The organism is Bradyrhizobium sp. CSA207, assembly GCF_029051685.1.
GTDB lineage: Bacteria > Pseudomonadota > Alphaproteobacteria > Rhizobiales > Xanthobacteraceae > Bradyrhizobium.
The window spans coordinates 113,938-227,397 of record NZ_JAACFT010000004.1 but is presented as its reverse complement, the minus strand read 5'-3'; the positions used below and the strand labels follow the sequence as shown (position 1 = coordinate 227,397).

109 protein-coding genes and 2 riboswitches (2 of these 111 cut by a window edge) are annotated in these 113,460 nt (G+C 65.1%); of the genes, 37 read left to right on the top strand and 72 right to left on the bottom strand.

Annotation, left to right across the window (positions count from 1 at the left end):
* From cobT to cbiE, 8 genes are all read right to left on the bottom strand, one after another.
* On the bottom strand, nt 1–676 hold the 5' portion of the coding sequence (gene cobT, locus GWG65_RS06030; protein WP_275194490.1) for a nicotinate-nucleotide--dimethylbenzimidazole phosphoribosyltransferase. It extends 377 nt beyond the left edge of the window; only the first 676 of its 1,053 coding nucleotides appear in the window; it begins with the start codon at nt 674–676; its stop codon lies off the left edge, out of view.
* A 15-nt stretch (nt 677–691) separates the two neighbouring features.
* Nucleotides 692–1,441, bottom strand: a complete 750-nt coding sequence (gene cobF, locus GWG65_RS06025) for a precorrin-6A synthase (deacetylating) (protein WP_275194489.1) — start codon at nt 1,439–1,441, stop codon at nt 692–694.
* 45 nt (nt 1,442–1,486) lie between these two features.
* Nucleotides 1,487–2,164, bottom strand: coding sequence for an energy-coupling factor ABC transporter permease (locus GWG65_RS06020; RefSeq protein ID WP_275194488.1), 678 nt, complete (start codon nt 2,162–2,164; stop codon nt 1,487–1,489).
* 36 nt (nt 2,165–2,200) lie between these two features.
* A riboswitch (cobalamin riboswitch) is annotated at nt 2,201–2,420 on the bottom strand.
* A gap of 45 nt (nt 2,421–2,465) precedes the next feature.
* Complete coding sequence (cobA, locus tag GWG65_RS06015) at nt 2,466–3,197, bottom strand: uroporphyrinogen-III C-methyltransferase (RefSeq protein WP_275194487.1); 732 nt, start codon at nt 3,195–3,197, stop codon at nt 2,466–2,468.
* The gene (locus GWG65_RS06010) at nt 3,194–4,504 is read right to left on the bottom strand and encodes a cobyrinate a,c-diamide synthase (protein ID WP_275194486.1); all 1,311 of its coding nucleotides are present in this window, start codon (nt 4,502–4,504) and stop codon (nt 3,194–3,196) included. Before GWG65_RS06010 ends, cobA begins: the two co-directional genes overlap by 4 nt.
* Complete coding sequence (gene cobM, locus GWG65_RS06005; RefSeq protein WP_275194485.1) at nt 4,504–5,286, bottom strand: precorrin-4 C(11)-methyltransferase; 783 nt, start codon at nt 5,284–5,286, stop codon at nt 4,504–4,506. Before cobM ends, GWG65_RS06010 begins: the two co-directional genes overlap by 1 nt.
* The gene (locus GWG65_RS06000) at nt 5,283–5,651 is read right to left on the bottom strand and encodes a cobalamin biosynthesis protein (RefSeq protein WP_275194484.1); all 369 of its coding nucleotides are present in this window, start codon (nt 5,649–5,651) and stop codon (nt 5,283–5,285) included. Before GWG65_RS06000 ends, cobM begins: the two co-directional genes overlap by 4 nt.
* Complete coding sequence (gene cbiE / locus GWG65_RS05995) at nt 5,648–6,829, bottom strand: precorrin-6y C5,15-methyltransferase (decarboxylating) subunit CbiE (protein WP_275194483.1); 1,182 nt, start codon at nt 6,827–6,829, stop codon at nt 5,648–5,650. Before cbiE ends, GWG65_RS06000 begins: the two co-directional genes overlap by 4 nt.
* Here cbiE and GWG65_RS05990 point away from each other — a divergent pair.
* Entirely contained in the window at nt 6,828–7,574 is a 747-nt protein-coding gene (locus GWG65_RS05990) for a cobalt-precorrin-6A reductase (RefSeq protein WP_275194482.1), read from the top strand. The genes cbiE and GWG65_RS05990 overlap by 2 nt on opposite strands.
* Here GWG65_RS05990 and cobJ read toward each other — a convergent pair.
* From cobJ to GWG65_RS05955, 7 genes are read right to left on the bottom strand one after another with little or no spacing between them, the layout of a single operon-like run.
* A complete protein-coding gene (gene cobJ, locus GWG65_RS05985; protein ID WP_275194481.1) occupies nt 7,550–8,284 on the bottom strand; it encodes a precorrin-3B C(17)-methyltransferase in 735 nt (244 codons plus the stop codon). The two genes, GWG65_RS05990 and cobJ, sit on opposite strands and share 25 nt — an antisense overlap.
* A complete protein-coding gene (locus tag GWG65_RS05980) occupies nt 8,281–9,012 on the bottom strand; it encodes a precorrin-2 C(20)-methyltransferase (protein WP_275194480.1) in 732 nt (243 codons plus the stop codon). Before GWG65_RS05980 ends, cobJ begins: the two co-directional genes overlap by 4 nt.
* Nucleotides 9,013–9,014: 2 nt before the next feature.
* A complete protein-coding gene (locus tag GWG65_RS05975) occupies nt 9,015–9,644 on the bottom strand; it encodes a precorrin-8X methylmutase (RefSeq protein WP_275194479.1) in 630 nt (209 codons plus the stop codon).
* Nucleotides 9,644–10,807 carry a precorrin-3B synthase gene (cobG, locus tag GWG65_RS05970; RefSeq protein WP_275194478.1) on the bottom strand — a complete coding sequence of 388 codons (1,164 nt, stop codon included), beginning with the start codon at nt 10,805–10,807 and terminating at the stop codon, nt 9,644–9,646. The genes GWG65_RS05975 and cobG overlap by 1 nt, the downstream gene beginning before the upstream one ends.
* Nucleotides 10,804–14,052, bottom strand: a complete 3,249-nt coding sequence (gene cobN, locus GWG65_RS05965) for a cobaltochelatase subunit CobN (protein WP_275194477.1) — start codon at nt 14,050–14,052, stop codon at nt 10,804–10,806. Before cobN ends, cobG begins: the two co-directional genes overlap by 4 nt.
* The gene (gene cobW / locus GWG65_RS05960) at nt 14,052–15,131 is read right to left on the bottom strand and encodes a cobalamin biosynthesis protein CobW (RefSeq protein ID WP_275194476.1); all 1,080 of its coding nucleotides are present in this window, start codon (nt 15,129–15,131) and stop codon (nt 14,052–14,054) included. Before cobW ends, cobN begins: the two co-directional genes overlap by 1 nt.
* Entirely contained in the window at nt 15,128–15,502 is a 375-nt protein-coding gene (locus tag GWG65_RS05955) for a DUF1636 domain-containing protein (protein ID WP_275194475.1), read from the bottom strand. The genes cobW and GWG65_RS05955 overlap by 4 nt, the downstream gene beginning before the upstream one ends.
* 93 nt (nt 15,503–15,595) lie before the next feature.
* Nucleotides 15,596–15,817: riboswitch (cobalamin riboswitch) on the bottom strand.
* A 40-nt stretch (nt 15,818–15,857) separates the two neighbouring features.
* Between GWG65_RS05955 and cobO the strand changes: the two genes are divergently transcribed.
* Complete coding sequence (gene cobO, locus GWG65_RS05950; protein WP_275194474.1) at nt 15,858–16,493, top strand: cob(I)yrinic acid a,c-diamide adenosyltransferase; 636 nt, start codon at nt 15,858–15,860, stop codon at nt 16,491–16,493.
* 9 nt (nt 16,494–16,502) lie between these two features.
* Entirely contained in the window at nt 16,503–17,951 is a 1,449-nt protein-coding gene (locus GWG65_RS05945) for a cobyric acid synthase (protein ID WP_275194473.1), read from the top strand.
* Nucleotides 17,952–17,955: 4 nt separating this feature from the next.
* Here GWG65_RS05945 and cobD read toward each other — a convergent pair whose 3' ends face one another.
* Nucleotides 17,956–18,921 (bottom strand): threonine-phosphate decarboxylase CobD, encoded by a 966-nt coding sequence (gene cobD, locus GWG65_RS05940; protein ID WP_275194551.1) that lies wholly within the window; start codon nt 18,919–18,921, stop codon nt 17,956–17,958.
* A gap of 11 nt (nt 18,922–18,932) precedes the next feature.
* Nucleotides 18,933–19,874, bottom strand: a complete 942-nt coding sequence (cbiB, locus tag GWG65_RS05935) for an adenosylcobinamide-phosphate synthase CbiB (RefSeq protein WP_275194472.1) — start codon at nt 19,872–19,874, stop codon at nt 18,933–18,935.
* 128 nt (nt 19,875–20,002) lie between these two features.
* Between cbiB and cobU the strand changes: the two genes are divergently transcribed.
* From cobU to GWG65_RS05910, 5 genes are all read left to right on the top strand, one after another.
* Complete coding sequence (gene cobU, locus GWG65_RS05930; protein WP_275194471.1) at nt 20,003–20,506, top strand: bifunctional adenosylcobinamide kinase/adenosylcobinamide-phosphate guanylyltransferase; 504 nt, start codon at nt 20,003–20,005, stop codon at nt 20,504–20,506.
* Entirely contained in the window at nt 20,503–21,285 is a 783-nt protein-coding gene (gene cobS / locus GWG65_RS05925) for an adenosylcobinamide-GDP ribazoletransferase (protein ID WP_275194470.1), read from the top strand. The genes cobU and cobS overlap by 4 nt, the downstream gene beginning before the upstream one ends.
* 4 nt (nt 21,286–21,289) lie before the next feature.
* Nucleotides 21,290–21,922: a 5,6-dimethylbenzimidazole synthase gene (gene bluB / locus GWG65_RS05920; protein ID WP_275194469.1), complete on the top strand. Its 633-nt coding sequence runs from the start codon at nt 21,290–21,292 to the stop codon at nt 21,920–21,922.
* A 164-nt stretch (nt 21,923–22,086) separates the two neighbouring features.
* Nucleotides 22,087–23,118 (top strand): ABC transporter substrate-binding protein, encoded by a 1,032-nt coding sequence (locus GWG65_RS05915; protein ID WP_275194468.1) that lies wholly within the window; start codon nt 22,087–22,089, stop codon nt 23,116–23,118.
* Complete coding sequence (locus GWG65_RS05910; protein WP_275194467.1) at nt 23,115–25,808, top strand: hybrid sensor histidine kinase/response regulator; 2,694 nt, start codon at nt 23,115–23,117, stop codon at nt 25,806–25,808. Before GWG65_RS05915 ends, GWG65_RS05910 begins: the two co-directional genes overlap by 4 nt.
* On the opposite strand, the gene GWG65_RS05905 is transcribed toward GWG65_RS05910, so the two are convergent.
* Nucleotides 25,801–26,724, bottom strand: a complete 924-nt coding sequence (locus GWG65_RS05905) for a LysR family transcriptional regulator (RefSeq protein ID WP_275194466.1) — start codon at nt 26,722–26,724, stop codon at nt 25,801–25,803. The genes GWG65_RS05910 and GWG65_RS05905 overlap by 8 nt on opposite strands.
* 130 nt (nt 26,725–26,854) lie before the next feature.
* Here GWG65_RS05905 and GWG65_RS05900 point away from each other — a divergent pair, with 130 nt between their 5' ends.
* The 11 genes from GWG65_RS05900 to GWG65_RS05850 all read left to right on the top strand — a co-directional run bounded on the left by GWG65_RS05900 (nt 26,855) and on the right by GWG65_RS05850 (nt 37,976).
* Entirely contained in the window at nt 26,855–27,793 is a 939-nt protein-coding gene (locus GWG65_RS05900; RefSeq protein WP_275194465.1) for a ring-cleaving dioxygenase, read from the top strand.
* Entirely contained in the window at nt 27,790–28,416 is a 627-nt protein-coding gene (locus GWG65_RS05895; protein WP_275194464.1) for an alpha/beta hydrolase, read from the top strand. Before GWG65_RS05900 ends, GWG65_RS05895 begins: the two co-directional genes overlap by 4 nt.
* Nucleotides 28,417–28,590: 174 nt before the next feature.
* On the top strand, nt 28,591–29,373 hold the full coding sequence (locus GWG65_RS05890; protein WP_275194463.1) for an IclR family transcriptional regulator: 783 nt from the start codon (nt 28,591–28,593) through the stop codon (nt 29,371–29,373).
* Nucleotides 29,370–30,245: an ABC transporter permease gene (locus GWG65_RS05885; RefSeq protein WP_275194462.1), complete on the top strand. Its 876-nt coding sequence runs from the start codon at nt 29,370–29,372 to the stop codon at nt 30,243–30,245. Before GWG65_RS05890 ends, GWG65_RS05885 begins: the two co-directional genes overlap by 4 nt.
* A gap of 85 nt (nt 30,246–30,330) precedes the next feature.
* Nucleotides 30,331–31,140 (top strand): ABC transporter permease, encoded by an 810-nt coding sequence (locus GWG65_RS05880; RefSeq protein WP_342760626.1) that lies wholly within the window; start codon nt 30,331–30,333, stop codon nt 31,138–31,140.
* A gap of 30 nt (nt 31,141–31,170) precedes the next feature.
* Nucleotides 31,171–32,235, top strand: coding sequence for an extracellular solute-binding protein (locus GWG65_RS05875; RefSeq protein WP_275194461.1), 1,065 nt, complete (start codon nt 31,171–31,173; stop codon nt 32,233–32,235).
* Nucleotides 32,232–33,323, top strand: coding sequence for an ABC transporter ATP-binding protein (locus GWG65_RS05870; RefSeq protein WP_275194460.1), 1,092 nt, complete (start codon nt 32,232–32,234; stop codon nt 33,321–33,323). The genes GWG65_RS05875 and GWG65_RS05870 overlap by 4 nt, the downstream gene beginning before the upstream one ends.
* A gap of 6 nt (nt 33,324–33,329) precedes the next feature.
* Nucleotides 33,330–34,016, top strand: coding sequence for an AroM family protein (locus tag GWG65_RS05865; RefSeq protein WP_275194459.1), 687 nt, complete (start codon nt 33,330–33,332; stop codon nt 34,014–34,016).
* Complete coding sequence (locus tag GWG65_RS05860; protein ID WP_275194458.1) at nt 34,013–35,119, top strand: DUF917 domain-containing protein; 1,107 nt, start codon at nt 34,013–34,015, stop codon at nt 35,117–35,119. The genes GWG65_RS05865 and GWG65_RS05860 overlap by 4 nt, the downstream gene beginning before the upstream one ends.
* Nucleotides 35,120–35,125: 6 nt before the next feature.
* A complete protein-coding gene (locus GWG65_RS05855; RefSeq protein ID WP_275194457.1) occupies nt 35,126–36,679 on the top strand; it encodes a hydantoinase/oxoprolinase family protein in 1,554 nt (517 codons plus the stop codon).
* Nucleotides 36,680–37,118: 439 nt separating this feature from the next.
* The gene (locus GWG65_RS05850; RefSeq protein WP_275194456.1) at nt 37,119–37,976 is read left to right on the top strand and encodes a DUF3800 domain-containing protein; all 858 of its coding nucleotides are present in this window, start codon (nt 37,119–37,121) and stop codon (nt 37,974–37,976) included.
* Nucleotides 37,977–38,153: 177 nt separating this feature from the next.
* On the opposite strand, the gene GWG65_RS05845 is transcribed toward GWG65_RS05850, so the two are convergent.
* The 7 genes from GWG65_RS05845 to GWG65_RS05815 all read right to left on the bottom strand — a co-directional run bounded on the left by GWG65_RS05845 (nt 38,154) and on the right by GWG65_RS05815 (nt 47,271).
* Nucleotides 38,154–39,062 carry a hypothetical protein gene (locus tag GWG65_RS05845; RefSeq protein ID WP_275194455.1) on the bottom strand — a complete coding sequence of 303 codons (909 nt, stop codon included), beginning with the start codon at nt 39,060–39,062 and terminating at the stop codon, nt 38,154–38,156.
* A 1,138-nt stretch (nt 39,063–40,200) separates the two neighbouring features.
* A complete protein-coding gene (locus tag GWG65_RS05840) occupies nt 40,201–41,697 on the bottom strand; it encodes an ABC transporter substrate-binding protein (RefSeq protein ID WP_275194454.1) in 1,497 nt (498 codons plus the stop codon).
* A gap of 54 nt (nt 41,698–41,751) precedes the next feature.
* Nucleotides 41,752–42,756 carry an oligopeptide/dipeptide ABC transporter ATP-binding protein gene (locus tag GWG65_RS05835; RefSeq protein ID WP_275194453.1) on the bottom strand — a complete coding sequence of 335 codons (1,005 nt, stop codon included), beginning with the start codon at nt 42,754–42,756 and terminating at the stop codon, nt 41,752–41,754.
* Nucleotides 42,753–43,766 carry an ABC transporter ATP-binding protein gene (locus GWG65_RS05830; RefSeq protein ID WP_275194452.1) on the bottom strand — a complete coding sequence of 338 codons (1,014 nt, stop codon included), beginning with the start codon at nt 43,764–43,766 and terminating at the stop codon, nt 42,753–42,755. The genes GWG65_RS05835 and GWG65_RS05830 overlap by 4 nt, the downstream gene beginning before the upstream one ends.
* 2 nt (nt 43,767–43,768) lie before the next feature.
* Nucleotides 43,769–44,635, bottom strand: a complete 867-nt coding sequence (locus tag GWG65_RS05825; protein ID WP_342760627.1) for an ABC transporter permease — start codon at nt 44,633–44,635, stop codon at nt 43,769–43,771.
* 26 nt (nt 44,636–44,661) lie between these two features.
* Nucleotides 44,662–45,612 carry an ABC transporter permease gene (locus GWG65_RS05820; protein WP_275194451.1) on the bottom strand — a complete coding sequence of 317 codons (951 nt, stop codon included), beginning with the start codon at nt 45,610–45,612 and terminating at the stop codon, nt 44,662–44,664.
* Nucleotides 45,613–45,849: 237 nt separating this feature from the next.
* The gene (locus GWG65_RS05815) at nt 45,850–47,271 is read right to left on the bottom strand and encodes an amidase (RefSeq protein WP_275194450.1); all 1,422 of its coding nucleotides are present in this window, start codon (nt 47,269–47,271) and stop codon (nt 45,850–45,852) included.
* A 123-nt stretch (nt 47,272–47,394) separates the two neighbouring features.
* Here GWG65_RS05815 and GWG65_RS05810 point away from each other — a divergent pair, with 123 nt between their 5' ends.
* A complete protein-coding gene (locus GWG65_RS05810; protein WP_275194449.1) occupies nt 47,395–48,282 on the top strand; it encodes a LysR substrate-binding domain-containing protein in 888 nt (295 codons plus the stop codon).
* 6 nt (nt 48,283–48,288) lie between these two features.
* On the opposite strand, the gene GWG65_RS05805 is transcribed toward GWG65_RS05810, so the two are convergent.
* The 15 genes from GWG65_RS05805 to GWG65_RS05735 all read right to left on the bottom strand — a co-directional run bounded on the left by GWG65_RS05805 (nt 48,289) and on the right by GWG65_RS05735 (nt 63,407).
* Nucleotides 48,289–49,224 carry a carbohydrate kinase gene (locus GWG65_RS05805; protein WP_275194448.1) on the bottom strand — a complete coding sequence of 312 codons (936 nt, stop codon included), beginning with the start codon at nt 49,222–49,224 and terminating at the stop codon, nt 48,289–48,291.
* A 5-nt stretch (nt 49,225–49,229) separates the two neighbouring features.
* The gene (locus GWG65_RS05800) at nt 49,230–50,876 is read right to left on the bottom strand and encodes an FGGY-family carbohydrate kinase (protein ID WP_275194447.1); all 1,647 of its coding nucleotides are present in this window, start codon (nt 50,874–50,876) and stop codon (nt 49,230–49,232) included.
* Nucleotides 50,877–50,914: 38 nt separating this feature from the next.
* Nucleotides 50,915–51,688, bottom strand: coding sequence for an SDR family oxidoreductase (locus GWG65_RS05795; RefSeq protein WP_275194446.1), 774 nt, complete (start codon nt 51,686–51,688; stop codon nt 50,915–50,917).
* Between the two features lie 38 nt (nt 51,689–51,726).
* Complete coding sequence (locus GWG65_RS05790; protein ID WP_275194445.1) at nt 51,727–52,734, bottom strand: ABC transporter ATP-binding protein; 1,008 nt, start codon at nt 52,732–52,734, stop codon at nt 51,727–51,729.
* A 15-nt stretch (nt 52,735–52,749) separates the two neighbouring features.
* Nucleotides 52,750–53,580, bottom strand: a complete 831-nt coding sequence (locus tag GWG65_RS05785) for a carbohydrate ABC transporter permease (protein WP_275194444.1) — start codon at nt 53,578–53,580, stop codon at nt 52,750–52,752.
* Nucleotides 53,581–53,584: 4 nt separating this feature from the next.
* Nucleotides 53,585–54,457, bottom strand: coding sequence for a sugar ABC transporter permease (locus GWG65_RS05780; protein WP_275194443.1), 873 nt, complete (start codon nt 54,455–54,457; stop codon nt 53,585–53,587).
* A gap of 89 nt (nt 54,458–54,546) precedes the next feature.
* Nucleotides 54,547–55,848, bottom strand: coding sequence for a sugar ABC transporter substrate-binding protein (locus tag GWG65_RS05775; RefSeq protein WP_275194548.1), 1,302 nt, complete (start codon nt 55,846–55,848; stop codon nt 54,547–54,549).
* 282 nt (nt 55,849–56,130) lie between these two features.
* Nucleotides 56,131–57,081, bottom strand: a complete 951-nt coding sequence (locus GWG65_RS05770; RefSeq protein ID WP_275194442.1) for a sugar-binding domain-containing protein — start codon at nt 57,079–57,081, stop codon at nt 56,131–56,133.
* An 8-nt stretch (nt 57,082–57,089) separates the two neighbouring features.
* Nucleotides 57,090–57,752, bottom strand: a complete 663-nt coding sequence (locus tag GWG65_RS05765) for an HAD family hydrolase (RefSeq protein ID WP_275194441.1) — start codon at nt 57,750–57,752, stop codon at nt 57,090–57,092.
* Between the two features lie 75 nt (nt 57,753–57,827).
* Complete coding sequence (locus GWG65_RS05760; RefSeq protein ID WP_275194440.1) at nt 57,828–59,741, bottom strand: VWA domain-containing protein; 1,914 nt, start codon at nt 59,739–59,741, stop codon at nt 57,828–57,830.
* Between the two features lie 9 nt (nt 59,742–59,750).
* The gene (locus GWG65_RS05755; protein ID WP_275194439.1) at nt 59,751–60,563 is read right to left on the bottom strand and encodes a CbbQ/NirQ/NorQ/GpvN family protein; all 813 of its coding nucleotides are present in this window, start codon (nt 60,561–60,563) and stop codon (nt 59,751–59,753) included.
* Nucleotides 60,564–60,625: 62 nt separating this feature from the next.
* On the bottom strand, nt 60,626–61,972 hold the full coding sequence (locus GWG65_RS05750) for a cbb3-type cytochrome c oxidase subunit I (protein ID WP_275194438.1): 1,347 nt from the start codon (nt 61,970–61,972) through the stop codon (nt 60,626–60,628).
* Between the two features lie 45 nt (nt 61,973–62,017).
* Nucleotides 62,018–62,470, bottom strand: coding sequence for a cytochrome c (locus tag GWG65_RS05745; protein WP_275194437.1), 453 nt, complete (start codon nt 62,468–62,470; stop codon nt 62,018–62,020).
* A gap of 98 nt (nt 62,471–62,568) precedes the next feature.
* A complete protein-coding gene (locus GWG65_RS05740) occupies nt 62,569–62,829 on the bottom strand; it encodes a cytochrome C oxidase subunit IV family protein (RefSeq protein WP_275194436.1) in 261 nt (86 codons plus the stop codon).
* 2 nt (nt 62,830–62,831) lie between these two features.
* Nucleotides 62,832–63,407 (bottom strand): cytochrome c oxidase subunit 3 family protein, encoded by a 576-nt coding sequence (locus tag GWG65_RS05735; protein ID WP_275194435.1) that lies wholly within the window; start codon nt 63,405–63,407, stop codon nt 62,832–62,834.
* Nucleotides 63,408–63,586: 179 nt separating this feature from the next.
* On the opposite strand from GWG65_RS05735, the gene GWG65_RS05730 reads away from it, so the two are divergent.
* Nucleotides 63,587–63,742 carry a hypothetical protein gene (locus GWG65_RS05730; RefSeq protein ID WP_275194434.1) on the top strand — a complete coding sequence of 52 codons (156 nt, stop codon included), beginning with the start codon at nt 63,587–63,589 and terminating at the stop codon, nt 63,740–63,742.
* Nucleotides 63,743–63,826: 84 nt separating this feature from the next.
* Entirely contained in the window at nt 63,827–64,234 is a 408-nt protein-coding gene (locus tag GWG65_RS05725; protein WP_275194433.1) for a hypothetical protein, read from the top strand.
* 77 nt (nt 64,235–64,311) lie between these two features.
* Here the strand turns inward: GWG65_RS05725 and mmsB are convergent, their stop codons facing one another.
* The 16 genes from mmsB to GWG65_RS05645 all read right to left on the bottom strand — a co-directional run bounded on the left by mmsB (nt 64,312) and on the right by GWG65_RS05645 (nt 82,204).
* Nucleotides 64,312–65,502 (bottom strand): multiple monosaccharide ABC transporter permease, encoded by a 1,191-nt coding sequence (gene mmsB, locus GWG65_RS05720; RefSeq protein ID WP_275194432.1) that lies wholly within the window; start codon nt 65,500–65,502, stop codon nt 64,312–64,314.
* Complete coding sequence (gene mmsA / locus GWG65_RS05715) at nt 65,499–67,076, bottom strand: multiple monosaccharide ABC transporter ATP-binding protein (RefSeq protein WP_275194431.1); 1,578 nt, start codon at nt 67,074–67,076, stop codon at nt 65,499–65,501. The genes mmsB and mmsA overlap by 4 nt, the downstream gene beginning before the upstream one ends.
* Nucleotides 67,077–67,266: 190 nt before the next feature.
* The gene (gene chvE, locus GWG65_RS05710) at nt 67,267–68,340 is read right to left on the bottom strand and encodes a multiple monosaccharide ABC transporter substrate-binding protein (RefSeq protein ID WP_275194430.1); all 1,074 of its coding nucleotides are present in this window, start codon (nt 68,338–68,340) and stop codon (nt 67,267–67,269) included.
* A 78-nt stretch (nt 68,341–68,418) separates the two neighbouring features.
* A complete protein-coding gene (locus GWG65_RS05705; RefSeq protein WP_275194429.1) occupies nt 68,419–69,303 on the bottom strand; it encodes an SMP-30/gluconolactonase/LRE family protein in 885 nt (294 codons plus the stop codon).
* Nucleotides 69,300–70,376, bottom strand: a complete 1,077-nt coding sequence (locus GWG65_RS05700; protein ID WP_275194428.1) for an aldose epimerase family protein — start codon at nt 70,374–70,376, stop codon at nt 69,300–69,302. Before GWG65_RS05700 ends, GWG65_RS05705 begins: the two co-directional genes overlap by 4 nt.
* A 2-nt stretch (nt 70,377–70,378) precedes the next feature.
* The gene (locus GWG65_RS05695) at nt 70,379–71,305 is read right to left on the bottom strand and encodes a Gfo/Idh/MocA family oxidoreductase (protein ID WP_275194427.1); all 927 of its coding nucleotides are present in this window, start codon (nt 71,303–71,305) and stop codon (nt 70,379–70,381) included.
* Between the two features lie 2 nt (nt 71,306–71,307).
* On the bottom strand, nt 71,308–72,075 hold the full coding sequence (locus tag GWG65_RS05690; RefSeq protein ID WP_275194426.1) for a FadR/GntR family transcriptional regulator: 768 nt from the start codon (nt 72,073–72,075) through the stop codon (nt 71,308–71,310).
* Entirely contained in the window at nt 72,072–73,052 is a 981-nt protein-coding gene (gene yjfF / locus GWG65_RS05685) for a galactofuranose ABC transporter, permease protein YjfF (protein WP_275194425.1), read from the bottom strand. The genes GWG65_RS05690 and yjfF overlap by 4 nt, the downstream gene beginning before the upstream one ends.
* Nucleotides 73,049–74,041, bottom strand: a complete 993-nt coding sequence (locus tag GWG65_RS05680; protein ID WP_275194424.1) for an ABC transporter permease — start codon at nt 74,039–74,041, stop codon at nt 73,049–73,051. Before GWG65_RS05680 ends, yjfF begins: the two co-directional genes overlap by 4 nt.
* Complete coding sequence (locus GWG65_RS05675; protein ID WP_275194423.1) at nt 74,038–75,582, bottom strand: sugar ABC transporter ATP-binding protein; 1,545 nt, start codon at nt 75,580–75,582, stop codon at nt 74,038–74,040. The genes GWG65_RS05680 and GWG65_RS05675 overlap by 4 nt, the downstream gene beginning before the upstream one ends.
* A gap of 116 nt (nt 75,583–75,698) precedes the next feature.
* Entirely contained in the window at nt 75,699–76,664 is a 966-nt protein-coding gene (gene ytfQ, locus GWG65_RS05670) for a galactofuranose ABC transporter, galactofuranose-binding protein YtfQ (protein ID WP_275194422.1), read from the bottom strand.
* 386 nt (nt 76,665–77,050) lie between these two features.
* Nucleotides 77,051–78,223, bottom strand: coding sequence for a fumarylacetoacetate hydrolase family protein (locus GWG65_RS05665; RefSeq protein WP_275194421.1), 1,173 nt, complete (start codon nt 78,221–78,223; stop codon nt 77,051–77,053).
* Between the two features lie 112 nt (nt 78,224–78,335).
* Nucleotides 78,336–79,313, bottom strand: a complete 978-nt coding sequence (locus GWG65_RS05660) for a HEAT repeat domain-containing protein (protein WP_275194420.1) — start codon at nt 79,311–79,313, stop codon at nt 78,336–78,338.
* 2 nt (nt 79,314–79,315) lie between these two features.
* Entirely contained in the window at nt 79,316–79,549 is a 234-nt protein-coding gene (locus tag GWG65_RS05655) for a ferredoxin family protein (RefSeq protein WP_008141081.1), read from the bottom strand.
* Nucleotides 79,550–79,583: 34 nt separating this feature from the next.
* Nucleotides 79,584–81,326 carry a fumarate reductase/succinate dehydrogenase flavoprotein subunit gene (locus GWG65_RS05650; protein ID WP_275194419.1) on the bottom strand — a complete coding sequence of 581 codons (1,743 nt, stop codon included), beginning with the start codon at nt 81,324–81,326 and terminating at the stop codon, nt 79,584–79,586.
* A 104-nt stretch (nt 81,327–81,430) separates the two neighbouring features.
* Nucleotides 81,431–82,204, bottom strand: coding sequence for a ferredoxin--NADP reductase (locus GWG65_RS05645; protein WP_275194418.1), 774 nt, complete (start codon nt 82,202–82,204; stop codon nt 81,431–81,433).
* Between the two features lie 213 nt (nt 82,205–82,417).
* On the opposite strand from GWG65_RS05645, the gene GWG65_RS05640 reads away from it, so the two are divergent.
* From GWG65_RS05640 to GWG65_RS05620, 5 genes are all read left to right on the top strand, one after another.
* Nucleotides 82,418–82,723: a gamma-butyrobetaine hydroxylase-like domain-containing protein gene (locus GWG65_RS05640; RefSeq protein WP_275194417.1), complete on the top strand. Its 306-nt coding sequence runs from the start codon at nt 82,418–82,420 to the stop codon at nt 82,721–82,723.
* A 214-nt stretch (nt 82,724–82,937) separates the two neighbouring features.
* Nucleotides 82,938–83,711: a Crp/Fnr family transcriptional regulator gene (locus GWG65_RS05635; RefSeq protein WP_275194416.1), complete on the top strand. Its 774-nt coding sequence runs from the start codon at nt 82,938–82,940 to the stop codon at nt 83,709–83,711.
* A gap of 179 nt (nt 83,712–83,890) precedes the next feature.
* Nucleotides 83,891–85,312 (top strand): ABC transporter substrate-binding protein, encoded by a 1,422-nt coding sequence (locus GWG65_RS05630; RefSeq protein WP_275194415.1) that lies wholly within the window; start codon nt 83,891–83,893, stop codon nt 85,310–85,312.
* A gap of 35 nt (nt 85,313–85,347) precedes the next feature.
* The gene (locus GWG65_RS05625; protein ID WP_275194414.1) at nt 85,348–86,217 is read left to right on the top strand and encodes an ABC transporter permease; all 870 of its coding nucleotides are present in this window, start codon (nt 85,348–85,350) and stop codon (nt 86,215–86,217) included.
* Nucleotides 86,214–87,086: an ABC transporter ATP-binding protein gene (locus tag GWG65_RS05620; protein WP_275194413.1), complete on the top strand. Its 873-nt coding sequence runs from the start codon at nt 86,214–86,216 to the stop codon at nt 87,084–87,086. Before GWG65_RS05625 ends, GWG65_RS05620 begins: the two co-directional genes overlap by 4 nt.
* Before the next feature lie 207 nt (nt 87,087–87,293).
* On the opposite strand, the gene GWG65_RS05615 is transcribed toward GWG65_RS05620, so the two are convergent.
* Together GWG65_RS05615 and GWG65_RS05610 are read right to left on the bottom strand one after the other, a co-directional pair.
* A complete protein-coding gene (locus tag GWG65_RS05615) occupies nt 87,294–88,352 on the bottom strand; it encodes a putative sulfate exporter family transporter (protein WP_275194412.1) in 1,059 nt (352 codons plus the stop codon).
* 129 nt (nt 88,353–88,481) lie between these two features.
* Entirely contained in the window at nt 88,482–88,700 is a 219-nt protein-coding gene (locus GWG65_RS05610; protein WP_275194411.1) for a hypothetical protein, read from the bottom strand.
* A 447-nt stretch (nt 88,701–89,147) separates the two neighbouring features.
* Between GWG65_RS05610 and GWG65_RS05605 the strand changes: the two genes are divergently transcribed.
* Nucleotides 89,148–89,783 carry a DsbA family protein gene (locus GWG65_RS05605; RefSeq protein WP_275194410.1) on the top strand — a complete coding sequence of 212 codons (636 nt, stop codon included), beginning with the start codon at nt 89,148–89,150 and terminating at the stop codon, nt 89,781–89,783.
* Nucleotides 89,784–89,845: 62 nt separating this feature from the next.
* Here GWG65_RS05605 and ald read toward each other — a convergent pair whose 3' ends face one another.
* Nucleotides 89,846–90,958 carry an alanine dehydrogenase gene (ald, locus tag GWG65_RS05600; RefSeq protein WP_275194409.1) on the bottom strand — a complete coding sequence of 371 codons (1,113 nt, stop codon included), beginning with the start codon at nt 90,956–90,958 and terminating at the stop codon, nt 89,846–89,848.
* 142 nt (nt 90,959–91,100) lie between these two features.
* On the opposite strand from ald, the gene GWG65_RS05595 reads away from it, so the two are divergent.
* The 6 genes from GWG65_RS05595 to GWG65_RS05570 all read left to right on the top strand — a co-directional run bounded on the left by GWG65_RS05595 (nt 91,101) and on the right by GWG65_RS05570 (nt 98,497).
* Complete coding sequence (locus tag GWG65_RS05595; protein WP_275194408.1) at nt 91,101–91,580, top strand: Lrp/AsnC family transcriptional regulator; 480 nt, start codon at nt 91,101–91,103, stop codon at nt 91,578–91,580.
* 155 nt (nt 91,581–91,735) lie between these two features.
* Nucleotides 91,736–92,227, top strand: coding sequence for a (2Fe-2S)-binding protein (locus tag GWG65_RS05590; protein WP_275194407.1), 492 nt, complete (start codon nt 91,736–91,738; stop codon nt 92,225–92,227).
* Entirely contained in the window at nt 92,224–93,240 is a 1,017-nt protein-coding gene (locus tag GWG65_RS05585) for a xanthine dehydrogenase family protein subunit M (RefSeq protein ID WP_275194406.1), read from the top strand. Before GWG65_RS05590 ends, GWG65_RS05585 begins: the two co-directional genes overlap by 4 nt.
* Before the next feature lie 7 nt (nt 93,241–93,247).
* On the top strand, nt 93,248–95,452 hold the full coding sequence (locus GWG65_RS05580; protein WP_275194405.1) for a xanthine dehydrogenase family protein molybdopterin-binding subunit: 2,205 nt from the start codon (nt 93,248–93,250) through the stop codon (nt 95,450–95,452).
* A 102-nt stretch (nt 95,453–95,554) separates the two neighbouring features.
* Entirely contained in the window at nt 95,555–97,912 is a 2,358-nt protein-coding gene (locus GWG65_RS05575) for an Orn/Lys/Arg decarboxylase N-terminal domain-containing protein (protein ID WP_275194404.1), read from the top strand.
* Between the two features lie 6 nt (nt 97,913–97,918).
* Nucleotides 97,919–98,497 carry a GNAT family N-acetyltransferase gene (locus tag GWG65_RS05570; RefSeq protein ID WP_275194403.1) on the top strand — a complete coding sequence of 193 codons (579 nt, stop codon included), beginning with the start codon at nt 97,919–97,921 and terminating at the stop codon, nt 98,495–98,497.
* Nucleotides 98,498–98,500: 3 nt separating this feature from the next.
* On the opposite strand, the gene GWG65_RS05565 is transcribed toward GWG65_RS05570, so the two are convergent.
* The gene (locus GWG65_RS05565) at nt 98,501–98,713 is read right to left on the bottom strand and encodes a hypothetical protein (protein WP_275194402.1); all 213 of its coding nucleotides are present in this window, start codon (nt 98,711–98,713) and stop codon (nt 98,501–98,503) included.
* A 240-nt stretch (nt 98,714–98,953) separates the two neighbouring features.
* On the bottom strand, nt 98,954–100,003 hold the full coding sequence (locus tag GWG65_RS05560) for a hydroxyacid dehydrogenase (RefSeq protein WP_275194401.1): 1,050 nt from the start codon (nt 100,001–100,003) through the stop codon (nt 98,954–98,956).
* A 256-nt stretch (nt 100,004–100,259) separates the two neighbouring features.
* Here GWG65_RS05560 and GWG65_RS05555 point away from each other — a divergent pair, with 256 nt between their 5' ends.
* The 3 genes from GWG65_RS05555 to GWG65_RS05545 all read left to right on the top strand — a co-directional run bounded on the left by GWG65_RS05555 (nt 100,260) and on the right by GWG65_RS05545 (nt 101,899).
* Entirely contained in the window at nt 100,260–100,826 is a 567-nt protein-coding gene (locus tag GWG65_RS05555) for a thiamine pyrophosphate-binding protein (RefSeq protein WP_275194400.1), read from the top strand.
* Between the two features lie 10 nt (nt 100,827–100,836).
* The gene (locus GWG65_RS05550) at nt 100,837–101,445 is read left to right on the top strand and encodes a thiamine pyrophosphate-dependent enzyme (RefSeq protein WP_275194399.1); all 609 of its coding nucleotides are present in this window, start codon (nt 100,837–100,839) and stop codon (nt 101,443–101,445) included.
* Between the two features lie 76 nt (nt 101,446–101,521).
* A complete protein-coding gene (locus GWG65_RS05545; protein ID WP_275194398.1) occupies nt 101,522–101,899 on the top strand; it encodes a VanZ family protein in 378 nt (125 codons plus the stop codon).
* A gap of 43 nt (nt 101,900–101,942) precedes the next feature.
* On the opposite strand, the gene GWG65_RS05540 is transcribed toward GWG65_RS05545, so the two are convergent.
* From GWG65_RS05540 to GWG65_RS05490, 11 genes are all read right to left on the bottom strand, one after another.
* Entirely contained in the window at nt 101,943–102,326 is a 384-nt protein-coding gene (locus tag GWG65_RS05540) for a DUF1236 domain-containing protein (protein ID WP_275194397.1), read from the bottom strand.
* A 90-nt stretch (nt 102,327–102,416) separates the two neighbouring features.
* Nucleotides 102,417–103,316, bottom strand: coding sequence for a 2-hydroxy-3-oxopropionate reductase (locus GWG65_RS05535; RefSeq protein ID WP_275194396.1), 900 nt, complete (start codon nt 103,314–103,316; stop codon nt 102,417–102,419).
* A 224-nt stretch (nt 103,317–103,540) separates the two neighbouring features.
* Nucleotides 103,541–104,326 (bottom strand): hydroxypyruvate isomerase, encoded by a 786-nt coding sequence (gene hyi, locus GWG65_RS05530; RefSeq protein ID WP_275194395.1) that lies wholly within the window; start codon nt 104,324–104,326, stop codon nt 103,541–103,543.
* 11 nt (nt 104,327–104,337) lie between these two features.
* On the bottom strand, nt 104,338–106,128 hold the full coding sequence (gene gcl, locus GWG65_RS05525; RefSeq protein WP_275194394.1) for a glyoxylate carboligase: 1,791 nt from the start codon (nt 106,126–106,128) through the stop codon (nt 104,338–104,340).
* A gap of 150 nt (nt 106,129–106,278) precedes the next feature.
* On the bottom strand, nt 106,279–108,081 hold the full coding sequence (locus GWG65_RS05520) for an adenine deaminase C-terminal domain-containing protein (protein ID WP_275194393.1): 1,803 nt from the start codon (nt 108,079–108,081) through the stop codon (nt 106,279–106,281).
* 85 nt (nt 108,082–108,166) lie between these two features.
* Nucleotides 108,167–108,967, bottom strand: coding sequence for an NYN domain-containing protein (locus GWG65_RS05515; protein WP_275194392.1), 801 nt, complete (start codon nt 108,965–108,967; stop codon nt 108,167–108,169).
* A 51-nt stretch (nt 108,968–109,018) separates the two neighbouring features.
* Nucleotides 109,019–110,518, bottom strand: a complete 1,500-nt coding sequence (locus GWG65_RS05510) for a tripartite tricarboxylate transporter permease (protein WP_275194391.1) — start codon at nt 110,516–110,518, stop codon at nt 109,019–109,021.
* On the bottom strand, nt 110,518–111,003 hold the full coding sequence (locus tag GWG65_RS05505) for a tripartite tricarboxylate transporter TctB family protein (RefSeq protein ID WP_275194390.1): 486 nt from the start codon (nt 111,001–111,003) through the stop codon (nt 110,518–110,520). Before GWG65_RS05505 ends, GWG65_RS05510 begins: the two co-directional genes overlap by 1 nt.
* Nucleotides 111,000–111,968 carry a tripartite tricarboxylate transporter substrate binding protein gene (locus tag GWG65_RS05500; RefSeq protein ID WP_275194389.1) on the bottom strand — a complete coding sequence of 323 codons (969 nt, stop codon included), beginning with the start codon at nt 111,966–111,968 and terminating at the stop codon, nt 111,000–111,002. Before GWG65_RS05500 ends, GWG65_RS05505 begins: the two co-directional genes overlap by 4 nt.
* A gap of 115 nt (nt 111,969–112,083) precedes the next feature.
* Nucleotides 112,084–112,926: an IclR family transcriptional regulator C-terminal domain-containing protein gene (locus tag GWG65_RS05495; RefSeq protein ID WP_275194388.1), complete on the bottom strand. Its 843-nt coding sequence runs from the start codon at nt 112,924–112,926 to the stop codon at nt 112,084–112,086.
* A gap of 252 nt (nt 112,927–113,178) precedes the next feature.
* On the bottom strand, nt 113,179–113,460 hold the final stretch of the coding sequence (locus GWG65_RS05490; protein ID WP_275194387.1) for an acetate--CoA ligase family protein. Its footprint extends 1,848 nt past the window's final position; 282 of the gene's 2,130 nt are visible here — the last part of the coding sequence; its start codon lies beyond the right edge, outside the window; the stop codon is at nt 113,179–113,181.

Sequence of the window (113,460 nt, the reverse complement as noted above, 5' to 3'; positions counted from 1 at the left end):
CAACCCCATGACGCACGATCGCGGCATCGATCACGCGGGCTTTGTGCGCTCGGCCGGCGGCATCGACGCCGGTGCCGCTGCCGGCGATCTCCTCGGCGCTCACGCCGAGCAGGCCTGCGGCAATCGCCGCTGATGCCGTGGTGTTGCCGATGCCCATCTCGCCGAAAATCAGAAGATCGGGCTGGCTCGCTTCTGCGCGCGCGACCGCGCGCTGTCCGGCTTCGAAGGCAAATGCCAGCTCCGCCGGCTCGAGCGCGGCTTCCACGCTGAAGTCGCGGCTGCCGTTGCGCGGCTTGTCGGTGACAGCGCCCGCCATCCCCTCCTGCGCCAGCGTGCCGGCGTCGATCACTTCCAGGCTGGAACCCAATTCACGCGCCAGCACCGAAATCGCGGCTCCGCTCGAGGCGAAGTTCGCCATCATCGCAATCGTTACCTCTTGCGGATAGGCCGAGACGCCCTGCGCGACGATGCCGTGATCGCCGGCGAAGATGATGATCGGTACCCGCGCAGCGCGAGGCTGCTCGGTCGCTTGCAGGCCCGCGAGCTCGATCGCGAGCAGCTCGAGCCGGCCGAGCGCGCCGGTGGGTTTTGTAAGTTGCGCCTGACGCCCGATCGCCGCCGCGCGATGGACCGCGGAGATGCCGGGGCATTTTTGATAGACCCATTCGGGGAGCATGCTGCCTCGCTTGGTTTACGGCCTGCGCTTGAGAATGTAACTGTCCATGATCCAGCCATGTTGCTCGCGCGCTTGCTGCCGTGCAGCCACGATGTGTGGGCCGATCTCCGCAAGCGCGCCGGACATGACGATTTGATCGGGCATGCCGAGATACGCGCCCCACCAGATGTGCAGGCCTTGCGGATCGAGCGACTGGAACGCCGTGCCGCCATCGAGCATCACCACCACGGTATCGACGCCTTGCGGCCAGCCGCCGTCGCGCAAACGACGACCGGTCGTGACCAGAAAGGGTTCGCCGATATCGTTGAGCGGCAGCGCATGCGCCGCGCATAGCGCCTGGATCGATGTGATGCCGGGGACGACTTCGATCGTCGGCAAGGGATCAAGCCGCCGCGCAATGCGCAGCGAGGAATCGTAAAGCGACGGATCGCCCCAGATCAGCAGCGCGACGCGGCCCTCACCTTCGAGATGGCCTGCGATCGTCTGCGACCAGGTCGCGGCCACGGCGTCGTGCCAGTCGTCCACGCCCTTGCGATAGTCCGCTTCGGCCGCATCGCGCACGGGAAGATCGAATTCGGCAATGCGCGTCGTGTCGCTGGTGAGCACGTCGGCGCAGATCGTCCGCCGCAAATCGGCGAGATCCGATTTCGCAGCCCCCTTGCGCGGGATCAGGACGAGATCGGCCGCATTGATCGCACGAACCGCGGCGCGCGTGAGCTGCTCGGGATCGCCGCAACCGATGCCTATCAGGGAGAACGTGAGCATCTTACCTGCGAAGGGCGGCCGCATTGGCCGCCCTTTCGCTTGTCTCTAGGCCGCGTTGTGCAAACGTGGCGTGACGAGGCCGGGCGCGGTAACGCCACGCAGCGACTTCGCCAGTGCCAGCACGGCGAGATCGGCGAGCGGCTCGATCACGATCACCAGCGCGTAGGACGCCGCGAAGGTCGCGATGTTGGCGAGGTTGGTCGCGCCGAAGCCGGAGCCATAGAGCGCCCAGAACGCGACCCAGGCGATGACGCCGGACTGATACGTGGTCGAAAGCGCCAGCGCCTGGCGATACCTGAGATCGACATAGGCAGTGTTGCGCGCAATGATCCGTGTGGCGATTGCCTGGATCGCGAACAGCGGCACCAGCAGCGTGGTGACGTTCATGCCATATTGCGGCAGGTCGACCGGCTCGAAGAACATGCCCTGGAACAGCAGCCCGAGCGCGAGGCCGAAGGCCGCCGGCGCTGCGCCAAACAGCAGGAACAAGGTCGAGCCGAGGATAAAGTGCACCTCGGACACCCCGACCGGAAAGTGCGGCAGGATCTCGAAGAAGGTGAAGACGAGGCCTGTGGTGGCGACCGTCCGCGCCGCGAACGAGCCGATGCCCTGCTCGCGCATGGTCTCGGCCGCAAGCTTCAGCGCAACGCCGCCTGTGGCGATGCCAGTTGCGTAACTCAACACGAGCTTGGCGCCCGTTACTATCCCGGGTTCGATATGCATGGCTCAGATCCTTCCTGCCGTCACACCCGACGGCCTTGGCCTCAAAACGTGCACGGCCGGTCTCCTGGCTCGCGGTTCACTGGGTTCTCCGGCCTTCCCGAGCCTTGCGGCCCAGTGGCTGATTGGAGTCCCTCACCGCTTACAGTCGCGGGGGCGGCTGGGGTTTTGGGCGCCGCCATTTGGTCCGCCCATCCCCATTCCCGATTATGCTCCGGCGCTTTGCGCCGCGTCGAGCACCATGCGTCTCCTGTGTGCCCCTTTCGCAAGCCGGGCGTCAAGGGGCGAGCGCGGGCAGCGGCCATCATGACGGATATTCTCCCGCCAGCGCACCAAACAGGATGACGGCCGCCGTGGAGGCAGCGCCACCCCGCGCAAGCTGTTCGGCCAGCTCGGCAATGGTGGTGCGGACCAGCCGTTCGTCGGAACGGCCAAGAGATTCGGCCAGCAGCGCCGGTGTGCCTGGGGCGAGGCCATGTTCGATCAATTTTGCGGCAAGCGCCGGAAAGGTCCGCCGGCCCATATAGACGACGGTGGTTGCTTCCCGATCAGCCAGCGCCGCCCAATTCAGGTTCTGCGGCAACTCGCCGGTGACATCCGCTCCGGTCACGAACTGCACCCGACGCGAGGTGTGGCGCCGGGTCAGGGGAATGCCAGCTTGTGCGGCCGCAACGCAGGCCGAGGTGACGCCGGGAATGATCTCGTAGCCGATGCCGGCGTCGCGCAGCGTCTCGAGCTCCTCCTCGAGCCGGCCGAAAATGCCGGCATCGCCCGACTTCAGGCGCACGACGCGTGAGCCCGTCGCGGCATAGTCGACCAAGAGACGGTTGACGTGGTGCTGCTTGGTCGAGGGCCGTCCCGCCCGCTTCCCCACCGCGACAAGATTGGCACCGGGCCGGGCCAGATCGAGAATCGCGCCGGATGCGAGATCGTCATACAGCACGACGTCGGCCTCGCGCAGCCGCGCAGCACCTTTGAGCGTGAGAAGCCCAGGGTCGCCGGGACCGGCGGAGATAAAGGAGACGAACCCGCTCACCGGTCCTCCGCGATCAGATGAAAGAACGTGCCGGTGGCATGGCCGCGCCGCGAGCCGGTCTCGGCGATGACCGCACCGGTTGCGTCATGCACGACTGCGAGTGGCGTATCCGGCTGCGCGACGATGGTCGAATAGTGGAACTCATGGCCGCGCAGGCGTGCGCCGGCCTGGTGTCCCGGCATCGGCGCGGCCAGCTCGGCCAGACGATAGCCCAGATGCATGCGGCGTTTGGCAAAGCTCGTCTCCAGGCCGAGCAGACCCGTCATCTCATGGCGGACGCCGTCGGCGTCGGTGAGGCCTGCGCCTAGCACCATATAGCCTCCGCACTCCCCATGCACCGGTCGCGTCTCGGCGAAGGCGCGTAAGCCATCGCGAAAGCGGGTATTGGCTGCAAGCGTTCCGGCGTGAAGCTCGGGATAACCGCCGGGCAACCAGCAGACATCGGCGCGCGCGTCGGGCGTTTCGTCGGCGAGCGGCGAGAACGTCGATATCTCGGCGCCGGCGGCGCGCCACCCCTCCAGCATATGCGGATAGACGAACGAGAACGCGGCATCGCGGGCCAGAGCAATTCGCTGACCTGGCGGCGTCACGTTGAGGCCGTTTCCCGCCGGTTGCGGCGACCACGCGGCGGCCGATCGCAGCACGGCATCGATATCGACATGGGTGCTGACGAAACGCGCGGCCTCATCGATCAGGCTGCCGATCTCGGCCTGCTCCTCGGCCTGCACCAGGCCGAGATGCCGCTTCGGCAGGCTGATCTCGGCATGGCGCGGCAGCGCGCCGAACACGGCGATGCCCGCATCGGCAAGCGCACGCCGCACGAGGTCTTCGTGGCGCGGGCTGGCGACGCGGTTGAGCACGACGCCGGCAAGGCGCACGCCCGCGCGATAGTCGCGCAAGCCGGCAGCGATGGCCGCCGCCGTCTGCGCCTGTCCGGAGGGATCGATCACCAGCAGCACAGGCCAGCCCAGCATCTCCGCAATATCGGCGGTCGCGCCCGTGCCAGAAACGCCGCACGCAGCGACGCCGTCGAACAGGCCCATCGAGCCCTCCGCGAGCACGACATCGGCGTCTGCACCGCGACCGACGAGATGCGCGATGGTCGCGCGGTCCATAGCCCAACTGTCGATGTTAACGGAGGCGAGACCTGTGGCGGCGGCATGGAATGCGGGATCGATGTAGTCAGGCCCGCTCTTGAAGCACTGCACCTGCAATCCGCGATCGCGCCAGGCGCGCGCGAGCGCCAGCGTCAGCGTCGTCTTGCCGACGCCGGAGGCCGGCGCGGAGATGACGAGACCCGCGGGCATCAGGACGCCTCCGGAAAGCGCGGCTCGGCGCCGACCGGCCGATAGCGGCGGTCATAGTCGGCGGCATAAAGGCGGCTCTCGGAAAAATCCACCGAGCCCAGCGTTTTGCCGACCAGGATGAGCGCGGTGCGTTCGAGCTCGGCGCCGACAGCGGCATCGAGCGTTGCAAGCGTTGCCCGGACGATGCGCTGGTCCGGCCAGCTCGCGCGCCAGACGATGGCGACCGGGCAGTCGGCGCCGTAATGCGGGGTGAGCTCGGCAATAACCTTGTCGAGCAGGTGGATCGACAGGTGGATGGCGAGCACCGCACCCGTGGCCGCAAAGGCGGCGAGCTTCTCGCCTTCGGGCATCGCGCTGGCGCGGCCCGGCGTGCGCGTCAGCACCACGGTCTGCCCAAGACCCGGCAATGTCAGTTCGGCTTCGAGCGCCGCTGCCGCAGCCGAGAAGGCCGGCACGCCCGGCGTCACGGTGTAGGGAATGCCGAGCGCGCGCAGACGGCGCAGCTGTTCGCCCATCGCCGACCAGATCGAGAGATCGCCGGAATGCAGCCGCGCGACGTCTTTGCCGCCGGCATGCGCAGCGGCGATCTCCGCGACGATCTCATCGAGCGAGAGCGGCGCCGTATTGACGATCCGCGCACCGGCCGGGCAATGCGCCAGCACGCCCGCGGGCACGAGCGAACCGGCATAGAGACAGACCGGACAGGCCGCGATCAGGTCGCGGCCGCGCAACGTCAGCAGATCCGGGGCGCCCGGCCCCGCGCCGATGAAATGCACCGTCATTCGCCGTCTCCTTCCGCGATCGCCGCGGTCGCGGTTCGATCGCGCGAGACCACGCGCGTCGCGATCAGTCGCGCGCGAGGTCCGGCTGCCGCAAGCGCCGCAGCCTCGGCGACGGAACCCGCGCCGAACTTTTCGATGATACGTCTTGACTGTGTGGACGTGTCGATATCCGCCAATACATCGGCTGGAACGGCCTTGATCGGCACACCGCATTCGCGCGCAAGCTGCTTCAGTGCCTCGGTGCCTGCCTTCTCGCTGACCGTCGCCACCGCCGCGAGCCCGGCAAGACCCCCGGCCGCAACGAGCGCCTCGCGCAGCGAGGCGAGCGTAACGTCCTGCTTGAACCCGAAGCCGGCGACCTTCATCTGACCGCGCTCCATTGCACCACTGGACGCGCCGTCTCCCAGGAACGGTAACGACCGAGCGGGCCGGCATGCGCAATCTCGACCCGCATCAGCTCGCCGCCATGGCGCTGATGCAGCTCGCCGAGCAGTGCTTCCGTCTCCAGCGTCACGGCATGCGCGACGAGCCGCGCGCCCGTCGCGAGCCGCAACCACAGGGCATCGAACAACGTAGCGTCCAGGCCGCCACCGACGAAGACGGCATCCGGCGCCTCCAGCGCAGCCAGAGCTTGCGGCGCTGTCCCCGCGATCACGGTGATCCGATGCGTCAGTCCAAACGACGCTGCGTTGCTGCGGATGTTCGCCGCACGATCCTGGCGCGCCTCGATGGCGATCGCGGTTCCGCCGCACAGCGCCCATTCGACCGAGATCGAGCCCGAGCCGGCGCCGATGTCCCACAGCCTCTCCCCGGCGCGCGGCGCCAGCGCCGAGAGCGCCAGCGCGCGCACCGGCCGCTTGGTGATCTGGCCGTCATGGACGAAACGATCATCCGCAAGGCCCGAGCTGCGGGGAATGCCCTGCGTCCCCCTCGCCTGCACTGCCACCGCAACCAGGTCTCCGGCAATATCCCCAGCAAAGAGATCGGCGCGATGCTGGTCGATGCTTTCGCGTGGGCCGCCAAGCGCAGCGAGAGTCCATAAGATTGAAGCGCCCCATCCGCGCTCCGTCAGCCATTTCGCGAGATCCCCGGCCGCCGTCGCGTCGCGCACCAGGCAAATGATGCGTGCACCTCGCGCCAAATGCGGCACAAGCCGCTCGAATGGCGCAGCATGAAGGCCAAGGCACGTCACGGACTCAAGGCGCCATCCCAAGCGCGCCGCAGCGAGCGAGAAGGTCGACGGCGCCGAATGCACAACCCATTCGCTCGTCTCGAGCCTTTCGGCGAGGCTTGCGCCTGCGCCGTGCCAGAACGGATCGCCGGAGGCGAGCACTGCCGTTGGCCGGCCGCGGCAACTCAGCACGACATCCGCGTCGAACGGCACCGGCCATGGACGGCCGCGCCGACCAACGTCTGCGAGCGCAAGATGACGCTCGCCGCCGAAGATGGTTTCTGCCTCGGCAAGCGCCTTTCGGCTTGCTTCGGACAGACCCGCAAGGCCATCTTCGCCGATACCGATGATGGTCAGCCAGGGATCAGCCATGACGCGCGCCCTCATTCTGGGCGGAACAGCCGATGCGAGCCTGCTCGCAGCGGAGATCGCACGCGCGGGTATCGAGGCCGTCTACTCCTATGGCGGCCGCACCCGCACGCCGGCCGACCAGCCGCTGCCGACCCGCATCGGCGGCTTCGGCGGCGTCAGCGGGCTTGCCGATTACATTCGCCGTGAAGGCATCACGCATATGATCGATGCGACGCATCCCTTTGCCGCCGAGATGAGCCGCAACGCGGTCGAGGCGTGCGCGGAAACCGGCACGCCGCTGATCGCGCTCGAGCGCGCGCCCTGGAACAAGATGCCAGAGGACCATTGGATCGAAGTCGCTGACCTCAACGCCGCGGTCGCCGCGCTTCCGGCAAGCCCGGCGCAGGTCTTCCTCGCCATCGGCCGCCAGCACATCGCGCCGTTCGCGGCAAAGCCGCAGCACGTCTACACGCTCCGTTTCGTCGATCCGCCCGAAGCGCCCCTGCCCTTCGCCGCGGATGTGATCGTGTCGCGCGGACCGTTTACGCTCGACGCCGAGTTGGAGACGATGCGCGCGCGTGACATCTCGTGGATCGTCGCCCGCAATTCCGGCGGCGACGGCGCGCGCGCCAAAATCGACGCCGCCCGCGAACTGGGCCTGCCCGTGGTCATGATCTCGCGGCCAGAGCTGCCCGAACGACGACGGGTGGAGAGCGCGGCTGAAGTGATGCACTGGCTTGGTCATCGGACCTGCCTCGGCGCGTAGATCCAGCGGCCAACGCGGCGCGTCTGCGAATTGCCGACGATCACAAGCGTGCGCATGTCGGCCATCTCGGGCCGGGCCTCGTTGAGCGTGACGGTCTCGATCCGCTCGTCCGGCACGCTGACCGCACGTGCGAAGATCACGAGGCGCTCGCCGTAACCCGCGTCCTTCAACAGCGCCAGCGCACGACCAAAACCCTCGGGCCGGCCCACCGAGCGCGGATTGTACATTGCGATGGCAAAATCGGCTTCCGCGGCGAGCCGCAACCGTTTCTCGATCACCGCCCACGGCTTGAGATTGTCGGAGAGATTGATCGCACAGAAATCATGGCCGAGCGGCGCACCGGCGCGCGCGGCCGCGGCCAGCATCGCGGTGATGCCGGGCAGCACGCGGATCGGAAGCTCCCGCCATTGCGGTGCCTGTTCGAGCGCCTCGAACACCGCAGACGCCATCGCGAACACGCCGGGATCGCCGGAGGACACGACGACGACCTGGCCGCCTTCGGCAGCAAGCCGCAACGCCTCGCTAGCGCGCTGCAGTTCCTCGCGGTTGTCGGAGGGATGCAGGGTGAGCCCAGGTCGCGGCGGCACACGTGCGACATAGGGCGCATAACCCAGAATGTCGGTAGCGGCTGCAAGCGCGACGGAGACCTCGGGCGTCACCAACGCGTCGCTGCCCGGCCCAAGGCCCGCGATGGTCAGCGTGCCCATCATTCGGCGGCGTCCAGATGGCGACCCTTGCCGTGCACGAGCACGATCGCGAAATAGGGACAATCGGCGGCGTCGATCTCGGCGAGCCGGGCGACACGCTCGCTCGGCATGGTGCCGCGCTCGACTAGCCAGGCATCGCCCAGCCTCCCGGCAGCAGCAAGCGCACGGCGCACTTTCGCGAGATTGCGGCCGGTCTTCATGATGATCAGCGCTTCGGAATCCCGCATCCGCCGTTCGAGTTCGGCCTCGGCCAGCGTGCCCATCAGCACCGTCGTGACATCGTCGCCGAGCGCAATCGGCTGACCGACGGCGTTCCAGCAGCCAACCATGCCGGGAATGCCCGCAATCACCTCGATCTCGACGCGGCCTTGCAGGCGCGTGTGCAAATGCATGAAGGAGCCGTAGAAATAAGGATCGCCCTCGCAGAGCACGACGACATCGACCGCGCGCGCGAGCCGTGCCAGGCGCTCCGCCCATTCGTCGTAGAAGCCGGCAAGCAGGCGGACATATTCGGGACTGTCGAAGGCGATCTCCGTGGTGACCGGATACTCCATCGGATATTCGGTCACGTCGCTCGCGAGCATGCCCTCGACGATACGGCGCGCCTGGCCCGGACGGCTTTTCTTGCGAAAATAGGCCACGTGTTTTGCGGCGCGCACCGTCCGGTCCGCACGCACGCTCATCAGATCGGGATCACCGGGGCCAAGACCGCAGCAGATGATGCGTCCCATCGCTATTCGCTCCGGCTCGCCAGCGCGTTGACGGCGGCAACGGTGATCGCGGAGCCGCCGAGGCGGCCCTCGACGGTCAGCGCCGGTACCGACGGATCGGCCATCAGCGCCGCCTTGGATTCGGCAGCGCCGACGAAGCCGACGGGGCAACCGATGATCGCCGCCGGTCGCGGGCAACCGCGGTCTTCCAGCATGTTGAGGAGATGAAACAGCGCGGTGGGCGCGTTGCCGATGGCAACGATCGCGCCGTCCAGATGCGGCCGCCACAACTCCAGCGCCGCCGCCGAGCGCGTGTTGCACATAGATTGCGCGAGCGCAGGAACAGCCGGCTCGCCGAGCGTGCAGATGACGGCGTTACCGGCCGGCAATCTTGCGCGCGTGATTCCTTCCGAGACCATGCGCGCGTCGCACAGGATCGGTGCGCCTCTCTGCAACGCCGCGCGGGCAGATGTGGCCATGCCGGGCGTGAAGCGGATATGCGTCTCCAGGCCGACCATGCCGGCAGCATGGATCATCCGCACCACCACCTGTTCCTCATCCGGCGTGAAGCGCGAAAGATCCGCCTCGGCCCGGATGGTCGCGAAGGACTGCCGGTAGATTGCCGCGCCATCGGTCTCGTAGACGTGCGGCATCAGTGCCCTCCCACCAGGATGGAGGGATCGCTGACGATGTCGGCGCCGTTCAGGCCACGCAGGACCGGCTGATCGCGCGTCGAGCCGTCGCGGACGAGATCGAAGCCGGCGCTGGTCGCAACCAGCGTCACCGCCGAGGCACCGGAACGGGCGCAGCCCTTGGCGCAACCGGACACGTGAAGCCGCGTATCCGCGCCGATACGCGGCGCGAGCGCTGCCGCCAGCGCGCGTGCGTCGGCATGCGCCTCGCGGCAGCGCGGGGCGCCGCTACAGGCGATGACGCGCAGCGCGGGATCGTAGGGCTCCGTGATGAGGCCTGCCGCGCTCGGCATCTCCCGTTTGCCCTCGCTCAGAACCATCCGCCATGGCGTCATGCGCAGCGCATGTCCGCATCCGGCGAATTGACGGAGCGTCGAGTGCAGCATCTGCCCGAACGCGACGCCGACCATTGCGCCTTGCGGATAGTGCCCGGGCCGCAACGCAGCCATCACGGGGGCAGGCTCGGTCTCACCGCGCAAGGTCACGGGCAATGCCACGCCGGCCGCGGTGTGGGCGGCCATGCGCCCCCGCCCGCCCTTGGCACCACCGGAGACCATGAACCAGTTTGCGAGCGCGAGGGCCGCGCTCACTGCCGCTCCGCGTGCGACGGAGCGACCGAGCCTTGCGCCATCGGCCCGCACCAGCAGCCGGCCGCCACGATCGCGTTCGATGCGCACGTCGGCGGAATCGCCGGCCAGCACGCGCGACTTCCCATCATCGATGGCGAAGCCGAATTTGCTGGGAAGCGCGAGCGCGCTGTCGGCGAGCGCTTCTTCAAGCTCCGCGGCAAGCGACTGCGTCTCGTCACTGGGGCTCCAGAACGGCGTCACCAGGATGTTGCGCCGAGCTTCGGTGTCGGCGTCGTGGTCGAGCAACCCCAGCGACGCGAGTCCCTCGAGCACTAGCCGATGCCCCTGTTCGTCGACGCCCCTGATCTGGAGGTTCGCGCGACTCGTCACGTCAACGAGGCCGTTGCCGAAGCGTTCAGCAAGCTCAGCAAGTCCGGCAACCTGTGCTGCTTCAAGACGCCCACCGAAAGGACGCACCCGGACCACGAGCCCATCGCCCGATTGCATCGGCCGCAGCGCACCGGGACACCAGCCCTTGACCGAAAACGCGCTCATGACGCCTCCCGCAACGCAGCCGCGATCGAATTACGGCGCGTTCGCCAGAGTAAAGCCTCGTGCAAGCGCGTGAAGCAGGTCTCCATCGCGGCCAGAGCCGCCGGATTTTCCTGCGCCATGAAGCCGCGGACGCCGTCGTCGCCGAGCGTGGCATCGTAGTAGAGATCGAACAGATGCGGCGGCACGGCTCCGGCCAGATGCGCGAACGCCGCCATATGCTCGAGCGTTGCCGTAATCTCGGCAGCGCCGCGAAAACCGTGGCGCATCATGCCGGCGATCCAGGCCGGATTGGCCGCGCGCGCACGAACCACGCGCGAAATTTCTTCCGTTAACGTCCGCGCATGCGGCTCGTCGGGACGAGTCGCATCGAGATGATAGAGCGACGGCGTAGCCGCGCCGAGCCTCGCGGCCGCGGCCGCAACACCTGCTTCGTGAGCAGCATAGTCGGCCGCGAGCAGTAGATCCGTTTCCGGCAAGTCCTGAACGTGGACGAAAGCGTCGGCAGATGCGAGCCGCGATTCGATGCCGGCGCGATCCGGCTTGATCGCGCCGTCAGCGGAGAACGCCCAGGACGATGCCGACAGCCAGGCTTCGCCCGCCGCTTCGCGGCTATCAGACGTGAAAACGTCCGGGATCGACGACAGACCGATCCCGTACTGGCCCGGGCGCGGCGCGAACACGCGGGATGCACGATGGCGATAGGGATTTTCGTCGCCCTCGTCCTCGCGCGCCGAGAGCGCCTCGGCGGCGGCTTCAAACAATTGCGCCAGTTCTGCAAAGACATCGCGGAACAGGCCAGAGACGCGGAGCGTGACGTCGATGCGGGGGCGGCCGAGCTCGGCCGGCGCGATGATGTCGTAGCCGGTCACGCGGCCAGAGGCGTGGTCCCAGCGCGGCGCGAAGCCGGCCAGATGCAGCGCCATCGCAAACTCTTCGCCAGCCGTGCGCATCGTTGCCGAGCCCCAGAGGTCGACTACGAGGCCTTTCGGCCAGTCTCCGTGATCCTGCAGGTGGCGGCGCAACAGCTCTTCCGCGAGCTTGATGCCTTGCGCATGCGCCGACGGCGTCGGCACCGCGCGCGGATCGACCGCAAAGAGATTGCGCCCGGTCGGCAGCACGTCCTGGCGCCCACGATAGGGCGAGCCCGACGGCCCCGGCGCAACCCGTCTGCCCGCGAGCGCGGTGCGCAGCGCATTCCGCTCCGCCTCGCCGCAGGTGCCGCGGCCGAACACGTGCAAGCCGTCGCCGAATTGACTTTCCTTGAGATCGCAGACGAAACGATCGATCCGCGGGATGGCTTCCGCCGGTGCAGCCGACGCATCAAGGCCGAGATCGTCCTCCAATCCGGCGACACGGGCCTCGTCGCGGATTGCAGCAATCAGTCGTTGGCGGCGCGCGGGATCCAGACCATCGGCGGTCGAATATTCGTCAAGGAGTTGTTCGAGCCGGCGCAGGCCCTCCGGCACGGCGGACGCGGCAAGCGGCGGCGGCAGATGGCCGATGGTGACTGCGCCAGTGCGCCGCTTGGTCTGTGCGGCCTCGCCGGGATCGTTGACGATGAAGGGGTAGATGACAGGCAGGTCGCCGATCAGGGCTTCCGGCCAGCAGCTCAACGACAGCGCCACAGATTTTCCGGGCAGCCATTCCAGCGTGCCGTGCGCGCCCATGTGCGCGACGGCGTCGATGCCCTGCGCTCGAAGCCAGAGATAGAAGCCCACATAAGCATGGCGCGGCGTGCGCGCGAGATCGTGATAGTCGGCACCGCGGGTAGTTGCGTCACCGCGCTCGGGCTGGACTGCGATGATCGACTTGCCGCACGTGATCGCGGCAAAGTGGAACGCGCCACCGCGGCAGCTTGGATCGTCCTCCGGTGCGCCCCAGGCACGCGCGAGATCATCCTGCAAGTCCTGTGGAAGACGCGAGAGCGCCGCGCGATAATCGGCGACGCTCCAGGTCAATTGCCGGTTCAGCAGGGTCCCGCCGAGCGCTTGTGTCGGCACAACGTCGTAACCGGCGCCAGCCAGGTCCGACAGCAATGCCTCGACCGAGGCGAGCGCATCCAGCCCAACCGCATGCGCGATCTGGTGCGGGCGTCCTGGATAGTTCGAGAGCACGATCGCCAGCCGTTTTTCACTTGTCCGCTTCTCCGCAAGCCGCTGCCAGGCAGCGACGCGCGCAGCAACGGCCTTCACGCGCTCTTCATCTGCGCGATGCGCAAGGTGCGCGAATTGCAGATCAGGATCGCGCATCGCGGCCGACTTGAAGCTCACCACGCCCGCGAACAGACGGCCATCGACCTCGGGCAGCACCACATGCATCGCAAGATCGCCGGGCGACAGGCCTCGCAGCGAGGTGGCCCAGTCCTCGCGCCGCGCCGTCGAGAGTGCGACCTGAAACACCGGGCATGGAACGGCATCGAACGGCGTCGTGCCGTCATTCCCCATTGCCGAGAAGGCCGTCGCATTGACGATCGCGGCGGCGGGATTTTGCGCAAGATGAGTTCGCAACCAATCCGCAACGCCCGCAGCCTTCAGCGAGGTGACGAACACGCCGTAGGCGTCCAAACCCTTGTCGCGCAGCGCCGCGATCAAGGCATCGATCGGGCCTGTATCCGCGGCCGCGAGATACGAGCGATAGAAGGTCACCAACGCGTACGGCTTGCCCTCGCTGGCCGTCGGCGCCACAATGACACCGCGCGCTGGATCGTAAAAGCCCATCTCGGGAACAGTCATTTCGCCGACGACCGGCCCGGCATAGAGGCCGGACGCCAGCGCAAGCTGCGCGATCGCGGCTTGAGCTGCGACAGGGCCGCCGGTGTCGCAGAGCATCTTCAGCCGGCGCAGCGTCGAGACCGGCAGGGTCGAGTACGCGTTCAGGCGCGCGTCGTCGCGGCCGTCGGCCGGCAGTACGGCGAGCACGATGTTGCGGTCCTTCGCCAGTTGATGCAGGGCCGCGAGCCCATAGGACCAGTAGGACTCGCCGCCGATCAGGCGCACCAGAATGCCGCGCGCCTGCGACAGCGTGCGCTCGATATAGGTGTCGACCGAGAGCGGATGCCGCAGTTCCGCAAGGTTCGCAAGCCGCAGCGATGGCAGGCTGTCACGGCCGCGCCGCCAGCCGGCCGCGAATGCAGCGAGATCGGAATCCGAAAACGAGAGCGCCACGAGATCGGCCGGGTCCTGGCCGATGTCTCTTGGCGTCGCAGTCTCCTCGAGACCGCGGCTCTCGCGGAAGACGACGTGCATCAGCTACCGAGTCCTGAGATACCAAGTCTTGAGATACCAAGTCCTGAGATACCGAGTCCTGCCCTGATTGCGGCCTCATCGATATCGCCCTGCTCGCCGATCACGACGAGTTTCGACTGCCGCACGCCCGCACCCCAAGGCTTGTCGAACTGGTGCCGCACCCGCTCGCCGACCGCCTGGAGCAGCAGGCGCATCGGCTTGCCTGCCACCGCGATATAGCCCTTGGCGCGCAGCACGTTCTGCTCACGCGCCAGACGCTGGACCGACGCGACCAGCGCGTCGACATCGCTGACCTCCGGAAGGTCGATGACCACCGAGGCAAAATCGTCGTGCTCGTGCTCCCCTTCGCCGTCATGATGCGAGGGACGCGCGGCGAGATCGTTCTCCGCCGCGGCCCCAAGACCGAGGATGACGCGCGCGTCAATCGCGCCGTCGGTGACCGCCAGCATCGGCACGCGGCGCGACATCTCGGCGGTGATGGCAGCCCTGGCCGCTTCGAGTCCCGCCGCGCCGGCCAGGTCGGCCTTGGTCAGCAGCACGATATCGGCGCAGGCGATCTGATCCTCGAACACTTCCGACAGCGGCGTCTCGTGATCGAGATTCTCGTCCGCCGCGCGCTGCGCTTCGACCGCATCCGGGTTCGGCGCGAAACGCCCCGCGGCGACAGCCTCGGCATCGGCGAGCGCGATCACGCCGTCGACCGTGATGCGCGAGCGGATCTGTGGCCAGTCGAAAGCCTTGAGCAGCGGCTTGGGCAGCGCCAGACCCGACGTCTCGATCAAAATGTGGTCGGGCCGCACGGACCGTGCCAGCAACTGCTCCATGGTCGGAATGAAATCATCGGCAACGGTGCAGCAGATGCAGCCATTGGCAAGCTCGATGATGTTCTCTTCCGGGCAGCTGGCATCGGCGCAGGATTTCAAAATTTCACCATCGACGCCGACACTGCCGAACTCGTTGACGAGCACCGCGAGCTTCTTGCCGTTGGCATTGGCGAGCAGATGCTGGATCAGCGTCGTCTTGCCGGAGCCGAGAAAACCCGTGACGACGGTGACCGGGACTTTTGCAAGCGAATTCATTCGGCGGGCTCCGGCAGGGCGGCGATGGGAGGAATGCGGGCAAGCGATTGCTTGCGGAAGATTTCAGGCCGGCTGCGCCAGGGCACGATGCCGTCGGGCGCGCCAGCATAGGCCGCGGCGCCCGCGATCACGTCGCATGCATGGGCCTCCGACAGCCGGCCGTAGACATAGGACCAGCGGCCCGGCGCGCTGAGTGCGACCGAGCAACCCTGGCTACAGGCCGACAGGCATTCGACGGGAACAACGCTGACGCCATCGGGCACGCCGGCGTCGAGGATCGCGCCATGCAGGCGCTTGCCCGGCGAGGTCTCGCCCTCGCCAAGCGTCTGGCCGGCACGGCAGGTGATACAGACGTGAAGTGTGACGGTCATCGCCTCTTCCAGGATAAACAGCGGGAGGCGATGAGGCGCGCGAACCATTCTTGCGAAGGCCCGCTTCCCCGTCGCGGAACACCCCGTCCGCCGGTCCAAAACTTCCGCGCTGGCAGGTCTCCCGGCTTGCGGAGCAGGGCTTTCGCCCTTCGATCCCCGCCTTCCCGATCCCGCGAGGGGTCAGTGGCTTTGGGCATCTCTCCGGTCACGGTCGCGGGGGCGGCTGCATTTTGGACCCAAATCTTGCCGATTCGGACCCTATCGCATTCCCTCTTCGCCTGTCATAGGACAGGAACCAACACGGGCCCACCATTTGCCCACGGCCGCCACTTGTCAAGCCGAAGGACCCTGTCCGATGACACCTGAACCGGATACCCAAACCGTCGAGGAAACCGACGCCCGCCACGCCGCGAAAATGGTGAAAAAGAAGGTCGCCCGCGACAAGATCATGGCGACCAAGAGCGGCGAAAAAGGCCTCATCATCGTCCACACCGGCGCCGGCAAGGGCAAGTCGTCCTCCGCCTTCGGCATGATCGTGCGCTGCGTCGCCCACGGCTTTCCTTGTGCGGTCGTGCAATTCATCAAGGGCGCATGGGATACCGGCGAGCGGCGCCTGCTCACCGGCCATTTCGGCGATCTCTGCCAATTCCATGCGATGGGCGAAGGCTTCACCTGGGAGACGCAGGACCGCGCGCGCGACATCGCCGCTGCGCGCGCCGGCTGGGACAAGGCCAAGGAGCTTATTCTCGATTCCAGCTTGCGCATGGTCGTGCTCGACGAGATCAACATCGCCCTGCGCTACGACTATCTCGACATCGGCGAAGTGGTCGACTTCCTGCGAACCAGCAAACCGCCGATGACGCATGTCGTGCTCACCGGACGCAATGCCAAGGATGAGTTGATCGAGATCGCCGACCTCGTCACCGAGATGACGCTGGTCAAGCATCCATTTCGCTCCGGCATCAAGGCGCAAGCCGGCGTCGAGTTCTGAGACCTCGCAATGGCGCGCGCATTGATGATCCAGGGGGCCGGCTCGGACGTGGGCAAATCGCTCATCGTCGCCGGCCTCGCGCGCGCCTTTACCCGCCGCGGCATGCGCGTGCTCCCCTTCAAGCCGCAGAACATGTCGAACAACGCAGCGGTCACCGTCGACGGCGGCGAGATCGGCCGCGCCCAGGCGCTGCAGGCGCTCGCCGCGGGCGCCGAGCCGCACACCGACATGAATCCGGTGTTGCTCAAGCCCGAGACCGATGTCGGAGCGCAGGTGATCGTGCAGGGAAAACGCATCGCAACCGCTCGGGCGCGTGAATATGCGGCGATGAAACCACAGCTGATGGGCGCGGTGCTGGAGAGCTTTGAGCGGCTGAAGGCACGCGCCGATCTCGTGCTGGTCGAAGGCGCCGGCAGCCCGGCCGAGGTGAACTTACGCAAGGCCGACATCGCCAATATGGGATTTGCGCGTAAGGCCGATGTGCCCGTCGTGCTGGTCGGCGACATCGATCGCGGCGGCGTCATCGCCCAACTCGTCGGCATCAAGGCGGTGATCGATCCGGATGATGCGGCGATGATCCAGGGCTTCGTCATCAACAAGTTCCGCGGTGATCCCACTCTGTTCGACGATGGCTACCGGCTGATCGAGCAGAAAACCGCCTGGCCCGGCTTTGGCGTGCTGCCCTGGTTCGCGCGCGCCGGCGAGCTGCCGGCCGAGGATGCGCTCGGATTACGCGATGCGCGTAAGCCGGGTCAATGCAAGATTGCTTGCCTCGCGTTGTCGCGGATCGCCAATTTCGACGATCTCGATCCACTCAAGCTCGAGCCTGGAGTCGATCTCGTGATGGTGCGCCCAGGCGAAGCGATCCCCGGGGATGTGCGTCTCGTCATCATTCCCGGCTCCAAATCGACGCGCGGCGATCTCGCTTTCCTGCGCGCGCAAGGCTGGGACATCGATCTCGTGGCGCATCACCGCAGAGGCGGCCATGTGCTCGGCCTCTGCGGCGGCTATCAGATGCTCGGACGCAGCGTCGCCGACCCTGATGGAATCGAAGGACCTGCCGGCGAAACGCCGGGTCTTGGACTTCTGGATGTAACGACAGAGATGAGCGCGCAAAAGACGCTGACGCGTGTCTCGGCCGTGCATGCGGTCACGGATCTACCGATCCAGGCCTACGAAATCCATATCGGCCACACCGACGGGCCGGATCGCGCCCGCCCCTTCGCGAGGCTCGACGGCGCGCCGGAAGGCGCGATCTCGAGCGATGGGCGCGTGCAGGGCAGCTACCTGCATGGCCTCTTCACTTCGGACGATTTCCGCAGGGCATATCTCGCAAAACTCGACATTTCCGTCGGCGACGAACCGTATCACGCCAGGGTCGAAAGCGCGCTCGATGCGCTCGCCGATCACATCGAAACCCATCTCGATGTCGGAGGCTTGCTCGCGTTAGCGCGCTAAGCGTTCAGCGCGAAAGAAACTCGGCGAGGCGTGCCCATTCGGCTTCGCTGCCCGGCAGCCCCAGGCGCAGCCATGTCGGCCTCTGCGCGAAGACGCGCGACCATATCCGGCCACGCGCAAGTTTTTCCTGTGCGACAAGCGCGTCGGCTGTCTCGTAGAGACGAAACAGCGGCGTTCCGCCGAGGAGCCGCCAGCCCAGCGATTGCACCATGGCGTCGAGCCGAACACTGTCGCGAGCGAGGCGCGCTGACGTTGCCTTGGCCCAGGCCTCGTCGCGCAAGGCGCGGCGACCAACCGCGATCGCAGCCCCCGATACCGGCCAGGGGCCGGACATCGCCGCGAGTCTCGCAATGTCGGCCGCATTGCCGAGTGCAAACCCGAGCCGCAGGCCGGCGAGCCCATAGAATTTTCCAAAGGAGCGCAGGATCAACAGCCCTGCCCGCTCCGCTTCCGAAGCCAGCGACAAATGCGGAACGGCGTCGGCAAAGCTCTCGTCAATCACGAGGCGGCCGACGCGCGGCAGCAATGCGAGCAGATCCTTCGGTGGATGGCACCGGCCGTCGGGGTTGTTGGGATTGACGACAATGGCGAGGTCCGCGCCCGCCAGTGCGTCGAGCTCGCTGACCTGTTCGACCTCCCAGCCCGCGACTGACAGGACCGGCGCATACTCGTTGTAAGTCGGACCAAGAATGCGTGCCCGGCCGTGCGGCGCAAGTTGCGGCAATAATTGTATCGCGGCCTGCGCGCCGCCCATCGCGACGATCGGCGCGCTCGTGCCATAGGCGTGCCGCGCCGCCTGATGCAACGACTCGATCTCGGATCGCGACGGCAACGCATTCCAATGGCGCGCGTCGATCTCGCCCATCGGATAAGGCAGCCGGTTGATCCCGGTCGAAAGGTCGATCCAGTCCTCCGTGCGGCCGCCAAACCGCCGCTGCGCCTGATCGAGGTTCCCGCCGTGCTCACGCATGCCCTGTTCTTTCATGCGAGCGCCAGGATCGCAAGAACGCCGGCGAGCAGGAGCATGGCGCGGCGGTAGACTGCCAGGGCATGAGTGATGTCGGCGGCGCGCGGATCGCGCGCGCCTTCGTTGAGCCAGGGCTCGTTGGCAATGCTGTCGTGATAGACACGGGGACCGCTCAGTCGCACGCCCAGCGCACCGGCCATCGCCGCTTCCGGCCAGCCGGCGTTGGGCGAGCGATGACGGCGCGCATCGCGTGTCATGCACGACAGCGCCCCCGCTCGCCGCGGCGCCAGCAGCACGAAGAGAAATCCGGTCAGCCGCGCCGGAACGAAGTTGGCGACATCGTCGATGCGCGCCGCCGCCCAGCCGAAGGCCTCGTGCCGTTCGGTGCGATGGCCGATCATGGAATCCAGCGTGTTGATCGCCTTGTAGCCGACAATTCCGGGCAGGCCGAACAGCGCGCCCCAGAATACCGGCGCCACGATGCCGTCGGAGGCGTTTTCCGCCAGGCTCTCGATCGCCGCGCGCGCGATGCCGGCTTCATCGAGCGCCGCCGGATCGCGGCCGACGATACGCGAGACCGCATCGCGCGCGGCGGCGACGTCGCCGGCCTGCAAGGGTTTCGCGACGGCGGCGACATGGTCATGCAGCGAGCGCAACGCGACCAGCGGCCAGGCAAGCACGCCGACCAGCGCGATCTGGATCCAGCCAAACGACAGCGCGGATTGAAGCATCCAACCAACCGCAGCCGCCAGCGCGATCACGACGAGCGCGCCAGCGACGCCCGCCGCGCGGCGCAGCGCCGGCGGATCGGGCGCACGATTCCAGGCGGCGTCGACGGCGGCGATCAGCCGGCCGAGCCAGGTCACGGGATGACCGATCTGCGTGAACAGCGGCGACGGCCAGCCCACCAGGGCGTCCACCGCCATCGCCACCACCATCGCACCCGCAAAACCCACGTACGTCCCCCCGTCTCGCTCCATTCCTGTTGCGCAAAGCCCCGGCCCAGCGCAAGCCCCTCGGCGGCGGATTTCGGCTTTGTCTTTGCGCGCATTTGGTGATTAGTGCTGGCCGACAGGAGACTTTCATGGCCGTCATCTTGATCACCGGCGGAGCGCGATCGGGCAAGAGCAAGCGTGCCGAAGCGCGCACCCGCGCCTTTCCCGGACGACCCGTCTATGTCGCGACGGCCGAGGCGCTCGATGCGGAAATGGAAGAGCGCATCGCAACGCATCGTGCGCGGCGCGGAACCGATTGGATCGAGCGCGAAGTGCCGCTCGATCTCGCGCAGGCGCTGGTCGCGACCGATGGCGACGGCGCAAGGCTTGTCGACTGCCTGACACTGTGGCTTTCCAACCTGCTCCACGCGGAGCGCGACTGGGAGCGCGAAGTCACAGAGCTTGCCGGCGCCCTACCCCGCTTCAAGAGCCCCGTCGTTCTCGTCACCAACGAGGTCGGCCTCGGCATCGTGCCCGACAACGCGCTGGCGCGCAGCTTCCGCGACGCTTCCGGGATCATGAACCAGATCATCGCTGATGTCGCCGACGAGGTCGAGTTCGTCGTCGCGGGTCTGCCGATGAGACTGAAATGATGCCCCACGCCGAATTTCTGAAAGACGTCATCGCCGATCTCAGGATCGCGGTGTCGTTCGTCACGATCCTGCCAGTCGGATCGTCGAAGCCTGCCGGCGACGGTGCTGTCGCGCGTGCGACCTGGGCGCTGCCGGTCGCTGGGCTGCTGGTTGGCCTTTTCGGCGCGTTTATCTTTGCGGTCGCGAGCAAGTTGGGATTGACGCCGGGTCCATCCGCCCTGCTCACACTGGCCACGACCGCGCTCATCACTGGCGCGCTGCACGAGGATGGACTTGCCGACACCGCGGATGGGCTTGGCGGCGGCCGGACGCGCGCGCGCAAGCTCGAGATCATGCGCGACAGCCGGATCGGCAGTTATGGCGTTTGTGCGCTGATCCTGTCGTTCGGCCTGCGCTGGAGCGCGCTCGCGGCCATTGCAGACCCGTGGCTGGTCGCACTTGCGCTGTGCGCTGCGCACGCTGCGGCCCGCGCAGGCCTGCCGGCGTTCATGTCGCTGGTGCCCCCGGCGCGGCCCGACGGGCTGTCCGCGAGCGCCGGATCGCCCCCGGGGCGCAGCGTGGCCGTCGCCTTCGCTCTCGGAACCCTTTGCCTTGCCCTTGCACTCGGGCCGGGAAAGGCGCTGGTTGCCATGATCCTGCTGTCGCTCGCCGGACTGATCCTGGCGCGGCTTGTCGTGCGGCAGATTGGCGGACAGACCGGCGACACCCTTGGCGCGTTCGAACAGTTAGGTGAGATCCTGATCCTGCTGGTAGCAGCGGCCTTTCAGATGGGACGATGACCTCATGGTCGAGTTCGACGATATCTTTCGCCGGCAATTGCGCGACCTGTTCGTGTGGCGACGCGACGTCCGCCGCTTCCGGACCGATCCGCTGCCGGACGGCGCGATCGCGCGGCTGATCGAAACGGCTTGCCTCTCGCCATCGGTCGGCCTGAGCCAGCCCTGGCGCTTCGTCACCGTCGACGAGTCGGCACGGCGCCGCGATGTGATCGACGACTTCAAGGCCCGCAACGCCGACGCCCTGAATACCTACGCCGGTGAGCGCGCAGCGCGCTATGCCGCGCTGAAGCTCTCGGGCCTCGAACAGGCTCCGGGACACCTCGCCGTGTTCGCCGACAAGACCAGCGATATCGGCCACGGCCTCGGCCGCGCAACGATGCCCGAGACGATCGAATATTCTGTGGTCGCCGCGATCATCGCCATGTGGCTCGCCGCCCGCGCCGAGGGCATCGGGCTCGGCTGGGTGTCGATCCTCAGTCCGGATCGCATCCATTCCATTCTCGATGTGCCGGCATCCTGGAAATTCGTCGCCTATCTCTGCATCGGCTATCCCGAGGCCGAATGCGACCAGCCCGAGCTCGAGCGGGCAAACTGGGAACACCGGCGGGGAGCAGACGAATTCACGCTGCGGCGCTAGCGCGACGCGCTACGACTTGCGCTTGGATGTCGAGTGCACCGCGCCCCCCGGTGAAGATGTAGTTGCGAATGAACATTCATAAGTGCATTTTTTCATCAATTGTGAATCCCGGGCTTTCCGCGCTAAGCATCGACCTTGGGCCAAGCCAACGTGCAACGAAATCCATGACTGGGCCGCCTTTCGCCTTCGCGATCGATCGCCGCGGCTTCATTCGCCTTGCGGGCACGACTGCCGCGGGGTGGCTTGCGCTCGGCGCAACGTCGGATCGCATCCGGATCGTTGCCTCGCTGACCGCTTTGCCGCTCAGCGACGAACTGACCCGAAGAGGCATGTCCGACAATTTGACGTCGCGTTTCGGTGGACTGATCGGAGGCTTGAGGCAGCGAGGCTGGGTCGAAGGCGTCAATATCCGCTTCGACCTCCGTTCCAGCTTCGGCGGACCGGACAAGCTGAAGGCTGCCGTTCAGGAGCTTATCGATCTCAAGCCCGACGTCATCATGACGGGCTCAACGATCGAAACCGCTGCGGTCTGCGCTGCCACCAAAACCATTCCAATCGTTTTCGCGACTGCAAACGATCCTGTCGGCAACGGCTTCGTCGAAAGCCTCGCGCATCCCGGCGGGAACGTCACCGGCTTCACCAACAGCAGCGCCGAAATGGGTGGGAAATGGCTTCAGCTGATCCAGGAAGCTGCACCGGATCTTGCCCGCGTCGGCGTCTTGTTCAATCCGGCGACCGCCCCCCGCGCCGGGCGCTTCTTCCTCGACTCCATTGAGCAAGAGGCGACGGCGTCCGGCGTGTCCGTGGTTCCCGCTACCGTCGATGCGGCAGTAGACATCGACGCGGCGATTAGCCGCTTTTCCGAATCGCCCAAGGCGGCGATGATCGCGCTGGTCGACAGCTTTCTGGTGGTCAATCGGCAGGCGGTCGTCACGGCGGCCGCGAAATATCGCGTCCCCATGATCTATCCGTTCCACTATTTCATGGATGTGGGCGGGCTGATGAGCTACGGGCCGACGCTGGAGGTCCGCTCGGCCGACTATGTCGATCTCATCCTGCGCGGCACCATGGCCGGCGACCTGCCGGTGCAATCGCCACGGAAATACGAGCTCCTGATCAACCGCCCGGTCGCCGGCGCGCTCGGATTGAAGCTTCCGTTCACGCTGCTCGCGCGCGCCGACGAGATCCGCGAGTGAACGAAGACATCGACCAGGGACATTTGCGGCCGCCTCCCGGCCGGCTGTTCCGCAAATATCTCTCCTCGATCGTCGCCCTCGCCTGTGCCGCGCTTGCCATCAATACCGCATTCGACGTCTGGTTCTCTTACCGTGAGCAGAAGCAGCTTCTCGCGGCAACCCAGCGCGAGCAGGCAGCAAGCGCGGCCATTCAGATCGGCCAGTTCATCGGCCAGATCGAAAACCAGATCAGATGGCTCGCACGCCTGCCCGCGGAGCTGTCGACCAATGAAGACGAGCGCCTGAACGCCATCCGCCTGCTGCGCCTCTCACCTGCGATCGCGGAAATTGCCGAACTCGACTCGCGGGGCCTTGAGCAGATACGCGTGTCGCGCCGAGTCGCCGACAGGATCGGCAGCAAGACTGATCTCTCCGCTTCGCCGGCCTTCCGCGGCGCGAATGAAAGCCGGACCTATTACGGTCCAGTCTATTTCCTGGGCGACACTGAACCGTTCATGACGCTCGCCGCGCGCAATTTGGGCCGCGATCCCAATGTGATCGTCGCCGAGGTCAATCTGCGTTTCATCTGGGACCTCGTCGCTGGGATCAGGGTGGGCAATACCGGCAAGGCCTATGTGGTCGATCGCATGGGGCTGTTGATTGCGCATCCGGATTTGTGGCCGGCGCTGCGCCGCACCGATCTGTCCGGGCATCCGGATGTCCGCGCCGCGCTCGATAGCCTGGCGCCGCCTGCGGGCGGGCTGGTGAAGGAGGATTTGTCGGGCCAGCGCGTGCTGTCGACCCATGCAGCGGTCCCCTCGCTCGGATGGGTGGTGTTCGTCGAGCTTCCGCTTAGCGAGGCCTACGCCCCGATCTACGCGTCGATCGGACGGTCGACGTTTCTGCTGATCGTCCTACTGGCCTTCGCGGTCCTGGTTTCCCTCCTGCTCAGCCGGCGCATGACCGTGCCGATCCAGATGCTGACGCAAGGCGCGCGACGAATCGAGAGCGGAGATCTCGACCTGCGTCTCGCGATCAGGACCGGCGACGAGCTGGAAGCGCTCGGCAACCAATTCAACCGGATGGCTGCGCATCTTCGCGACTCCTATGCGACCCTCGAGCGCAAGGTCGCCGAGCGGACCGCCGAACTCGAAAAGACCCGCGATCAGGCGCTTGCCGAGCATGACGCCGCCGAACGAGCGCGCAGCGCGGCCGTGGTGGCCAACGAGACCAAATCTCGCTTCCTCGCCGTGATCAGCCACGAACTGCGCACCCCCCTGAACGGCGTCATGGGTGTGCTGCAACTGCTCGACGACGGCAGCCTCGCCGAGGTCCAACGCCGCCACCTCGCCACTGCGGCGGCATCAGGGGAAACGCTGATCGCGCTGGTCGACGCTATCCTCGAATATGCGCGCCTCGAGGCCAGCGCCGAAATGCTGGAGACGCGCGACTTCCGCCTCGACCAGCTCATCGAGGCCGCAGCCGATCTGATGCGTCCGCAAGCTTTCGGCAAAGGCCTGACCTTCCACCTCGCCTGCGATGCGACGGTCGCCACGGCCGTGCACGGCGATCCGGTGCGGCTCAATCGCATCCTGCTCAACCTGATCGGCAACGCGATCAAATTTACGCCGAGCGGCGGTATCGGCTTGAACGCGACTGCGGCGCGGCATGACGACCATATCCTGCTTTCCATCACGATTCGCGACACCGGCATCGGCATCGCGCCCGACATGCACGAGCGGATCTTCGAAGACTTCGTGCAGGCGGACGACAGCATCGCGCGGCGGTTTGGCGGCACCGGCCTGGGCCTGGCGATCGCGCGCCGCCTGACGCGCCTGATGCGCGGCGAACTGACGGTGGAGAGCGAGCCGGGCACAGGCAGTTCGTTCGCTCTCGTGGTACCGCTCGGTCTTGCAGCAAGCAAAGTAGCTCAAGGCGCGGTCGAGCCGCCATCGCGACAGCTTCGCGTGCTGCTGGTCGATGACGACCCCATCAATTGCGAGGTCGGCGAAGCGATCCTGAAGCGCCTCGGCCACCGCCCTATGATCGCCAGAAACGGCGCCTCGGCGGTCGAGCTCGCCCGCAATCAATCGTTCGACATCATCCTGATGGATCTGCACATGCCCGACATGGACGGCGTGGAAGCAGCGTCGCGAATCGGCGAGCTCGGCCTGCAGCGGATGCCGCGTATCGTCGCGGTGACCGCCGATGTTTCGCGCAGCGCGCGCGAGCGCCTCGCTGCTGCCGGGATTCCCAAGCTCGTCAGCAAGCCGATTCTGATCAACGCCCTGCGCGAGGCAATCGAGGACGATCCCGAGGCCGAATCGACCGCGACGCAACTCGCGGCAGGTGCATTGATCGACCGGCACTTTCTCGAAGATCAGAAGGAGCTGCTGGGCGCCGCGCAGATCACGAAGCTTCACCACTTGCTGGAGGAGACGAGCAAGACGCTGGTTGAGGACATAGCGAAGGCCGCGGCGGTCGGCGATCGCACGCAGCTCGCGCGAGCCGCACACCAGCTCGGCAGCGCTGCAAGTGCGCTCGGCCTTGTCCGCCTGTTCGAGCACTGCCGGGAGGTGGAGCTGACGGCGGCCTCGATGTCAACCGCCGAGAGCGAGAGCGCCGCCCGCGAACTCGCTGTGCTTCAGCAGGCATCGATGAGCGCTCTGGACGATCTGCTCCTGCCTGCCGAGCTGCGTTCGGTCAGGTAGCTGCGGGGCGCCCGCGCGCGCCTGTGTCGTCACCGGCACTGAACCGTTCAACGAGAAAATCGATGAAGAGCCGCACCTTCACCGAAAGATGCCGCGTCGGTGGATAGACCGCATAGAGCGCCAGCGGCGGCGCGGAATAATCCTCCAGCACCGTGCGCAGCTCGCCTTTCCTCAAGGCGTCAGCGGCGATGAATTCGGGAAGCAGCGCGAGGCCCCTGCCCTTGATCGCGACGTCGCGCAGCACCTCGGCATTGTTCACGCAGAGCGACCAGGCCGGCTGGATCCAGTGATCGCCGTCGGCGCCGGTGAGCTTCCACTGATTGCCGGTGAGCAGGAAGCCGTAGGTCAGCGAGGCGTGCTCGCGCAGATCCTGAGGATGCTTCGGCGCACCATGACGCGCCAGATAATCCGGCGAAGCGCAGATCATGCGCGCCACCGGCATGATCTTGCGCGCGATCAGGCTGGAGGATTCCAGCTCCGCAATCCGCAGCGTCACGTCAAATCCGTCCTGGACGGGATCGAGCAGATCGTCGCTGAGCACGAGCTGGAGCTGAAGCTCCGGATATCGCGCCATGAAATCGGCGAGCACCGGTCCGAGCCGCAGGGTGCCGAACGACATCGGCGCGTTGACGCGCAACAATCCGCGCGGCGCCGACTGGAGCTGCGTCACCGCCTGATCGGCGGCCTCGATCTCCGAAAGGATCACGACTGCGCGCTCGAAATATTGCTGGCCGTTCTCGGTCGGGCTCGCATGCCGGGTGGTCCGGTTCAAGAGCTGCACGCCGAGGCTCTCCTCGAGGTCGGCGATGTATTTGCTGATGGCGGAGCGCGAGAGCCGCAACTGGCGGCCCGCCTCGGCAAAGCTGCCGCTTTCGACCACCTTCACGAAGGCGCGCAGGCTGGCGACCTTATCCAAGGGTCCAGCCCGGCGATTGGTTCCAAATCATAGACATAGCCGTCATATTTGCATGGATTGTCTCCAATCCAAAGCGGAACGATATTTCCGGCCAGAGCAAGACCGCTCCACGAGCCTTGGAGAACAACAAATGTCTGGACTGCACCACGTCACCGCGATTGCCGGCGACCCCATCAGGAATTTCGCCTTCTACACCCGCGACCTCGGCCTGCGCTTCGTCAAGAAGACGGTCAATTTCGATGATCCCGGCACCTACCATTTCTATTATGGCGACGAGACCGGCCGGCCTGGCACCATCCTGACTTTCTTCCCTTGGGCCGGTGCGCCGGCCGGGCGCCGCGGCGTCGGCGAGACCCATCAGACCGCTTTCCGCGTGCCGCAGCGTTCGCTCGGCTACTGGACCCAGCGCTTCATTGAGAAGGGCATCGCTTACGAGGCCCTCGAAAAGCGCTTTGGCGAATCCGTGCTGCCGTTCACCGACCCTGATGGCATGGCGCTCGCGCTGGTCGGCGTCCCCGGTGCCGAGAACGAGCCCGGCTGGAGCAATGGCGAGGTGCCGGCCGAGCATGCAATCCGCGGGTTCCATGGCGTGACACTGCTGCTCGACAGCGCGGCGAAGACGGCTGGCGTCCTCACCGACGTGTTCGGCTTCGAGGAAACCGCGCGCGAAGGTTCGGTGATCCGCTTCAAGGCGCCCGGTGACGCCGAGGGCAGCGTCGTCGACATCTACGAGGCCAAGGGCTTTTTGCGTGGCCATCAGGGCGGCGGTTCGGTGCACCATATCGCTTTCCGTGCGGCTGACGATGCCGAGCAGGGCAAGATGGCGCAGAGACTCGTGAGCAATCACGGCCTGCACCCGACTGAGCAAAGGGACCGCAACTACTTCCGCTCGATCTACTTCCGCGAGCCCGGCGGCGTGCTGTTCGAGATCGCAACCGATATTCCCGGCTTCGCCGTCGACGAACCGGTCGCGACACTGGGCCGCGACCTGAAGCTGCCGGGCTTCCTCGAACAGCATCGCAAGCAGATCGAGGACGTCCTGCCGAGCCTGGAAGAGAGCGTGTCATGACCGAGAGTGCATTCATCCATCGCTTCGAGCCCGCGAACAGCGCGGGCTCCACCCCGCTCCTGCTGCTGCACGGCACCGGCGGCGACGAGAACGATCTGCTCGGGCTCGGCAAGATGATCTCGTCCGGCTCCGCCCTGCTCTCGCCGCGCGGCCGCGTGCTCGAGCACGGCATGCCGCGCTTCTTCCGCCGTCTCACTGAGGGCGTGTTCGACGAGGACGATGTGCGTCGCCGCGCGCTCGAACTTGGCGACTTCGTTGCAGACGTCCGGCAACGTTACGGCATCACGGCGCCAGTTGCGGTCGGCTTTTCCAACGGCGCCAACATCGCGGCCGCGCTGCTATTGCTGAAGCCGGACGTATTGGCAGGCGCCATCCTGCTGCGCGCGATGGTGCCCCTGTCGGTTCCGCCCAAGGCCGCACTCGACGGTAAACCGGTTCTGCTGCTGTCCGGACAGGCCGACCCGATTGTGCCGGCGAGCAATTCGGCACGGTTGGCGGCCCTGCTTGCGGACGCGGGAGCGCGGGTAGACTACAAGGTGCTTCCGGCGGGCCATCAATTGTCGCAAGCCGACGTGACGCTGGCCCGCGACTGGATCGGCAACGCCGCCGCCGAAGCCGCCTGACCTGGAAGGGGCGCACCGCTTGACCGCGGCGCGCCCCTTCGCGTGTCCGCGACCTATCTGCCCCTGCGCAATCCGGCGCCAATTTTTGCGCGAAATTTCCGCTTGCTCGTTTCCGCGTCAGGCCTAGAATTTGGGACATGGTTCCGAATTTTGGAACCGCCTGGACCGACCATCATGAGCGCCCTCACCAACGCCATCGAGATCCTGCACTGCTTTTCCAGCGCGCGGCCGGATCTGTCGTTCGCGGATGTGATGGCGCTGACGGGCAAGCCGAAGAGCTCGACCTCGCGGCTGCTGCGCGCGCTTCGCGACTGCGGCCTGCTCGAGCAGGACCCTCACACCCGCCGCTACCGGCCGGGCCTCCTCACCTTCGAACTCGGGCGGCTGCACCGTGCCCATGACGATCTGATCAGCATGGCCGAGCGCGAGCTGCGCGAGGTCTGCGCGCGCACCGGGCATACCGGTTACATCGCCGTGCTCGACGGCTGCGAGCAGGTCGTGCTCAGGATCGTGCCGGGCTCGAATCCGCTTCGCGTGGTCAATCCGCCGGGGCAGCGCACGCCAGCGCTCGCCACTTCGAACGGCCGCGCCATGCTCGCGCGGCTTTCGGACGCGGACATCCGCGCCCGGGTGCCGGCGACCTACCCGAAACTGCCGCGCAACTCGCCGCAGAACTTCAAGCAGTTGATGACGCGCCTGGACGAGATTCGCCGCACCGGCATATCCGAGGCGGCCGACGAATCCATCGAGGGCGTGGGCTCGCAGGGCTTTGCGCTGAAGAGCGGCGAGACCGGCGAGATGATCGGGATCGCGGTGTCCTATTCGGTGCAGGCGACCACCGCCGCCGAGCGCGCCAATGTCCGCCGCGAGCTGGCGGCAATGGCCGCAAAGCTCAGGCGACTGACCGGCGATCAACTCGACCAGGTTGTCACACGCGTTCAGGCGGGGACGCGATGAGCGAGGCCGCCACCCGACGCCCCAACGGGCTTGCGCTCTTCATTCTGCCGGGCGCGCTGCTGTTTGCGCTGTTCTTCTTCCTGCCGATCGGACTGATGGCGCTGATGAGCGTGCTCACCGGCAATCCGGTGGTCGCGCCGAAGGTCGCCTTCACCACGCGGCATTACGCCCGCATGTTCGACGATCCCTATTATCTCGAAGTGATCTGGACCACGATCCGGATCGGGCTCGTGACCACGCTGGTCGCGCTCGTGATCGGTTATCCCTTGGCCCACTGGATGGCGCGCATCAAGAGCCGCACCGGGCACGCGCTGTTGCTGATGGCCGTGCTGGCGCCGATGCTGACCGGCATCGTGGTGCGCACCTTCGCCTGGATGACACTTCTGTCCGACAAGGGCGTGATCAATCAGACGCTGATCTCGCTCGGCATCGTCAGCCAACCCTTGAAGCTGATGTACACCGAGACCGGCATCGTTGTCGGGCTGGTCCACATCTACGTCCCCTTCATGGTGCTGACGCTGACCGGCGTGATCGGCCGCATCGACGAGCGGCTGGAGCAGGCTGCGGAAAATCTCGGCGCAAGCCCCTTGCGCGCCTTCATCGAAGTGACGCTGCCGCTCAGCCTGCCCGGCATCCTGGCCGGCTCGCTGCTGGTGTTCGCGCTCGCGATCAGCGCCTACGTCACGCCGATCCTGCTCGGCGGCTTCCAGATCATGACGCTGCCGATCCTGATCTATCAGCAGATTTCTGCGAACTTCAACGTCGGCTTCGCAGCCGCGCTCGGCATCGTGCTGCTCCTGATCTCGTTGATGCTCGTCATCGCCTATAACCACGCGCTCGGCCTCGTCTCCGGCCAGCGCGAGCTGCAATGAGGCGATGATGGGAAACTCCGCGTCGCACAGCCCGCTCCTCTCCTCCGACCGCAATGCGGCGCCACGTCAGATGGTATCCGCATCGATGCGCACGGCTTCAGGCCCCACGCATTACGGCCGCGCCCTTTATCTCGCCATCAACGTCGCGATCCTCATCTTCCTGCTGGCGCCGATCGCGATCGTCGTCGTATTTGCGCTCAACCCGACCCCCTTCATCCAGTTTCCGCCGGTCGGCGTATCCTTGCGCTGGTTCGAGAAGTTCTTCGCCTCGCGCGACTTCATGCACGCGCTCGGCTTCAGCCTGCAGATCGCGCTCCTCACCACGGTATCCGCAACCGTGCTCGGCGCATCGGCGGCGCTGGCGCTCGCCCGCGGCAATCTGCCCGGCACGCGACTGATCGTGGCGACCATGCTCTCGCCTTTGATGCTGCCGGCGATCCTTACGGGACTCGCGCTGTTCCAGACCTATGTGCTGCTCGACGTGGGCCGTCCGACGTGGGGCCTGGTCGCCGGCCACACGCTGGTGACGCTGCCCTATGTCGTCCGCACGACGCTCGCGGTGCTGCACAATTTCGACCTGCGCCTGGAAGAAGCCGCGCGCAATCTCGGCGCAAGCCCGCTCCGCACCTTTTTCGAAGTGACACTGCCGCTGATCAAGCCCGGCGTGCTTGCCGGTGCGATCTTCGCTTTCATCGTCTCCTTCGACCAGTTCCCGGTGTCGCTGTTCCTGGTCAGCCCGGGCAACGAGACGCTGCCGGTGACGCTGTTCAACTATCTCAAGTTTGATCTCGACGGCACCATCGGCGCCGCCTCGGTGGTCTCGATCGTCCTCGCTTTCGTCGTCGTCGTCGGGCTCGACCGCACCGTCGGCCTGCGTTCCTACGTCAAATTGTAACCGCTCATTGTCCCCCAAAGGAATCGAGACATGATGAAAGCTCTGGGATCGTCACGGCTCAGCCGCCGCCGCTTTCTGACCGCAAGCGCCTCGCTCGGCATCAGCACGATCGCCGCGCCCCATGTCGCGCGCGCCGACGATCCCACGCTGCGCATCACCGGTTGGGGCGGCAAATGGGGCGAGGTCATGAAGGCCGAGATCGGCCCCGCCTTCGAGAGCGAGTTCAAGTGCAAGCTCCAGACCGACTCCGCTTTCCCCTACCTGCCGAAGCTCCAGGCGAGCTCGCGCTCGGCGCCGATCTACGACGTGCTGCACACCAATTCCAACGAGCAGTGGGCCGCAGCCGAAATGGGCCTGGTCGAGCCGAAAATCGACGCCAAGCTCGTGCCGAACCTCACTGACGTCTACCCCTACGCCATCAGCGACAAGATCGTCGGCGTCTCGATCTTCACCAGCGCGATCGGGCTCGGCCTGCGCACCGACAAGGGCTATGGCAGCGTCAGCTCCTGGAAGGAGTTGTGGGACCCGAAATACAACGGCGTCCGCGGCGGCTACGTCATTCCCGTCAACAGCCTCGGCCAGGCCTTCCTGATGATGTGCGGCACGCTGTTCGGCAAGGGCCAGACCGATCTCGATGCGGCCTATGCCGCGCTGGAAAAGCTGAAGCCGATCAAGATCGTCGATTTCACCGGCGCGATGGAGAAGATGCTGCTGTCCGGCGAAGTCGGGCTCTGTGTCATCCACGATTCCGGCATCTACCGCTATGACGGGCAGAACCAGCCGATCGATTTCGTCGCGCCGAGCGAGGGCGTTCTCTCGCTCGAGCAGGTCCTGACGATCACGCCCGGCAGCAAGATGAAGGAGCTCGCCAACGCTTATGTCAATTACATGCTGCGCCCCGAGATTCAGAAGCGCCTCGCGGAAACCGTGTGGTACTCGCCGGCCAACAGCAAGGTAAAGCTCGACGCCAAATACGACGCCAAGCTGCTCACCACGCCCGAAAAGGTCTCGAAGCTGATTCAGGTCGACTGGAAGTGGTACAACGAGCGCAAGGACGAGATCGACCAGCGCGTCAACCGGATCTTCCGCGCATGAGCGCGTCGATCGAGATCGCCGGCGTCAGCAAGGTCTATGACGGCGGCGTGCGCGCTGTGGACGCGGTCGCCATGGACATCCGCCAGGGCGAGTTCTTCTCCCTGCTCGGTCCGTCCGGCTGCGGCAAGACCACGACGCTGCGCATGATCGCCGGCTTCGAGACGCCGAGCGCTGGCGCCATCCGCGTCGACGGCGCCGACATCACCCATGTGCCGGCGCACAAGCGCGACATGGGCATGGTGTTCCAGAACTACGCGCTGTTCCCGCATCGCACCGTCGCTGAGAACGTCGCCTTCGGCCTGCGCATGCGCGGGCTCGAAAAGGCGATCATCGCGGCCAAGGTGAAGGCGGCGCTTGCCATGGTCGAGCTGTCCGGCCTGGAGGATCGCCGTCCCGCCCAGCTCTCCGGCGGCCAGCAGCAGCGCGTGGCGCTCGCCCGCGCCATCGTGATCGCCCCGCGCGTCCTGCTCTGCGACGAGCCGCTCGGCGCGCTGGACAAGAAGCTGCGCCAGCAGATGCAGTTCGAGCTCAAGCAGCTCCAGAAAAAGCTCGGCCTGACCCTGGTCTTCGTCACCCACGACCAGGAAGAGGCGCTGGCGATGTCCGACCGCATCGCCGTGATGAACGGCGGCCGCGTCGAGCAGGTCGGCACGCCCACCGAGATCTACAACCAGCCGACAACGCGCTTCGTCGCTGACTTCATCGGCGACACCAACATTTTCCGCGGCGAGCGCACCGCGACAGCCGCCGCCGGCCCGGCTCTCGACGTCGGCAAGGGCCTGATCCTGATGCTGCCGCTTGGGGCTGACACGCAAGGCTCCGGCGTTCTCTCCGTGGCGCTGCGTCCCGAGAAGATCCTGCTCTCGCCGCGCAGCGAGGGCGCGGACGGTACGGCCGGTGCTTGTGCGCATGGTGTCATCGAGAACACCAATTTTCTTGGTGGCGCGGTGCTCTACCGCATCACGCTCGAGGGCGGCCATCGCGTCCTCGTGCAGCAGCCGAATGCGGGCGCGGGCCGCCTGTTCGTTCCCGGCAACGGTGTCACGCTCGACTGGACGCCGGCCGATCTCGTCGTCTTGAAGGACTAGACAGACATGAACATGCCGTTGCAGCACCAGCGTATCGGGGTGGTCGTGATCGGCCAGTCTCCCCGTCCCACGATCGTCGCCGAGATTGCCGCCGTATTGTCGCCGGGCATCCAGATCGAGCTGCGCGGCGCGCTCGATGGCATGAGCCGCGCCGAGATCGACGCCATTCCGCCGATGGACGGCTATGACACGCTGTTCACGCTGCTGCCGAACGGCGACGGCGTCACCATCAGCAAGAAGGAAGTCGAACGGCGGGCGAGCCAGCAGATCACCCGATTCAAGCACGAGGGCGTCGGCGTGACGCTGATGGCCTGCACCGGCAAATTCCCCAATCTCGCGGCCGATGGGCTCGTCATCCTGCCGTCGGCCATCCTGCATAACCTGGTCGAAGCCGTATTGCCCAAGGGCCGGCTCGGCGTGTTCTCGCCGCTTCCCGAGCAGACCGCGCTGATCGACAAGAAATGGCAGCGCGAGGGTGTCGAGGTCGTCGGCGTCACGCTCCGCCCCGGCTCAGCTGAGGCCGCGGTCGACGTGGCCGCGCACACCATGGCGGACCTCGAGCCCGACCTCGTGGTGATGGACTGCATCAGCTACACCAGCGCCAACAAGGCGCGCGTGCGAAACGCCTATCCCGGCCCGGTGATCCTCGGCATTGCCGCCGCGGCCCGCATCGTCGAGGAGCTGGTGTCGTGAGTAAGGTGGAATTGAAAACGATCAGCCTCGACGAGATCGAATCGCTCGCGGTCGGCGCCTGGATCCTCGGCACCGGCGGCGGCGGCAGCCCGTATCTCGGCCTGCTCAATCTGCGCCGGCTCTATGCCGAAGGACACCGCGTGCAACTGATGTCGCCGCTTGACCTGAACGACGACGACTGGGTCGCTGTGGTCTCCAACATGGGCGCGCCGCTGGTTGGGCAGGAACGCCTCGCCGACAGCCGCAACATCGCGCGTGCCGTGCGGATGCAGGAGGAGATCAACGGCATCAAGTTCCGCGCCGTGATGTCGGTGGAAATCGGCGGCGGCAACGGCGTGCAGGCGCTGATGGCGGCCGCCCATCTCGGCATTCCCGTGGTCGACGCCGACTGCATGGGCCGCGCCTTCCCCGAGGCGCAGATGACGTCGGTCGCGATCGGGGGCCTGCGCCCTTACCCGTGCACGCTCTACGATCCGCGCGGCATCGAAGCCGTCGTCACCAAGGTGCCGAGCTGGAAGTGGATGGAGCGGGCGAGCCGCAAGATCTGCGTCGAGATGGGCTCGATCGCCTCCACCAGCAAGGCCCCGCGCACCGGGCGCGAGGTCAAGGACTGGGGCATCCACTTCACCACCACCAAGGCGATCCGGATCGGCCGCGCCGTGCAGGAGGCCAACCGCCGTCACGAGGACCCGATCGCCGCGCTGCTCGCGGCCGAGGGCGGCAAGAAGCTGTTCACCGGCAAGATCGTCGACGTGGCCCGGCGCACCACGGAAGGATTCTTGCGCGGCTCGGCCACGATCGAAGGCAGCGATGGCGACCGCGGCAGCCGGCTCAAACTCTCGTTCCAGAACGAATGGATCGTTGCCTGGCGCGATGAGGAAGCCATTGCAACGTCGCCCGACCTGATCTGCGTGCTCGACAGCGTCAACGGCCACGGCGTCGGCACCGAGACCATCCGCTACGGCCAGCGCGTCACCGTCGTGGCGCTGCCGGCGCCGGCCGTACTGACGAGTCCGCGGGGCCTCGAGTTCGTCGGCCCCCGCGCCTTCGGCTACGACCTCGACTACCGTTCCCTGTTCGCGCCCGCTGTGGCTGGAGCTTAAGATCCCATGAAGCGTATTGGCATCGATGTCGGCGGCACCAACACGGATGCCGTGCTGATCGTCGACGAGAAGGTCGTCCATTCCGTCAAGCGGCCGACCACCGCCGACGTGACCTCGGGCATCCTGGACGCACTGAAAGCGCTGCGTGCCAATCCGGCCGCCGCGGTGAAGGTCGACGCGGTCGTCATCGGCACCACGCATTTCATCAACGCGGTGGTGCAGCGGCGCCACGTCCAGAAGATCGCCGCGATCCGCATCGGCATGCCCGCGAGCGCCTCGCTGCCGCCGTTCTGCGACTGGCCCACGGACCTCGCCACGCTGGTCAACGGCGAGATCTTTATGCTGGAGGGCGGCCACGATTACGACGGCCGCCCGTTCATGCCGCTGGACGTCGCTGCCCTCAAGGACGCCGCGCGAAAGATCAAGGATAAGGGCCTGGGCTCGGTCGCGGTGTGCTCGAGCTTCTCGCCGCTCGATCCGTCCTGCGAGACCACGGCGCGCGAGATTCTCGGCGAGATCTGCCCTGATGTCGCGGTGACGCTGTCGCACGATCTCGGCCGTATCGGCCTGCTCGAACGCGAGAATGCCGCGCTCCTCAACGCCTCCCTGCACGACCTCGCCATCACCACGGTCGCGGCCTTCCGCAAGGCGATCGCCGACAGCGGCATTGATGCGCCGCTGTTCCTGACCCAGAACGACGGCACCGTCATGCAGGCCGAGATCGCCACCGCTTTCCCGGTGATGAGCTTTGCGTCCGGCGCCACCAATTCCATGCGCGGCGCCGCTCACCTCTCCGGCCTCGACGATGCCATGGTCGTCGACGTCGGCGGCACCACCTCCGACATCGGCCAGCTCAGGCACGGCTTTCCGCGCGAGGCCAATGCCGTGGTCGAAGTCGGCGGCGTCCGCACGCTGTTCCGGATGCCTGATCTTTTGTCGATCGGGCTCGGCGGCGGCAGCCATGTCGAGGAGGATCCGGTCCGCGTCGGCCCGCTCAGCGTCGGCTACCGGCTGACGTCGGATGCGCTGGTGTTCGGCGGCTCGCGCCTCACCGCCACCGACATTGCGGTGGCCGCGGGTCTCATCGAGATCGGCGACCGCTCCCGCGTCACCAAGCTGCCCAAACGCCTGATCGAGGCGGCGCTGCGTGACGCCTGGCGCAAGCTCGAGGAGGACATCGACCGCATGAAGACCGAAGCCGGCGACGTGCCGCTGCTCGCGGTCGGCGGCGGCGCCTTCCTGGTGCCCGATCGCTTGCCGGGCATTTCTGAAATTGTGCGCGTGCCGCATGGCGACTGCGCCAATGCGGTGGGCGCGGCGATCGCGCAGGTCAGCGGCGAAGCCGACCAGGTGTTCCGCGATCTCAGCCGCGAGGACGCCATCGCGGCGGCGCGCGACATCGCGGCGGACCGTGCCGTCCAGGCCGGCGCCGCGCGCGACAGCTTGAAGACCGTCGATGTCGAGGACATGCCGATCGCTTATCTGCCCGGCAATGCACTGCGCGTGCGCGTCCGCGTTGCGGGGGCGATCGCCGATCCGGATCTGCCGGCGGCGGCATGACGGACTCATCCCCGGCGTCATGGCCGGGCTCGTCCCGGCCATCCACGTGTTAGCAACGCGGCACGAAGAACGTGGATGCCCGGGACACGCCCGGGCATGACGACCTGCTAAACCAAAAGCGCGAAAACAACCCCATGCACAGTAGCCGGTGCTTGCCAGATCAATGACTTACGCGGGCAGCGACCGAGCGCTTTGACTCGTCGGGCAAAACACTGGTATGATGCCATTATTCCGAAATAGCGGCTATTCCTTCTCCCCTTGTGGGAGACCGGTGATCGTGGGAGACCGGTGATCGATTTTTTTGCGAGGGTTCAATGGCTTAGACCGTTCGTGTCCCTTTAGTGTCAACGGCATTCCTCAGCTTACCTGTTTATAACAGCGCTCGACCGGGTCCACACGGATTGATCCAGTATTTCCGAACACGCCATAGTTGCGCGCTATGGCGACTCAAATCCCAGAGCCTTACTACGTCGCTTATATTGACGAGGCGGGCGATGCAGGACTGAAGAAAGTGCGCCCGATTGACCCTGTGGGCGCGACGGAATGGCTGTGCCTTGGCGCGGTGCTAATGAAAGTTAAGTATGAGCCCGAAGTGAACAACTGGGTTCGAGCGATCTTGTCAAAGGCTGGGAGCAACCGCGCCGACCTTCACTACAGGCACTTGTCCGCCTCTCAGAAACGGATTGCTTTGGGCGAGGTCGCTCAGCTCCCCTTGCGTGGCTTTGTTCTTGCGTCGAACAAGAAGAACATGCGCGGTCACCGAAACGAGCGAGCCGAGCGTGCTGGAGCCCAGCAATGGTTCTACAACTACTGTCTGCGCCTACTTTTGGAACGCGTAACTGACTTCTGCTACCGGCATGCAGCCAAGGAGCGCGCAAAGGATCGTTTCGTGAAGATCCTATACAGCGAACGCAGTATTCATTCTTACGCCCAAACAGCGGCCTACCATGAGCTTCTGAAGATGCAGGCAAGAGCCGGGGCTCTCGTCCTTACGAAGCGACGGATTATGTGGGAAGTATTGGATTGGCGGCTTGCCCAACCAGTATCGCACTCAGCAAGTCCGGGCGCGCAGCTTGCGGATGTTGTAACGAGCGCTTTCTATCAAGCCGTGGATACGCTTCCGCCAACGAAGTGGAATAACCAATTTGCAAGACTGCTGGAGCCGATCATGGCGACGGAGAGCGGGTCGTCTATGGGGTACGGCGTGGCTCTTCAGCCAACGCCTACGTGGAAAGCGAAGCTGGACAACAAGCAAAGGCAGATCTTCGAGTTCTACGGCTACAGGTTCTGGCCATGACGCGTGAAGCACTTCCGTTAGCAGGAATAGTACGCACTACCTTTTCGAATTCGTATCGCGCTAACCATGGGCGTAGACCGATGCCGAAGCAGGTTGGCGATGGTCTTTGCGCATTCAGGCACGCCCCTAATCATTTGAGGAGCAAGGACAGACGCGCTCGGAGCCTTGGCTGCCCTTCTAGCGACGGACCCTTCTCAAACTTTGATCTATGCGCGCAAGCGTAATCCGCTGTGACACTGGAGTCTGATCCGGCCCGCCCACTATTGTCCCCGTTGGAACGCTGTCCCTGTTCTTTACCACATCAGGTACCCCAGCTTTCTTAGCCACCAATCTCCACTTTCTGCGGAATTCGGTCGTGGACCAAGGTAAGCCGGTAACATCGTTTATGATGATTGGGCCGGACGTTGGGAGGGCCGCAATGTCGAGGCCAATTGCCTTGAGTTCCGCCAGCACCATCGGAGCCTTCTTCAGATCGACTTCGATCGGGCGGCCGCTTGATCCTGTCGCGTGTCGCAAGATCAAATTTTTATCGATGTCGGACCAACGTAGGCCACGAAGCCACTTCCGACCATTGATTTCGAAATCGGAGCTTCCCGGCTCGTCGATAGGAACCCACTCACCGATTACATCCTTTTGGCTAAGCCTCAATTCGAATTGAAACGCTTGGACGAGAGCTATCGAATACCAACCAAAGTGTTCGCGAGCAGTGCGACGGATTGCTTGGACGTTCTCGGCAGTTAGTTGCACGAGGCGCGGTCCCTGAGTGCCAAACCGGCTCTCGCGAAGGATTTCCGCAAGACGCTTGCACTCTGTATCTTCGAGCAGCGTAAAGCCAAATTTAAATAGAGCCCGAAGCCGCGCGATCATGTCATACGCAGCGGCAGTCCTACCGCCAGAACCCGAAACTTTGTACCAGTAAACCAGCGTTGGCGCCTTAATACCTCGGAGCTGATGGCGACCGTATTTTTCGCTTATGCGATCGAACGTGCGGCTCTGCTTGATGCGCACCTGATAGCGAAGTTTTTGGAAAGGCGAGTCCAAATCACTTCGGTAGAAATCTATTAGTTGCTTGAGCGTTAGTGCCATTGTGCGATCACAGCCCCTCGGCGTGCAAGTACATTAGTAGAATGATGCTGATAATCACAACCGCCGCAGCTATGCCGACCACTCCGTCGGCCCGGATAACTGCTCCCAGAAAGTGTATTTCAAGTCTTTGAAATCGATCCACGACATTGGCTCCGTGCTACTTGGCTCAGACGATCCGAACCGATGTCGCCATTGGCTCAGCGTCGGCCCCTTGTGCCAACATTATTCGGCGCTCAAGAAAATTCCTAAGCGATTGTAAAGCCTTAAGCAGGATGCGAGGTCATCAGCGCTCTTGAAGAAAAACCGCTGATGTAGGCGACCGAAAACTACTATGCCAATAAATATCTGAGAGCGCTGTCGAAACCCCGCGCGCTAGCGCGACAACATGACGGGAAGGGACTTCGGCAGAACATGACTGCGGAAAGTGGATGATCGTTCAAGTGGTTGGCGTCATCAGCGGTTTTTTCTCTTCCTTGGTCCGCGGTCGTCCAGACTGGTATCGGGGTTGCGGCTTGCGCATTAGGAATGCGCATTCTCTCTTTGCAGGTTATGGAATGCTGGGCCTTCTGCCGTGGCCGGGCGCTGGCGGCCTCGGCCATAGCCTGCCCCACGAAGTCGGGGACGTCTGGAGGGAGAGCACTGGCGGACGATCTGCGAGCCCGGCTTCAAACGCTCCGTGCTGACACCGCCGAATGCGTTCAAATTGTGAGACTTGCCGCTAGAGGTCTGCGATGCTGTCAACCTTTCGTAACTGAAGGAATTAGGGCGTTCGGCGAGAGAAGCAATGGGTCGGTTTCTTAGCGGCATGATTATCGTCAGCGCGGCGCTAATTCTTGTCGTGTATTTCCACGTCCTCGCTCTCTAGGAGTTTGCTCACGTCGGGCTGTTCAAACCCGTTGGCTTCGGCTGCACTCGCAGGGCAACCGGCGCCGCACTGGCAGCCGCCGTCTTCTCGCCACGCAAGCTGCCGCGCGCCGAAGTCAAACGGCAGCTCGTGCCGAGAGGGTCCTTCTCCGCGGAAACAAACCCCTCACCCGTGCGAGTTCGTGTCGATGAGCGTCGTTGCCCGCTCCCACAAGGGGAGAGGGCACAGCAACGGGCCGCGCGCTCCGAACGATGCGGGTGCCCTCGCGCTCCCCTACTCCCAATACCAGGCCGAAAAATCGTTCTCGTACTGCGGGACTTCCTTCCAGACGCCCTTCAGCTTCTTGTTGGTGATGGTGATCAGCTGCGGCTGGTACAGGTAGGCGGAGACGGCGTCGGTTGCCAGCATGCGCTGGGCGTCGCCGAGAAGTTTCACACGGGCCGCCTCATCCGGTGTCGACACGATCTGCTTGTAGAGCGCGTTGAAGGCCTCGTTGTTGTAGCCGAGGTAGTAGTCCGGCTCGGTGATCTTGACGAGGTCGAACGGCTCGACATGGCTGACGATGGTGAGGTCGAAATTGTGCGGACCATTGCCGGCGAACACCTGCGACAGCCACTGCGCCCATTCGACGTTCTCGACCTTGGCGATGATGCCGACCTTGGCGAGCTGGGCCGCGAGGATCTCGCCGCCCTGCCGCGCATAAGACGGCGGCGGCAGCTTCAGCGACAGCTCGAGCGGCGTGGTGACGCCGGCCTCGGCCAGCAGCTTCTTGGCCTTCGCGGGATCGTAGGGGTTGATGCCGGTGGTATCGACATAGCCGAGCGCGGTCGGCACGTAGAAGCTGCCGATCGGCGTGCCGAAACCATCGACGGCGCCGTCGATCATCGCCTTGCGGTCGATCGCGGCGAGAATGGCGCGGCGGACGCGGACGTCGTCGAGCGGCTTTTTGCGATGGTTGATGGCGACGATGGTCTTGGCCCTGGAGCCGCCGACCATAACGTTGAAGCGCGGATCGGCCTTGAACTGCGCGATGCTGCGCTGGGCCGCAACGCGCGGAAACGCATCGACGTCACCCGAGAGCAGCGCCGCCGTCTGCGCCGACGGATCGGAGATGAAGCGGATCGTCACCTTGGAGAGCTTGATCGCGGCGGCGTTGCGATAGTCGGCCCATTTGCTCAGGGTCATCGAAGATCCCTTGGCCCAGGCGCCGAGCTGATAGGGCCCGGTCCCGACCGGCTGCGTGATATTCGTCGGCGCGCTCTTCGGCTCGACGATCGAAGCACTCGCCTGCCCCATCAGGAACGGAAAGTTCGGCTCGGCGTTTTTCAGGGTGATCACGACCGTATCGGCATCGGGCGCGGCAACGGACACGAAGCTCTGGAACAGGCTCTTGTCCTTGTTGGTGCTGGTGGCGACAGCGTTGCGCTCGAACGAGAACTTCACCGCCGCGGAATCGAACGGCTCACCATTGTGGAATTTGACGCCCTTGCGCAGCTTGAACGTATAGGTCTTCAGGTCGGGCGAAGCGGTCCAGCTCTCCGCCAGCAGGGGCGAAGTGGTGCCGTCCTCGTTGATCTTGGTCAGCGTCTCATAGATGTTGTAGAGCGTGACCTCGGCGATCGCCGCGGCGGCCGCGTTGGTAGGATCGAGCCCCGGAGGCTCCAGCGCCATGGCCATGACGACGCTGTCCTTCTTGCCTTGCGCCAGCACCGGCAGCGGTGCCGCAGCGAGCATGGCGGCGAACGCGACGACGGATAGTTTCCTGAACATGCGTAACTCCCCGGCCTTCTGTCTTCCCAATCTACGCCAATTCCACAGCGGATACTAACCTTCCATGGCGACGTGCGGCAACGCCATCACCGCCTCCGCCTTGTGGCAGGCGGCCAGATGCGCCTCGCCCAGCTCGCGTAGCTCAGGCTGGACCTCGCGGCAATGCTGGTCGGCAAGCGGGCAGCGCGCGGCATAGGGACATCCGGTCGCGGCCGCCGATTGCGAGGCGATCACTTGCGCCCCGCGTCGGCGCCGGCCGCCGCCGGCGCGCGCACGCGGCACGGCGTCCAGCAGCGCCCGCGTATAGGGATGGGCGCAACGCTCGAACAGGTCTTCGGGGCGTCCCTGCTCGACGATCCGGCCCAGATACATCACCGCAACCTCGTCGCAGAGATAGTCGACGACGGCGAGATCGTGGCTGATCAGGACGTAGCTCAGGCCGAACTGCTCCTGAAGGTCCTGCATCAGGTTAAGCACCTGCGCCTGCACGGAGACGTCGAGGGCGGAGACCGGCTCGTCAGCGACGATCAGCTTCGGCTGGGTGATGAGGGCGCGCGCGATCGCGATGCGCTGACGCTGGCCGCCGGAGAACTCGTGCGGATATTTGTCCATATCGGCATCGCGCAAGCCGACCTGCCGCAGCACGGCGGAGACCCGCGCGCGAAACGTGGTGCGATCGGCCTCCTCCAGCACGGTCAGCGGTTCGGCAACGATGCGCGCAATGGTCTGACGCGGATCGAGCGAGCCATAGGGATCCTGGAACACCATCTGGAAGTCGCGGCGGGCGCGGCGCAGCTCGTCAGTGGAGATATGGTTGAGGTCGCGCCCGAGCAGCGCGACCTGCCCCGATGTCGGCCGCTCCAGCGCCATCACCAGCCGCGCGAATGTCGACTTGCCCGAGCCGGATTCACCGACGACACCGAGGCTCTTGCCCACGTCGACCCGCACGCTCACGCCGTTGAGCGCACGCACCTGCCCCGGCGGACGGAACAGGCTTTCGCGTGGCAGCGTGTAGCGCTGCTCGAGATCCTTCACGTCGAGTAGAGGCGCGGCGGTCATGCGGTCAACGCTCCGACCCTTTCAGCCATCGAGACATCCGTCCTGATGCAGCGCACGCCATGGCCTGGTCCGACGTCCACCATCGGCGGAAGCGCGGCGCGACATCGATCGATCACGAGCGGACATCGATCCGAAAAGGTGCAGCCGGATGGCAGGTCGGCGAGCTCCGGCACCGTGCCCGAGATCGTCTTCAGCCGCGTCCCCTTGCGCGCGCCGAGCTTCGGGCGGGCGCGGAACAGACCCTGTGTGTAGGGATGCCCCATGCGGCGGAACACCTCGTCGGTCGGCCCGCTCTCGACCACGGTGCCGCCATACATCACCATCATGCGCTGCACGTTCTCGGCGATGACGCCGAGATCGTGCGAGATCAGGATCATCGACATGCCGCGCTCCTCGACGAGGTCGGCGATGAGGTCAAGGATCTGGCCCTGAATGGTGACGTCGAGCGCAGTGGTCGGCTCGTCCGCAATCAGCAGGTCGGGGCCGCAGGCGAGCGCCATCGCGATCGTGACGCGCTGGCGCTGGCCACCGGAAAACTGATGCGGATAGGCATCGATACGCCTTGCAGGATCCGGCAGTCCGACGCGGTCGAGCAAGGCGATGGCTTCTTTGCGCGCCTGGGCAGCCGAATATTTCTTGTGACGCCGCAGCGGCTCGGCGACCTGGTGCCCGATCGTGTGCATCGGGTTGAGCGCGGTCATCGGCTCCTGGAAGATCATGCCGATGCGGTTGCCGCGCAAGCCGCAATAATCTGGATCCGAAAGCCCGACCAGTTCGCTGCCGTCGAGCCGGATGCTGCCGGTCACGACGGCACTGTCGGGCAACAGCCCCATCAGGGACAGCGCGGTGACCGACTTGCCGCAGCCGGATTCGCCGACCAGCCCCAGCGTCTCGCCGCGCTTCAGCGCGAAGCTGACGCCGCGCACGGCCTGCGCAGGGCCGCGGCTGGTGTTGAGGCGGACGCCGAGATTGTCGACTGCGATCAGCGGTATAGTTGCGGGATCAGCCATCCTCACCGCTCCCGCGCCAGTCTCGGATCGAGCAGATCGCGCAGTCCATCGCCGAGGAGATTGAGGCCGAGCACGGCGACCGCGATCGCCGCACCCGGATAGACCGCCAGCATCGGCGACTGGAACAGCAGCGTCTGCGCGTCGTTCAGCATGCGGCCCCAGGACGGTTGCGGCGGCTGCGTGCCGAGGCCGAGATAGGACAAGGCGGCTTCCGCGAGAATTGCGAGCGCGAACTGGATGGTGACCTGCACGATCAGGATCGACAGGATGTTGGGCAGCACATGCTCGATGGTGATGCGGAAAGCCCCCTTGCCCGCGGCACGCGCCGCCAGCACGAACTCACGCGCCCAGATCGCGTTGGCCGAGCCGCGCGTCAGCCGGGTCAGCGTCGGAATCTGGAAAATGCCGATCGCGACGATCGAGGTCACCATGCCCGGGCCCACGACCGCAGCAAGCATGATGGCGGAGAGCACGGCCGGAAAAGCGAAGGTGAAGTCGGAGAAGCGCATGATGATCTCTTCGGTCCAGCCGCGCCGGGCAGACGCGATCAAGCCGAGGCAGACGCCGAAGGTAAGACCTATGCTCACCGCGATGATGCCGACCATGATGGTGGAGCGGGCGCCCGCCAGCAGCAGCGAGACGATGTCGCGGCCGAAGGAATCGGTGCCGAGCCAGTGCGCCGCCGACGGCGGCCTGAGTTTTGAGGCGATGTCGATCTCGTAGGGCGACCACGGCGTCCATACCAGCGACAGCAGCGCCGAGGCGAGCACCACGAGGCTGAGCGCGCCGCCCAGCATAAAGCTGCGATGGCGCAGCGCCCTCCGCCAAAAGCCCGTGGCGGGACGCGTCGGCGCGGGTGCCGTGGGCAATCCGACTGCGGCGGCGAGCGGATCACTCACAGGTCGTGCACCTTGATGCGGGGATCGACGAAGGCATAGAGCACGTCGACCACGAAATTGACGATGACGACCATGGTGGCGAGCAGCATCACGCAATTGCGCACCACGATGAGGTCGCGATTGGCGATCGACTGGAAGATCAGGCGGCCGAGGCCCGGCAGATAGAACACGTTCTCGATCACGATGGTGCCGGCGAGCAGATTGGCGAATTGCAGGCCCATCACCGTCATCACCGGGATCATGGCGTTGCGCAGCACGTGGCGCCACAGCACCTCGCGTTTGCCGAGCCCCTTCGCACGCGCGGTGCGGACAAAATCCTCACGCAGCACTTCCAGCACCGCCGAGCGCGTGACGCGCGCGAGGATCGCGGCCTGCACCACCGCGAGCGAGACTGCCGGCAGCAGCAGCGATTTGATGCCGAGCCAGATGCCGTCCTCCCAGCCGGCAAATCCGCCGGCGGACAACCATTGCAGCCGCACCGAGAACAGCAGCACCAGGAGAATTGCAAACCAGAAGTTCGGCAGCGCGATACCGACCTGCGTCAGCGACATCACGCCGACATCGCCGAGCTTGTTGTGGTTGGCCGCGGTGTAGATGCCGGCCGAAAGCGCCAGGGTCACCGTGATCAGCATGGACATGATCGCGAGCGGGACCGTCAGCACCAGCCGCTCCGCGATCAGGCTGGCGACCGGCGTGCCGTAGACATAGCTGTTGCCGAGGTCGCCGAGGACAAGACCCTTGATCCAGTGCAGATAGCGAACGGCCAGCGGCTGATCGAGGCCGAGCTTGACGGTGAGCGCGCGCACCGCATCCGGCGACGCATCGGCACCCATCAGCATCTGCGCGGCGTTACCGGGAAGCGCGTCCAGCACCAGGAAAATGATCAGGGAAGCGCCGACCAGCGTCGCCACCAAGGTCACCAGACGTCGGAGGACAAATACGCTCATGCGCGCTCGGTTTCAGGGCTCACCCGCGCCACGATCAACATGTCCGGGCGCGGGACGCAAGTGCCTAGGAAACGAGAGAGTGCTCGGCCTTCATGGTTCGAGACGCCCGCCTTGGCGGGCTCCTCACCATGAGGGTTTGCCATTTCGCCGCAAAACAAGACCTCATCCTGAGGAGCCCGCCCAAAGCGGGCGTCTCGAAGGATAGCCACAAGAAAGATGTCTTTCCCGTGCCCCATCTCAGCCGGGCCAACGGGACAGAAGATCGTGCGAGGCCTCGAACAGCGCGCTCACGCGCAGCAATTCGGCATCGTCACGGAAGCGGCCGACGAGCTGAAGCCCGATCGGCAACCCGTCGCGGCCGAAGCCGCAGGGCAGGCTGACGGCGGGGTGCCCGGTCATGTTGAAGGGCATGGTCCAGGGGAACCAGTGCGGCCGGACGCTGTCAAAGCGCTTGCCGTCGATCTCGATGGTGCCGAACAGGTCCTGCTCGATCGGCAGCGCGGTGCGGGTGAGGGTCGGCATCGCCAGCAGATTGCCGCGCGCAAGCAGGGATTGCACCCGGCGGAACAGCGCGGTGCGCGCGAACATCGCCTCCTGATATCCGACCCCGCTGACTTCGGTGGCAAGCGCAAGCTGCTTGAGGAAGGCTTCGCTGAGTTCGCCGCTGTGCTCGGCCGCCAATTTTGCAAAGCGGGTCCGCCAGAGCGTGTGGTTGATGGCGCGCCAGATCGGTTCGATGTCGAAACCGTCTCCAGAGAACTCCTCGAGCTCGGCGCCAAGGCCCGCGAGCCGATCGAGGCTCGCCTTGAAGGCCGTCGCGACGTCCGCGGACACCGGGCGGCCGGGCGGCGAGAGGCAGAACAGGATTTTCTGCCCGCGCAGATCGCCGCGCGGCATCGCGGTGCCGATGAAGTCCGGCACGGCAACGCCGATCGACCAGGGGTCGCAGGCGTCCTCCCCGGCCATGGCCTGCATCATCAATGCGGTATCGGCAACTGTGCGGGTGGTCGGCGTGACATAGGTCTGGTTGCCGAAAGCATCCAGCGCCTGGCTGTGCGCGATGACGCCATTGCTCTGCTTCAGCCCGACCACGCCGTTGCAGGCCGCCGGAATCCGCGTCGAGCCGCCGCCGTCGGTCGCAATCGCCAGCGGCGCGATGCCGCTGGCCACCGCCACCGCCGCGCCGCCGCTGGAGCCGCCGGACGAACGCTCCGCGCTCCACGCATTGCGGGTGCGGCCGAACAGCGGCGAGTCGGTCAGGCATTTGCTGCCGAATTCCGGCGTGGTGGTCTTGCCGATCAGGATCGCGCCTTGCGCGCGCAGCCTTGCGACCGCGACCGCATCCTCGGCCGGCACGTTGTCCTTGTAGGGAACGGCGCCGAAGGTGGTCCTGACGCCCCTGGTGTTGACGATGTCCTTGACGGTGACGGGAATGCCATGCAGCAGGCCGAGCGGCTCGCCGGCCATCACCTTGCGCTCGGCCTCGCGCGCCTGCGCCAACGCCTCGTCGCCGCAGAGCGTGATGAAGCAGTTCAGCTTGGGCTGCAGCGCCTCGGCGCGGGCGAGCACCGCGCGGGTGAGCTCGACGGGGGAAATCCGTTTTTCGGTGATGAGGCCGCGCAGTTCGGTTGCGGACAGCAGGCAGGGATCGCCGTTCATCGTCAAATCACGCTCCGAAGCCGGCCGCCGTTGGCCGATAGCATTGACAGCGAGAATGACAGTTTTGTTAACTCGCCGTCCAATACGATTTTGATCGCCAACCCATACGTTTTCGGTATGCCAATGGATCTTCGCCGGCTCCGTTACTTCGTCGCCGTGGCCGAGGCGCGCAGCGTCGGCAAGGCCGCCGAGCGGCTGCGGATGGCGCAGCCGCCGCTCTCGGTCCAGATCCGCAAGCTGGAGGCCGAGATCGGCGCGCCATTGTTTCGCCGCGGCACGCGCGGCATGGACCTGACCGAGGCGGGCCAGGCGCTGCTGGCGCGCGCCAGCGAGGCGCTTGCACTCGCCGCCGACGGCGCCGAAGCCGCCCGTGCAGTGGCCTCCGGCCGGCGCGGCCGGCTGTCGGTCGGCTACATGTTCGTGCTGGCGAACGCGGTGCTGCCGCGGCTGATCCCCGAATTGCGCCGGTCCGTTCCCGGCGTCGATCTCGACTTCGCAGAACTCAGCGCATCGACGCGCGAGGCGCGGCTGCTCGACCGCAGCGTCACGGTCGCGCTGTGCATGCCCGCGATCCACCATCCCGAGATCCAGGTGGCGCGGATCGGGGCGCAGCCGTTGATGCTGGTGATGCCGATCCGCTCGCCGCTGGCCCGCCTGAACACGGTGCCGATGGCCCGGCTACAGGGCCGCCCGCTGATCGCGTTGCCGCCGCCGGACCAGGATCCCGCCTCCTCCGCGGTCGCCGCCCTGCTGCGGCGGCACCAGATCGTGATGCCGATTGCCAGCCGGGTCGAGACGGTACATTCGGCGATGAGCCTGGTTCTTGCCGGCGAAGGTCTTGCCATCGTGCCGGCCTGCGCCAAGCTCGGCGCGCCGCGCGGCATCGTGTTCAGGCCGCTGCGCGATGCCGCCGATTCCATCGACATCGCGGTGTGCTGGCGGCGGGATTCCCAGAGCCCGCTGATCCGCACCTTCCTCAAATGCGCCGAGAAAATCGTGGCGCGGCTGTGATGGCGGCTACCAGTTCCATGTGATCTCATGGCTCCAGGGCGGATCGGCGCCCGGGCGGGTGCAGGTCAGGCCGGCGCAATTGGCGGCAAAGAACAGCGCGCGGCGGAGTTCGGCAGTGCTGATATGCTTCAGCTGCTCGCGGACGAGGCGCCTCTGCTTGTGCAGGGCGAACAGCAACGCCGCCTGAAAACTGTCGCCGGCACCGATGGTGTCGGCGATCTCGACCTGCGGCGCTGCGACTTCGATCTGCCCTGCTTCCGCATGCCAGGCGATGGCGCCGTTGTTGCCGCGGGTGATGACGACGAGGCTTGTCCCTTGTTCCAGCAGCGTGCTCGCCCGCTGCTGCCAGTGCTCTTCGCCGTAGAGGTAGGCGAAATCGACGTCAGACATCTTGATGAGATCGGCGTGCCTAGCGAATTCGGCCATGCGCTCAAGGTAGGCCGGCTTGTCCCTGACCAGATTGGGCCGGCAGTTCGGATCGAAGGAGATCGTCGAGGATGCCTGCGCATCGGCGATCAGGGCTTTGGTCTCGGCGGCGCCGCGGTCGTTGACCAGCGTGGTCGAGCCAACATGGAGGGCTTCGACGGTATCGAACGCAATGGTCCCGCGCCGATAGGTCCAGCTCCGCGTCGCAGTCTCGGCGTCGTAGAAAGCATAGTGCGACTCGCCCGCGACGATGCGCACGAAAGCGAGCGTGGTCTGGTGATCGCTGCGGGTGGCAAGACCAAGCTCGACGTTGGAGGAAGCGGCATGGTCGGCGATCATGCGCCCGAACATGTCGGTCGAGATGCCGCCGACGAAACCGGTGGGCGCGCCGAGCCGCGCCATGCCGATCGCAACATTGAGGCAGGAGCCGCCGACGGCCGGCATCGCCGCCTCGCGGCCGTCGCCGCTTCGCGTCGGCACGAAATCGATCAGCGCATCGCCGCAGGAAATCAGCATCCGGTTCAACCTCCGGCCATTCCGCGCATCGCCGCGCGGCTGCCGCGATCGACCTCGCGCAGCAGCTTGTAGACATCGCGCTTGCGGGCGTGAAACGCGGCCATGTCGGGCGCGGTCGGTTCGCTCTTTCGTCCCAGCGCCGACATCTTTGCCATGGTCTCGCCGATCGAGGCATAGGCACCGCCGGCGACCGCGCCAAGCATCGCGGCGCCCAGGAGCACCGGCTCTTTCGTCTGCGGCAGCGCGACGGTGAGACCGGTGGTATCAGCCATGATCTGCCGCACCAGCGGACTGCGGCTCGCGCCGCCGCCCATGATCATGATGCCGGAACGAACGCCATGTGCGGCAAAAGCTTCGATCACCTCGGCAAGACCATAAGCGAGCCCGCAGAGGCCGGCAACGAACAGCCGCTCCATCGCGCCGATATCGGTGTCGAGATCGAGGCCCGCGATCACCGCGCGGGTATCAGGATCGGCGTAGGGCGAGCGATTGCCGATGAATTCGGGGAGGACATGGACGTCGCGGGCCAGCAGCGCGGCACGGCTGGCATCTCCTGCGCGCGCGATGATGCGGCGCTCCAGGAATTCGATGATGTCGAGCCCCTCGCTGCGCGCCGCCGCGCTCGCCTCGCCAAAGCCGGGATGCGACTTGAGCAGATGGTCGATCGCCGCGCCCGCGGCGGACTGCCCGCCCTCGTTGAGCCAGAAGTCTGGCACCATGCCGGAGTAATAAGGCCCCCAAACGCCCGGCACGAAGCATGGCTCCCTGGTCGTGGCCATGATGCAGGCCGACGTTCCCATGATGTAGGCGAGGCGGTCGCAGACATCAGTCGCCTCGCCCGATCCGTCGCGGCCGCCGATCGCGCCGATGCCGCCGGCATGCGCATCGATCAGCGCCGCGCCCACCGGTGTGCCAGGTGACAGGCCGAGGTCAGCTGCCGCCGCGCGGGTGAGACCCGCGCCGAGCCGCGTGCCGGGCGCGACGATCTCGGTACCAATGCGGGCATAATTTTCGCTGACGAAATCCGATAGGCCAATGCGCTGGAAGAACGGCGCGCTCCAGCCGCCGCTGTCATGCGCGAGATAGTTCCATTTGCACGTGACGGTGCAGGTCGAGCGCTGCAGCGAGTCGGTGGCGCGCCAGGTCAGGAAGTCCGCCAGATCGAAGAAGTGACCGGCGGCGTCAAAGCTGGCGCTCGCATGCCGCTTCAGCCACAACAGCTTCGGCATCTCCATCTCGGGCGAGATCGAGCCGCCGACATAGCGCAGCACGGCGTCCTCGGTTTCGTTGATCAGCCGCGCCTCGGCCGTGGCGCGATGATCCATCCAGACGATGACATTGCGCTGCTTGTCGCCGGAAGAACTGACGGTGACCGGCTCGCCCTGGCGGTCGACCAGCACCAGCGAGCAGGTGGCGTCAAATCCGACGCCGCCGACGCTGTCAGGCGCGATGCCAGCTTCCGCCAGCGCGGCCCGCACCGATTTAGCGCAGGCGTCCCAGATGTCGGCGGACGATTGCTCGACGATATCGCCGGCCTCGTGCCAGATCCTGATCGGATGCCGGGCGGTGGCCAGAAGGGTACCGGCCTCGTCGAACACCCCTGCCCGCGTGCTCGTGGTCCCCACGTCGACGCCGATATACGCTCGCGGCATTGTCACTCCCGGTCGCTCTCGTCAGCTTTGACGCAAGCCTACCAGCAAGTATAGCCGCCATCCACCAGCACGATGCTGCCGGTCATCAGGCTCGCGGCTTCCGAAGCGAGGAACAGCACGACGGAGGCGATCTCGTCGACCTGCCCCATCCGCGCCATCGGGGTTCCACCGATCCAGGCGTCGTACATTTTTGCGTTGCTCTTCACGAAGGCGTTGAGCGGCGTCTCGATATAGGTCGGCGCCACCGCGTTGACCCGGATCCCGCGAGCGCCCCATTCGGCGGCGAGCGATTTGGTGAGATGGTGCACGGCGGCCTTGGAGGCGTTGTAGAAGCACTGTTCCTGCGGCTTGTTGACGATGAAGCCGGACATCGAGCCGATATTGACGATGGCGCCACTCTTCGCCTTGAGCATATGCTTGCCGAACTCGCGGCAGCACCAGAAGGTGCCGTTGAGATTGACGTCGATCACGTTGAGCCAATGCTCGTCGGTGACGGTCTCCGCCGGCGTCTCGCTGCGGGCAATGCCGGCATTGTTGACGAGAATGTCGACCTTGCCGTGGCGCGCGACGAGATCATTGGCGACCTCCGCCACGCGCCTGGTGTCGGTGACGTCCATCACCGCGGTCTCGACGTCATAACCCTTTGCCTTTAAACTGGCCTTTGCGCTGTCTGCGACCTTGCTGTCGCGATCGCCGATGACGACCTTGGCGCCGGCTTCGGCCAGCGCCTCGGCGCAGGCGAGACCAATGCCCTGCCCGCCGCCGGTGATGAACGCCATCTTGCCGTCCAGCTTGAATTTTTCCAGGTACATGTTGCTCTTCCGTTTCTTGCCGTTCTTGCCGTTTCTTGTCAGCCCCGAACGGCGTTGCCGCTCTGGTCGAAGCGGTGGATGCGCGCGGGCTCCGGCACCAGCGAGACGCGGTCACCGGCATGCAGACTGAGTTCGCCGATGTAGCGTGCCGTCAGCATGCCCAGTGGTCCGGCATCGACGTACAGAAAGGTGTCGCTGCCGAGATGCTCGGCGACCGCGATCGTCCCCTGCCAGCCGCCGGCGCCATCGCGCTCGATCTTGAGGTGCTCCGGACGCACGCCGATGGTCGTGGCGCCCTGCTGCTTGGCCAGCTCGCCGGTCACGAAGTTCATTTTTGGCGAGCCGATGAAGCCGGCGACGAAAAGGTTGGCCGGCCTCTCATAGAGCTCCAGCGGCGAGCCGTACTGCTCGATCTTGCCGCCGTTGAGCACCACGATCTTGTCGGCCATGGTCATGGCCTCGACCTGGTCGTGGGTGACGTAGATCGCGGTGGTGCCGAGTTGCTTCTGCAGCCGCGTCACCTCGATCCGCATCTGCACGCGCAACGCGGCGTCCAAGTTGGACAGCGGCTCGTCGAACAGGAACGCCTTCGGCTCGCGGACGATGGCGCGGCCAATCGCGACGCGCTGGCGCTGGCCGCCGGACAGCTCGCGCGGCTTGCGGTCGAGATAGGGCGTCAGGTTCAGCGTCGCCGCGGCGGCCTCGACCTTGCGGTTGATCTCGTCCTTGGCAAGCCCCGCCATCTTCAGGCCGAAGCCGATATTGCCGCGCACGCTCATATGCGGATAGAGCGCGTAGGACTGAAACACCATCGAGAGCCCGCGCTTGGCGGGCGGCGTGTCGACGACGTTCTTGCCGTCGATCAGGATCTTGCCGCCGCTGACGTCCTCGAGCCCGGCGATCAGCCGCAGCAGCGTGGTCTTGCCGCAGCCTGACGGCCCGACGAACACCACGAAGGAGCCGTCCGCGACGTCGAGATCGGCGCCCTTGATGATGTGCACGGGGCCGAACGATTTTTGCACGCCCTGAAGTGTGATCTGACCCATGATCCGGCAGCCCTTTTACTTCACCGCGCCGAAGGTGAGCCCGCGCACGAGCTGCTTCTGGCTGAACCAACCGAGGACGAGAATGGGCGCGATCGCCAGCGTCGAGGCCGCCGACAGTTTTGCCCAGAACAGTCCTTCCGGACTCGAATAGGAGGCGATGAACACGGTGAGCGGCGCGGCGCTCGAGGTCGATAAATTGAGCGTCCAGAACGCCTCGTTCCAGGCGAGGATGAGATTGAGCAGCATGGTGGAGGCGAGGCCCGGGATCGCCATCGGCGTCAGCACGTAGACGAGCTCGCGGCCGATGGTGGCGCCATCCATCCGCGCGGCCTCGAGGATGTCGCGCGGGATCTCCTTGAAATAGGTGAAGAGCATCCAGATCACGATCGGCAGGTTGCCGAGACAGAGGATGAAGACGAGACCCATGCGGGAATCGAGCAGGCCGAAGCTCTTGTAGATCAGGTAGATCGGCACCAGCACGCCGACCGGCGGCATCATCTTGGTCGAGAGCATCCAGAGCAGGATGTCCTTGGTGCGCTTGGTCGGCGAGAACGCCATCGACCAAGCCGCGGGAATGGCTATCAAAAGCGCAATCAGCGTCGAGCCGCCGGCGATGATGATCGAATTTATCGCATGATGCAGATAGTCGCTGCGCTCCTGCACGGTGGCGTAGTTTTCAGTGGTCCAGTGGAAGAACACGAAGGACGGCGGGATGGCGAAGGCTTCCAGCTCGGTCTTGAAGCTCGCCAGCACCATCCAGAGGATCGGGAAGAAGATCAGGAAGCCGAAGAACCACGCTCCGATGGTCGATACCACCACCCGCTGCGTCGTCGCCATCCGTGCCATGGTCTCACGCCTCCAGATTGCGGCCGACGATGCGGACGAGGAAGAAGGCGACGATGTTGGCGATCACCACCGCGACCAGGCCGCCTGCAGAGGCGCTGCCGACGTCGAACTGAATCAACGCCTGCGAATAGATCAGGAAGGCGATGTTGGTGGTTTGCAGGCCAGGGCCGCCGCCGGTGGTGACGAAGATTTCCGCAAACACCGTCAGCAGGAAGATGGTCTCGATCAGGATCACCACGGTAATGGGACGCGCCAGGTGCGGCAGCGTGATGTAGATGAAGGCCGAGAGCGCGCTGGCGCCGTCCATCTCGGCCGCCTCCTTCTGTTCCTCGTCGAGCGATTGCAGCGCGGTCAGCAGAATCAGCGTCGCGAACGGCAGCCACTGCCAGGCGACGATCAGGATCACCGAGAGCAGCGGCACGTCGTTGAACCAGTCGATCGGCGTCAGGTGGAACAGCGACGCGATCCAGGCGAACAGGCCGGAGACCGGATGCATCAACAAATTCTTCCAGACCAGCGCGCTCACCGTCGGCATCACGAAGAACGGCGCGATCACCATCAGCCGGACGATGTTGCGCCCGATCACGGGCTGATCGAGCAGCAGCGCCAGCGGAGTGCCGAGCAGGATCGTCAGCGCCAGCACCGAGCCGACCAGCACCAGCGTGTTCTGCAGCGAATCGAGGAAGGCAGGGTCGGTGAGGAAGTAACGAAAGTTCTCAAGGCCAACGAACGCCTCGGAGCCGGGATCGAGCAGGCTGTAATGCAGCGTCGAGAAATAGAGCGTCAGCGCCAGCGGGACGATCATCCAGATGAAGAGCAAGCCGACGGCCGGCGTCAGGAGCGACCGCGCAAGGATCTGCGTCTGCCGGGTTGCCATCGTCAGCTTCTCCGCTGGGGGAAGAAGGCGGCCATCCACCAAGCGACGTGGATGGCCGCTAGTTTGAGCTCAGGAGGGAGAGCTCGGGTTCACTTGATGTAGCCGGCGCGCTTCATCTCGCGCTCGGTGACCGATTGCGCCGCGGTCAGCGCTGCATCGACCGTCATCGATCCCGCAAGCGCGGCCGAGAATTGCTGGCCGACCTGCGTGCCGATGCCCTGGAATTCCGGGATCGCAGCGTATTGCACGCCCACATAAGGCACCGGCTTCACGGTCGGCTTGTTCGGATCGGCAGCGTCGATCGAGGCCAGCGTCAGCTTCGCAAACGGCGCGACCTTCAGATAATCAGGGTTCTGATAAAGCGAGGTCCGCGTGCCCGGCGGCACGTTGGCCCAGCCCTCCTTCGCCGCTACGAGCTTGGTGTAGTCCTTGCTGGTCGCCCAGGCGATGAACTTCTCGGCGGCTTCGGCCTTCTTCGAGCCGGCGGGGATCGCGAGACTCCAGGCCCACAGCCAGTTGGCGTTCTTGCCGAGCCCGGTGTTGGGCGCGAGCGCGAAGCCGACCTTGTCGGCGACCTTGGAGTCCTTTGGATTGCTGACGAAGGACGCCGCCACGGTGGCATCGATCCACATCGCGCACTTGCCGGCGTTGAACAGCGCCAAATTCTCGTTGAAGCCGTTCGAGCTCGCGCCGGGAGGTCCGGCCTCCTTCATGAGATTCACGTAGGTCGTAAGCGTCGCCTTCCATTCCGGCGTGTTGAACTGCGGCTGCCACTTCTCGTCGAACCAGCGCGCGCCGTAGGAATTGGCCATGGCCGAGAGGAACGCCATGTTCTCGCCCCAGCCGGCCTTGCCGCGCAGGCAGATGCCGTAGACGCCGGCGCTCTTGTCGGTGAGCTTCTTGGCGGCGTCGATCACGACATCCCAGGTCGGCTTCTCCGGCATCTTCAGCCCGGCCTTCTCGAACAGATCGGTGCGGTACATCACCATCGAGCTCTCGCCGTAGAACGGTGCGGCATAGAGCTTGCCGTCGACGGAGACCGCATCCTTGATCTTCGGCAGCAGGTCGGCGACATCGTAGTCCGCGCCGAGATTGGCCAGCGGCACCAGCCAGCCCTTCTTGGCCCAGATCGGCACCTCGTAAGTGCCGATGGTGAGCACGTCGAACTGCCCGCCCTTGGTGGCGATGTCGGTGGTGACGCGCTGACGCAGCACGTTTTCTTCCAGCGTCACCCATTTGACTGTGATGTCCGGATTCTTCGCGGTGAATTCGCTGGTCAGACCCTGCATCCGGATCATGTCGCCGTTGTTCACGGTGGCAATGGTCAGGGTGGTTTCGGCCACCGCGGAGACGGATAGCAGCAGGACGGACGCGCCGCAGACGGCGCCCATGACGTGTTTCACGATGACCTCCCTTAGGCTCGCGCTTTTGAGCATATGCCCACGCGTTGGGCGTATGTTCAACTGAGGGCGTGCCGTTGTCAAGCCGGCGCGCGGGCGCATGGGCAACTTATGAGTGCTGCGGTGCGGGAGACCCTCCTCGTCATGCCCCGCGAAGGCGGGGCATCCAGTACTCCGTGCCATCGGCTGGTTTGCCCCAAGCGGAGCCGCAGCGTACTGGATCATCCGCCTTCGCGGATGATGACAGCGGTGTAAGTGGCGAGATCGTCCGCCCTACCGCTCCAGAATCGCCGTTGCTGTCGCCTCGTCCGTGATCAGGCCGTTGATCAGGCGCCCATTCAGCGCCGCCGCGATCGCCGGCACCTTGGCGGCGCCGACCGCGGCGCCGATCGTCGTGGTCTTCGCCGGCACCTCCGGCGGAATGCTGGTCAGGCGCTTGTTGGTGCCGGCCTTGAGCAGGCGGCCCTTGGCGTCATAAGCCCAACCAGTGATCTCGCCGATCGCTCCCTGCCGCATCATCTCGAACAATTCGTCGCGGGTGACGAAGCCGTCGACATGGACCTGCGCCTTCTGGTCCATCTGGCCGATGCCGACGAGGCGTAAGTCAGCCTTGGCGGCAACTGCCTTCACCTTCGCGATCGGCTCGATCCTGACCATCTTGTTGCGCTCGTCCTCGGACGACATCAGAAACGGCAGCGGCATCGGATAGTGCCGCGCACCGGTGCGGTCGGCGAGCCGGCCAACGGTGTCGTAGAAGCTCGCCGAGCCGTCGGCGGAAATGTTGCCGACCAGCGAAACAATCTGATGATTGGGGCGGTCGATCGGCGTGACGCGTTCGACCGCGGCGCGCACCGCGCGTCCCGTCCCGAGCGCGACGATGACGGGCGTCTCCGAACGTAGCGTCGCATCCAGCAGATTGGCGCAGCGCTCGGCGATGCCTGCGTTGGCCTGAGGCGCCGCCGGATCGGCCGGCACCACTTCGCAATGGACGAGGTCATAGCGCTCCTTGAGGCGCGCTGCCAGTTCCATGCAGGCGGCGATGGGATGTTCGAGGCGAAACGTGATCAGCCGCTCGGCAAGGCACAGCGACACCAGCCGCTGGGCCGAGGCCCGCGATACCTGGAGCATTTTTGCGATCTCGTCCTGGGTGTGGCCGGCAATGAAATAGAGCCAGCCAGCGCGCGCGGCGTCGTCGAGCCTGGATTTTTCGTTCTCGGCGGCCATGGCTGACGTCACGCCTCCCAGAAATCGGTCATGCGCGCAAAGACCCGATCGGCCCCGGCGCCGGACAATATAGCGTGGCCGTCGCGTCCGCGATAATGGCTGCCGCCGACAAATCCCCAGACCGTCATGCCGGCCGCCTTGGCCGCCTTCACGCCGCTGACGCTGTCTTCGATCACGACAGTGCGAGACGGATCGGCCTGCATCTGTTCGGCGGCGTGGAGAAAGAGGTCGGGCGCCGGCTTGCCGTGCCTGACCATCTGCGCGCTGTAGAGCCGGTCGCCAAAATGCGGCGCGAGCCCGGTCACATCAAGCGAGAGCGAGATGCGGTCGAGGTCGCTCGACGACGCCACGCAAAACGGCCCCTTCAGATCCGACAGCACGGCAGCCACGCCGGGGATCGGCTCGAGCGAAGCGGCAAACGTCTCCAGCACGCGCGACTTCAATCGCGGCAGGAAGATCTCCGGCACATCCTGCCCGAGATCACGATAGTGTTGCTCGATCGCCTTCGTGCTGCGTCCGAGAAACAGCTCGAGCGCCTGCTCCGGACTGAGCGCGATCCCGAACCCGGCCAGCACGTCCGACAGGCATTGGCAGCTCAACACCTCGCTGTCGACGAGCACGCCGTCGCAATCGAAGATGATGAGGTCGGATGTGGCCCGGCTATCGTTCATCCGGTCATTCGATCATATACCCATCTGCTGGGCAATAGCTCACCCGACAGCGGCGCGCCGCGGCTTTTACTCCGGTCAGTGCGCCACCTGCCGGTAGATCGCCGGCAAGACCGCGGGCAGTCGGCGAATATTGCCGACGATGGCGTAGCCGCTCCGCCCGAACAGGGTTGGGAAATAGGACTGCGCCGTCGCGTCGACGGTCACGCCGAACACGGCGATGCCGAGCCGGCGCGCCTCCTGCACCGCCTTGCGGGTATCCTCGACCGCAAAACGTCCTTCGTAGTGATCGACATCGTTCGGCTTGCCGTCGGTGAGAACGAGCAGCAGCTTCTTGCGGTGCGGCTGCCTGGCGAGCCCGGCTGCGGCGTGGCGTACCGCCGCGCCAATGCGGGTGTAGTAGCCCGGCTTGAGCGCGCCGATACGACGCTCGACCGCCGCGCTCATCGGCTCACCGAACGCCTTCACCGTCTCGAGCCGCACCCAGGACCGCCGGCGCGAGGTGAAGGTCTGGATGCTGTGGTGATCACCGCAGGCGGAGAGCCCGTGGGCGAGCACCAGCAGCGCCTCCTTCTCGACATCGAGCACGCGGTAGCCGTCGACCCAGGCGTCGGTGGAGAGCGAGACATCCACCAGCAAGGTGACGGCGAGATCATGCCCCTGCGGCCGCATCGCCACATGGACGCGATCCATCGAACCGCTGCCGGCCCGCAGATCGCAGCGCGCCCGCACCAGCGCATCGAGATCGAGGTCGTGCCCGTCGGCCTGCGCGCGCATCAATTCGCGGCGCGGCCGCAAAACTTCGAACCGGCGCCGCACCTGCCGGACATGGCGGCGCGTGGATTCATCCGGCGTCCAGCTCTCGCCGGTCTCGGACGCCGCGGCTGCAAGCACACGGCAATGATCCGGCAGATAGGACTGACTGCGATAGTCCCATTCGGGATACAGCAGGCCAGCATCGAGCCGTGACGCATCGACGGCCTCGGGCGGCAGGTCGAGATCGAATTTGAGCCTGGTCGCGGGCTTGCCGCTGCGGCGCCCGAGCGTGATCTCGTCGAGATCATCCGCTGCCTTCTGCGCGTCCTCGTCCTCGTTGTCGTCGGCAGGACGATCGACATTGACCATCTCGGCCATCGCCATGATCTTCTCGAAGCGGTTGAGCACGAACGGATCCCGCCGATTGGCGCCGTCGTCGCACTCGCGGACCGCGAAGCGCTTGCGGTCGTCCGCTGATGCCTGTTCCGCACCCGGCGCGGTCTCGTCGTCGCCCGCATGTACAGGCGAGAGCTCGCGCGCCCAGCAATCGCCCCACAACGGGCACGGCAGGATCGAACGATAACCCGGCGGCGCCTTGGCCGGCAGCGGGCCTGTCCCCATCATCGCCGCCCACAGCCTGCCTGGAGGCGCCCTTCCGGCGCCGAGCAAGGCGAGGACGATCTGCTCGACCTCCTGTTCGACGTGCGGCAGCGGCCGGCGCGGACGCGCTGTCGCGGTGGCCGCGGCAAGCTGCGCGTAGTCGTCGGCAAGCCCGGGGCATTGCGTGAGCACGAAGACTGCGATCTCGCTTGCTCGTCGCAGCATCAGGAGGTCGCGCCGCAGCGGATCAGCCTCCTCGCTCGTTTCGACGGGCGCAACGGCAAACCACGCAGCGAGCCATCGGTACAGCGACGCATTCAGCGCGCGATCGTCGAAGATCGCGATGCGGTCCGGCAGGAAGATGGTCGCGGCATCGCGCCCCGGCTGGTCGAGACGCTCGTCGCCGAGCCCGATGCGCTGCCGCCAGCCGAGCCGGTGCTCCGATCTGCGCAGGCCGGCGCTCGCGATCTGGACACCGCTCTCGCCGCCGAGGGCACGGAACATCACCGCGATCCGGCCGCGCACCTCCGCCAGTGACACCGCCTGTTCGGCATGGACCGGATAGCTCGCGGTGCCGCCGACCAGGCGGTGCCAGGCGCGGCCGACAGTTTCTTCAAGCTCGAGGAAATCGAGCATTGCGCCCCCTCACGAGATGACGGCGCGCGCGACGTCGAGCAGCGCAGCCTTGACATCGGCATCGTCGGTCAAAGGCTCGATCATGCCGGCCAGCACGGCATCGGCGATCGAGACTCCCGCCGCAATCAAGGTCGCGCAATAGACCACGAGGCGGGTCGAGACGCCCTCCTCCAGGTCGTGGCCTTTCAATGCTCGCAGAAGACCGGCCAGCGCAACCAGCGGCCGCACGCGTTCGGCTGCAAGTCCGCTTTCGGCGGCGACCACCGCGACCTCCTGCTGCGGCGGAAGGAAGCCGAACTCGATGGCGACGAAACGCTGCCGCGTCGACGGCTTCAGCGCTTTGAGCAGCGTCTGGTAACCGGGATTGTAGGAGACCACGAGCATGAAGCTGTCTGGCGCCGCGAGCTCTTCACCGGTGCGCTCAAGCGGCAGGATGCGGCGATCGTCGGTGAGCGGATGCAGCACCACGGTGACGTCCTTGCGCGCCTCCACGACCTCGTCGAGATAGCAGATGCCGCCTTCGCGCACCGCCCGCGTCAGCGGACCGTCGGTCCACACCGTGTCGCCACCCCTGAGCAGATAGCGTCCCGTGAGATCGGCCGCGGTGAGGTCGTCATGGCAGGCCACGGTGTGGAGCGGCAAGCCCAGCCGTGCCGCCATATGCGCGACGAAGCGGGTCTTGCCGCAGCCGGTCGGCCCCTTGAGCAGGACCGGCAGACGATGGCGCCAGGCGTGCTCGAACAGCGCGCATTCGTTGCCGTTCGCGACATAGGCGAGATGCTCGGGTGCAGGCGCCGTCACGGCGTGAAGTGCTGCTTTCATCATCTCTCTCCGAAATCGTCCAGGAAAAAGCGGCCGCGCGCCCCCGCGGCCGCCTTTCACGCCTATTCGGCGGGTTGCAACGCGACGGAAATGGCCGGCTGCTTCTCGCGTCCGGGGACCAGCACCGCCCAGACGAACATCAGCGCGGAGATGGCGACGAATACGCCGGAGCCGAGCCGGACCCAGTAGAACACCGCGACCTGGTCCTGCACGTCCATATAGCTCTGGCCGAGCACACGTTGCAGATGGACCTGGATCACGCCGGCAAAGGTCAGCGCGAAGGTCATCACCATCATGGCGGTGCACATGATCCAGAAGCTCGCCATGCTGAGCCACTGATTATAGGGCGCGCGGCCCCTGATCTGCGGGATCGCATAGGCCATCACCGACAGGTTCAGCATCACATAGGCGCCGAAGAAGGCGAGATGGCCGTGCGCGGCCGTCACCTGCGTGCCATGGGTGTAGTAGTTGACCGAGGACAGCGTGTGCAGGAAGCCCCAGACGCCGGCGCCGAGGAACGCCATCACGGAGCAGCCCACCGACCACAGCAGCGCGGCGCGGTTGGGATGCTTGCGGCCGGCCTTCCACGTCATCTGCACCGTGAAGATCACCATGGTGAAGAACGGCGCGACTTCGAGCGTGGAGAACAGCGAGCCGATCCACTGCCAGTAGCCGGGTGCGCCGATCCAGTAGAAGTGATGGCCGGTGCCGAGAATGCCGGAAAACAAGGCAAGGCCGATGATGACGTAGAGCCACTTCTCCACCACCTCGCGATCGATGCCGTTGAGCTTGATCATCAGGTAGGCGAGCACGGAGGCCATGATCAGCTCCCAGACGCCCTCGACCCAGAGATGCACGACGTACCACCAGTACATCTTGTCGACCGCAAGATTGGCCGGATTGTAGAAGGCGAACAGGAAGAAGATCGCAACGCCCCACAGGCCGAACAGCAGGATGTTGGTGACGGTGGTCTTGCGGCCCTTGAGCGCCGTCATCGTCACGTTGAACAGGAACATCAGGCAGACGACGACGATGCCGACCTTGATGATGAAGGGCTGCTCGAGAAATTCGCGGCCCTCGTGATAATGGAAGAGATAGCCGACCACGGCCACACCCGCCGCGCCAAAGAACATCCAGAACTGGATCTTTGCGAGCAGCGGGCTGTACAGCTCGGTCTCGGTTTCCTCCGGAAGCAGGAAGTAGGTCGCGCCCATGAAGCCGATCAGCGACCACACGATCAGCGCGTTGGTGTGGATCATCCTGACGATGTTGAACGGCAGAATGACCGACAGCGTGTTGGGCAGGACGTAGATGGTCCCGGCGAGCAGGCCGAATATGACCTGGGCCAGGAACAGCGTCAGCGCGCCGTAAAAATACAGCATCGCGACTTTCTGGGTTTGATATTTCATCTCAGGTTCTCTCTGTCTTGAAAGGATCCGTGGACGGCAGCGCGCTCAGCCGGCCTTGTTCGGTGGCCAATCCTGGCGCTTGATCGTGCTGACCCATTGCAGGAAGTCGGCGAGGTCGTTGAGTTCCTGGTCGCTGAGGTTGAATTGCGGCATCTGCCGACGACCCGGCGCGCCGGACGGCTGCGACTGCATCCAGGCCTTCAACGTCTCGCGGGCGCCGGCCGGATCCTCGTTGCCACCCCAGCGATCCCAGACGTTGCCGACTTCAGGAGCGAAATAGGCGCCCTCGCCCAGCAAGGTGTGGCAATTGATGCAGGAGTTCTTTTCCCAGACATGCTTGCCGCGGGCCACCGACGCCGTCAGCGTGCTCGCATCGGTCGAGGTCGTGGCCATGTAGTAATGGCTGTGCGCCGTCAGTCCTATGAAGATGGCGAAGAAAAAGGCCGAGCCGCCGTAGAAGACGTTTCGAGCGGCCGACTTGGTCAGGCGTTCAGCCATTGCCAATCCTTTCCGGTAAGAGTCGTGTTGAGAAAAGCGATGATGCGATTTATTGCCGCTTCGCCCGGCCCGTTCTTTGTCAGGGCGCAATGAGCGCGTCAGATCACGGCGACGGCGGCGGAGGCGAGCCAGGCAAACAGCAGCACGATGAAGATCCACGCGCTGACGAGACCGCGCCAGAGCGCCGGCGCCGTCCGCAAGTCAAGGAAATCAAGCACGATCCGGCGGCCCTTGACGGCGGCGAAGGCCAGCAGCAGGGCGTTGCCGAACAGCGGTCGCGGCAGCAGCGGTGGAATCAGGAGGGTCGCGAGCGCGAGGCCGATCAGCGCGATCCACGTGATGTCGAGTCGATTCGGCATCGTCACCGCACCAGATACAGAATCGGGAACATGACGATCCAGACCAGATCGACCATGTGCCAGAACGCGGTTCCTGTCTCGACGCCGGCCGGCTCGGCGCGGCGGCAGACCACCACAAGAATCACGATGCCGAGGCCGACATGGAGGAGATGGAAGCCGGTCAGGAGGAAGTAGAGGGTGAAGAACGTGCTGGTTTCCAGGCCAATCCCGCGATCGATCTCTGCGGCGTATTCGACGAGCTTGAGCGCGATGAACAGGCCGCCAAGTGCCATGGCACTGAGCAGCCAGCGGCGCGACGCGCGCTTGCTAGCGGTTCGCACGGCAGCCGTGCCGCGGGCCGCCGCCCAGCCGCTGGTCACCAGAACGATGGTGTTGAGCCCGGCAAGGCCGGAATCGAGCGAGGCCTGCCCGGAGGCGAACATCGCCGGATGAATCGCGCGGGTGACGACGAAGGCGCCAAGGAACAGGCCGAAGACGGCCAATTCGCTGAAGATCAGCACCCAGATCATGGGATCGCCAGGCAGATCCTCCAGGATACCCCAGTCTGTGCCGTGTTGTTCGCAATCGGTCGCCGACATCTGTTTCCCGGATCAGGATGTCGTTCAGGAATAGCTTTCCAGGCCGAGGCGGAGTTTGTCGCCGGACAAATACGGAGGAATCGATCGATGGCTTTTCGTTTGCGCCGTCGCAATGTGGGCCAGGGTGGCCGGCGGTAGACGTTGACGGACCCAAGTTTCATAGACCTGCGGACAAGATCATGAGCGACGCGCAAATCGGCCTGCTGACGGCGACCCCCATCATCATCCTGTTCGCTGCGGCACTCAGGAGAATGGGTGTTCTCTCCACGGTGGCGACCGCATCCGCGGTCAGCCTTTCCGTGGCAATCGCTTTTGTGCTGTTCGTGACCCAGTAGACCGGCGGCGCGACGCAAACTTAACGCAATCTTAAACTTGTGCCGCTGAATCTGCTCTCTCAGCAACGAGGGTTTGAGAAGTTCATGCTCAAGGACGGCACATACAGGGCGTGGTTCAAGACGCCGACCGGTCAAGGCACCGGCATCGCCCATGTCGCGGACGGGATGATCTGGGGCTGTGACGGGGTCATGACGTACAGCGGCTCCGTCGACGTCAGCGGCGAACGGTTTACCGCGACCCTCCTGACCAAAAGGCATACCGAACAGCTGCCCACGGTTTTCGGAACCGACGACGAACTCAAGCTTACGCTGGAAGGGACCTGCTCCGGCAAGATCGCTCGATACACAGCCACGGCCGAACAGTTCCCCGGCGTGCTGCTCGAGGGCACGCTCATTTACAGTGAAGACCGGCCGCCCGCGCCGGCGGCGCAACAACCGGCGCCGCAATTCGACCCCGCCAAGCTCCCGAAATTGCCAAAGCGCTCCCGCTGACGAGACGATCAACAGCGCCCCGGCACGAGCGATCCATAGCAATTCGAGATCAAGCTGCCGGGCGAAGTGGCCGCGCCCTACCTGCGCTGGTTATACACGTCGATGCAGACCGCGCCGAGCAACACCAGGCCCTTGATCACCTGCTGGTAGTCGATACCGATGCCGAGGATAGACATGCCGTTGTTCATCACGCCCATGATCATGGCGCCGACCACGGCGCCTCCGACGCGCCCGACGCCGCCATAGGCCGAGGCGCCGCCGATGAAGCAGGCGGCGATGACGTCGAGCTCGAAGCCGAGACCGGCCTTCGGGGTCGCGGTGTTGAGGCGCGCGGCGAAGACGAGGCCGGCGAGAGCTGCGAGCGCGCCCATGTTGACGAAGGTGAAGAAGGTCAACCGCTCGGTCTTGATGCCGGACAGGCTTGCCGCCTTGGCGTTGCCGCCGACAGCGTAGATCTGCCGTCCGATCACGGTGCGGCGGGTGACGAAGCCGTAGAGCGCGATCAATGCGCTCATGATCACCAGGACGTTGGGCAGGCCGCGATAGGTCGCGATCAGATAGGTCGCGTACAGCACCGCGCAGGCCAGCACGATGCTCTTTCCGAGGAAGAACGCGTAGGGCTCGACCTCGATGCCATGCAACTGCTCGCGCGCACGGCCCCGGGCGCTGGCATAGACCAGCCCCAGCGCCAGCACGGCGCCGATCAGCATCGAGGTCGGATGCAGCGTGCCGGCCTCCGGCAACAGCTCAGGAATGAAGCCCGATGACAATTTCTGGAAGGTCGGCGGAAATGGTCCGAGCGACTGGCCCTGCAACACCGCGAGCGCGAGCCCCTTGAACACCAGCATGCCAGCCAGCGTCACGATGAAGGACGGGATCTTGAAATAGGCCACCCAGTAGCCTTGTGCCGCGCCGATTGCCGCGCCGAGCACGAGGCAGGCGATGAAGGCGAGCGTGTAGTCGACCTTGTACGTCACCATCAGCACGGCGGCCACCGCGCCGACGAAGCCCGCGACCGAACCGACGGAGAGGTCGATATGGCCGGTGACGATCACGAGCAACATGCCGAGCGCCATGATCACGATATAGCTGTTCTGGAGCACCAGATTCGTCAGGTTGAGCGGCTGCAGCAGCGTGCCGCCGGTCATGACCTGGAAGAACAGCATGATCGCGATCAGCGACATCAGCATGCCGTAGTTGCGCAGATTGTTCTTGATGAAGCTGCCGTGCCGGCGCTCCTCGGGCAGCGAAACCGTCTTGTCGGTCATGCCTGCGATCCTCCCATCTCCGCGGCAACAGGCGTGCCGCTCCCAAAGTTTCTATCGTTGCGCATGATGGCGCGCATGATCTTTTCCTGCGTCGCATCAAGGCCCGCGAACTCCCCGACGAAGGCACCGTCGTTCATGACGCAGATGCGGTCGCAGATACCGAGCAGCTCGGGCATCTCCGAGGAGATCACCACGACGCCGCGGCCGGCCTCCGCGAGCTCGTTGATGATACAGTAAATCTCGTATTTCGCACCCACGTCGATGCCGCGTGTCGGCTCGTCGAGGATCAGGACCTTGGGGTCGGTCATCAGCCATTTCGACAGCACCACCTTCTGCTGGTTGCCGCCGGAGAGCTGGCCGGTCTCCTGGTAGACGTCGGAGCAGCGGATGCGCATGCGACCGCGATAGTCGCTGGCGACCTTGAGCTCGGCGATGTCGTCGATCACCCGGCGCGGGGCGACCTGGTCGAGGCTGGCCAGCGTGATGTTCTTGCGGACGTCGTCGGCGAGGATCAGCCCGAGCTGCTTGCGGTCTTCGGTGACGTAGGCGAGACCGGCATCGATCGCGGCGGCCACATTCGGCAGCACGAGCTCGTGGCCTTCGAGCCGGATCGAGCCGCTGACATTGGTGCCCCAGGAGCGGCCGAACAGGCTCATGGCGAATTCGGTGCGGCCGGCGCCCATCAGTCCCGCAATGCCCACCACCTCGCCGCGCTTCACGCCGAAATTGACGTTCTTGATCACCTGCCGCTCGGGATGGATCGGATGATAGACCGACCAGTTCTCCACGCTGAGGACGGGCTCGCCGATCTTCGCGCGGCGCTCCGGAAAGCGGTGGGCGAGATCGCGATTGACCATGCTGCGGATGATGCGGTCCTCCTCGACCGGCTCACTGCGGCAATCGATGCCGTCGACGGTGCGGCCGTCGCGCAGCACGGTGATGTGGTCGGCGACGCGGGCGACCTCGTTGAGCTTGTGCGAGATCAGGATCGAGCCGATGCCCTGCTCGCGGAACGTCATCAGGCGTTCGAGCAGCGCTGCGCTGTCGGCTTCGTTCAGGCTCGCGGTCGGCTCGTCCAGGATCAGCATTCGCACCCGCTTGGACAGCGCTTTCGCGATCTCGACCAGCTGCTGCTTGCCGACGCCGAGATCGGTGATCAGCGTATCCGGCGATTCCTTCAGGCCGACCTGCGCCAGCAGCTCGCGCGTGCGCCGGTACACTTCATCCCGGTCGATCACGCCGAGCTTCGAGGGCGGATGCGACAGGAAGATGTTTTCGGCGATCGACATCAGCGGAATCAGCGCGAGCTCCTGGTGGATGATGATGATGCCGAGCGCCTCGGAATCGTTGATGTCGCGGAAGCGGCGCTCCTCGCCCTCAAAGACGATGGTGCCCTCGTAGCTGCCCGCCGGATAGACCCCGCTCAACACCTTCATCAGCGTGGACTTGCCCGCGCCGTTCTCGCCGACGAGCGCATGGATCTGCCCGGCCTGAACCGAGAAGTTGACGTCGCGCAGCGCCTGCACGCCCGAAAAGCTCTTGCTGACGTTGCGCATCTCCAGCATTGCGGTCATCGCTTCATGTCCCTAGACGTTTCCACAGCGTCATGGCCGGGCTTGTCCCGGCCATCCACGTGCAGCCGCTTGCGAGGTAGGACGTGGATGCCCGGGACAAGCCCGGGCATGACGAGTTGGTTGACATACGCTTCATCCCACCAGAGAGATCCTCTCCCCGCAAGAGCGGGGAGAGGGAGACGAGAGATTCTTACTGGAACTGCGCCTTCTTGTAGTAGCCGCCGTCGACCAGGATCTTCTCCCAATTGTCCTTGTAGACCACGACCGGCTTGAGCAGATAGGACGGCACGGTCTTGGCGCCGTTCTCATAGGTCTTGGTGTCGTTGACGGTGACCTGCTTGCCGGCGAGCGCGGCATCGACCATGTCGGCCGTGACCTTGGCGAGGTCGCGGGTGTCCTTGAAGATGGTCGAATACTGATCGCCGCGCAGCATCGCCTTGATCGAGGGCACCTCGGCGTCCTGGCCGCTGATGATCGGCATCGGCTGGTTGGCGCTGCCGTAGCCGACGCCCTTCAGCGAGGAGATGATACCGATCGAGAGGCCGTCATACGGCGACAGCACGGCGTTGACCTTCTTGTTGCCGTAGTAGGCGCTGAGCAGATTGTCCATACGGGCCTGCGCGGTGGCGCCGTCCCAGCGCAGCGTCGCAACCTTGTCCATGCCCATTTGGCCGGAGACAACGACGAGCTTGCCGCTGTCGATATACGGCTTCAGCACACTCATCGCGCCGTTGTAGAAGAAGTAGGCGTTGTTGTCGTCGGGCGAGCCGCCGAACAGCTCGATGTTGAAGGGCCCCTTGCCTTCCTTCAGGCCGAGGCCCTGCTCGATCGACTGTGCCTGGAGCACGCCGACCTGAAAGTTGTCGAAGGTGGCGTAATAGTCGACATTCGGCGTGCCGCGGATCAGGCGATCATAGGCGATCACGGTGATACCCTTGGCCTTGGCCTGCTTCAGCACGTCGGAGAGCGTGGTGCCGTCGATCGCGGCGATCACCAGCGCTTTGGCGCCCTTGGTCACCATGTTCTCGACCTGCGAGAGCTGGTTCGGGATGTCGTCCTCGGCATATTGCAGGTCAGTGTTGTAGCCGCGCTCCTTCAGCACCTTGACCATGTTGTTGCCGTCATCGATCCAGCGCGCCGAGGATTTGGTCGGCATGGCGATGCCGACGGTCGCCTTGTCCTGGGCGGACGCGGTGACGCCTACGGCCATCGTCGCAGCGCCGGCCAGTGCCAGCGCGAGGAATGTCGTCTTCAGTTTTCGCATATTTCACTCCCTTATGTGTCTATGTGTCAGACTGCTTTTCGTTTCGTCGAGAACGCGGTGTGTACTGGCTCTGGTCTCCTATGCAAGCTTGACGTCGGGCTCCGCGCGACCGCGCGCGGAGACATCGAGCAGAAAGGTGCAGCCTGCCTGCGGATCGGCGGCGCGCGCCGCATCGTCCATGTTCTCCCAGGCGGAGGTCACCAGAAGGCGCGACAGATCGGGCCCAATGAAGGCGGGACAGCTCGCCTGGCGCGCCGGCACGCGCAGCGAACGCAGGCGCTCGCCTTGCGGGCTGTAAACATCGATGCGGCCCGCGCCCCAGCAGGCGTTCCAGATTTTTCCGTCGGCATCGACCACCGAGCCGTCGAGGCCGCCGATCCCGGTGTGGCGCAACAGCACCTCCGGCTCGCCGCGCGGCAGACCGGTCGCGGGATTGAGCGGGACGGCATAGAGCACCGCGCGCGCGGTATCGGCGAAGTAGCCGGTGGCGCCATCCGGCGAGAAGCAGATCGAATTGGGAATGCTGATACGAGGGAACAGGATCGAGATGTTGCCGCGATGGAGCGCATAGATCGCGCCCGCGCCCGGCTCGGCGTTGCGTCCCATGGTGCCGATCCAGAACGTGCCCGATTGATGCACGCGGCAATCGTTGGAGCGGGTGGCGGGATTGTCGGCCTCAAGCGGACAGAACAGCGTCATCGCGCCATCGACGAGCTGACGGATGTAGAGACCGTCCTCGGCCACGATCAGCTGGCGCGCGGCATCGATGCGCCCGAGCGCACTCGCCATCCGGCCGAGCGCGTGGACGCGGATGCGGCCGCTGGAAAGGTGCGCCTCGAACAGCCGCCCCTCAAGAATGTCGAACCACCAGGCCGTATCGGTAGCGACGTCATAGGTCGGCCCTTCGCCGAGATGGCAGTGCTCGGCGGAGAGGACGGAGGTCGGCACCTCTTCTTCCGTCATGGCGCCCTCGCTGCAAACCGATACACCGTGTGGTGGCGATAGACCTCGCCGGGCGCGAGGCGCGGACTCGGAAAGTCCGGCCGGTTCGGCGCATCCGGCCAGATGTGCGGCTCCAGGCACATGGCGTCCGACTGCCGGATGAGCTTGCCGCCCTTTCCCGAAATCGTCCCGTCGAGATAGTTGCCGGAATAGACCTGAAGGCCGGGTTGATCGGTCAACAGCTCCATGATCCTCCCCGAGCGCGGCGCCTCCAGCCGCGCTGCGAGAGCAAGCTTGCCGTCGCGCGCCAGGCAGTAGGTGTGGTCGTAGCCCCTGCCGTTACGCAATTGCTGATCGCTCTGCCGGATGCGTTCGCCCACCGCCGTTGCGTTGCGGAAGTCGAAGGGCGTTCCGGCCACTGCACGCGGCGGCTCCGGCAGCGGGATGGCGGTCGGATCAATGGCAAGAAAATGCTCGGCGGCCACCGTCAGCCTGTGATCAAGGATGGATGTGCCTGACGTGGCGCCCTCGAGGTTGAAGAAGCTGTGATTGGTCAGGTTGACGATGGTCGGGCGATCGGTTCGCGCCTCCATGCTCAGCGACAGCTCGGCCGGGCCGGTGACACGGTAGGTCAGGCGCACATCGAGCCGGCCTGGATAGTTCTCTTCGCGATGCGGGCTCGTATAGGTGAGCGTGACTGCAGGCTCCTTGCCGTCGTCAATCCCGGCAATCTCCCAGAGTTTTCGGTCGAACCCGTCGAGACCGCCATGCAATGCATTGGGGCTGTTGTTGACGGGAAGCTGCACCGTCTCGCCGTCGAGCAAAAATTGCCCTTTGGCAATACGATTGGCATAGCGGCCGACGGTGGCGCCGAAGAATTTTCGCTCGGCGAGATAGCCGACAAACGCATCGTGTCCGAGCACGACATCGTCGTAGCCGCCTTTTGCGTCCGGCACGACCAGGGCCTGAAGAACGGCGCCGTAGGTGATGACGCGGGCCTCGAATCCGCCCTCCCCGCGCAGCACGATGCGCTCCACCACGCGGCCGTCGGGCAGCGTTCCGAAGATGTCTTTTTCTATTTTTGAGCCAGCCATGTCTAATCCATAAACGGTTCGACGATGGTGCGCTTGCCGAGCAGGAAAGCATCGGCGACGAGGCGAAGCGGCGTCAGGTCGACATCGCTTGCGCCGGTCGCGGTGAGTCCGACGAAGCGGCCATAGAGCTCGCGATATTCCTGATCCGGCGCCTCGGCAAGTACCTTGTCGTCGACGGCCATGCGCCGCCCGCCACCCGACAATGTCATCCGGCCATGGTCGGTTTCCGCGACGATATCCCAGCTCTGCGGGCCGGTCTGGCGGAAATCGAACTCGGCCGTGACCGGCAGTCCGCCGATGTCGGCCAGTGTCAGGTTTGCGGCGATCGGCGCTTGGCAGTTGGCGGGAAAGGCAAGCTCGGCCGCCGTGACGAACACGGGTCGCGGCAGGATGCGGGTCATGATCGAGAGCGCGTTGATACCGGGATCGAACACGCCGAGCCCGCCCGGCTCCCAGATCCAGCCCTGTCCGGGATGCCAGACCCGGACATCCTCTTTCCAGCTGATGTGCACGGACTTGATCCGGCACGCGGCGAGCCATTCGCGTGCAGGCTCGACCGCGGGCGCGTAACGCGAATGCCAGGTCGCAAACAGCGTGCGCCTTGCCGCGGCCGCCATCGCGATGAGCGGATCGAGCTCGGCAACGCCTGTGCCCGGCGGCTTCTCCAGCATCACGTGCTTGCCGGCGGCGAGCGCGGCAACGGCCTGGGCGCGCCGCACCTGCGGCGGCGTGCACAACGAGACCGCATCGATCGGCGGGCCTTCTTCCAGCAATTCTTCGATTGTGGCAAAATGCGGCAGCCCCGGCAGCGAGGCGTTGCGGCTCGCCACGGCGGCCAGCGTCGCGCCCGGTGTCGCGGCGATCGCACCGACGTGTTGGTCGCGCGCGATCTTGCCGAAGCCGACGATGGCGATGCGAAGTTCGGTCACGCTCACTCTCCAGTATCCGCGGATGGCGCCTCGGTCGGTGCGGTCTCGATCACCGTGCCTTCGTGGCGGCGCATGCCGTTGTGAATGACATAGATCATCGCCTCGGACGCCATGGCGACGTCACCCGCCGCGATCGCATCGACGATCTTCTGGTGCCAGAGCAGCACGGTGTCGCGGTCCTCCGGTTCGACCGGGGCGCTGAGCAGGAACGAGGCGCGCAAGGCGGCCTCGATGACATGACCGATCGAGCGCATGAACAGATTTCCGGACGCGCGCGCAACCGCAACATGGAGCGCGAGGTCGGCGTCGGCAAAGCGAACGGAATCGGAGGCCTCGAGCCGCATGCGATCCATGCAGCGGCGCAGCTCGGCAATATCCTCTTCCGATCGCCGCCCCGCCGCCAGCACTGCCGCGCGCGGCTCGACCGCGAGACGTATCTCGGCAAGGTCGTTGAGGAAGCGCTTGTCGATGCCGGCGTCCAGATGCCAGGCCAGCACATCGGCGTCGAACATGTTCCAGGCGCCGCGCTCGCGCACGACGGTGCCAACCCGCGCCTTGGTGGTGAGCAGCCCCTTGGCTACCAGCGTCTTCACGCTCTCGCGCAACACCGGCCGCGACACGCCGAACATCGCGATCAGCTCGGCATCGCCCGGCAGCCGTGTCCCTTCGGCGTAACGGCCGGCGATGATGTCGACGCCGATCGAGCGGGCCACTTCCGCATGATTGGAGTGAGCCCGTTGCGTCGGGATGACGACGATGCGCGAGGTCATGACGCTGCTCCTGCACTCTTCGCCACGGGCCGGCGCGCGAGCGCGACCAGCGCCTGCTGCAAGGCGATGAAGGCAAACAGCAGCACGCCGGTTGCGATCTTGGTCCACCAACTCGACAACGTGCCGTCGAAATTGATGTAGGTCTGGATCAAGCCCTGGATCAGCACACCGAGGAACGTGCCGATCACCGAGCCCTGCCCGCCTGTCAGCAGGGTGCCGCCGATCACGACCGCGGCGATGGTGTCGAGCTCGACGCCGACGGCGGAAAGCGAGTAGCCGGCGCTGGTGTAGAACGAGAAAACGATGCCGGCGATGCCTGCAAGCAGGCTCGATAGCATGTAGATTCGCACTGTCATCCGTCCGACCGCAACGCCCATCAGGTTCGCGGCCACACGGTTGCCGCCAAGCGCGTAGACGTTGGCGCCGAACCGCGTGAACGTCAGCAGCAGCGCACCGCCGATCACGATCGCGAGCATGATGATCGCAATCGCCGTCAATCGCCCGCCGCCCGGCAATCGCAACGCGAAATCCGACACCGTCGAATAGATCGGCGCGCTGATCGGCACCGATTCCGTCGAGAGCAGGAAGCTGGCGCCGCGAGCCAGGAACATGCCGGCCAGGGTCACAATGAAAGGCGGCAGGTCGAAGACATGGATGACGGCGCCCATCGCCGCGCCGAAACCCGCCGAGAGCACAAGGATGGCGACGAAGGCGACCAGCGGCGGCACACCCCAGCGCTCGATCGCGAGCGCGACGAACACTGTGGTAAAGCCGATCACCGAGCCGACCGAGAGATCGATGCCGCCCGAGATGATCACGAAGGTCATTCCGGTCGCGACAATGCCGAGGAAGGCATTGTCGGTGAGGAGATTGCCGACCACGCGGGTGGAGGCGATGTTGGGGAACTGCATCGCGCAGAGCGCGAAGCCCAGGACGAGCACGATGGCCGTGATGACGACGGGCGGCAGGCCTTTCATGCCTTCGCCCTCCGCAACGGGGGCATAATCCCGGAGAATCCCGATAGCTTCGGCGATTGCAGCAGCAGCACGGTTAGCACCACCACCGCCTTGACCAGCAGGTTGAACTCCGGCGGATAGCCGGACAGCAGAATGCCGGTGTTCATGGTCTGGATGATCAGCGCGCCGAGCACGGCGAGCACGAGGCTGAAGCGGCCGCCGAACAGCGAGGTACCGCCGATCACCACCGCAAGGATGGCGTCGAGCTCGAGCCAAAGGCCGGCATTGTTGGCATCCGCGCCCATGATGTCGGCCGCCGCGATCACGCCGGCGAGCGCGGCGCAGACGCCGCACCAGACATAGACGGCCAAAATCATCGCGCGCGTGCCGACGCCGGCAAGCTCGCTCGCCCGCGCATTGCCGCCGGTCGCCTCGATCAGGAGCCCGAGCGCCGAGCCGCGCACCACCGCGCCGGTGAGGATCAGCATCCCCAGCGCAATCGCGACCGGCACCGGCACGCCGAGGATGGAGCCATTGCCAAGCCAGACCAGGTCGGGCGAGCTGAAGGTCACGATACGCCCTTCGGTTATGAGCTGGGCAATGCCGCGCCCCGCCACCATCAGGATCAGCGTCGCGACGATCGGCTGCATGCCGAGCACACTGACGAGAAAGCCGTTCCACAATCCGCAGACGAGCCCAGCGCCGAGCGCCGCCGCCAGCACGACCGGCAGCCCATGACTGTCGGCAAGGCTCGCCGCGATTGCACCCGAGATTGCCATCACCGCGCCGACCGAAAGATCGATGCCGCGCGTGGCGATCACCAGCACCATACCGAGCGAGAGCAGAGCCACCGGCGTGCCGCGATTGAGCACATCGATCAGGCTGCCGAACAGGCGGCCGTCCTGGAGGCGCAGATCGAAGAATTGGGGCGACACCACCCGGTCGACCGCCAGGATAACGATCAGCGCAAGAATCTGGGCAAGACCGCGGCGCGGCAGCAGCGCTGTCATGCCCGCCCCTCATGCGCAACAACAGCGCTATCGGCGGCGATGGCCGCGAGAATGTTGCTGATGTCGATCGCCTCGCCCGTGAGCTCGTCGACATGCGCGCGATCGCGCAGCACCACCACGCGATCCGAATAGGTCACGATCTCATCTAACTCGGAGGAGATCACGAGCAGGGCAAGCCCATCGTCGCAGAGCTCGCGGATCAGGCGGATGATCTCGGCATGCGCACCGACGTCGATGCCGCGGGTCGGCTCGTCCAGCACGAGAAGACGCGGCGAGGTCGCGAGCCAGCGTGCCAGCAGCACCTTCTGCTGGTTGCCGCCGGACAACAGCCCGACGGGGCGCTCCGGATCGGGCGGGCGGATATCGAGCATCTTGACGTAACGGCCTGCGATCTCGTCCTGCTCGCGCCGCGATAGTGGCCTGTGCAGGCCGCGCTTGGCCTGGAGCGCGAGCACGATGTTCTCGCGCACGGTGAGCTCGGCGACGATGCCGTCGGTCTTGCGCTCCTCCGGACAATAGCCAAAGCCGTGGCGCACGCCGTCGCGCGGCGACAGGAGCCGTATGGGATCGCCCTCGACTTTCGCCTGCCCGCGATCGGCGCGCTCCGCACCGAACACCAGCCGCGCCGTCTCGGTCCGGCCCGAGCCGAGCAGGCCGGCGAGACCCACGACCTCACCGTGGCGCAGTTCGAGATTGAACGGCGCGACATAGCCGGCCTTGCCATAGCCTTCGAAGCTCGCACAAACTTCGCGCGCCTGATGCTCAGCCGTAGCCGCGCGCGCGCTGGTGGTTTCGGCTAGCTCGCGGCCGAGCATCATCCGGATCAGCTCGAGCCGCGGCAGCGAGGCGGTCTCGCGCTCGCCGACCAGCCGCCCGTTGCGCAGCACCGTGATGCGATCGGATATCTCGTAGACCTGGTCGAGAAAATGGCTGACGAAAACGATGCCGATGCCGCGGCCGGCGAGCTGACGCATGATATCGAAGAGGATCTCGACTTCGTGGCGGTCGAGGCTTGCGGTCGGCTCGTCGAGGATCAGCACGCGCGCCGATAAATCGACGGCGCGCGCGATTGCGGTGACATGCTGCACTGCGACCGAATAGCTGCCGAGCGGCGCTGAGACATCGATATCGAGGCCGAACCCGCCGAGCAGCATTTTCGCGCGGCGGCGCATCTCGCCTTCGCGCACGATGCCGAAGCGCATCGGCTGGCGGTCAAGGAACAGGTTTTGCGCCACCGAGAGGTTCGGCAGCAGATTGACCTCCTGGTAGACGGTGGCGATGCCGGCCTGAAGCGCCGCCTTGGCCGAGCGCGGCGCGACCTCTTCGCCGCTGATGCGGATGACGCCTGCGTCGCGCGGGAACACGCCGGTGATCGCCTTGATCAACGTGGATTTGCCCGCGCCGTTCTCGCCGAGCAGCGCATGGATCTCGCCGGCACGCAGCGTGAAGTCGACTTCCTGCAACGCACGCACCGCACCAAAGCTCTTGCTGATCCCGCGCACCTCCAGCAGCGGCGGAGCAGGATCCGGGCTTTTCTCCATTGCGTCGTTACTCCCACCGGCGCCCGCGGACCACGCGGACGCCCAACATACTCGTTTGTGCAGCGGCTACGAAGGGGAGCGCCGCCGGACAACCGCCGACGGCGCAAGTCCCCGCCTCAATAGCCGAGACCCTTCTTGCTGTCGTAGATCTTCTGCGGATCGTCGGCGGCGGTGTAGAGCTTCGATTCCGTCTGGATCCATTTCGGTGGCACCGTGCCCTTGTCCTTGAAGGCCGCGATGGCATCGAGCGCCGGGCCCGCCATGTTCGGCGTCAGTTCCACGGTGGCATTGGCTTCGCCGGCGGCCATGGCCTTGAAGATATCCGGGACCGCGTCGATCGAGACGGTGAGGATCTCCTTGCCCGGCTTAAGTCCGGCTTCCTTCATCGCCTGGATCGCACCGACCATCATGTCGTCATTGTGGGCATAGACCGCGCAGATCGACTTGCCGCCGCCTTCGGCCTTGATGAAGCTCTCCATCACCTCCTTGCCCTTGGCGCGGGTGAAGTCGCCAGTCTGGCTGCGCACCACCTTCAGGTTCGAATGCTTGGCGATGGCGGTATCAAAACCCTTCTTGCGGTTGGCGGCGACGCTCGCGCCGACCGTGCCCTGCAATTCGACGATGCTGCAGGCCTTAGCCCCGACGGTCTTGGCCAGCCAGTCGCCGGCAACCTCGCCTTCGTGCACGCTGTCGGAGGTCACGGCGGTAAGATAGAGCTCCTTGCCGGAGGGATCGATGTCGCGGTCGAGCAGCACGACCGGGATCTTGGCCTCCTTGGCTTCCTTCAGCACCGAATCCCAGCCGGTCGACACCACGGGCGCGAGAAAGATCGCGTCGACGTTCTGCGCGATGAAGGAGCGGATCGCCTTGATCTGGTTCTCCTGCTTCTGCTGGGCGTCGGCGATCTTGAGATTGACCTGGCGCTTGGCGGCCTCCTGCTTGGAGACGGAGGTCTCGGCCGCGCGCCAGCCGGATTCCGATCCGATCTGCGAGAAGCCGATGGTGAGCTGGCCGGCGCTGGCCGGCATCGCGATCAGCAAGGCGGCCGTGGCGCTGGCCGCAAAAAGGGCTTTGAGGTTCATCAGGCGTGTCTCCCAAGTGTTATTCCGGGCGCCTATGGTAACATGGCACCCAACGGCCGCCCTTGAGGGCGGCGGAAGGCACTATTTCATGGAAGATCGGTTCCGACTAGTCATATTATCTGACTATTGGCCGGAAGCGCATGGGACTGCGGGGAACGGTCCTATAACACGCCCAGAGCGATTTTGTTCCGGGGGTGCAACGGGAAGATGAAGGAAATGATGCGGCTTGGCCAGCGCCACACCATCATGGCCGGGCTTGTCCCGGCCATCCACGCCTCACCGCGCGGGACCAAGAACGTGGATGCCCGGGACAAGCCCGGGCATGACGACTTCCCGCAATTCGCGCGTGCACGCTCTGCCACCCGCGGAAGGGGGTGAAGACACGCCTAGATCAACTTCCGCTGCGCGAGGTTCTTCATCAGTGCGCCGATGCCGAAGGTCCAGGGCTCGCACTCGTCGCTGCTACGCATGCGGTTGACGAGCTTGCCGAGCTGGGGCGCTGCAATCGTGACGATGTCGTCGCGCTTGTGGGTGAACCCCTGCCCAGGCGCATCGCGATCCTTGACGGGCGCGAACATGGTCCCGAGAAACAGCACGAAGCCATCGGGATATTGATGCACGGGCCCGATGGTCTGCGCGACCAAATCGGTGGGATCGCGGCTGATCTTGCTGATCGAGGAATGGCCGTCGAGGACAAAACCGTCCGCCCCCTTCACGTTCAGGCTGATGTCCAGCTTGCGGGCGTCGTCGAGCGAGAAGGTGTCGTCGAACAGGCGCAGCAGCGGGCCGATCGCGCAGGAGGCGTTGTTGTCCTTGGCCTTCGACAACAAGAGCGCGGAGCGACCCTCGAAGTCGCGCAGATTGACGTCATTGCCGAGCGCGCCACCGACGATCTTGCCGCGGCTCGAGACGAACAGCACCAGCTCCGGCTCCGGGTTGTTCCAGGTCGACTTCGGATGCAGTCCCGCATCCATGCCGGTGCCGACCGAAGACAGGGTCGGCGCCTTGGTGAAGACCTCGGCATCAGGACCGATGCCGACCTCGAGATACTGGCTCCAGGCGTTCTGGTCGATCAGCACCTGCTTCAGCCGCATCGCCTGGTCCGAGCCCGGCTTGAGCTTGGACAGATCGTCGCCGATCAGCCGCGTCACTTCTTTACGGATCGCTTCGGCCGAGGCCGGATTGCCCTTGGCCCGCTCTTCGATGACGCGCTCCAGCATCGAGATGGCGAAAGTGACGCCGGCCGCCTTCAGCGTCTGGAGATCGACGGGCGCGAGCAGCCACGGCTTCATGGGGTCGCGCTGGTCGGGCGGCGTGTTGGCCACGATGGCTTCGAGATCGCCGATGCGCTCGCCCCTGGTCGCAGCAAGCGCCTTGGCCGGATTATCCTCTTCACAGAGTGCGCTGACGGTCGGAAATTTTGCGGTGACGTCGAACACGCCGTCGGCCCGCACGGCGACCACAGACGGACCGTTCGCCTGCGGCAGCCAGACGCGGCCGACCAGCGTTCCCCGCGTTCCGTCCTCGGGGAGAAGATCCTTCACAGTCAATGTCGCCATGGCGCCGTCCTCGCAATTTCTCGGATCAGCCGCGTACGCAGCGGCCGATCACATTGGCGAAGACCAATAAACGTCTGGCTCTGGAAGTCCAGAGCGGCAGCTTGTCTCGCGGCTACGTCCCTGCCCGTGCCTTTTGGGCCGCGATCTGCTGGAGCGCCCAGCGTGCGTTCTTGCGGACATCCGGATCGGGATCGTCAGCGATCACGGCCAGGAACGCCTCGCCGTCGGGATGGGCGATCTCGCCGAGCGCGGCGGCCGCCTCTTTCCGCAAATTGGCCTGGTCGTGGTTGACGCAATTGCCGATCGGCCGCACTGCGCGCTCGATCTTCATGCGCCCGAGGCTGCGGATCACCTTCAGCCGCACCTGCCAGAACTCATCGGCAAGACAGCCGACGAGCTGGTCGGCCGCGAGCGAACCGTTGATGTTGAGGCCCAGAGTCTCCGCCGCCATCTCGCGGACCATCCAGTCGGTGTCCTTCAACGCGCGCGTGATTGTTTCCGCCGCAGGCTTCATCTGCGAGAACGCCAGCGCGCTGACGGCGGCGCGGCGCACATGGGCGTCGGGATCGTTGATCAGCGCGGTCAGCGCCGGAATCGATTCTTCCAGCTTGAGGAAGCCGATCACGCCGATCGCCTGCACGCGCACGGCGGCATCGGAATCCTGCAGCGCTTCCAACGCCGGCTTCAGCGTATCCTTGCAGCGCAGCTCTTTCAGCGCACGTAGCGCGCCCATGCGAACGAACGCGTGGGCGTGCTTGACCAGCGGCAGGATGATGTCGGCGCAGGAGGGATCCTTGAACTCGGCCATGCTGTCGGCCGCGGCGGACGCCACGATCCTCTCGGGGTCGACCAGCAGCTTGACCAGCGCACTCGCCGCCTCCGGCCCGTCGAACTCGCCAAGTGCCATCGCGACCTGCTGGCGCACGCCGGCATCGGGATCGACCACCATCTTGGCGAGATGGCCGACAGCTGCCGGATCGCCGGAATGGCCGAGCGCGATGATGGCGACACGGCGCTCCCCCGGATCGGCAGCCTGGAGCCGCTCGTCGGCATCTTCGAGGTCGTCGTAGGATTCGAACGGGCTCGACATGATTACCTCAACAGATAAGGAATGTTGACGGTGACGGCGCCGGTCGGGCAGTCCGCCTCGCAGGGCATGCAGTACCAGCATTCGTCATAGGCCATGTAGGCCTTGCCGGTCATGTCGCTGATGCGCAGCACGTCCAGCGGACAGACGTCGACACACACGGTACAGCCCTTGTCGGCGATGCATTTGGCGTCGTCGACGACCACCGGAACCGATGTCTGATAGGAAGCGAGAGGCATCGTATTTCTCCTGTTGCTTGCGCTTGGCGATGGATCAGGCGGTGGCGCGGATGCGCTGCTTGTCGTAGAGGTCCTTCTCGTCATCCGCGATCGGCACGACATAGGGCTCAACCGCACGCTTTTCGCTGGTCATCTTGCCGTCCTGCTTGGATAGCAGGGTGTGGCAGAACCAGTTCTCGTTGTCCTTCTCGGGAAAATCGGTGCGCCAGTGATAGAGGCCCCAGCGGCTTTCCTCGCGATACAGCGAGGCATGCACGGCCATGTCGGCGCAATCCATGATCGACTGCACTTCGAGCGCACGAAGCAGCTCGTGCGCGTTGCGCGCGATCATGTGCTCCTGCATGTCCTCGCGCGCCTCGGCAAGGCGGCGCATGCCGAGCTCGTATTTGCGCGTCACCTTCGGCGGCTGGAGATAGTCGTTCACCAGACGCCGCGTCTTGTATTCGATCTGGTTCGGCGGAATACCGTCCTCGCGCCTGGTCGGCGCCAGCACGCGGTCGCGCTCCGTGGCAATGTCGGCGGCGTCGAACTCGGCGAAATCGTGATTTTCGGCGAACTCCATCGCGTCAACGCCGGCAACCGAGCCGTTGGTGAAGGCACCCAGCATGTAATTGTGCGGCACGCTCGCCATGTCGCCGGCCGCATAGAGGCCGGGCACGGTGGTGCGCGCGTTGTCGTCGACGAACACGCCGGAGGCGCTGTGGCCGGAGCAGAAGCCGATCTCGGAGATGTGCATCTCGATCGATTCGCTGCGGTAGTCGACCCCGCGCCCCTGCTGGAACAGGCCGCGCGTCGGCCGCTCCACCTTGTGCAGCGTGGATTCGATCTCGGAAATGGTGTCGGGGTGGAGATGCTTGAGCTGGAGGAACACCGGACCCTTGCCGGACAAGAGCTCGTTGTAGAACTCCAGCATCATCTGGCCCGACCAATAGTCGCATTCGATGAAGCGCGATCCCTCGTTGTTGGCGGTAAAGGCGCCGAAGGGGCCGGCGACATAGGCGCAGGCCGGGCCGTTATAGTCCTTGATCAGCGGATTGATCTGGTAGCATTCGAGGTTCGCGAGCGCGGCGCCGGCGTGATAGGCCATGGCATAGCCATCGCCAGAATTGGCCGCGTTCTCGTAGGTGCCGAACATGTAGCCTGAGGTCGGCAAACCCAGTCGGCCCGCAGCGCCCATGCACAGGATCACCGCCTTGGCCTTGATCACCAAGATCTCGGCGGTGCGGGTGTTGACGCTGATCGCGCCGGCGATGCGGCCGTCGGCGGATTTGAGCAGGCGCGTCGCCATGTAACGGTTGGAGATCAGGATGCGCGCGCGGCGCAGCTGGCGGTACAGCGCCTTCTTCACGGTCTCGCCATTCGGCATCGGCAGGACGTAGGTGCCGATGTGGTGCACCTTCTTGACGGCATAGTCGCCGTTCTCGTTCTTCAGGAATCGAATGCCGAAACTGTCGAGCTCTTCGATGATGCCAAAGCAGTTCTGCGCATATTTATAGACCGCCTTCTGGTCGACGATGCCGTCATTGGCGATGGTGATTTCCTTGGTGTACTGCTCCGGCGTCGCATAGCCGGGGATAACGGCGTTGTTCAAGCCATCCATGCCCATCGAGATCGCGCCGGAGCGCTTGACGTTGGCCTTTTCGAGCAGGACGACATTGGCCTTCGGGTTCTTCAGCTTCGCCTTGAGTGCCGCCATCGGGCCGGCCGTGCCGCCGCCGATCACCAGCACGTCGCAGGAAACTTCCGAAAGTCCGTCGACGATCTGATCTAGTGCCATCGCTTGCTCCTGGTTCGCCGGCAGGTCCGGCGCCTTTGCATCAGATTTGTTCAGGGGGCTTTCCGGCGATAGCAATTAGTTGTCGCCGCAGAGCGATTTGTGCGTCACCGCTCGACGAAAGCCTTCTCGATGACGAAATGGCCGGGCTGGCTGTGGTTCCCCTCCGCAAAGCCGCGCGCGGAGAACATGGCGTGCAGCTCCTCCAGCATTGCGGGGCTGCCGCACAGCATGATGCGATCCGTCGCGATATCGAGGCCGGACTGCGCGATATCGTCGAACATCTGGTTGGAGGTGATCAGGTCGGTGATGCGGCCGCGATTCCTGAACGGCTCTCGGGTGACGGTGGGATAATAGACCAGCTTGTCGCGGATCAGCGGTCCGAAGAATTCGTGATTGCGCAGGCCGTCGACGAGGTGCTCGCCATAGGCGAGCTCGGAGATCTGGCGGCAGCCATGGGCGAGCACGATGGTCTCGTAGTTCTCGTACACGTCGGGGTCCTTGATCAGGCTGGCGAACGGCGCGAGCCCGGTGCCGGTCGACAGCAACAAGAGACGCTTGCCGGGAATGAGATTGCCTGTGATCAGCGTGCCCGTCGCCTTGCGGCCGACCAGGATGATGTCGCCTTCCCTGATCTTCTGGAGGCGCGAGGTCAGCGGGCCGTCCTCAACCTTGATCGAGAAGAACTCGAGCTCTTCCTCATGATTGGCGCTCGCCATGCTGTAGGCCCGCATCAAGGGTTTGCCCTCGACCTCCAGCCCGATCATGGCGAACTGGCCGTTCTGGAAGCGGAAGCCGGGATCGCGCGTCGCGGTGAAGCTGAACAGCGAGTCGGTCCAGTGCCTGACCGACAGAACCGTTTCCTTCTGAAAAGCGCTCATCCGTCGTCTCTCCTTACCTGCGATGGGCGCAAGGATTTCGGAGACGGAGGACTCGGGCAACGCCGAACTGAAACTGCCGGTCGATTAGTTTCACATTTTGCGGGCGATGACCGAAGAGGAGGCAGCCGCGCTCCGCCTTTGCACGTGCGCTCTGGCAATTAGTTGCTATTCGCGCTCGCCTGCGGCGGCGTAGAGAAGAGTCAGAGGTTCGTCATGACCATGACCGCATTGGTGGCACCGACCGTGGCCGACTACGAGGCGAGCGCCGATCTTGCCACGCTCCGCGTCCGCACCACGCAGGACGATCAACTCAGCCTGCCTGCCGAGCAGCTCCGCCTCTCATGCAAATGCGCCCACTGCACCCGCGCCCGCTTCGACGGCCGCTTCCCTGAAGCGTTTCCGGGCATCGCCATCACCGACATCGGCGATCTCGGCTACGGGCTGAACATCTCGTTTTCGGACGGGCACAGTCGGGGGATTTACCCCAAGGCGTATTTGCTGAGTTTGGCGGGGGGTTAGGCCGACGCAGACTTTGCATTGGCGCGAGCACGGGCGCCACAAACTCGCTGTCATTCCCGCGAAGGCGGGAATCCAGTACGCCGCGGCCTCTCCGTAACTCATTGCTGTCTCTGGAATACTGGGTCGCCCGGTCAAGCCGTGCGACGACAGCGGAGTGAATCTGGCACGGACATTGCTCCGCTTTAGGACGAATTGAACGTTCCGGAGGCAGACGATGTTGCAGGCGGCCAATGTGGTTCGCGGGACGGTTCCCGCAACGGTCCGGCCTGCGGGAAGCTCCTCGCTGCTGCTCACCGAGAACCAGCAATGGATTGGCGGTCCGCCGCCGCTGATGGACAAGCTCAGCCAGCGCGAGCGGGAGCTGGTGCTGAAGCAGGGCCGCCGCAAAGTGCTCAACCGCGGCCAGACGCTGTTCAGCCAGGGCGGCAAGCATGACGGTATCTGGCTGATCGAGAGCGGCCGCATCCGCGTGTTCTATACCTCGCCGCTTGGGCGCGAGATCACGCTGGCCTATTGGCATGTCGGCAATTTCGTCGGCGGGCCCGAAGTGTTCGAAGGCACCGTGCATCAATGGTCCGGCGTTGCATCCAGCAATTGCAGCGTCGTGCACCTGCCCGGAAAAGAACTGCGCACGCTCGCCATGGAGATCCCGAACCTGGCAATCGGCCTGATCGAGGGTCTGACCTTCAAGGGCAAGTGCTATTCGGCGCTGGCGCAGATGCTGGGAACGCGTTCGATCACACAGCGGCTGGCGCATCTGCTGCTGCATCTGGTCGAGCTCTACGGTGTCGAGGATGCCGACGGCCGGGTGATCGCGGCAGCCTTCACCCATGCCGACATCGCCCACATGGTCGGCGCCACCAGGCAATGGGTCACGATCAGTTTGAAGCGGATGCAGGAGAAGGGAATCGTGCTGACCAAGCGCTCCCAGATCGTGGTCTGCCGGCCCGACGTGCTGGAAGAGATGCGCGGACAAGCCTCTGACTAAAGGCCGGCGACCGGGGTCGGTGCCCAGGCAAGCGGCTTTATAGTGCAGGACTGCCCAAGGAGTATGCAATCAGCTTTTCCCGGCAACTAATCGACTGCGGTGGTCATTCCGGATTTGCCCTGTCCACGCCCTCACCCAATCATGGCAACCACAGCACATCCAACCGAATGAGGATGAGAATGGTCCGCCATCTTCCCACGCTCTCGATCGCGATGTCGGTGACGTCGCTGGCGCTACTCCTCGCGCAGCCGGCTTCGGCGGAAACGGTGACGCTCGGCATCGGAACGCAGGATACCACGACCAACACGGTGACCGCCGGCGTCGTCATCCGGCAGCTGCATCTGCTCGAAAAATACCTGCCGAAGGACGGCAAATACGCCAACATCAAGTTCGAGCTGGAGTGGCAGAATTTCACCTCCGGTCCGCCCGTCACCAACGCGATGATGGCGAACAAGCTGCAGATCGGCATGATGGGCGACTACCCGCTGATCGTGAACGGCTTCACCTTCGACAGCAACCCCGAGAGCAAGAGCCGCCTGATCGGCATCGCGGCCTACAGCATGTCGGGCTCCGGCAACGGCATCGTCGTTCACAAGGAGTCGCCGTACTACGATCTCGCCGATCTCAAGGGCAAGCTCGTCAGCGTGCCCTTCGGCTCCGCCGCGCACGGCATGGTGCTGAAGGCGATGCAGGACCGCGGCTACGCGTCCGACTTCTTCCAGCTCGTCAGCCAGAGCCCGGAAGTCGGCTCGACCAATCTGCAGGAAAAGAAGATCGACGCGCATGCCGACTTCGTCCCCTTCGCCGAGTTGCTGCCGTTCCGTGGCTTTGCGCGAAAGATCTTCGACGGCGTCGAGACCAATCTGCCGACCTTCCACGGCATCGTCGTCCGCACCGACTTCGCCGAAAAATATCCGGAAGTCGTCGTCGCTTATCTGAAGGCGGTCGCCGCCGCCAATCAATGGCTGCGCGACGATCCCAAGCTCGCTGCGGAAAAGATCCAGGAATGGACGGGCATCAACAAGGAAGTCGTCTACATCTTCCTCGGCCCCAGCGGCAACATGACAACCGATCCCACGGTCAAGCCGGCGCTGATCGATGCGGCCACCGCCGACGTCAAGGTGTTGCAAAACCTCGGCCGCATGAAGGAGTTCGATCCCAAAAAATGGGTCGACGACAGCTACATCCGCAAGGCCTATGCCGAGATGAAGCTCGACTATGACGCGCAGCTCGGCAGCACCAAGAACTACGAAATCTCAGGCGAGGATGGCTTCTGCAAGAAGCCGATCTCCGATCCGCGCAAGGCCGGCGAAGTCTGGGTGGACGAGGCTGGCATCCTCGCTTTCTCGTCTGCCAGTTGCACGTTAGGGGCCTATGCCGACTTCAAGGCCAAGGGCAAGAAGATCAACGTCGCCTACGTCTTCGATACGACCCGCGGCATCAAGCTGTTCGCCGACCAGGCCTTCTTCGCGGTCGGGAATGGCGATGTCGCGCCCTTCCTGCTCAAGAAGGATGCCGAAGCCTATGCGGCCAAGATCAGCGGCAAGGTGCTCGGCTTCGACGAAGCGGTGAAGGCGGCAGTCAGCGGAGGCAAGACGTGAGCAGTCCCGCCCTCCTCAGACATTCCGAGGACAGCATGCCGGCAACAACCGCAATCGGCGAGGCGAGCCCCGCGCCCGCCGCGGCTCCTGCGGCGGCGCCTTCCTTCGGCACTGTCGCGCTGCGCTGGTATCGGCTCAATCGGGCGGGACTGCGCGCAATCGCGATCGGCATCCTCTCGCTGCTCGCCTTCCTGCTGGTCTGGCACCTGCTCACGACCTATCGCGTCGTGTTCTTCGTGCGCTTCACCAACGTGCCCTCGCCGCTCGCGGTCTATGCAAGCTTCACCAAGGCGATCCACGATCCGAAATTCCTGATGCACATCGTGCTGAGCTGCCGGCGCATCTTCATCGGCTTTTCGCTCGCCGCCATCGTCGGCGTGCCGCTCGGCCTGATCATGGGCCGCTTCAAGCTGGTGCATGAGATCGTCTTCCCGGTGGCGGAAGTGCTGCGGCCGATCCCGGCGATCGCCTGGGTGCCGATGGCGATCATGCTGTGGCCGACCAACGAGCAGAGCATCGTCTACATCACCTTTCTCGGCTCATTCTTCCCGATCCTGGTCAACACGCTGCACGGCATGTCGCTGGTCGATCCCGTGCTGGTGCGCGCGGCGCAATGTCTGGGCGCGCGCGAACGCTCGATCTTTCGCGAAGTGTACTTTCCGGCCTCGCTGCCGCACATCTTCACCGGCCTCACTGTCGGCATGGGCGTCGCCTGGGTGTCGCTGATCGCGGCCGAAATGATCTCGGGCCAGTACGGCATCGGGTATTTCACCTGGGAGGCCTATTCGCTGGTCCAATATGCCGACATCGCGCTCGGCATGATCGCGATCGGCGTGCTCGGCCTCGGATCGAGCATGCTCATCAGAGGCGCGGGGCAGTTGGTGATGCCGTGGAGGCTGAAATGAACGAGATCCTGACCAAAGCACCGCAGGGCCATATCGAGGTCAAGAATTTCTCGCTCAGCTATGACAGTATCGAGGGACCGGTTGAGGCGGTCACCGACACGCAGATTCATGTCAACCCGGGTGAGTTCGTCTCGATCGTCGGCCCCTCAGGGTGCGGAAAGTCGACGCTGCTCAATGCGGTCGCAGGTTTCCTCAAGCCGACCACCGGAGTGGTCACGGTCGACGGCGAAAGGGTCAACGGCCCCAGCGCCGAGCGCGGCATGGTGTTCCAGCAATATTCGCTGTTTCCCTGGAAGACGGTGCGGGAGAATGTCGAGTTCGGCCTGAAGATGCGCGGCATGGCGCGTTCGCAGCGCGAGCGCGCGGCCCGCACCCTGCTCGGGCTTGCCGGCTTGGACGCCTTCGAGAAGCACTATCCGGAAAAGCTCTCCGGCGGCATGAAGCAGCGCGTCGGCATCGTGCGCGCACTCGCGACGGGGCCGAAGGTGCTGCTGTTAGACGAGCCCTTCGGCGCGCTCGACGCACAGACCCGCGTCATCATGCAGCAGATCCTCACCAACATGTGGCAGCGGCTGAAGATCTCGGTGCTGTTCGTCACCCACGACATCGACGAGGCGATCTTCCTGTCCGACCGGGTCTACTGCATGACGGCGCGTCCCGGCTCGATCAAGGCCGAGATTCCGATTCCGCTGGAGCGCCCGCGGCAGCAATCGATGATGATGTCATCGGAGTTCCTGGCGCTGCGCCGCGGGTTGATGTCGCTGATCCGTGAGGAAAGCATCAAGGCGATGGGCGGCGAGATCACCGATCTCGGCATGCAGGGGCTGAACATCGAGCTGCACGGTCACTCGCTGGCGGATGTGATTTAGAACTGCTTCTTCGACGCTTGCGCGGTGCCTTCCCCTTCTCCCCTTGTGGGAGAAGGTGGCGCGAAGCGCCGGATGAGGGGTTTGCTTTCGCGCATTCACTGCAACAGATTCATTCGCGGAGAGAACCCCTCGCCCGGCTTCGCTTATTGCGAAGCCACCCTCTCCCACAAGGGGAGAGGGTGCACCGTCATTGCAGCGCGACTATTTTCACTTGAACCAATGCACCAGCGCGATGCTGATGCCGAGCAGCAGCATCAGCGACAGTGTCACGGCGGCTGTGACGCGGCCGCCGACATTGGCGAGCACGCGGACATCGACGCCGAGGCCGAGTGCCGCCATCGACACCACCGTGAGGAAGCTCGTGATCTTCGTCACCGGGCCCACCACGGTGCCGGGCACGATTTCCAGCGAGCGCAACGTCGCGAGTGCGAGGAAGCCGAGGATGAACCACGGGACTAAGCGGAAAAATCCGACATTGGTCTTCTTGGCGCCGGTCTGCCAACGCGAGGCGACCAGCGACAGGCCGACGACGACCGGCCCCAGCATCAACACGCGCATCAGCTTGACCAGCGTGCCGATCTGCGTCGAGACGAGGCCCGCCGGCACCGTTGCCGCCAGCACCTGCGGCACGGCGTAGACGGTGAGGCCGGCGAGGATGCCGTATTGCGTGGCGGACAGTTGCAGCAGCGGAATCAGCAGCGGCAGGCCCAGCACCATCATCACGCCGAGGATCGCAGTGAAAGAGATCGAGGATGCGATCTCGTCGTTGTTGGCGCCGATGATCGGCGCCACGGCCGCGATAGCCGAATTGCCGCAGATGGAGTTGCCGCAGGCGATCAGGATCGACAGTCGTGTCGACAGGCCGAGCATGCGGCTCAAGCCAAAGCTGACGCTGAGCGCGACCACGACCACAGCCGCGATCGATGCCAGCAGCGCAACGCCCGAGGCCGCAATTGCTGCAAAGCTGATGGAGGCCCCTAGCAGCATCACTGCGACTTCGAGCAGCTGCTTGGCGCTGAAGGCGATGCCGGCCCGCCAGCGCGGCGCGGGCTTCCAGAAGCTGCGCAGCGCCATGCCGAGCAGGATGGCCATCACCAGCGCCTCGACATAGGGGTGCTCGAACACACCCAGCTCCGCCCGCTCCAAAAGGGCCGAAACGCCGGCCACAACGATGCAGAGGAGAATGCCGGGAATCAGCGCAACAATGCGGCTTGCGGCGGTGGTCGGCTTGGCCTCGGCCGAACTGGATGCTTGATTCTGCGACACAAATCTCTCCCGGAGGAGAAGGATTTATACGCAGCGCCGTCCGATTGGGAAATATGTTTTCGACATATCAGGACCGAGGGGAAGTTCTATCCTCAGCCGGGATGGATCGCCTTAGAAGACGAGCTGACCTCAGAAGATCAGGCTTCTGGCGAGCGAGGCCACGCGGCTGAAGCCATCATAGACGCCCGGCTCAAAGAAGGCGGCACGTGCCAGCACGATCCCCGCCACCAGCGACCAGAACAGGCCGGTCCCGGCCCGCAGCAGGAGCTTTGACGCGCGCGACTGCGGCTGGGTGTCCGTCGCGGACACCAGGCGCTCGCCGAAGGGCTCAAATCCGGTGCGTTCCATAGCAGGGTCAATCCATCAATCTGTGCCGGAAATGTCGTCGTTTCGGCCCCAAACAGCAATGGAAGCGATTGGCGTTTTTGCCCCCCGGAGAGAAAACTCCTTCCGCCTGAGAGACCCCGGGCAATAGTTTTCTTCTTTTGGCCGATTTGGCGGCCCGAGGGTCCGGCTATAGCGCCAGATAGCGACGCTGCGTCGCCTCGTGAGGAGTTGGGGCGTTGAAAGCGCCGCGGGCTCGGTGCACCCTCTCCCCTCGTGGGCGGCTTCGCGATAGCGAAGCCGGGCGAGGGGTTGTCCCCGCGGACAACCCTCTCGCAGTTGAATTCACTGAAGCAACCCCTCATCCGGCGCCATAGCCGAAGCTTCGCTTCGGCGCTTTAAGAACGGCGGCCGAAGGCCGCCTATGCCACCTTCTCCCACAAGGGGAAAAGGAAGAAAAAGGAAACGCCGATGCCCAAACCGCGGGTGCGCATCTACACCGACTACAAGAGCCCCTATGCGTTCGTCGCCAACAAGCGCCTGTTTGCGCTGGAGGAGACGCACGGCGTCGAGCTGGAATGGCTGCCTTATACGCTGCGCGTTGCCGAATTCATGGGGACGGTGGAGGAGCGCACGCCGCATTTCTGGCGCAAGGTACGCTACGCCTATATGGACGCGCGGCGCTTCGCCAATGCGCAGGGGCTCGTGATGAAGGGACCGCGGCGGATCTACGACGCCTTCTATTCCAGCGTCGGTATGCTGTTCGCGCAACGCCACGGCTTCTTCCGCCCTTACCACGACACGATGTTTCGCCGCTTCTGGAGCCACGACATCGAGATCGACGATCTGGCTGATATCACCGGCGTCATCACCGCCTGCGGCGGATCGGCGAGCGAATTCGACTCCTACGTCCATGGTCCCGCGCGCGCCGAGCACGACCGCATCATCGACGAGGCCGAATCGCTCGGCGTGTTCGGCGTGCCGACCATGGTGTTCAACAGCGAGCTGTTCTGGGGCGGCGACCGCATCGACATGCTGATCGAACGCATCGAGAAGCCCGAGACCATCGAAGCCGCGCTCGGCAGCCGCCATCGCAAACCGGCATAGGCTCCAAATTATTTGAGCATGATCTTTTCGGAAAACCGCTGCACACTTTTCCGGATCATGCTCTACGCCGCCAGGCCTCCGACCGGCGCGAATTCCAGCCCGAGGCTTTCCGCCACCGCCCTGTTGGTGATGCGGCCGCGATGGGCGTTGAGCCCGTTGCGCAAATGAGGATTCTCCAGCACCGCCGCAAAGCCCTTGTTCGCCAGCATCAGGCCGAACGGCAGCGTCGCATTGTTCAGCGCCTGGCTCGACGTCACCGGCACCGCACCCGGCATGTTGGCGACGCAATAATGCACGACCCCGTCGACCTCATAGGTCGGATCGGTGTGCGTCGTCGGGTGCGAAGTCTCGAAGCAGCCGCCCTGGTCGATCGCGACGTCGACCAGCACGGCGCCACGCCGCATCGATTTAAGCATCGCGCGCGTAACGAGCTTCGGCGCGCTGGCGCCCGGCACCAGCACCGCGCCGATCACGACGTCGGCGGCGAACACTTCGTCTTCAACCGCTTCTATGGTGGAAAAGCGCGTCCGCACGCGCCCCGCGAAGAGATCATCGAGCTCACGCAGCCGCGGCAAGGAGCGGTCGATCACCGTGACTTCGGCACCAAGGCCCGCGGCCATGCGCGCGGCCTGCATACCCACCACGCCGCCGCCAAGCACGACCAAGCGCGCCGGCTGCACCCCGGGCACGCCGCCGAGCAGCAAGCCACGACCGCCGGCGGAACGCCTGAGCGCGGCGCCGGCTGCCTCGATGGCAAGGCGGCCGGCGACTTCGCTCATCGGCGCCAGCAGGGGGAGGCGACCGGCCGCGTCGGTGACGGTTTCATAGGCGATCGCGGTACAGCCGGACGCGAGCAAACCCTTGGCCTGTTCGGGATCCGGCGCGAGGTGCAGATAAGTGAACAGGATCTGGCTTTCGCGAAGCTGAAGCCATTCGCTTTTCTGTGGCTCCTTCACTTTCACGATCATGTCGGAACTGGCGAAGACGTCGCGGGCGCTGTCGGAGATGGTGGCCCCTGCCCGCCGATAGACATCATCGGACGCGCCGATGCCGTTGCCGGCGCCGGTCTCGACCATCACCTGGTGCCCGGCCGCGACATATTCGCGGACGGCGCCCGGGGTGAGCCCGACGCGATATTCCTGCACCTTGATTTCCCTGGGCACGCCGACACGCATCTTGAGCTCCTTCCAACGTCTCTGATTCTCCTCTTGATCGTAGCGACGGGGCCGGTTTGGTTTCGTGCAAATATCCGCTAGGTTCGGCATCCCCGCGCCGGTTTCGGGCGCGGCAGAGCCCTTTCACGCTGGAAACCAAACCTTGGCCCTCGACCGGAAAGATCTCGCCATCCTCGCGGAACTCACGACCAATGCTCGGGCCAGCCATACCGAGCTTGCCAGCAAGGTCGGGATGTCGAGCACCGCGCTGGCGCGGCGGCAGAAGGCGCTGGAGGACGACGGCTATATCCAGGCCTACCAAGCCGCGCTGGATCTGGCGCAGTTCGGCCTCACCACGACGGTGCTGGTGCGCATCGCGCTGGAGAGCCAGAGCGACGAGGCGCTGAAGGCGTTCGAGGCGGAGGTGGTGAAGTGCCCGTCCGTGGTGCGCTGCTTCCTGATGTCGGGCACCGACGACTACATCCTGATCGTGCTCGCGCGCGACATCCAGGATTTCGAGCGCATCCATCGCACCGAACTGTCGCGCCTGCCGCGCGTGGCGCGGGTGCAATCAAGCTTCGCGCTGCGCGAGGTCGTCAACCGCGCAGTGCCGACGGTAGTGTTCGGCGAGGCGAAGCGTTGACCCGCTTCCCCGCGAGCTAATCCGCCTCTGGAACCAAGCCGCGGGTCGTCCGTTGGGCGCTATTGGCCAGCGGAGGCGACGGGCCCTCGCGTTAGCGTGCCTGACACCTGGTTGGCCTCCGTCGCAGGGAACATAGGCCCCTCAGGGAAGAAGACATGGCCGATGTCACGCATGAGATCGCCGAACGCATTCCGATCAATCTTGTCGTCAATGGTGTCAGGCGCACGCTCGACCTCGTACCCTGGACCACGCTCCTCGATGCCCTGCGCGATCATCTCGCGCTGACCGGCACCAAGAAGGGCTGCGATCACGGTCAGTGCGGCGCCTGCACCGTGCTGGTGGACGGCCGCCGCGTCAATTCCTGCCTGACGCTTGCTATCATGAAGGACGGCGCCGAAATCACCACCGTCGAAGGCCTCGCCAGCGACGGCACGTTGCATCCGCTGCAACAAGCCTTCATCGACCACGACGCCTTCCAGTGCGGTTATTGCACATCGGGCCAGATTTGTTCGGCGGCCGGCCTTTTGGCTGAAGGCCGCGCCGCGGACGCCGACGAGATCCGGGAACTGATGAGCGGAAATCTCTGCCGCTGCGGCGCCTATCCGAACATCGTCGCCGCGATCCAGCAAGCAATGGGCCGGCCATGAACAATTTCCAGTACTCGCGCGCCGCTGACGTCGCTGACGCGATCCGCCTGCTGGCCGCCAATCCCGGCGCCAGGCTCATCGCCGGCGGCACCAACCTGATCGACCTGATGAAGGAGAATGTCGAGCGCCCCTCCCGGCTGATCGACATTTCCCGCCTGCCGCTGCGCAAGGTCGAGGAGACGGCCGACGGCGGCCTGCGCATAGGTGCCTTGGTACCGAACTCGGACCTCGCCTATCATCCACTGATCGAGCAGCGCTATCCCCTGCTCGCCAGCGCGATCCTGGCCGGCGCCTCGGCGCAATTGCGCAACATGGCCTCCGTCGGCGGCAATCTGATGCAGCGAACGCGCTGTGCCTATTTCTACGACACGGCGACGCCTTGCAACAAACGGAATCCCGGCACCGGCTGTTCGGCACTCGACGGCCTCAATCGCAACCATGCGATCCTCGGTACCAGCGCCTCCTGCATCGCCACCAACCCGTCCGACATGAGCGTGGCGCTGGCCGCGCTCGGCGCGCTCGTGCACATCGCCAGACCTTCCGGTGAGCGCACCATCGCGCTGACCGATTTCCATCGGCTTCCCGGCGACACGCCGCATGTCGATGTCAATCTCGGCGCCGGCGAGATCATCATTGCGATTGAACTGCCGCCGCTCGGCTTCGCCCAGAACTACAGCTACCTGAAGATCCGCGACCGGCTGTCATATGCTTTTGCTCTAGTGTCGGTTGCGGCCGCGCTCGAACTGGAGGGCAACGCGATCACTCAGGCTCGCATCGCGCTCGGCGGCGTGGCTCACAAGCCCTGGCGCAGCCTCGAAGCCGAGGCAGCATTGCGCGGCCAGGCGGCAACTGTGGATCATTTTTCGCACGCTGCGGATCTGCTGCTGGCGGGCGCGACCGCCCGTGCGCATAACGGCTTCAAGATCGAGCTCGCGCGCCGCGCCATCGTGCGGACGCTGACGCAGGCCGCGGACGCCACGCCGCAATCCCAGTCTCACAAGAAGATCGCGTGAGGGACCGATGAACGCCTATGTCGGAACACCAACGTCCCGCGTCGACGGCCGTGCTAAAGTCACCGGGACCGCCAAATATGCCGGCGAATTCCCGGCCGACGGGCTCGTCCATGGTTTCGTCGTCGAAGCCACCATTCCCTGCGGGCGCATTGCCCGCCTCGACACCAGCGCAGCGCTGAACGTGAATGGTGTGCTGGACGTGCTGACGCATGCCAACCGTCCGCCGCTCGCCGATAATGACGAGGCCTGGAAGGACGAGGTGGCGCCCGAGAAAGGCTCCCCGTTCCGTCCGCTGTATGACGACACGATCAAGTTCAACGGCCAGCCGATCGCGCTGGTCGTCGCGGAGGACTGGGAAACCGCGAAATTCGCGGCTACCCTCGTGCGGGTCGAATATGAGCCGAGCGGCTTTGCGACCGATCTCGAAGGCGAGCGCGGCAGCGCCGCCGAGACGGACGAACCACCCAAGCCGCGCGGCGACGCCGCAGCTGCCCTTGCCCGGGCTGCCGTGCGCCACGAGGCGGACTACGTCATTCCGACCGAGCATCACAACCCGATGGAGCTGTTCGCGACCACGGCGGTCTGGGACGGCGGCGGCAAGCTCACGGTGTACGACAAGACGCAAGGCGTCCAGAACGTCCACAAATTCCTCTGCGGCGTGTTCGACAAGAAGCCGAGTGATATCCGCGTAATCTCGCCCTATGTCGGCGGCGCGTTCGGCTCCGGACTGCGGCCGCAACACCAGGTGGTGCTGGCAACACTCGCCGCACTTGCGCTGAAGCGGTCCGTTCGCGTCGTGCTGACGCGGCAGCAGATGTACGGGCTCGGCTACCGGCCGATGACCATCGAGCGCGTCGGGCTCGGCGCAAAATCCGACGGTACCCTCGAGGCGGTCACGCACGAGGCCATCGCCGTCACCTCGCGCTACGAGGATTTTGCACGCAACGACACCGGGTGGGCCGAACAGCTCTACAGCAGCCCGAACAGCCGTTTCTCCCACAAGCTCGTCCACCTCGATGTTTCCACGCCCTGCGACATGCGCGCACCGGGCGCCGCTTCCGGCGTCTGCGCGCTCGAATGCGCCATGGACGAGCTCGCCGTTGCGCTCAAGATCGATCCGATCGACCTGCGGCTGAACTGCTATTCGGATCGCGACCAGAGCGAAAACCTGCCCTACACCAGCAAGCAGCTGCGCGAATGCTACGCCCGCGGCGCGGAGGCCTTCGGCTGGAGCCGGCGCAATCCCGCGCCGCGTTCGATGCACGACGGCAACGAGCTGGTCGGCTGGGGCATGGCGACAGGCGTGTGGGAAGCGCTCCAGATGCCGGTCGCGGTCCGCATCGTGCTGACGTCGAACGGCCATGCCGAGGTGTCTTGTGCCGCATCGGACATCGGCACCGGCACCTACACCATCGTGGCGCAGGTTGCTGCCGATGCGCTCGGCCTGCCGATCGAGAACATCAGCGTCAGGCTTGCCGACTCCACCCTGCCGCAGGCGCCGGTCGAAGGCGGCTCCTGGATGGCGGCCTCGAGCGCACATGCCGTGCTTGCAGCGGCTGAGGATGTCCGCAAGGAACTGTTGAGCCTGGCTGGGAAAATGCCTGGCTCGCCGCTCGCCGATGCCGAGTTGGCCGATACGGTTCTGATCGACGGCAGCATTGCCAGAGCCGCCGACAACAGCCGCGCGGTCTCGATCGCCGACGCGATGCGTCATGGCAATATCGAACGCATTGCGAAAGAAAAAGTCAACCAGTTCGACGAAGACAAGAAGCACGCGCGCAATACCCATTCGGCGGTGTTCGCCGAGGTGAAGATCGATGAGCAGCTCGGCGTCATTCGCGTCACGCGGATCGTGAGCGCCGTCGCCGCCGGGCGGATCCTCAACACCAAGACCGGCCGCAGCCAGATCATGGGCGGCGTGGTCTGGGGAATCGGCATGGCGCTGCACGAGGAAACGGTGATGGACCACCGCTTCGGCCGGATCATGAACGCGAACATCGCGGAGTACCACATCCCCGTGAACGCCGATGTTCACGACATCGACGTGATCTTCGTCGACGAGCCGGACGCGCACATCAACAAACTGGGCGTCAAGGGGTTGGGCGAGATCGGCATCGTCGGCGTCCCCGCGGCGATCGCAAACGCCGTCTACCACGCCACCGGCAAACGCATCCGCCGGTTCCCGATCACTTTGGACAAGCTGCTTGGCTGAGCGCCGGTCATTCGGGCCGCATCCGACCAGGCTCGATCCGCCGTCATCTGATTGTCATCGAATGTGCCGAGACCTGTTTCTCTTGCACATTCGGGATATGACATGGACTATTTCAAGCGCTTCAACTTCCTGTTCGCCGCACCTGTGTTCGACGCCGACGACCTCGAAGGCGTCCGCTTCAACCAGATCATCGAGGAGATCCAGCGCTCCGGTTTCGAGGTGGTCCGGGCCCGCAAGCTGGAGGATGCCGAGATGGCGGTGCAGACCGATGCCGCGATCGGCTGCATGGTGGTGGACTGGGGCAAGAAGGGCCTGGAGGGCAAGACCTCGTCGCTGATCAACCTGATGCGCCGCCGCGGACTCGACTTCCCGATCATCCTGCTGATCCGGCGCAAACGTTTCGAGGATTTGCCGGTCGAGGTGCTCGACTTCATCGACGGCTATGTCTTCCTGTCCGAGGAAACGCCGACCTTCATCGCCAAGAACCTGATCAGCCGGCTGAAGCAATATGCCGAGACGCTGAAGACGCCGTTCTTCGGCGCGCTGGTCGACTACGCCGAGGAAGGCAACCAGCTCTGGACCTGTCCGGGCCACAATGGCGGCGTATTCTACAATCGCAGCCCGATCGGGCGCGTCTTCGTCGAGCATCTTGGCGAGTCCGTGTTCCGCGACGACCTCGACAATTCTGTGCTCGACCTCGGCGACCTCCTCACCCATGAGGGCCCGGCGCTGCAGGCGCAGAAGGAAGCAGCAGGGATCTTCGGCGCGGAGAAGACCTATTTCGTGCTCAACGGCACCTCCACCTCCAACAAGGTCGCGCTCGGCGCGCTCGTCACTGACGGCGACCTCGTGCTGTTCGACCGCAACAACCACAAGGCCGCCCATCACGGCGCGCTGATGATCAACGGCGGCATCCCGATCTACGTGCCGACCATTCGCAACGCCTGGGGCCTGATCGGTCCGATGCGCTGGGACGCGCTCGACGAGAAGGCTCTCCGCGAGGCGATCCGCAACCACCCGCTGGTCGAGGATCGCGACGCCTGGCGCAAGGAGCGGCCGTTCCGCGTCGCCGTCGTCGAGCAGTGCACCTATGACGGCTCGATCCACAGCGCCGAAATGATTTTGAAGCGCATCGGCCATCTCTGCGACTATATCCTGTTCGACGAGGCCTGGGCCGGCTTCATGAAATTCCACCCGCTCTATGCAGGCCGCTTCGCCATGGGGCTGGCGAACCTTCCCCCCGAAGCGCCCGGCATCATCGCGACGCAATCGACACACAAGCAGCTCGCAAGCTTTTCGCAGGCCTCGCAGATCCACATCAAGGATCGTCACATCCGCGGCCAGAAACGGCGCGTCGAGCATCGCCGCTTCAACGAGAGCTTCATGCAGCACGCCTCGACATCGCCATTCTATCCGCTGTTCGCCTCGCTCGACGTCGGAGCGCAAATGATGAAGGGCCGCTCCGGCGAGGTTTTGTGGGACGATACGATCCGGCTCGGCATCGAGCTGCGCAAGAAGATCCGCGCCATGCGCCGCGAATTTGAGGAGAAGGAGCAGAATCTGGACCGGCGCTGGTTCTTCGAACCCTTCGTTCCCGATCGTGTCGCCATTCCCGACGTCAGCCGCCCGGGCGCTGCGCACAACGTTGCTTGGGAGACGCTCTCCACCGACGAGCTCGCCACCAATCCCGCCCTGTGGCAGCTCTCGCCCGACAGCACCTGGCACGGCTTCCCCGGCCTCAGCGAGGGCTTTGCCATGACCGATCCGAACAAGCTGACGCTGCTCACCCCCGGCTTCGACCGCAGCACCGGCGCCTACGCCGAGCACGGCGTTCCCGCACCGGTCGTCGCGCAATATCTGCGCGAGAACCGCATCGTTCCCGAAAAGAACGACCTCAACTCCCTGCTCTTCCTGCTCACGCCGGGCGTCGAGGCGAGCAAGGCCGGCACGCTGATCTCGGGCCTCGTCGCCTTCAAGAAGCTGCATGACGACAATGTGCTTATGGCGGACGCAATTCCGGAATTCTACCAGCGGCGGCAGGCGCGCTATGCCGGCATGCGGCTGCGCGATCTCTGCGGCGAGATGCACCGCTTCTTCCGCGCCGCCGACGTCAGCGCGCTCCAGTCGCGGCAGTTCATGCCCGAGCACATGCCGGAAATCGCGATGTCGCCGCGCGATGCCGCGCGCTTCCTGTTCCGCAACGACGTCGACTATTTGCCGATCGAGGCGATCGCGGGCCGCATCGCCACCACGCCTTTCGTGGTCTATCCGCCCGGCATCGCCACCATTGTGCCCGGCGAGCGGCTGACGGAACGGGCGAAGCCCATGGTCGATTATCTCAAGATGTTCGAGGCCTGCTTCAATATTTTTCCGGGCTTCGACGTCGAAATCCAGGGCGTCTACAAGGAGGTCGATGCCAACGGCCGCATCGGGCTTTATACGTATGTCGTTGCCGAGTAAGTGCCGATGAACGATACAGCCGCAATGCGCGCGGATGACGAGCCGGTCCTGGTCCGGCCCTCACGCGAGGCCGATATCGAGGCGATGCTGGCGATCTACCGCCATCACGTCCGCAATGGGGTGCCCCGTGACGTCGAGGGAACCGGCGCGCCGGAGCCGCACGATTTGCGCGACCGGCGCAAGAACCTGAAGCAGACCCGCCTGCCGCACCTGGTCGCGACCTTTCGCGGTGAGGTGGTGGGTTACGCCTATGCAGTGCTGTTCCGCAAGCGCCCCGCCTATCGCTACACGGCCAAGCACTCGATCTATGTGCACCACGACTATCTCGGCCACGGTGTCGGACGCCTGCTGCTGCAGGAGTTGATCGACAACTGTGCGGCGGCCGGCTTCCGCCAGATGATCGGATATATCGATGCCGACAACGCGCCCTCGCTGGCGCTGCACGAGAAGTTCGGCTTCGCGCGCGCCGGCCTGCTCTGCGGTGTCGCCTATCGCCACGGCCGCTGGTCCGACACCGTCATGATGCAGCGCTCGCTCGGCACCGGCGCAACCGCGCCGCCGCCGGCAACGGCTCCCGGCCGATAGGCTTCAGGACGGAAAATCGGCCGCTCTTATCTGGATGCGGTCGGCATGCAGGGACCAATGATGCAACGCCTGGTCCTTGCAGAACCTGGCCTTCGCCTGTTCCCTGGCCTCGTCCTCGTCGGCAGCGTCGATTTCGATCGCGCCCTGGCAGACTTCGCACTGCCGGCCATATTCGCCGAGCACGTCCTTCATGAACTTGACGACGTAAGTTGACATGGGACCTCCCTGCTGCCCCGGCGGTACTCTAATCCCATTTAGCCCGGATGCGGGAGGGAGATTTTGACGCGGATCAAAGCCAGGAGAACTATTCTGCATCGAAGTCATTCCGGGGCGCGCGTCGCGCGAGCTAGGATGCCCAATTGCGCATCTGAGAATCCATCGAGCAGCAGGGTTGGCGGATAAATGGATTCCGGGCTCGCGACTTCGTCGCGCCCCGGAACGACAATGTGGCTGCCCCTACCCGGGGGTCACCCCGAACGCCTGCCTGAACCGCCCGGCATAGACCGGCCAGACCTCGGGATTGATGATGCGCGGCGGGCGCTTGCCATCGAGCGTGTCCAACACCTGCTCGGCGGCGATCCGGCCCATGTTCCGGCGCGCCTCGATGGTCACGCCCGCGGTGTGCGGGCTCGCCAGCACGTTGTCGAGCTGGAGCAGCGGATGCTCCGGCGGCGGCGGCTCCTTGGACCAGACGTCGAGGCCGGCGCCGGCGATGCGCTTGTCGCGTAACGCCTGGAGCAGCGCATCCTCGTCATGGATGAAGCCGCGCGCCGTGGTGATAAAATAGGCATGCGGCTGCATCAGCGCAAATTCGCGCACGCCGATCATGCCGCGGCTGCCCTTGTCGAGCGGACATGAGATCGAGACGAAATCGGCGCGGCGCAGCAGCTCCTCGAGCTCGACCTTCTCCCCGCCCCGATTCGCCATGACCTCGGCCGTGAGATACGGGTCGTAGGCCAGCACCGTCATGCTGAGCAGGCCCTTGCACAGCGCGGCGATGCGGCGGCCGACATTGCCGAGCCCGACGATGCCGACAGTCTTGCCTTCGACTTCGTTGCCGACCAGCTCGTTGCGGTTGACATCGCGCTCCCGGCGCAGGCGGCGGTCGGACTGGATGATGCGCTTGGACAGTGTCAGCATCATCGCCAGCGCATGCTCGGCGACCGAGTGGGCATTGCCTCCGGACTGGTTGACGACCAGCACGCCCGCATCGGTGCAGGCCTCGACGTCGACGGGATCGAAACCTGCGCCATTGCTGGAGACGAGCAGCAGGTTCGGCGTGCGCTTCAGGAAGGCGGCATCGACATGGAAATGCGGCGCGAGCTCGTCGCGGGCGGCGCCGATCTGGTAGACATGGGCGGCTTCGATGATTGGCGCGTAGAAGTCTTCCGGGCTATCGTTCTCGATGCGATCGAGCCGGACGTCGGGCCGCGCCTTCAGGATGTCGATATAGATCGGATTGGCCAGATATTTGACATAGAAGACGCGCTTGTTGTTGACGGACATCAGGACCCTTCCGGCTCTCTCGAGGAGATCCGCAAGACCAGCGCGCCGCGCCACCCCTCCATGCGTCCCTCCAGCTTTTTCGTTGCCGCCACCCATGACATGGCGGCGCCGGCCACGGCAGGCGGTCTGGCGCGGATCACGGTGCCGGCGCGGACATGTTGACAATCCCGCCCGCTCCGTCAAGTTCGGCAGACTGCCGCGACGGCCAGGACGATGGCAAAGACCAAGAAGCATGCGCGGCTGAAGGGAGAACGCAATGGCGACTGCGGAACAGCAGACCTCGCCGCAGCCGGCGCAGGCATCCGGCGACAAAACCTGGCACGGCATCATCCTGCAAACCTTGAAGCGGAACGCGATCAGCCTGATCCCCTACGTGCCCGACCGCGTGCTGACGCCGCTGATCAAGAACCTGCACGCCGATCCCTTCTTCACGACCTTTGCCGCCGCCCGCGAGGAAGAGGCGGTCGGCATCGTTTCGGGCGCCTGGATGGGCGGCCGGCGCGGCGCGGTGCTGATGCAGACCTCCGGCTTTGCAACGCTCGCCAACGTGCTCGCCTCGCTCGCGGTGCCCTACCAGATTCCGCTGATCATGTTCGTCTCCGAGCGCGGCACGCTCGGCGAGTTCAATTACGGCCAGTCCCTGGTCTGCCGCACCATGCGCCCGGTGCTGGATTCGCTGGCGCTGGAGCACCACACCATCACCCGCCTCGACGAGCTCGAATTCATCGCCGACCGCTCGATCAAGCAGGCCGTCACCACGCAGGCGCCGGTGGCGCTGATCCTCAACCCGCTGCTCACAGGCGGCAAGGTTTTCGACAAGTGAGCCCGCCCAAATGAATACGGACTTGGACACGCGCAACACCAAAGTCATGAACCGGTTCGATATCACCTCGCGTCTGATCGCGAAGCTCAAGCACGAGGAGGCCGTGATCGGCGGCATCGGCAACACCAATTTCGACCTCTGGGCCGCCGGCCACCGCCCGCAGAATTTCTACATGCTCGGCAGCATGGGCCTCGCCTTCCCGATTGCGCTCGGCGTGGCGCTGGCCCAGCCCGAGCGCCGCGTGTTCGCGCTCGAAGGCGATGGCTCGCTGCTGATGCAGCTCGGCGCGCTCTCGACGATTGCGGCCCTGAAGCCGAAGAACCTCATCATGATCGTGATGGATAACGGCATCTACCAGATCACCGGCGCGCAGCCGACGCCTGCCGCCGGCGTCGCCGACGTCGTCGCCATCGCCGCCGGCTCGGGGCTCGCCAACAGCGCCTGGGCGGCGGACGAGGAGGATTTCGAGCGCTTGGTCGACGAGGCGATGTCCGCCTCCGAGCCGAGCCTGATCGCCGTCAGCATCGACGACAAGCCGGGGGTCGGCACCACCCGCCGCGATCCCGTGCAGATCAGGGAGCGCTTCATGCACGGCCTCGGGGTGCGCGAGCCGCTTTAACGTTTCGTCATTAACCACACGGCGATCTGATCCCTGCCGCGCGACAGGTAGATGCAAATCGTGCTATGCGCACCGGATGTCCATTTTGGTTCGCTCTTTTGCCTGGCTGCTCGCCGCCGCCGTGACCTTTGCAACCCTCGGGCCGTCCCGCCTACGGCCGCATTCCGACCTCGGCCAAGACGGCGAACATGCGCTCGCCTTCGTCCTTCTCGGACTGGCTTTCGGCCTTGCCTATCCGCGTCGCCGCCTTGCAACCGCGGCAGTCGCGGTGGTCATGATCGGCCTGCTCGAGTTGATGCAGTTTTGGGCGCCCGGACGCCATGCGCGGCTGGAGGATTTTCTGGTCGACGCGCTCACGGCGTGCTTCGGCTTTGCACTCACGGCCGCCGCCGATTGGGTCATGACGCGCTTTCGCGCAAGCCCGGCCGTCACAAGCGAAGGCCCCGCGGAGTGACGCTCCGCAGGGCCTGTTTCTCTTTCGCCGATGTGCACGTCGATCAGTCGATAATCCTGACGACGCGGCGCGTCCGCGGCTCGACGATCACACGCCGATCATTCACGACCGCGTAGCGGTACTCCGTGTAGTTCGGCACGGGGCGCAGCACCACGGTCGGAGGCAGCGGCTCGCCGACCACGACGCGCTCGTGAACCACCACTGAATCATCGCGCGGGATTCCGCCCAGAATCGCATTGGGGATTTCCAGGCCGGCGCCCACGGCCGCACCAACTGTGCCGCCGACCATCGCGCCGACCGGGCCGCCGATATCGCCGCCCGCGCGTGCGCCGCTCCTGGCGCCTTCTTCGGTTGTCGACTGGGCAAAGGCTGCGCTCGACGCCAGCAGCGAAGCGGCAGCCAACGAAATCGCAAGACGGGTTTTCATGTCCTCGGTCTCCAGTGAATGTTGTGCGCCTTCAACCGTTGCAACCCATCATTGTTCCGGTTCCCACCGTGAAAGCAGCCGCAATTTGCGTTACCCAGTAACGCTCGGCGCGGCGATTTCGTGGCCGGCCATCAGTTCCAGCGCGCGCAGCATCGCCGAGTGATCCCAGGCCTTGCCGCCATGCGCGGCGCAGGACGAGAACAGCTGCTGCGCCACCGCCGTGCTCGGCAGCGACAAGCCGAGCGCACGCGCGCCCTCAAGGGCGAGGTTGAGATCCTTCTGGTGCAGTTCGATACGAAAGCCCGGATCGAAATTGCGCTTCACCATACGCTCGCCGTGCACTTCCAGAATCCGCGACGAGGCAAAGCCGCCCATCAGGGCTTGCCGGACCAGCGCGGGGTCGGCGCCGGCTTTCGATGCGAACAGCAGCGCCTCGCTCACCGCACCGATCGTCAGCGCGACGATGATCTGGTTGGCGACCTTGGTCGTCTGCCCGTCGCCATTGGCGCCGACGCGGGTGACATTCTTGCCCATTTTATCGAACACGGGCTTCATCGTGTTGAAGGCGCGCTCCGGTCCGCCGACCATGATGGTGAGGCTGGCAGCCTTGGCACCGACCTCGCCGCCCGACACCGGGGCATCGAGATAGTCCGCGCCCAGCGCCTCGATCTTGCTGGCGAACCCTTTGGTCGCCAGCGGCGAGATCGAGCTCATGTCGACGACGATCTTGCCCTTGGAGATACCGGCGGCGACGCCGTCCTTGCCGAACAGCACGGCCTCTACATGCGGCGTATCCGGCACCATGATGATGACCGCATCCGCCTCCCCGGCGACCTGCTTGCTCGACTTGCGGGCGACGCCGCCCGCCGCAATCAGCTCGGGCGCGACCGGCGCGACATCATGGAGGAGAACGCGGTGGCCTGCGCTAAGGAGATGGCCGGCCATCGGCCGTCCCATGGTGCCAAGTCCGATGAAGCCGATGTCGATCATGGTTTGTCTCTCTCTCAATTGCATAAGCGAACTTTCAACCGCGTGCTCGGTGCACCTCTCCCGCTCGCGGGAGAGGTCGGCACGCAGTGCCGGGTGAGGGTTCTCTCCGCCCGGGGAATTTCAACGCATCTCAGCAAACCCCACCGCGGAGACACCCTCACCCCAACCCTCTCTCGCAAGCGGGAGAGGGAGCGCACCGTCACCGTGGCCACATCAGCGCGCTCTCAAGTCTCGAATGTTTGCGCCGCGTGCCAGGACAGGCCTTCCAGCGTCGTGGTGCGCGGCTTGTATTCGCAGCCGATCCAGCCGCGATAGCCGATGGCGTCGAGATGGCGGAACAGGAAGGGATAGTTGATCTCGCCGGTGCCGGGCTCATGTCTGCCCGGATTGTCGGCGAGCTGGATGTGGGCGATCTGGGGCAGATATTCCTGCATGGTGCGGGCAAGATCGCCCTCCATGATCTGCATGTGATAGATGTCGTACTGGATGAAGAGGTTGTTCGAGCGCACCTCGGAGACGAGCTGCACCGCCTGCTCGGTGCCGCTCAGGTAGAAGCCGGGAATGTCGAGCGTGTTGATCGGCTCGATCAGCAGCTTGATGTTCTCCCGCGCCAGGGTCGAAGCCGCAAAGCGCAAATTTCCGACCAGCGTCTCGTTGAGCTCGCGCGGGTCGGCATCCCCGGGCGCGATGCCGACGAGGCAGTTGAGCTGCTCGCAATCGAGCGCCTTGGCATAATCGATCGCGCGGAACACGCCGTCGCGAAATTCGGCGACACGATCCGGCAAGATCGCGATGCCGCGCTCGCCCGCCGCCCAATTGCCGGCGGGCAGATTGTGCAGCACCTGCGTCAGGCCGTGAGCTTCGAGCTGCTCGCGCAGCTGCGCCTTGTCGAAAGCATAGGGAAAGAGATACTCGACCCCGCTGAAGCCCGCGGCCTTGGCCGCGGCGAAGCGGTCGAGGAACGGCATCTCGTTGAAGAGCATGGTGAGATTGGCGGCAAATTTCGGCATGATGCTGTCCCCTATTCCGCAGGCTGAAGCACGCCGGGCCGCGTGGTTGCGACCTCGTCGAGCGGCAGATTCAGCACCTCCTCGAACTCGACGACGTTGTCGATCTCCGTTCCCATCGCGATGTTGGTGACGCGTTCGAGGATGAACTCGACCACCACGGGCACGCGGTGCTTCGCCATCAGCTCGCGCGCGGTCGCAAACGCCGCCTGTGAGTCCTTGGGGTCGGTGACGCGGATCGCCTTGCAGCCGAGTCCTTCGGCAACGGCGACGTGATCGACGCCATAGCCGCCAAGCTCCGGTGCGTTGATGTTCTCGAACGAGAGCTGGACGTGATAGTCCATGTCGAAGCCGCGCTGGGCCTGCCGGATCAGGCCGAGATAGGAATTGTTCACGACGACGTGGATATAGGGCAGATTGAACTGCGCCCCGACCGCGAGCTCCTCGATCAGGAACTGGAAATCGTAATCGCCGGAGAGCGCGACGATATCGCGATCCGGGCATGCCGCGCGCACGCCGAGCGCCGCCGGCAAGGTCCAGCCGAGCGGCCCCGCCTGTCCCGCATTGATCCAGTTGCGTGGCTTGTAGACGCCCAGAAATTGCGCGCCGGCGATCTGCGACAGGCCAATCACGGTGACGTAGCATGTGTCGCGGCCGAAGGCCTTGGTCATCTCCTCATAGACGCGCTGCGGCTTGATCGGCACATTGTCGAAATGGCTCTTGCGCAGCATCGAACGCTTGCGATCGCGGCAGGCCGCGGGCCACGCCTGGCGCTCGCGGAGCCTGCCTGACCGCCGCCACTCCCTGGCGACGGAGACGAAGAGCTCCAGCGCGGCTTTCGCGTCCGAGACGATGCCGAGATCGGGATTGAACACGCGCCCGATCTGGGTCGGCTCGATATCGACATGCACGAAGGTGCGGCCCTTGGTGTAGGTCTCGACCGAGCCGGTGTGGCGGTTGGCCCAGCGGTTGCCGATACCGAGCACGAAATCGGATTCGAGCATCGTGGCATTGCCGTAGCGGTGACTGGTCTGAAGACCGACCATGCCGGCCATCAGCACGTGATCGTCGGGAATGGCGCCCCACCCCATCAGGGTCGGCACCACCGGCACGTTGGCGATCTCGGCAAATTCGACCAGCAGATCCGAGGCATCGGCGTTGATAATGCCGCCGCCCGCCACGATCAGCGGCCGCTCGGCCGCGTTCAGCATCTCCAGCGCCTTCTCGACCTGCTTGCGGGTCGCAGTCGGCTTGTAGACCGCCAGCGGCTCATAGGTCTCGTCGTCGAACTCGATCTCGGCGAGTTGCACGTCGAGCGGCATGTCGATCAGCACCGGCCCCGGCCGGCCCGAACGCATCACGTGAAAAGCCTGGCTGAACACGCGCGGCACCAAGGCGGGCTCGCGCACCGTAACCGCCCATTTGGTCACCGGCTTTGCGATCGATTCGATGTCGACGGCCTGAAAATCCTCCTTGTAGAGCCGCGCCCGCGGCGCCTGCCCGGTGATGCAGAGGATCGGGATGGAATCGGCGATCGCCGAATAGAGCCCGGTGATCATGTCGGTGCCGGCCGGCCCCGACGTGCCGATGCAGACGCCGATATTGCCAGCCTTCGCCCGGGTATAGCCTTCCGCCATGTGTGAAGCGCCCTCGACATGGCGCGCCAGGATGTGGCGGATCGAGCCGCGCTTCTTCAGCGCGGAGTAAAGCGGATTGATCGCGGCCCCGGGAACACCGAAGGCAGTGGAGATGCCCTCCTTCTCCAGAATACGGACGGCTGCATCGACAGCTCGCATCTTCGCCATATCGGACCTCGCTTGGTTGCGTCAGCGAGCGAGATCATCAGACGCGCAAGATGCGATCTCAACGAGATCTATTTTATTTTCCACGATGCGGCAGCCGTGCGAAAATAGTGGATCTCTCAATCGGTTAGATCAAGAGGCGCGTGAAAGCGATCACTCGAACAGCGGCGCCAGCTGCATCTGCGGCACCAGCACCAGGCCCTTGTCGGTGATGCGAATTTCCGGAATGACCGATAGCGGAATCAGATTGAAACCCATGTAGGGGATGGTGCAGCCGGCCTCCGCCCATTCGGTCTTCAGCACCTTGACCTCCTCGGCAACCTCCGTGACCCGCTTGTCGGAGAGCAGGCCCGCGATCGGCAGCGGCACCAGGGCCCTCACCTTGCCGTCGGCAACGACGCAGACGGCGCCCTGATGCTCCTTGATGGCGGCGATAGCTGCATGCATGTCGGGTTCGTTGGTTCCGGCGACGATGATGTTGTGGCTGTCGTGCCCAACGCTTGAGGCCACCGCACCGCGCTTCAGGCCGAAGTCCTTGAGCAGGCCGCAAGCGACGTTGCCGGCCGATTTGCCGTGGCGCTCGACCACCGTGACGAAGCACAGGCCGTAACGCGCGAACAGGCTCGGCCAGTCTTTTGCGGGCTCGATTGCGATCTTCTCGTGGATCAGCGTGATGCCGGGCAGCGCCGTCTTGATCGCGTTGACCGTGCAGGGCTTGGTCGGCAGCTCAGGTATCAGCTTCAGCTTCTCCGGGAGCTTGACTGTCGCATACGCCGCCTTCGGATATTGATAGCGCTGCGACAGCGCCTGGTCGAGCAGCTTGGTGATCTTGCCGTGCTCGACCACCAGCTCGCCGCCATACCAGGTGCATTGCGGCTTCAGATCGTCGTTCATCAGTACCAGATCGGCGCGGCGACCGCCGCCGAGCCCGCCGATGTCGCTGTCCATGTTGAAGCGCGTCGCGCCATGCAGCGAGCCCATCGACCAGGCTTGCTCGGGCGACATTCCGGCCTTCACGGCCTCGCGCACCACCCAGTCCAGGCCGAACAGCAGGAGATCGTCAGCATCGCGATCGTCGGTGCACACTGCCGTGCGCTTGTGCGAGGCGCCGAGTTCGGTGACGGTGCGGATCGCCTGCGGCAGCGAGTGCCATGGCGTGGTCGGCGGACCGCCACGCAGAAAAACCCAGACACCGGCATCGAGCAGGTCGTCGGCGATGTCGCGATCGATCGCCTCATGGGTGTCGGTGACACCGGATGCCGCATAGGCGGCGACGAAATCACGGCCATAGACGTGACCGGAGACAGGACGTCCGCGCTTCAAGGCGGCGGCAAGGATCGCGTGGCTACGCTCGTCACCCATCGTCACCGGCACGAAATCCATTTTCTCGCCGAGCGCCACGGCTTCTGGCCAGCGGTCGAACAGGCCGGCGATCTTGTCCGGCGTGAGATCGCCTCCTGCCGTCTCAAGCTCGGCCGAGGTTGCCGGCACCGTGCTCGGAACGGTCAGGAAGATCGAGAGCGGCGCCTCGCGCGCATCCTCCAGCATTGCCTCGACGCCGGCCACGTCCATGACGTTGCCGATCTCGTGGCTGTCGCAGAAGATCGTGGTGGTGCCGTTGAGGAGTGCGGCCTCGGCATAGGCGCAGGCCGTCACCATCGAGGATTCGATGTGGATGTGCGGATCGACCAGTCCCGGCGCGATAATGCCGCCGGCCGCGTCGTAAACCGCAACGTCGCTCCACACCTTCTTGGCCGCGCCGGCCGGCTTCACCGCGGCGATCCGCCCGCCCGTGATCCAGACTTCGCGCCCGGGATGAAGGCGCTCCGAATAGGTCGAGAGCACCCGCGCGCCCGTGACGATGAGATCCGGCGCGAGCCGCGCGGAGGCGACATCGGCCAGACGCCGGGTCATCGAATGCAGCGGGGCGACGGTGAAGCGGGTAAGTCTGGTCATCAGAACCCTCGCGTGGCGTTACGGCCCAGCGATGGTTACGCCCTGCACCCAACCGGGCAAGCTCAAATATAACGGCACGTCCTGCTTACGCTTTAGGCGGCGATCCGCCTGCCGTCGCCGACCTTGCAGGTCTGCGCGAGTTCCGCCGTCTCGGCGGTGGTGCGGCAGTGGGCTTGACCCGTATCCGCATCGACCTGCCCTTCGACTCGTCAATCTCGAAGGAATTGGTCTTTCGCACGAGGTCGCTCAGCTTGCGGAAGCCGAAGGTCCTCGGATCGAAATCGGAAGCCAGATTGGCAAGCTGCCGCCCGACCTCCCCGAGCGTCACCCAGCCGTCTTCGCTCTCCATCTGGGTGATGACCTTCTTGATGATGGGGGCCGCGGCATCAGGGGGCTGGAGCGACGTCGACCTTAACGCGGCGTCCTGGGTGTTTGCGGGGGCGGCAAGCAGGTTCTCGGTGTAGACGAACCTTCGGCAGGCCTGCCGAAAACTTTCCGGCGTCTTGTGTTCGCCGAAGCCAAAGACATCGACGCCCTGTTCCCGGATGCGGGCGGCAAGACGGGTAAAGTCGCTATCGGAGGAAACCAGGCAAAAGCCGTCGAACCGGCCGCTGTGAAGCAGGTCCATGGCGTCGATCACCAGGGTGATGTCGGAGGCATTCTTCCCCGTCGTATAGGCGAACTGCTGCTGCGGGATGATCGCGTGCTTCGACAGGATGTCGGCCCACGCTCTGGATCGCGCATGGGAGAAGTCGCCGTAGATGCGGCGAACGCTGGCCTCGCCGATCTTGGCAATTTCCTCGAACAGTCCATCCGCGATCTTCGCGGAGGCGTTGTCGGCGTCAATCAGGACTGCAAGACGGGGCGAACGGAGCTCAGATGGCATGACATTCCCCACGAGATGGACGCGGCGTTGGAAGATAAGTAGGCGGGACGGCTAGTCCTCGTTCGCCTTGAAACGTCCCATCCCCTTCAGCACGAATGGGGCCAGCAGCGCAACCAGCGCGATGCCGAGCAGCGTCGCCGAAATCGGGCTCTGGAGCAGCGTCATGGGATCTCCGAGGCTGATCGCGAGCGCTCTGCGCAACTGGCTCTCGGCAATCGGGCCGAGGATCAGGCCGACCACGACGGGTGCGATCGGAAAATCGAATCGGCGCATCAGAAAGCCGAGCACGCCGAAGCCAGCGAGCATCGACAATTCGACCACCGATGGCTTTGCGGCGATGGTGCCCATGGTCGCGAACACGAGGATGCCGGCATAGAGCCATGGCTGCGGAATCGCGAGCAGCCGGACCCACAGTCCCACCAGCGGCAGATTGAGCACCAGCAGCATCGCATTGGCGATGAACAGGCTTGCGATCAGGCCCCACACGAGGTCAGGCCGCTCGGCGAACAGCAGCGGTCCCGGATTGAGGCCGTATTGCTGGAAGCCCGCCAGCATCATCGCGGCCGTCGCCGAGGTCGGCAATCCCAATGTGAGCAGCGGCACCAGCGTGCCGGCGGCGGAGGCGTTGTTGGCGGCCTCCGGTCCCGCGACGCCTTCGATCGCGCCCTTGCCGAATTCTTCCGGGTGCTCGGTCAGCCGTTTCTCGGTCGAATAGGACAGAAACGTCGGGATCTCCGCGCCGCCAGCGGGCAGCGCGCCGATCGGGAAGCCGAACATGGTGCCGCGCAGCCACGGCTTCCACGAGCGCTTCCAGTCTTCTTTGGTCATCCACAGCGAGCCGCGCACCGGCTCGAGCTTCTCCTCGGTGTGGTGGCGGCGCGATGCGACATAGAGCGCCTCGCCGACCGCGAACAGTCCGACCGCAAGCGTCGTCACCTCGACGCCATCGAGCAGTTCGGGGACGCCCAACGCAAGCCGCGCCTGACCGGTCAGCTTGTCGATGCCGACCAGGCCGAGGGTCAAACCAATGAACAGGCTGGTCAGGCCGCGGATCGGTGAATCGCCAAACGTCGCCGACACGGTGACGAAGGCGACGCACATCAGCGCGAAGTAGTCCTCAGGTCCGAAGCGCACGGCGAAATCGACCAGCCACGGCGCGAGAAAGGCGAGGCCGATGGTGGCGATGGTGCCGGCGACGAACGAGCCGATCGCCGATGTCGCAAGCGCCGGCCCGCCGCGGCCGGCCTTGGCCATCTTGTTGCCTTCGAGCGCGGTCGCCATGGACGCGCTCTCGCCGGGCGTATTGATGAGGATCGCGGTAGTCGATCCGCCATACATGCCGCCATAATAGATGCCCGCAAACATGATCAGCGAGCCGCCGGGGTCGAGCTTGTACGTCACCGGCAGCAGCAGCGCGACGGTCAATGCCGGGCCGATGCCGGGCAGCACGCCGACAGCGGTGCCGAGGAACACGCCGATCAGGGCATAGAGCAGATTCATCGGCTGGACGGCGACCGCCATGCCATGAGCCAGCGCGGCAAAGGTGTCCATCACAGCAGTCGCTCCAGCGGGCCGGCCGGAAGACTCAGCGTCAACAGCCGATCGAACGCGAGATAAATGAGGGTCGACATCACGACGGCGATGATGGAATCGACGAGGACGGCGCGGCGCCCGAACGCCGCCGACGTCGTGACGAACAGCGCCGACGTCGCCAGAATGAAGCCGCCGCCAAAGCCGATGATGGCGATCAGAAGCGCAAGGCCGACGAGGATCAAGACCACAGGCACGGGATCGGCGCTCTCACGCGCCGGCAGGTTGCCGCGCAGCGCGTCGATGAAATTGCCTATTGCAAGCAACGCAAGGCCGGTTGCGACCACGACCGGCATCGCCTCCGGCCCCATCCCGTACATGGCGCTGGATTGCAGGCCGCGCGCGTCCCAAACCAGCACTGCGGCGAGTGCAGCAAGCACTGCGGCGATGACGAGGCCGGCGCGATCGACGCGCCGCTGCGTCTGCACGGGATCGCCTGAGATCATGATTTGACCAGGCCAACCGACTTCAGCACGTCGGTGACGCGAACCGTTTCCTTCTTCAGGAAGTCGGCGAAGGCGTCGCCGCCCAGATAGGCGTCCTCCCAACCCTTCTGCTTGAGGATCTCCTTCCAGGCGTCTGCTTTCACCATCTTCTCGACGGCATCACTCAGTGTCTTGCGCTGTTCCGGCGTGATGCCGGGAGGGGCGACCACCGAGCGCCAGTTGGCGATCACGAGGTCGATGCCCTGCTCTTTGAAGGTCGGGATGTCGCTGCCTGCGATGCGCTTCTCCGAGGTCACGCCGATCGCGCGCAGCTTGCCGGACTTGATCTGCCCATCATATTCGCTCAGCCCCGAAATGCCCGCGGTGACTTTGCCGCCGAGAATGGCGGCGAGCGACTCGCCGCCACCGGAGAACGGGATGTAGTTGATCTTCTTGGCGTCAGCGCCGACGGCGCCGGCGAACAATGCCGCCATCACATGGTCGACGCCGCCGGCGGAGCCGCCGGCAAAGGTCACCTTGGCGATATCGGCCTTCACCGCCGTGGCCAAGTCCTGCGCCGTCTTGATCGGCGAGTTCGCGGGAACCACGATCACCTGGATTTCTTCGGTGAGACGTGCGATCGGCGTCACCTGCTCGAGCGTGACCGGCGATTTGTTCATGGCGAGCGCACCCACCATAACGAAGCCGTTGACCATCATCTGGTTGCCGTCGCCCTTGGCGCCGTTGACGAACTGGGCGATGCCGATGCTGCCGCCGGCACCGGGAACGTTGGTGACCTGCACGCTGCGCGCGACGCCCGCGGCGACCAGCGCCTGCTGCATCGAGCGCGCAGTCTGGTCCCAGCCGCCGCCGGGCGCCGCCGGCGCCATCAGCTTGAGCTCGAGCTGCTGGGCAACGGCCGGATTGGCTGCCGCGAGGGTCAGCGCAACGGCTGCGCCGACAAGGCGCGCGGGAAGTTGAAACATGGGGGCATTCTCCAGGGCTCGTGCGGACGTGTTGATCGTTTGCCGCATTGTGTCGTTTGGTCGCATATCAGCCAAAACGGCCGATGCTGTCCAGCGATAGCGCCCGGGTTTCCTGTCAGCCGGACTTCGGCATCACCCCGCCGAGCGCGACGGTCAGCTCACCGGCGACTTCGCGCACGATCTGGCCGATTTCCGGCAATCTGTCGTCGGTCAGGCGGCTGGTCATGCCCGAGACGGAAATCGCCGCGAGCGGCTCGGCGCAGTCGTTGTAGACGACTGCGGCAATACAACGCAGGCCCATGCAGGCCTGCTCATCGTCGATCGCAAAGCCCTGCTTGCGGATCGTCGCAAGCTCCTTGAACAGGTCGCTTGGCCGCACGATCGACTTCTCGGTCAGGCGCGGCATGCCGTGATGGCGGATGACGGCGCCGACGTCCTCGTCGGAATAGGTTGCGAGCACCGCCTTGCCGACACCGGATGTCACCATGGGGACGCGGCCGCCGACCTTGGTCAGCGAGCGCATGATTTCGCGGCTCTCCATGCGGGTCAGCACGATGATGAACTCGTCGTCGACGACAGCGAGATTGGCGGTCTCGCGGGTGAGATCGCGCAGCTTGCGCAGATAGGGAATCGCCTGAGCGGAGAAATTACGCCGCCGCGCGAAGCTTGCGCCGACCGTGAAGCTGCGCACGCCGACGTGCCATTTGGATTCGGCGCGGTCGAACTGCACGAAGCGGCGGCTTTCCAGCGTCGCCAGCAGGCGGTGCACGGTCGAGGCCGACAGGCCGGTGCGGACGGCGAGATCGCTGAGGCGATAACCCTCGTCGTCCTCGGCCAGCGTCTCCAGGATCGACAGCGCGCGGTCGACCGACTGCACGCCGCCGTCGCGCGCCTCATGATCGGCCTCGGCGGGCGATCTGGGCTCGAGCGATTTGCGCCGGATCACGTTCTTGCTCATCGCGACCTGCCCTTCGTCCGCGATCTCCGTCCACCTCTCCCCGTCGGGGAGAGGTCGATTTGCGCAGCAAATCGGGTGAGGGGTGCAGGTCGCTCGATAGAGCAGACCCCTCACCCGGCGCTTCGCGCCGACCTCTCCCTATGGGAGAGGTTTAGCACCGCCGATACGACAGCAATTCAATTCAAACTCGTCACGCGTTAGATCGGAATGCCGCTCCAGACTGCTCCGAAGCGGCATTTCCTTTTCGTCGGCTCAGAGCAGCCCTGCCCCGCGCGCCCATTTGTACTTGGCCCCTAACACCTCGACCGGAAGCTCGGTCGAATAGGCGTAGGCCGGGATGCCGTTCTGGTAGAGATATTCGGCGGCTTCCTCGACCTCGACGTCGCCGGCGAGCGAGGCGACGATCGGCTTCACGAAGCCCTTGGCCTCCATCTCCTTCTTCACCTCGACCATGTTGCGGGCGAACACCATCGGCGGCGTCACGATGGTGTGCCAGTAGCCGAGGATCAGCGAATGGATGCGCTCATCCGACAG

Coding starts and splice junctions, on each gene's coding strand:
- cobF (WP_275194489.1), bottom strand. CDS start 1,441: ATGCTCACGTTCTCCCTGATAGGCATCGGTTGCGGCGATCCCGAGCAG.
- GWG65_RS06020 (WP_275194488.1), bottom strand. CDS start 2,164: ATGCATATCGAACCCGGGATAGTAACGGGCGCCAAGCTCGTGTTGAGT.
- GWG65_RS06010 (WP_275194486.1), bottom strand. CDS start 4,504: ATGCCCGCGGGTCTCGTCATCTCCGCGCCGGCCTCCGGCGTCGGCAAG.
- cobM (WP_275194485.1), bottom strand. CDS start 5,286: ATGACGGTGCATTTCATCGGCGCGGGGCCGGGCGCCCCGGATCTGCTG.
- GWG65_RS06000 (WP_275194484.1), bottom strand. CDS start 5,651: ATGAAGGTCGCCGGCTTCGGGTTCAAGCAGGACGTTACGCTCGCCTCG.
- GWG65_RS05990 (WP_275194482.1), top strand. CDS start 6,828: ATGACGCGCGCCCTCATTCTGGGCGGAACAGCCGATGCGAGCCTGCTC.
- cbiE (WP_275194483.1), bottom strand. CDS start 6,829: ATGGCTGATCCCTGGCTGACCATCATCGGTATCGGCGAAGATGGCCTT.
- cobJ (WP_275194481.1), bottom strand. CDS start 8,284: ATGATGGGCACGCTGACCATCGCGGGCCTTGGGCCGGGCAGCGACGCG.
- GWG65_RS05980 (WP_275194480.1), bottom strand. CDS start 9,012: ATGGGACGCATCATCTGCTGCGGTCTTGGCCCCGGTGATCCCGATCTG.
- GWG65_RS05975 (WP_275194479.1), bottom strand. CDS start 9,644: ATGCCGCACGTCTACGAGACCGATGGCGCGGCAATCTACCGGCAGTCC.
- cobG (WP_275194478.1), bottom strand. CDS start 10,807: ATGAGCGCGTTTTCGGTCAAGGGCTGGTGTCCCGGTGCGCTGCGGCCG.
- cobN (WP_275194477.1), bottom strand. CDS start 14,052: ATGCACGTCGTCTTCCGCGAGAGCCGCGGTCTCGAGGAGACTGCGACG.
- cobW (WP_275194476.1), bottom strand. CDS start 15,131: ATGAATTCGCTTGCAAAAGTCCCGGTCACCGTCGTCACGGGTTTTCTC.
- GWG65_RS05955 (WP_275194475.1), bottom strand. CDS start 15,502: ATGACCGTCACACTTCACGTCTGTATCACCTGCCGTGCCGGCCAGACG.
- cobO (WP_275194474.1), top strand. CDS start 15,858: ATGACACCTGAACCGGATACCCAAACCGTCGAGGAAACCGACGCCCGC.
- GWG65_RS05945 (WP_275194473.1), top strand. CDS start 16,503: ATGGCGCGCGCATTGATGATCCAGGGGGCCGGCTCGGACGTGGGCAAA.
- cobD (WP_275194551.1), bottom strand. CDS start 18,921: ATGCGTGAGCACGGCGGGAACCTCGATCAGGCGCAGCGGCGGTTTGGC.
- cobU (WP_275194471.1), top strand. CDS start 20,003: ATGGCCGTCATCTTGATCACCGGCGGAGCGCGATCGGGCAAGAGCAAG.
- cobS (WP_275194470.1), top strand. CDS start 20,503: ATGATGCCCCACGCCGAATTTCTGAAAGACGTCATCGCCGATCTCAGG.
- bluB (WP_275194469.1), top strand. CDS start 21,290: ATGGTCGAGTTCGACGATATCTTTCGCCGGCAATTGCGCGACCTGTTC.
- GWG65_RS05915 (WP_275194468.1), top strand. CDS start 22,087: ATGACTGGGCCGCCTTTCGCCTTCGCGATCGATCGCCGCGGCTTCATT.
- GWG65_RS05900 (WP_275194465.1), top strand. CDS start 26,855: ATGTCTGGACTGCACCACGTCACCGCGATTGCCGGCGACCCCATCAGG.
- GWG65_RS05895 (WP_275194464.1), top strand. CDS start 27,790: ATGACCGAGAGTGCATTCATCCATCGCTTCGAGCCCGCGAACAGCGCG.
- GWG65_RS05890 (WP_275194463.1), top strand. CDS start 28,591: ATGAGCGCCCTCACCAACGCCATCGAGATCCTGCACTGCTTTTCCAGC.
- GWG65_RS05885 (WP_275194462.1), top strand. CDS start 29,370: ATGAGCGAGGCCGCCACCCGACGCCCCAACGGGCTTGCGCTCTTCATT.
- GWG65_RS05880 (WP_342760626.1), top strand. CDS start 30,331: ATGCGCACGGCTTCAGGCCCCACGCATTACGGCCGCGCCCTTTATCTC.
- GWG65_RS05875 (WP_275194461.1), top strand. CDS start 31,171: ATGATGAAAGCTCTGGGATCGTCACGGCTCAGCCGCCGCCGCTTTCTG.
- GWG65_RS05870 (WP_275194460.1), top strand. CDS start 32,232: ATGAGCGCGTCGATCGAGATCGCCGGCGTCAGCAAGGTCTATGACGGC.
- GWG65_RS05865 (WP_275194459.1), top strand. CDS start 33,330: ATGAACATGCCGTTGCAGCACCAGCGTATCGGGGTGGTCGTGATCGGC.
- GWG65_RS05855 (WP_275194457.1), top strand. CDS start 35,126: ATGAAGCGTATTGGCATCGATGTCGGCGGCACCAACACGGATGCCGTG.
- GWG65_RS05850 (WP_275194456.1), top strand. CDS start 37,119: ATGGCGACTCAAATCCCAGAGCCTTACTACGTCGCTTATATTGACGAG.
- GWG65_RS05845 (WP_275194455.1), bottom strand. CDS start 39,062: ATGGCACTAACGCTCAAGCAACTAATAGATTTCTACCGAAGTGATTTG.
- GWG65_RS05840 (WP_275194454.1), bottom strand. CDS start 41,697: ATGTTCAGGAAACTATCCGTCGTCGCGTTCGCCGCCATGCTCGCTGCG.
- GWG65_RS05835 (WP_275194453.1), bottom strand. CDS start 42,756: ATGACCGCCGCGCCTCTACTCGACGTGAAGGATCTCGAGCAGCGCTAC.
- GWG65_RS05830 (WP_275194452.1), bottom strand. CDS start 43,766: ATGGCTGATCCCGCAACTATACCGCTGATCGCAGTCGACAATCTCGGC.
- GWG65_RS05820 (WP_275194451.1), bottom strand. CDS start 45,612: ATGAGCGTATTTGTCCTCCGACGTCTGGTGACCTTGGTGGCGACGCTG.
- GWG65_RS05815 (WP_275194450.1), bottom strand. CDS start 47,271: ATGAACGGCGATCCCTGCCTGCTGTCCGCAACCGAACTGCGCGGCCTC.
- GWG65_RS05810 (WP_275194449.1), top strand. CDS start 47,395: ATGGATCTTCGCCGGCTCCGTTACTTCGTCGCCGTGGCCGAGGCGCGC.
- GWG65_RS05805 (WP_275194448.1), bottom strand. CDS start 49,224: ATGCTGATTTCCTGCGGCGATGCGCTGATCGATTTCGTGCCGACGCGA.
- GWG65_RS05800 (WP_275194447.1), bottom strand. CDS start 50,876: ATGCCGCGAGCGTATATCGGCGTCGACGTGGGGACCACGAGCACGCGG.
- GWG65_RS05795 (WP_275194446.1), bottom strand. CDS start 51,688: ATGTACCTGGAAAAATTCAAGCTGGACGGCAAGATGGCGTTCATCACC.
- GWG65_RS05790 (WP_275194445.1), bottom strand. CDS start 52,734: ATGGGTCAGATCACACTTCAGGGCGTGCAAAAATCGTTCGGCCCCGTG.
- GWG65_RS05785 (WP_275194444.1), bottom strand. CDS start 53,580: ATGGCACGGATGGCGACGACGCAGCGGGTGGTGGTATCGACCATCGGA.
- GWG65_RS05780 (WP_275194443.1), bottom strand. CDS start 54,457: ATGGCAACCCGGCAGACGCAGATCCTTGCGCGGTCGCTCCTGACGCCG.
- GWG65_RS05775 (WP_275194548.1), bottom strand. CDS start 55,848: ATGGGCGCCGTCTGCGGCGCGTCCGTCCTGCTGCTATCCGTCTCCGCG.
- GWG65_RS05770 (WP_275194442.1), bottom strand. CDS start 57,081: ATGGCCGCCGAGAACGAAAAATCCAGGCTCGACGACGCCGCGCGCGCT.
- GWG65_RS05765 (WP_275194441.1), bottom strand. CDS start 57,752: ATGAACGATAGCCGGGCCACATCCGACCTCATCATCTTCGATTGCGAC.
- GWG65_RS05760 (WP_275194440.1), bottom strand. CDS start 59,741: ATGCTCGATTTCCTCGAGCTTGAAGAAACTGTCGGCCGCGCCTGGCAC.
- GWG65_RS05755 (WP_275194439.1), bottom strand. CDS start 60,563: ATGAAAGCAGCACTTCACGCCGTGACGGCGCCTGCACCCGAGCATCTC.
- GWG65_RS05750 (WP_275194438.1), bottom strand. CDS start 61,972: ATGAAATATCAAACCCAGAAAGTCGCGATGCTGTATTTTTACGGCGCG.
- GWG65_RS05745 (WP_275194437.1), bottom strand. CDS start 62,470: ATGGCTGAACGCCTGACCAAGTCGGCCGCTCGAAACGTCTTCTACGGC.
- GWG65_RS05740 (WP_275194436.1), bottom strand. CDS start 62,829: ATGCCGAATCGACTCGACATCACGTGGATCGCGCTGATCGGCCTCGCG.
- GWG65_RS05735 (WP_275194435.1), bottom strand. CDS start 63,407: ATGTCGGCGACCGATTGCGAACAACACGGCACAGACTGGGGTATCCTG.
- GWG65_RS05730 (WP_275194434.1), top strand. CDS start 63,587: ATGAGCGACGCGCAAATCGGCCTGCTGACGGCGACCCCCATCATCATC.
- GWG65_RS05725 (WP_275194433.1), top strand. CDS start 63,827: ATGCTCAAGGACGGCACATACAGGGCGTGGTTCAAGACGCCGACCGGT.
- mmsB (WP_275194432.1), bottom strand. CDS start 65,502: ATGACCGACAAGACGGTTTCGCTGCCCGAGGAGCGCCGGCACGGCAGC.
- mmsA (WP_275194431.1), bottom strand. CDS start 67,076: ATGACCGCAATGCTGGAGATGCGCAACGTCAGCAAGAGCTTTTCGGGC.
- chvE (WP_275194430.1), bottom strand. CDS start 68,340: ATGCGAAAACTGAAGACGACATTCCTCGCGCTGGCACTGGCCGGCGCT.
- GWG65_RS05705 (WP_275194429.1), bottom strand. CDS start 69,303: ATGACGGAAGAAGAGGTGCCGACCTCCGTCCTCTCCGCCGAGCACTGC.
- GWG65_RS05700 (WP_275194428.1), bottom strand. CDS start 70,376: ATGGCTGGCTCAAAAATAGAAAAAGACATCTTCGGAACGCTGCCCGAC.
- GWG65_RS05690 (WP_275194426.1), bottom strand. CDS start 72,075: ATGACCTCGCGCATCGTCGTCATCCCGACGCAACGGGCTCACTCCAAT.
- yjfF (WP_275194425.1), bottom strand. CDS start 73,052: ATGAAAGGCCTGCCGCCCGTCGTCATCACGGCCATCGTGCTCGTCCTG.
- GWG65_RS05680 (WP_275194424.1), bottom strand. CDS start 74,041: ATGACAGCGCTGCTGCCGCGCCGCGGTCTTGCCCAGATTCTTGCGCTG.
- GWG65_RS05675 (WP_275194423.1), bottom strand. CDS start 75,582: ATGGAGAAAAGCCCGGATCCTGCTCCGCCGCTGCTGGAGGTGCGCGGG.
- ytfQ (WP_275194422.1), bottom strand. CDS start 76,664: ATGAACCTCAAAGCCCTTTTTGCGGCCAGCGCCACGGCCGCCTTGCTG.
- GWG65_RS05665 (WP_275194421.1), bottom strand. CDS start 78,223: ATGGCGACATTGACTGTGAAGGATCTTCTCCCCGAGGACGGAACGCGG.
- GWG65_RS05660 (WP_275194420.1), bottom strand. CDS start 79,313: ATGTCGAGCCCGTTCGAATCCTACGACGACCTCGAAGATGCCGACGAG.
- GWG65_RS05655 (WP_008141081.1), bottom strand. CDS start 79,549: ATGCCTCTCGCTTCCTATCAGACATCGGTTCCGGTGGTCGTCGACGAC.
- GWG65_RS05650 (WP_275194419.1), bottom strand. CDS start 81,326: ATGGCACTAGATCAGATCGTCGACGGACTTTCGGAAGTTTCCTGCGAC.
- GWG65_RS05645 (WP_275194418.1), bottom strand. CDS start 82,204: ATGAGCGCTTTTCAGAAGGAAACGGTTCTGTCGGTCAGGCACTGGACC.
- GWG65_RS05640 (WP_275194417.1), top strand. CDS start 82,418: ATGACCATGACCGCATTGGTGGCACCGACCGTGGCCGACTACGAGGCG.
- GWG65_RS05635 (WP_275194416.1), top strand. CDS start 82,938: ATGTTGCAGGCGGCCAATGTGGTTCGCGGGACGGTTCCCGCAACGGTC.
- GWG65_RS05630 (WP_275194415.1), top strand. CDS start 83,891: ATGGTCCGCCATCTTCCCACGCTCTCGATCGCGATGTCGGTGACGTCG.
- GWG65_RS05625 (WP_275194414.1), top strand. CDS start 85,348: ATGCCGGCAACAACCGCAATCGGCGAGGCGAGCCCCGCGCCCGCCGCG.
- GWG65_RS05620 (WP_275194413.1), top strand. CDS start 86,214: ATGAACGAGATCCTGACCAAAGCACCGCAGGGCCATATCGAGGTCAAG.
- GWG65_RS05610 (WP_275194411.1), bottom strand. CDS start 88,700: ATGGAACGCACCGGATTTGAGCCCTTCGGCGAGCGCCTGGTGTCCGCG.
- GWG65_RS05605 (WP_275194410.1), top strand. CDS start 89,148: ATGCCCAAACCGCGGGTGCGCATCTACACCGACTACAAGAGCCCCTAT.
- ald (WP_275194409.1), bottom strand. CDS start 90,958: ATGCGTGTCGGCGTGCCCAGGGAAATCAAGGTGCAGGAATATCGCGTC.
- GWG65_RS05590 (WP_275194407.1), top strand. CDS start 91,736: ATGGCCGATGTCACGCATGAGATCGCCGAACGCATTCCGATCAATCTT.
- GWG65_RS05585 (WP_275194406.1), top strand. CDS start 92,224: ATGAACAATTTCCAGTACTCGCGCGCCGCTGACGTCGCTGACGCGATC.
- GWG65_RS05580 (WP_275194405.1), top strand. CDS start 93,248: ATGAACGCCTATGTCGGAACACCAACGTCCCGCGTCGACGGCCGTGCT.
- GWG65_RS05575 (WP_275194404.1), top strand. CDS start 95,555: ATGGACTATTTCAAGCGCTTCAACTTCCTGTTCGCCGCACCTGTGTTC.
- GWG65_RS05570 (WP_275194403.1), top strand. CDS start 97,919: ATGAACGATACAGCCGCAATGCGCGCGGATGACGAGCCGGTCCTGGTC.
- GWG65_RS05565 (WP_275194402.1), bottom strand. CDS start 98,713: ATGTCAACTTACGTCGTCAAGTTCATGAAGGACGTGCTCGGCGAATAT.
- GWG65_RS05560 (WP_275194401.1), bottom strand. CDS start 100,003: ATGTCCGTCAACAACAAGCGCGTCTTCTATGTCAAATATCTGGCCAAT.
- GWG65_RS05555 (WP_275194400.1), top strand. CDS start 100,260: ATGGCGACTGCGGAACAGCAGACCTCGCCGCAGCCGGCGCAGGCATCC.
- GWG65_RS05550 (WP_275194399.1), top strand. CDS start 100,837: ATGAATACGGACTTGGACACGCGCAACACCAAAGTCATGAACCGGTTC.
- GWG65_RS05545 (WP_275194398.1), top strand. CDS start 101,522: ATGTCCATTTTGGTTCGCTCTTTTGCCTGGCTGCTCGCCGCCGCCGTG.
- GWG65_RS05540 (WP_275194397.1), bottom strand. CDS start 102,326: ATGAAAACCCGTCTTGCGATTTCGTTGGCTGCCGCTTCGCTGCTGGCG.
- GWG65_RS05535 (WP_275194396.1), bottom strand. CDS start 103,316: ATGATCGACATCGGCTTCATCGGACTTGGCACCATGGGACGGCCGATG.
- hyi (WP_275194395.1), bottom strand. CDS start 104,326: ATGCCGAAATTTGCCGCCAATCTCACCATGCTCTTCAACGAGATGCCG.
- gcl (WP_275194394.1), bottom strand. CDS start 106,128: ATGGCGAAGATGCGAGCTGTCGATGCAGCCGTCCGTATTCTGGAGAAG.
- GWG65_RS05520 (WP_275194393.1), bottom strand. CDS start 108,081: ATGACCAGACTTACCCGCTTCACCGTCGCCCCGCTGCATTCGATGACC.
- GWG65_RS05515 (WP_275194392.1), bottom strand. CDS start 108,967: ATGCCATCTGAGCTCCGTTCGCCCCGTCTTGCAGTCCTGATTGACGCC.
- GWG65_RS05510 (WP_275194391.1), bottom strand. CDS start 110,518: ATGGACACCTTTGCCGCGCTGGCTCATGGCATGGCGGTCGCCGTCCAG.
- GWG65_RS05505 (WP_275194390.1), bottom strand. CDS start 111,003: ATGATCTCAGGCGATCCCGTGCAGACGCAGCGGCGCGTCGATCGCGCC.
- GWG65_RS05500 (WP_275194389.1), bottom strand. CDS start 111,968: ATGTTTCAACTTCCCGCGCGCCTTGTCGGCGCAGCCGTTGCGCTGACC.
- GWG65_RS05495 (WP_275194388.1), bottom strand. CDS start 112,926: ATGAGCAAGAACGTGATCCGGCGCAAATCGCTCGAGCCCAGATCGCCC.